The organism is Pseudarthrobacter sp. W1I19 (assembly GCF_030817835.1).
In the GTDB taxonomy this organism is placed as follows: Bacteria; Actinomycetota; Actinomycetes; order Actinomycetales; family Micrococcaceae; genus Arthrobacter.
Map to the genome: position 1 here is coordinate 4,240,388 of NZ_JAUSZR010000001.1, position 114,794 is coordinate 4,355,181.

Genomic DNA, 114,794 nt, shown 5'->3' on the forward strand with positions numbered 1-114,794 from the left:
AGGAGCATCCGTGGTTGAGCAGTTGAACGAGCGACTTTCCGCAGTCGATCCCGAAGTCCAGCAGGCCATTGCGCGGGAGCTGGTGCGCCAGCAGTCCACGCTGGAAATGATCGCCTCCGAGAATTTCGCCCCGTCCGCCGTGATGGAGGCTCAGGGATCGGTCCTCACCAACAAGTACGCCGAGGGCTACCCGGGCAAGCGTTACTACGGCGGCTGCGAGCACGTGGATGTTGTTGAGCAACTGGCCATCGACCGGGTCAAGGCGCTGTTCGGCGCAGAATTCGCCAACGTGCAGCCGCACTCCGGCGCCCAGGCCAACGCTGCCGCCATGTTCGCCCTGCTGAACCCGGGCGACACCATCATGGGCCTGAGCCTGGCCCACGGCGGCCACCTGACGCACGGCATGAAGATCAACTTCTCCGGCAAGCTCTACAACGTGGTCCCGTACCACGTGAGCGAATCCGACCTCCGCATCGATATGGCCGAGGTGGAGGCGCTGGCCCTGGAGCACCGTCCCAAGCTGATCGTTGCCGGCTGGTCCGCCTACTCCCGCCAGCTGGACTTCGCCGAGTTCCGCCGCATCGCCGATCTGGTGGACGCCTACCTCATGGTGGACATGGCGCACTTCGCCGGCCTGGTTGCGGCTGGCCTGCACCCCAACCCGGTCCCGTACGCAGACGTTGTCACCACCACCACGCACAAAACCCTGGGCGGCCCCCGCGGTGGCGTCATCCTTGCCAAGGAGCAGTACGGCAAGAAAATCAACAGCGCCGTGTTCCCTGGCCAGCAGGGCGGTCCGCTGGAGCACGTGATCGCCGCCAAGGCCGTGGCCTTCAAGCTCGCGGCCTCCCCCGAATTCAAGGAGCGCCAGGAGCGCGTCCTGCAGGGATCCAAGCTTCTCGCCGAACGGCTCCTCCGCGACGACGTTGCCGCAGCAGGAATCTCCGTAGTCAACGGCGGCACCGACGTCCACCTGGTCCTCGTGGACCTCCGCAACTCCGAGCTGGACGGACAGCAGGCCGAAGACGCCCTGCACCGCATCGGCATCACCGTGAACCGCAACGCCGTGCCCTTCGACCCCCGTCCCCCGATGGTCTCCTCCGGCCTGAGGATCGGGACGCCCGCGCTGGCCACCCGCGGCTTCGGCGCCACCGAGTTCGCTGAAGTTGCGGACATCATCGCGACGGCGCTCATCGCCGCTGCGGGCAACGGCACCATTGGTGACGCCACCGTCGTCGAACTCCGCGCACGCGTCACGGCCCTTGCCGAACAGTTCCCCCTGTACCCCCACCTCAGTGAAGGCTCCGACGTTGCCGCCTTCGAAGAAGATTTGATTGGAGCCACCAAGTGAGCACCCACCAGCTCCCCGAGCACCCGGACTTCCTCTGGCGCAACCCCGAGCCCAAGTCCTCCTACGACGCCGTGATTGTGGGCGGCGGCGGGCACGGCCTGGCCACCGCGTACTTCCTGGCGAAGAACCACGGCATGACCAACATCGCCGTCCTGGAAAAGGGCTGGCTGGCCGGCGGCAACATGGCCCGGAACACCACCATCATCCGCTCCAACTACCTCTGGGACGAGAGCGCGGCCATCTACGAGCACGCCCTCAAGCTCTGGGAAATCCTCCCCGAGGAACTCGAATACGACTTCCTTTTCAGCCAGCGCGGCGTGATGAACCTCGCCCACACCCTGGGTGACGTCCGCGAAAGCATGCGGCGCGTCGGCGCCAACAAGCTCAACGGCGTGGACGCCGAGTGGCTTGACCCGCAGCAGGTCAAGGAACTCTGCCCCATCCTGAACATCAGCGACAACATCCGCTACCCCGTCATGGGTGCCACCTACCAGCCCCGTGCCGGCATCGCCAAGCACGACCACGTGGCCTGGGCCTTCGCCCGCAAGTGCGACGAAATGGGCGTGGACATCATCCAGAACTGCGAAGTCACCGGCTTCGTCAAGGACGGCAACCGCGTGGTGGGCGTCAAGACCAACCAGGGCACCATCAACACCGAAAAGGTTGGCCTGTGTGCTGCCGGCCACAGCTCGGTCCTGGCCGAGATGGCAGGCTTCCGGCTTCCCATCCAGTCCCACCCGCTGCAGGCGCTGGTGTCCGAACTGCACGAGCCGGTCCACCCCACGGTGGTGATGTCCAACCACGTGCACGTCTATGTCTCCCAGGCCCACAAGGGCGAACTGGTGATGGGCGCTGGTGTTGACTCCTACAACGGCTACGGCCAGCGCGGATCCTTCCACGTGATCGAGCACCAGATGGCTGCCGCCGTCGAGCTCTTCCCCATCTTCGCCCGGGCCCACGTGCTCCGGACCTGGGGCGGCATCGTGGACACCACCCTGGATGCCTCGCCGATCGTGGGCAACACCCCGGTGGAGAACATGTTTGTGAACTGCGGCTGGGGCACCGGCGGGTTCAAGGGCACCCCCGCTGCGGGCATGACCTTCGCCCACAACATCGCCACCGGTGAACCGCACAGGCTGAACAAGCCGTTTGCGCTGGAGCGCTTCGAGACCGGCGCGCTGATCGACGAACACGGCGCTGCCGCCGTCGCCCACTAGCCGCCAGACGCACTTTAGAAAGAAGACGCACATGCTGCTCATCTCCTGCCCCAACTGCGGCTCGCGCGACGAGACCGAGTTTCACTACGGCGGCCAGGCCCACGTGGCCTACCCGGAAAACCCGAACGAGCTGACCGACCGCGAATGGGCCGAGTACCTGTTCTACCGGGACAACACCAAGGGCGCCTTTGCCGAGCGCTGGCTGCACAGCACGGGCTGCCGCCAGTGGTTCAACATGCTCCGCGACACCGTCACCTACGAGATCCAGGCGATCTACCCGATGGGCTCGCCCCGGCCGGATGCGGCCGGCAAGGTGACGGCCGAAACCGGCACTGCCAGCACCGCCGCTGACAGCACCACCACCGGAAGCGCGGCACCCAGCATCGCTGCCACCAGCACTTTCCCCACTTCCAGCACCACCGCCCCGGAAGGAGCAACCAAGTGACTTCCCAGAACGCCCGCCTCGCCGCCGGCGGACGCATCGACCGCACCATCTCCTGGCGCTTCACGGTGGACGGCGAAGAATTCACCGGCCACCCGGGAGACACCCTCGCCTCCGCCCTGCTGGCCAACGGACGCGTCGCCGCCGGCAACTCGCTCTACGAGGACCGCCCCCGCGGCATCATGTCCGCCGGCGTGGAGGAAGCCAACGCACTGGTCAAGGTGCAGCCCCGCTTCCCCGGCCACGTGGCCGAGTCCATGCTCCCCGCCACCACCGTCACCCTGGTGGACGGACTCAAGGCGGAATACCTCAACGGCCTCGGCAAGCTGGACCCGGCCGATGACCGCGCCGAATACGACAAGAAGTACGTCCACACCGACGTCCTGGTGATCGGCGGCGGCCCCGCCGGCCTGGCAGCAGCCCGCGAGGCAGTCCGCAGCGGCGCCCGCGTAATGCTGCTGGACGATCAGCCCGAGCTGGGCGGCTCCCTCCTCTCCGGCTCCACCGCACCCGAGCTCGCAGAAACCATCGAAGGCAAGCCGGCCCTGGAATGGGTGGCTGACGTCGAGGCCGAGCTCGTCTCCGGCTCCGAATCCACCGTCCTGAACCGCACCACGGCCTTCGGCGCCTACGACGCCAACTACGTGATCGCTGTCCAGAACCGGACCGACCACCTGTCCTCCCCCGCCGCTTCCGGGGTATCCCGCCAGCGTATTTGGCACATCCGTGCCAACCAGGTGGTCCTGGCCCCCGGCGCCCACGAACGCCCGCTGGTGTTCGAAAACAACGACCGCCCCGGCATCATGCTGGCCGCCGCCGTCCGCAGCTACCTGAACCGCTTCGCAGTGGCAGCCGGCCAGCGCGTGGTCATCAGCACCACCAATGACAGCGCCTACGCCCTGGCCGCGGACCTGCGCGCCGCCGGCGTCAAGATCGCCGCCGTGGTGGACGCCCGTCCGCAGCTCACGGATGTGGCAGCAGCCGCCGTCGAGGCCGGCACCCGCGTGCTGATCGGCAGTGCGGTGGCCAACACCTCCGCCGCCGCCGGAACGGACAGTGACGGCCGCCTGGACGGCGTCACCGTCCGCAGCATCAACAACGACGGCGAACTCACCTCGGGCATCGAAAAGATCGCCTGCGATCTGCTCGCTGTGTCCGGCGGCTGGAGCCCGCTGGTCCACCTGCACTCACAGCGGCAGGGCAAGCTGCGCTGGGACGAAGACCTGGCCGCCTTTGTGCCCAGCACCGCAGTCCCCAACCAGCAGACCATCGGCTCCGGCCGCGGGTCCTTCAACACGGCAGACTGCCTGGCCGAGGGAATCTCCGCCGGCGCGAAGGCGGCCATCGCCGCGGGCTTCAGCTCCGCCGTCGAACCTTCCCCGCTGGGTGAGCCGAAAGCCTCCGCCCCCACCCGCCAGCTGTGGCTGGTTCCCGGCGAACAGGGCACGCCGGACGACTGGCACCACCACTTCGTGGACTTCCAGCGCGACCAGTCCGTGGCTGACGTGCTGCGTTCCACCGGCGCCGGCATGCGGTCCGTGGAGCACATCAAGCGGTACACCTCCATCAGCACCGCCAACGACCAGGGCAAGACCTCCGGCGTCAACGCGATCGGCGTCATCGCCGCCGCGCTGCGCACCGCCGGCGAAGCCTCCCGCGGCATCGGCGACATCGGCACCACCACCTACCGGGCACCCTTCACCCCGGTGGCGTTCGCGGCACTGGCCGGACGCCAGCGCGGCGAACTGTTCGACCCCGCCCGCGTCACCTCCATCCACCCGTGGCACGTCGCCAAGGGTGCCCTGTTCGAGGACGTGGGACAGTGGAAGCGGCCCTGGTACTACCCGCAGGCCGGCGAGGACATGGACGCCGCCGTGCTCCGCGAATGCGCCGCCGTCCGCGAATCCGTGGGCTTCATGGACGCCACCACCCTGGGCAAGATCGAAATCCGGGGCAAGGACGCCGGCGAGTTCCTGAACCGGATCTACACCAACGCGTTCAAGAAGCTCGCCCCGGGCTCCGCCCGCTATGGCGTGATGTGCACCCCCGACGGCATGATCTTCGACGACGGCGTGACCCTGCGCCTCGACGAGGAGACCTACTTCATGACCACCACCACCGGCGGCGCCGCCAAGGTGCTGGACTGGCTGGAGGAATGGCTGCAGACAGAGTGGCCGGAACTGGATGTGCACTGCACCTCCGTGACCGAGCAGTGGAGCACCATCGCCGTCGTCGGGCCCAAGTCCCGTGAGGTCCTGGCCAAGGTGGCACCGGAACTGGCCGCCAACGGCGGACTGGACGCCGAAGCCTTCCCGTTCATGACCTTCCGCGAAACCACCCTCGCCTCCGGCGTCCGCGCCCGGGTCTGCCGCATCTCCTTCTCCGGCGAACTCGCCTACGAGATCAACGTGCCGTCCTGGTACGGACTCAACACCTGGGAAGCCGTGGCAGCCGCCGGCGCCGAATTCAACATCACCCCCTACGGCACCGAAACCATGCACGTGCTCCGCGCCGAAAAGGGCTACCCGATCGTTGGCCAGGACACCGACGGCACCGTCACCCCGCAGGACGCGGGAATGGAATGGATCGTTTCCAAGGCCAAGGACTTCATCGGCAAGCGGTCCTACGCCCGGGTTGACGGACAGCGTGAGGACCGCAAGCACCTGGTGAGCGTCCTGCCGGTGGACGGCGGAATCAGGCTCCCCGAAGGCACGCAGCTCGTGGAGAAGGGCCGTTCCACGAACCCGGCCTACGGGCCGGTCCCGATGGAAGGCTTCGTCACCTCCAGCTACCACAGCGCAGCACTGGGCAGGTCATTCGGCCTGGCCCTGATCAAGAACGGCCGCAACCGGATCGGCGAAACCCTCGTGGCAGCCGCCGGCGACCAGCTGGTGGACGTTGTTGTCGCAGAAACCGTACTTTTTGACCCCGAAGGAGCCCGCAAAGATGGCTGAAACAGCAGCACCCGCAAACTCCGCCCAGAAGAACCTCTCCCTCCGCGTCAGCCCGGCCGCCCCGCTCGGCGAAGCCTTTGAATCCGGCTCCGTCCAGGGCGTGGTGGAACTGCGCGAAGTCTCCTTCCTCACCATGGTGGGCCTCCGGGTTGACCGGAACAGCGACGCCGGACAGCGCATAGCCGCCGTCACCGGCGGACTGCCCGCAGCGTGCGGCGGCGTCAGCGGCACGGGCGATACCTCCGTCCTCTGGCTCGGACCGGAAGAATTCCTGGTGGTGGCACCGACGGAAGCCCACGAGTCCCTCGGCGGCGACCTGATCCAGGCACTGCGCGAAGCCCTGGCGGACGGTGCAGGGCAGGTGGTGGATCTCTCCGCCAACCGCACCACCTTCGAGCTCACCGGACCGCGGGCCCGTGCAGTACTGGAAAAGGGCTGTTCCCTGGACCTGCACCCCCGCGTCCTGTCGGCCGGAACGGCCCTGTCCACCGAAATCGGCAACATCCCCGTGGTGCTGTGGAAGACCGGCGAGGAGTCCTTCCGGGTCTTCCCGCGCGCCTCGTTCGCCGATTTCCTGGGCCGCTGGCTCCTGGACGCTATGCGGGAGTACGCCTCCCCCGAGGTCCCCTAAATGGCGCTCAGCGTCCTGGACCTGTTCTCCGTTGGCATCGGGCCCTCGTCGTCACACACGGTGGGCCCGATGCGGGCAGCGAAGCTGTTCGCCGACGGGCTCAAAGGCGAAGGACACCTGAGCTCCACCACGCGGGTCCAGGCCGAACTATTCGGTTCCCTCGGTGCCACCGGGCGGGGCCACGGCTCGGACAAGGCTGTGGTCCTCGGTTTCAAGGGCCTCGATCCGGAAACCGTGGACACCACCACCGCCGATGACCAGGTGGCGGCCGCCGCGCTTGACGCCGAACTGTGGATCGGCGGCGACCACCGGGTGGACTTCAACTGGGACGAGGACGTGGTGCTGCACCGCCGCAAATCCCTCCCGGCCCACCCGAACGGCATGACCTTCCGGGCCCTGGACCACTCCGGCGCCGTGCTCAGCGAGCGGAGCTTCTATTCCATTGGCGGCGGCTTCGTGGTGGACGGCGATGCCGACGCCGGCGACCGGATTGTGGAAGATTCCACCGTCCTCCCCTACCCCTTCAGCACCGCCGACGAACTGTTGGAGATCTGCAGCCGTGAAGGCATGTCCATCTCGGACGTGATGCTGGCCAACGAGCTGGTGTGGCGGACCGAGGAGGAGCTGCGGGAAAAACTGCTGAAGCTGTGGGCGGTGATGCGCGAATGCGTGGACAACGGCTGTGCCGCGGAAGGAATCCTTCCGGGCGGACTCAACGTCCGCCGCCGCGCGCCGTCGTTATTCCAGACCCTGACCGCGGACACCGGGGACACGGACCCGCTGCGGGCCATGGAATGGGTGAACCTCTTCGCGCTGGCCGTGAACGAGGAGAACGCCGCCGGCGGGCGGATCGTCACCGCGCCCACCAACGGCGCGGCGGGCATCGTCCCGGCCGTGCTGCACTACTACGTGAAGTTCGTCCCCGGCGCCAACGACGACGGCGTGGTCCGCTTCCTGCTGGCTGCGGCCGCCGTCGGCATCCTGTTCAAGATCAACGCCTCCATCTCCGGTGCCGAGGTGGGCTGCCAGGGTGAAGTGGGCTCCGCCTGCTCCATGGCCGCCGCGGGGCTCTGCGAGGTGCTGGGCGGGACGCCTGCCCAGGTGGAAAACGCCGCCGAGGTGGGCATTGAACACAACCTGGGCCTGACGTGCGATCCCGTGGGCGGCCTGGTGCAGATCCCCTGCATCGAGCGCAACGCCATCGCCAGCGTGAAGGCCATCAACGCCGCCCGCCTTGCCCTGCACGGCGACGGCAGCCACAAGGTGTCCCTCGACAAAGCCATCAAAACGATGCGCGAAACAGGAGCCGACATGAAAACCAAGTACAAGGAAACCTCCCGCGGAGGCCTTGCCGTCAACGTAATCGAGTGCTGAGCCATGACTGCAATTGAGACTGAAACCGTCCCTGCCGCTGCCGCCACCACGGTGGAGCACGTCCTGACCCTGGACTGCAGCGAATCCCCGGGCATCGTCCACGCCGTGTCCGGGTTCCTGCTGGAGCACGGCTGCGACATCATCGATAACCAGCAGTTCGGTGAGCGCTCCGAAGGGCATTTCTTCATGCGGGTGCATTTTGCGTCCGACGGCGATGCCTCCACCGCGGACAAGTTGCGGGCCGCTTTTGGTCCCGTAGCCGAGCGGTACGGGATGCGCTGGCGGCTGGAGCCGCACGGCTCCAAGCGGCGGGTGCTGATCATGGTGTCCAAGTTCGGGCACTGCCTCAACGACCTGCTCTTCCGGGCGCGGATTGGCGAGCTGCCGGTTGACGTAGTGGCCGTGGTCTCCAACCACACGGACCACCAGGCGCTGGTGGAGTGGCACGGGATCCCGTTCTTCCACGTGCCGGTCACGCCTGAAACGAAGCCTGCCGCCGAAGGACGCCTGCTGGATTTGGTGGACGAGTTGGATGTGGAGCTCGTGGTGCTGGCCCGGTACATGCAGGTGCTCAGCGACAACCTGACCCGGAAGCTGGACGGGAAGGCGATCAACATCCACCACTCGTTCCTTCCCAGCTTCAAAGGGGCCAAGCCGTACCACCAGGCGTACGCCCGGGGTGTCAAGACTGTGGGTGCCACCGCGCACTATGTGAACAGCGAGCTGGATGAGGGACCGATCATCTCCCAGCAGACCGTTGAGGTGGACCACACCTACGGGCCCGAGGACCTGGTGGCCGCCGGCCGCGACACCGAGTGCAAGGCCCTGTCCAACGCCGTGCGCTGGCACTGTGAGGGCCGGGTCATCCTGCAGGGCAACCGCACGGTGGTCCTCCGCTAGCCCCGGACGCCCCATCACGTAACGTGGGTTTTTCCGAGACGCTCTCTCACTTAACGTGGGGTTTGGCCGGACGCTCTCTCACTTAACGTGGGGTTTGGCCGGACGCTCTCTCACTTAACGTGGGGTTTGGCCGGACGCTCTCTCACCCTGGTGAGGGAGCGTCACGGCGTTAACGCCTCTGTCGTCGGATTCATGTCGGCGCTGCCGCTCAATCGCTGCCGGCAAACCCCGACGCGTGAGCGTGGTCCTGCCACGCGTTCCGGAGCGCCCGTTTGACAAGTTTCACCGCACCGTGGAAATCATCCGCAAGGTCGTCCTTATCGAAAACCAGGACCGTCCACCCGGCTGATTCGAAGGCCTTATCCCGTCTCCTATCGCTAAGCATCTGTGCGTCACCGAGGTGATGTTCGCCGTCGTACTGGATAGCAAGGCGGCGATGACGATAGCCGAGATCGGCCGACGGCGACCGCATGTCTCCGGCCCGCAGGAGCACCTGGAGTTCGGGCTCGGGTAGGCCGGCGTTGGTGATGGCGAGCCGGAGCAGTGATTCAGGGGCCGAGTCGGCGCCCACCCGCATCAGATCCAATGCTTCGCGGGCCCGAACGATACCTTGGAGATTCGGGTGATGGCTGACCAGTACGCGCAGTCCCGCCAAGGTGTCATAGGGCTGCGTCCTTCCCTCGAAATCCACCCGCGGGACGCGGATCAGTTCATCCCCCATGCTCACCAAGTCATCGAGGGGCAGGACCCGTGCCAGATCGAGCCAGGTGCGTGACCTCGTGCTCATGCGGATGCCATCGACCAGTTCGATCTCGTCTTCACGAGCCACGACTGTGTGCCCGAATATGCCCTTTCGGCGGACCGACGGCAGGGCACGCGGCTTGCTGAGATGGAGCTCTGTGGAATCTGCCAGCCAGGGTGGCAGCACCTGGCGCCGCAGCCGGGCCGCAGTCACATGTGAGATCCAGGCACCCGGCGACGCAGCGGACAACGCCCTGGCGGCGCCTTCCAGATCGAAGTCCCAGTCCGCCGGGCGGTAGAGACCGCGGCCCACGTTGACTACATCCTTGCGCCGAAGTCTGTCCGGCGTGACGCCGGAAGCCCTGGCCGAGCCGAAGGTAAAAGGAGCCTCAGCCAACGACGGGGGCAAGAAACTTTGCTTTCGCATGCTGGCATTGTGCCTTGACACGGCAGAACGCTGCAGAAGTTTTCCACAGGCCCGCCGTTGCGTTTTGGCAAGTCGGAGAGCGTCCGCCGGAAACCCACGTTAAGTGAGAGAGCGTCCGCCGGAAACCCACGCTAAGTGAGAGAGCGTCCGCCCAAAAGCCACGCTAAGTGAGAGAGCGTCCGCCCAAAAGCCACGTTAAGTGAGAGAGCGTCCGGGCGGGGTGGGTTGGAGGGCGGCGAGGCGGGTGGCCAGGTGCAGGGCCGCCAGCCTCCCCGTTCCCCGGGGATCGCCGCCGCACAAGGAGAAGATCCGCTGCAGCCGCTGGTGCATGGACTGCCGCTCCACATGCAGCTCCCGCGCCGCCTGCGCCGTGTTGCACCCGGAGTCCAGCCAGACCCGCAGCGTCTCCACCAGCTGGGAGTGCCGCTCGGCGTCGTGGGCAAGAACGGCGGCCAGCTGCTGGTTGACGAAGTCGCGGCGCCGGGCCTCATCCATCGCTTGGACCGCCAGCCGTTCCACGGCGAATGCCTGCGCGTCCAGCACCTGCGCGGGTGCACTTGCCGAGGACCTGGACCGGCCGACGTCGGCAGCAAGTTCCAGCGTCAGCCGCGCCTCAGCCAAGGACCAGGGGGCCGCGGAAATCCCTGAAGCCACCGGACCTATTGCACTGATGGTCCCCTCCGGCACCTCAAGTGAATGCAGGCCGTCAAGAATCTTTTGCCGTTCATCCTGCACGTTCCCCGAGCGGAGGACGCTGAGCGCCAGCAGTTCCGCGTTGTCCGCATAGCTGGCGCCATGCTGCCCGCCCGGATCCAAAAGGTGCTCCACATTCCTTCGGAGCTGCTTGGAAGCCGGAGAGCGGACAACTACGGCCACCACGCGGGCAGAGACTGGAATGCCCGCCGCCGGACCCAGCTCCTGCAGCCGCCAGTTCTGCTTGCCGGAATCAATGGCCCGGATCAAGGCCGCCCCTGCCATCTCCTTCAATCCGGGCGGCATCCGCTGCAACAGTGCCAGGGCAAGAATGTCCACGGACCTGTTCCCGGCTATCCTCGCCAGGTTCACATCGGCGTCGCCACGGACAAACAGCGTCAACCGTGCAGACGGGATCCCGCGTACAGGAACCTCAATGTGGATGGTCTTTCCGGCCTCCCCCGCCTCCTCCCCGACGACGGGAGCTGCCGATTCATCGACATTCCCGTTCGGTTCGGCACTGGCCAGCGTCACTCCGGCGGTGGAGGTGAGCACCACTTCCGCGCCGGTAGCTGCTGCGAGGACGGCAAGGATCCGGTCAAGGCCGCTTCCGTGGGCGAGCTCCACCGCCATGGCGTGGCTGGCCTGATCCGCCTGCTGTAACTGGGCCGCGGACTGGCTGACGAGCTGTGAGTTGATGGCCTCCATCACCGCCACAAAAGGCACCACGCGGCGCAGCTCAATCAGTGGAAGGCCCGCTTCCTCAGCAGCCGCAATCATCGAGGAAGGAATAGAGGGCAGCACACTTCCGGTCTCGATGGCGAGCGCGGCCACCCCTCGCTCGGCAAGGTCCCGGATGTAGCCCGTCCGGCGCTCATCCGAAGCAGAGGCAAGTGCCTGGCCACCCGTGAGCAGGAGCTCCCCGCCGCCAAGAAGGGAAGCGATGTCCAGGACCTCGCTTGAGTGGATCCAGCGGAGCTGGGTCTGGGGAACCAGGCCCGCGCCGGCCCGGACCACGGGATCAGCGGCAATAACGGTGGGATGCCGCAGGACATCTTCCAAGCGGACTGGCATGACACTCCGTCATATAGAAGGGAAAAGCTCAAGACATATTGTAGATGGTGGATGTGGTGCCCGACACATAATCTTGAAGAACTCCCATCCCCCTCAACGAAGAGGCCCCCATGCAGCAACCATCCACCAGCCCAGGAATCGAGCCGTCCTCCCACGTGGAAGACGTCGAAGCCTGGCTCCAGCCCATTCCCGAGTCCCAGCGCACGCACAAGGTTTCAGGCCAGTTCTGGATCTGGGCCGGCGCCAACCTGGCTCCCATCAACTGGGTTCTGGGCGCCCTCGGAATCCACTTGGGGCTGGGTTTCGCGGACACCGTGACGGTCCTGGTCCTGGGCAACCTGATCGGCATGCTGCTCTTCGGCTGCTTCGTCCTGCTGGGCCAGAAGACCGGCGCCACCGGCATGGTGCTCGCCCGGGCCGCCTTCGGCCGGCGCGGCAACTACCTTCCGGCAGCCATCCAGGCGCTCCTGGTGATCGGCTGGTGCGCCGTGAACACCTGGATCATCCTGGACCTGGTCATGGCGCTGTTCGGCACCCTAGGCTGGGTGGATCCCACCGCCCACAACTATGCGTGGAAGATCGGCGTGGCCACTGCCATCATGGCAGCGCAGGTTGCCATCGCCTGGTTCGGCTACAAGGCCATCGCCGCCTTCGAAAAGTGGACAGTCCCGCCCACCATCATCATCCTCGCCGTGATGTCCGCAGTGGCCTGGTTCGGCATGAAGATCGACTGGGGCTACGCCGGCCCCGCAGGCAACATCCTTGAAGGGTCCGAGCGGATCGCCGCAATGAGCGCCGTGATGACCGCCATCGGCATCGGCTGGGGCATCACCTGGTTCACCTACGCGGCCGACTACTCCCGGTTCGTCAGCACCGAAGTCCCCAAGAAGAAGGTCTACCTGGCCTCCGTCCTGGGCCAGTTCATCCCCGTCGTCTGGCTCGGCGTCCTCGGCGCCAGCCTGGCCACCAACAGCGGCGAAATCGATCCCGGCAAGCTCATCGTCCAGAACTTCGGCGTCCTCGCCCTGCCGGTTCTCCTGATGGTGCTCCACGGCCCCATCGCCACCAACATCCTGAACATTTACACCTTCTCGGTGGCCACGCAGGCACTGGACATCACCATCAGCCGCCGCAAGCTCAACCTGTTCGTCGGCGTCTTCTCGCTCGCCGCCGTCGTCTTCTTCATCTTCCAGGAGGACTTCGCGGCAGTCCTGGACGCCTGGCTCATCGGCCTGGTGGCCTGGGTGGCCGCCTGGGGCGGCGTAATGCTGGTGCACTACTTCTGGATCGACAAGCGCTGGCCCGGCAATCCGGAAAGGCTGTTCGACGGCGTCGGCACGCGCAGGCTCCCCGGCATCAACTGGGCGGGCGTCACCTCCCTCCTGGTTGGCATCTTCGCCACCTGGCTGTTTATGTACGGGCTCGTCCCCGCCATGCAGGGCCCCATCGCCGTGGCCCTGGGCGGCTGGGATCTGTCCTGGCTCGCCGGCGGCCTTGCCAGTGCCACCAGTTACGCCATCCTGGGCCCGAAGATGCACCGGAAATTCATCGACGCCCCGGCCCCTGCAGGGCAGGTTTTCACCGAGCTGACCGGAGCCTCCGCTCCCGCTACGCCGGCAGCACTCTGACCGTCCCGTCTTCCCTTCCCGTAACGCTAGGACCACCATGACCCTTGAAGCATTCGCCGACTCCGCCCACCCGATCACCTGGCCTGAGGGCAAGCGTGCGGCAGCATCCTTCACGTTCGACGTCGACGCCGAATCCTGCACCATCGCCCACGATCCCAAGAGCACACGCCGGATGTCACTGATGACGCACCAGTCCTACGGGCCCAAGGTGGCCGTTCCGCGGCTGCTGCAGATCCTCCAGCGCCAGGACATCCGCGCCACGTTCTTTGTTCCCGGCTTCACGGCCGAGTGCTACCCGGACACGGTCCGGCGCATCGTGGATGCGGGGCACGAGGTGGCGCACCACGGGTACCTGCACGAGCCGATGCAGGGCATCGACGCAGAAACCGAGGCCCGCTACATCGACCGCGGACTGGAGGCGCTCGCCAAGGCCGCCGGTGTGGAACCGGTGGGCTACCGGGCCCCCTGGTGGGAACTGAACTGGCACTCCGCCGGGCTCCTGGCGGACCGCGGCTTCCTCTACGATTCAAGCCTGCTCGACGGCGACGCCCCCTACCGCTTCAGCGTCGCCCCGGGCGACTCCCGGGACATTGTGGAGATTCCCGTCGACTGGACGCTCGATGACTGGGAGCAGTACGCCTTCTACCCCGGCGTGACGGGCAGCGGCGTGATCGAAAGCCCCGCGAAGGTCCTGGAAATGTGGACGCTTGAGGCGGAGGCGCACCACGCCCAGGGCAGCTGCTTCGTCCTCACCAACCACCCCTTCATCTCCGGCCGGCCCTCCAAGGCCGTGGCCCTGGAACGGCTCATCGAGCGGGTCAAGTGCATGGACGGCATGTGGGTGGCCACCATGGAGGAGATCGCCGAGCATACGCGCAGGACCGTCCAGGAGGTCCACACCCACGCGCGGATCGAGGTGCCGGCGTTCCCCGATACGGGAGCCCGGTTCACCCCGGCGGCGGTCCAGCAGGCGGTGGTCCAGCAGGCACGGCTGGCGGGCCCTAGGGAACTGATCCAGGCGGCATCCGCGGGAAGAGAGCAACAGTGGAGCGGTACCAGCCCTGTCCAGGGGGCGGTACCGCTCCACTGGCGTTTAGGAGCCTTGCCGCCGGGGACGCCGCGCCGCTGCTAAGCCGCGGGGCCGCCGTCGTACGTCCCTTGTATGTCTTCCTAAGACGTTCCGTAACGCTGCGCTACCTCCTGTTGCGCATTCGCGACGCTCCGTGAACGCCCGCGTCGGGATTGATTGTGGCGCCGGCGGGTGCTCCGTACTCTCATTTCAGCACCCGCCCCAGCAAAGGAATCCCCCATGTCAGACCCCTCGAACAAGAGCCCGGAGAGCCACGAAGGCTCCACCCGCATCGTGGCCGGCCAGTCCGCCCGCCCCAAGCGTCCGCTCGGGCAGAAGATCGGCATCGCTGCCGCCCTCCTCGCCCTGGTGGGAGGCGGCGCAGCCGTCGCCGCCACAGTAAACAGCGGCAGCGGAACCCCCGCTGCCGCCGAGGAAACCGCCCCTTCCGGCAACCCCGCCGCCGAACTGAAGCTGGGCTACTTCGGCAACGTCACCCACGCCCCCGCCCTGGTGGGCGTCAGCCAGGGCTACATCGCGGACGAACTCGGCGACACGAAACTGACCACCCAGGTGTTCAACGCCGGCCCCGCCGCCATCGAAGCACTGAACGCCGGTGCCATCGACGCCACCTACATCGGCCCGAACCCGGCCATCAACTCCTTCGTCAAGAGCGGCGGAGAATCGATCAACATCATCGCCGGGGCTGCGGCCGGCGGCGCCCAACTGGTGGTCAAGCCGGAGATCAACTCCGCGGCAGACCTCAAGGGCAAGACCCTCGCCTCCCCGCAGCTCGGCGGCACACAGGACGTGGCCCTCCGCGCCTGGCTCACCGCGCAGGGCTACAAAACCAACGTGGACGGCAGCGGCGACGTCGCCATCAACCCCACCGAAAACGCCCAGACCCTCAAGCTGTTCCAGGACGGAAAGCTCGACGGCGCATGGCTGCCTGAGCCCTGGGCCTCCCGCCTGGTGCTCACCGCCGGCGCCAAGGTGCTGGTGGACGAAAAGGACCTGTGGGACGGTTCGCTCTCCGGCAAGCCGGGCGAATTCCCCACCACCATCCTGATCGTCAACCAGAAGTTCGCCGCAGACCACCCGGACACCGTGAAGGCGCTGCTGAAGGGCCACGTGAAGTCGGTTGAATGGCTGGACAAGGCTGCCGACGGCGAGAAGGCCAGCGTCATCAACGCGGCGCTGAAGGAAGCCGCGGGTGCCGAGCTGAAGGCCGACGTCATCGACCGGTCCCTGAAGAACATCGTGTTCACGGTGGACCCGCTCGCCGGAACCTACCAGAAGCTCCTCGAGGACGGAGTCACTGCCGGCACCACCAAGCAGGCGGACCTCAACGGCATCTTCGACCTGCGGGCGCTCAACAGCGTATCCGGCGAGAAGACCTCGGCTGCGAAACTCGGCAAGGAGTAACACCGGCGCCAGCCGGGACGCTCTCTCACTTGATGCGCCATTTTGGCCAACGCTCGCTCACTTTCCCTAAGAAAGTGAGCGAGCGTTGGCGATTTAAGCGCATTAAGTGAGAGAGCGTCGCATTCGATGGGTATCGGTGAGACGGATAGCTGATATCGAAAAACTCGCCTTCCCCAAATATATGAAGTGCCTCACAGTAGTTACAGGACCTTTACCAAAACGACCGCAGCCAGTAACCAAAAGGACTTCAACGTGGAAACTCCCCTCTCCCATCTTGCCCACCTCGAGATCACCACCCCGGACGTCGAAGCCTCGGCACGGTTCTATGAGGAAAAGTTCGGCATGCGCATCATCGACCGCGTGGACGGCAACGTCTACCTGCGCTGCTGGGGCGATTACTACCGCTACAGCCTGGTGATCACCGAAGGCCCCGAAGCGTCCCTGGGCCGCATGGCCTGGCGCACCAACTCCCAGGCAGCCCTTGAAGCCGCAGCCCAGCGCATCGAAGCCACCGGCGTGCAGGGCACCTGGACCGCCGGCGGCCACGGCTACGGCAAGGCCTACGAATTCACCGGCCCCTACGGCCACCAAATGCGCCTGTTCTACGACGTGGAAAAGTTCGTGGCAGAGCCCGGCTTCGAGTCCACCTACCCGGACCGCCCGGAGCGCCGCAGCAGCCACGCGGCCGCCCCCCGTTTCCTGGACCACGTCACTGTGGCGTCCTCCGATGTCCGCGGCTTCGCCAAGTGGTACAACGAGGCCCTCGGTTTCCGCGTCATGGCCTTCGTGGACCTGGACGAAGCACCCATCACCGTGTTCTCCGTGCTGACCACCAACGAAAAGTCGCACGACCTCGGCGTTGTCCTGGACACCTCCAGCCGCGCCGGCCGCGTCAACCACATCGCCTTCTGGGTGGATGCCACTGAAGACCTGCTCCGCACGGCTGACGTCATGATGGAAAACGGGACCCCGATGGAATACGGCCCCTCCATCCACGGCGTGGGCGAGCAGAACTTCCTCTACTTCCGCGACCCCTCTGGCCTGCGCGTGGAGCTCAACTCCGGCGGCTACCGCAACTACGTCCCGGACTGGGAAGCCAACACCTGGAAGCCCTCGCTCGGTTCCAACAACTTCTACAAGAACGGCGCCATGCCGCACTCCATGACCGAATCCTTCCCGCCGGCCGAAGGCTTCACCGCCACCGAGGAAGGCGCCTCCCCCGAAATGAAGGAAGCCCTGCTCAACCCCTACGCCAAGCAGGGCCGGGGCTAAGACACCATGGCTGAAACCTATGCACTCATCCGGTTCCAGGAAGCCGGCGACGCCAAAGCCCGCGCCGGCCTGCTGGTTGAAGACCGGGTCCTGCCGCTGGACGGGGACATCAACTCCCTAATCGAGCACTGGGACACCACTGAACCTCAGCTGGACAGCCTGGCCGCCTCCGCAGGGAAGGACACCGGCCTGGCCCTGGCCGAGGTCGAAATCCTTGCTCCGGTGGAGCCCGCGCAGGTCCTGCAGACCGGCGCGAACTACCGCAAGCACGTCATCGACCTCGCCGCCGCCCACCGCGAACCCGGCGAGGACGAGGAGGAAGTGCGCGCCAAGACCGCCGCCATGATGGACAAGCGCGCAGGCCAGGGCACGCCGTACTTCTTCATCGGGCTCCCGACGGCGATCGCGTCCGCCACGGACGACCTCACCCTGCCGTCCTACTCCAAGTCCCACGACTGGGAACTGGAACTGGCCGCGGTAATCGGAAAGACCGCGTTCCGCGTCACCCCCGAGGAGGCCCTGGAGTACGTGTTCGGCTACACCATGGTCAACGACATCACCACCCGCGAGTACGTCTTCCGCAAGGACATGCCCGCCATCGGCTCGGACTGGTACCGCGCCAAAAACGCCCCCGGCTTCCTGCCCACCGGGCCGCTGCTGGTCCCGGCCAAGTTCTTCGGCGACCCGCAAGACGTCCAGGTCACCCTGAAGCTCAACGGCAAAGCCATGCAGGACGAGTCCACGCAGGACATGATCTTCGGTGTGGCCAAGCTGGTCAGCGAAGCGTCACAGATCATGCCGCTGCGCCCAGGCGACCTGGTGCTCACCGGCAGCCCCGCGGGCAACGGCCAGCACTGGGGCCGGCTGCTCCAGGACGGGGACGTAATGGAAGGCACCATCACCGGGCTGGGCACCCAGCTCATCCACTGCAAGGACGAAACCACAAGTGAAGGTGTCCAGTGACCACCCAGGACACTGCATTGTCCACCGGGACCGGGGAATCAACTGATTCCCCGGTTATCCGGCGTGAGGACCCGCTCGGCAGCATCCGCGCCATGGCCCAGGCCCACAACAACTGGGGCCGCTGGGGCGACGACGACGTCCTGGGCACCCTGAACTTCATCGACGCCGCCAAGCGCGTGGAAGCCGCAGCACTGGTGAAGACCGGTGAGGCGTTCTCGCTGTCCCAGCCGTTCGACACCCACGGCCCGCAGAAGGGCTGGCGCCGCCGCACCAACCCGGTGCACACCATGACGGACACCGGGGTGGACGCCGAGCGCGGCAACCAGGGCTTCCCGCACGGCTTCGGCGGAGCGGACGACGTGATCGCCATGCCGCTGCAGTGCTCCACGCAGTGGGACGGCCTGGGCCACATTTTCGACCAGGGCAAGGCCTGGAACGGCCGCGCCGCCGGGGATGTGGTCACCTCGGAAGGCGACCTGGTAACCGGCATCGAGACCGCTGCGGCCAAGATCGTCACCCGGGGCGTGCTGCTCGACGTCGGCCGGGCGCTGGGCCCCGAACTGGGACGGAACGACGGCGAACTGCCGGACGGATTCGCGATCACCCCGGAACACCTCCAGCGGACCATCGCCCTGCAAGGCCCCAGCTCAACCGTGGGCCGGGGCGACATCGTGATAATCCGCACCGGACAGTACACCCGGGTCCGCCGCGACGGCTGGGGAGACTACGCCGGCGGGTCAGCCCCGGGGCTGTCCTTCACCACGGCGCCCTGGCTGCACCGCAGCGAAATCGCCGGAATCGCCACCGACACCTGGGGTTTCGAGGTCCGTCCGAACGAGTTCGACGCCGCCTTCCAGCCCCTGCACCAGATCGCGATCCCCAACCTTGGGTTGTTCCTGGGCGAGATGTGGGATCCGGACGGGCTGGCGGAGGCGTGCGCGGCGGACGGCAGGTACGACTTCCTGCTCACCGCGGCCCCGCTCCCGATTACGGGGGCAGTCGGATCGCCGGTCAACCCGATCGCCGTCCGGTAATCACAGTCCGGTAGCTTCAGTTAAAACAGCAACAACCACCAGCAGTATCGCCGTCAATACAAAGGAGTCAGCGATGGCAGCAGTACAGAACGTCGGAATCGTTGGGGCGGGAGCCGCTGGGCTGGCCGCAGCCATCCTCCTGGCCGACGCCGGAATCCAGGTGGAAATCCTCGAAAAGGCGGACGCCCCGCAGACCCTCGGGTCCGGCATCACCCTGCAGGGCAACGCCCTGCGGGTGCTCCGCCAGCTCGGCGTCTGGGACCAGGTGGAGGCGAAGGGCTACGGGTTCAGCACCCTGGGACTGCGTGCCCCGGACCCCACCGGCACCGTCATCGCGGTCCTCGAGGACATCCGTACCGGCGGCGAGGATCTTCCCGCCACCATGGGCATGTACCGCCCGGACCTCACCGGCATCCTCCGCGAACGCGCCGAGCAGGCCGGTGCGCGGATCAGCTACGGCAGGACCGTCACCGGAATAACGGACGACGGCGGGTCCGTCACCGTGAGCACCGCCGACGGCGGCAGTGCAACGTACGACCTCCTGATTGGCGCCGACGGCCTGCACTCAGCCGTGCGCAAGGCCATCGGCATCGAGGTGGAACCCCAGCCCACCGGCATGGGAATCTGGCGTGCCTTTGTGGAGCGGCCCGAAGAGGTGGTGCGCACCGACCTGACCTACGGCGGCCCCTGCTTCATCGCCGGCTACTGCCCCACCGGCCCGGACACCATCTACGCCTACCTCGTGGAGAAGGCCCAGGAGCGCAAGCACGAGGACGGGCCCCGCATTATGGCCGAACTTGCCGCAGCCTACGGCGGCCCGTGGAAGGAAATCCGCGCCAACCTGGACCACAGCGCGCGCATCAACTACACATGGTTCACCACCCACCTGGTGGACGGCCCGTGGAACCGCGGCCGCACGGTGATCATCGGCGACGCCGCCCACAGCTGCCCGCCCACGGTGGCGCAGGGTGCAGCCGTGGCACTGGAAGATGCGGCTGTGCTGGCTGAGCTGCTGATCCAGGCCGACGACCTCACCGAGACCCTGTGGAAGGAATTCACCGACCGCCGGCTGGACCGGGCCAAGGCAGTGGTCACCGCTTCCGTCCAGCTGGGCCAGTGGATGCTCGACGGCGTCCGCGACGCCAACGTGCCCGGCCTGATGAACTCGCTGTCCACCATGCTGAAGGAACCCGCATGAGCACCGATTCTGTTCAAGCGCCCACCGTGGACGTCCACGCCCACATCCTGCTTCCGGCCCTGCAGCAGCTCGTGGCCGAGGCGGATCCCGAGGGCTTCGGCGCCCAGCAGGCCCTGGAGGTGCGGCGCAACGGGCCGGAATCCATGGCCGCGTCGGGCAGGATGATCAAGGAGCGCTGGCCGCAGCTGACGGACCTGGACCGCCGGCTCGCTGACATGGATGCCCAGGGCGTCGATGTACAGCTGGTCTCGCCGTCGCCGTCGCACTTCTATTACTTCGCCGGCGAGGAACTGGGCCTGAAACTGGCCAAAGCCGCCAACCAGGCGGTCCGCGAATTTGTGGACCGTGCGCCGGACCGGCTCAACGGCCTGGGCCTGGTCCCGCTCCAGCACCCTGCCCTGATGGTGGAGGCCCTGGAGCATGCGGTGCTGGAATGCGGGCTGCTGGGGGTGGAGATCGGCTCGTTCGCCGCCACCCCCGAGGACCCGGAGCGCAGCACTGTGGAACTGTCCGACCCCCGCCTGGAGCCATTCTGGAGCCGCGCCGAGGAGCTGGGCGCCCTGGTGTTCCTGCACCCGTTCGGCTGCTCGCTGGATGAGCGGCTGGACCGCTTCTACCTTGCCAACACCGTTTCCCAGCCTACCGAGAATGCGGTGGCGCTGTCCCACCTGATCTTCAGCGGCGTCCTGGACCGGCACCCGGAGCTCAAGGTTGTGGCAGCGCACGGCGGCGGCTACCTTCCCACCACGTTGGGCCGCTCGGACCGCGCGTGGAAGGTCCGGCCCGAGGCACACGGCTGCGCCGCGCCCCCGTCGTCCTACCTGAAGAAGCTGTACTTCGACTCGCTTGTCCACAGCCCCGCTGAGCTGCGGGCTCTCGTGGCCGCCGCGGGTCCGGAGCAGGTGCTGCTCGGCTCGGACTACCCGTTCGACATGGGATCGGACCTCCCTGTGGACGAGGTGCAGGCCGCCGGACTCCCTCCCGAGGACGAAACCCAGGTTTTGGGCGGCAACGCACGCACGCTGGGTATCACCGCGGCGGCCGCCCTGACCGCCCGACGCAACGCTTAAGGAACACACACATGGTCAAGATTGCCCGTTGGGATCACGACGGCGGGACGCAGTCCGGCTTTGTGGACGGCGGAAACTGCTATGCCCTGCCCGCAGGCCAGTCCGTCCAGACACTGCTTGACGCCGGACTCGAGGAGACGCTGGCACTTGCCCGTCAGGTCGTGGGTTCCGCTGTTGCCGTTCCACTGGCAGAGGTGCAGCTCCTCGCCCCGCTGGCACCCGCCACCATCCGGGACTTCGTTGCGTTCGAGGAACACGTCGAAGGCGTGCGGAAGAGCATCGACGGCGTGGCCGGCGTGGTGCCCGAATGGTACGAGGCGCCCACCTTCTACTTCACCAACCCGCACACGGTGACGGGCACCGGCGAGGTCATCGGTATTCCGGCGGGCTGCACGGACCTGGACTTTGAAACGGAAGTGGCTGCCGTCGTCGGACGCGTTCCCGGCAGCGACGGCCGGAACCTGGGCGCGGAGGAGGCCCACCGGCACATCTTCGGGTACACCGTGCTCAACGACTGGTCCGCGCGCGACCTGCAGCGCCGGGAAATGAAGGTCAGCCTGGGCCCGTGCAAGGGCAAGGATTTCGCCAACACGCTCGGCCCCTGGATTGTCACGGCGGACGAGTTCGAGGACCGGCATGACGCCGAGGGCTTCCTGCCGATCTCCATGGCTGTCGAAGTCAATAGCGAGCCCATCGGCCAGGACCTGCTCTCCAACATGGGCTGGCCGTTCGCCGAGCTCGTGGCCTATGCCTCGCAGGACTCCATGGTGCGGCCCGGTGACGTGCTGGGCTCCGGTACCTGCGGCAGCGGCTGCCTGGCCGAACTCTGGGGCCGGAACGGCACCAAGACTCCCCCGCCGCTGAAGACCGGCGACGTGGTCCGGATGACCGTGGAAGGAATCGGAACCATCGAGAACACGGTGGGCGTGCGGCGCGAGGCCGTGACACGAGTTCCCGCCCGCACCCGTCCGCGCAACCGGGTTGCCGCTGCTGCTCCGTCCGGAATCTAGGGTGGTTTCCCTCCAGCTCGAGGGCCGGACGGTGGTGGTCACCGGAGCAGGGCAAGGCCAGGGTGCCGCGGTGGCGCGCCTGCTGGCGGAGGCCGGCGCGCGGGTGATCGCAACCGACCTGGCGGCGGAAATGCCCGCCGGGCTGGTCGCGGAGTCTTCGGCTTCGGCCGGCGCCCTGGTGTACCGGCAGCTGGACGTGAGTGATGCCTCCGGCTGGTCCGGGCTCGCTTCCAGCATCCGGTCCCAGGGCTGGCAGGTGGACGGGCTGGTCAACAATGCCGGCATCACCCAACGCAGCCGGTTGCTGGATGCGTCTGTTACCGACCTGCAGAAGGTCTACGAGGTCAACGTTGCCGGCAGCCTGCTGGGAATCCAGGCGCTCGCACCGTTGATGGGCAGCGGTGCTTCCATTGTTAATATCGGCTCTGTTGCGGGCCTTACGGCGCACTATCCGGTGGCCTACACCGCGAGCAAGGGGGCGCTGCGCGGGTTGTCCCAGGTGGCAGCCATGGAACTTGGGCCGCGCGGGATCCGGGTGAATACGGTCCATCCGGGCTTTATCGAAACACCCATGACGGCGGGCGCTAAACCTGAGTTCCGGCAGGCCACCCTGGCCGAAACCCCGCTGGGACGCACGGGCAGCGTGGGGGAGGTGGCCGCCGTCGTGCTTTTCCTGCTCAGCCCGCTCTCTTCCTTCGTGACGGGCGCCGAGATCCCGGTGGACGGCGGCCAGACGTCCCACGGCGGTGCCAAGTCGGTCTCCGACGCCCTGCGGTAACCAAACAGTCAGCCCGGCAGCACGGCCGACCAGCCGCCATCGACCATCAGGTTTGCGCCGGTGACGTACGAGGCCTCGTCCGATGCCAGGAACAGGGCGCACTTGGCGACCTCTTCCGGCATGCCGATCCGGCCCAGCGGGATGCTGGCCGCGATCGTCCGCATCGGGTGGTCGGGAGCGAGGAGGTTGCCCTCGGTGGCCGCGGTACGGATCATCCCCGGGCTGACCGCATTGACCCGCAGACCGTGCGGGGCGCCCTCCGCCGCAAGCTGCTTGGTCATGGCCACCACCGCCCCCTTCGTGGCGGTGTGGGCCAGCCGGCCGTTGGTCATCGAGCCGGTCACCCCCGCCGTGGAGCCCACCAGGACGATGGCGCTGTTGGCAGCCTGGATCAGCTGGGGCCAAAAGTACTTCACCGGCAGGAACACCACGTCCATCTCGTGTTCAATGTTCCACTTCCAGTCATCGAAGGAGAGCTCCTCCACCGGGGCGAAGCGCGTGACGGCGGCGTTGGCGTACAGGATGTGGACCTGGCCATGCATGGCGGCGACATCCGCAGCCCAGGCCGCCACGGCTGCCTCGTGGGTGAGATCGACCCGGCTGCTGCTCATCCGCCCCCCGGCCTCGGTGACCGCCGCCACCGTGGCCGCGGCGCCGTCGTCGTCCATGTCGCAGCCCACCACGAAGGCCCCTTCCGCGGCGAAGGCGAGCGCGGCGGCCCTGCCCTGGCCGCTGGCCGTTCCGGTGATGACGGCCGTCTTGCCGGCCAGGCGCGGGCTGGAAGCGGACATGGGGGATCCTTCCGAAAGCGTGTTTCCTCGACTTTCGCAGGGATGGGCCGGAAGGGGAACGGCGTCTTGGGTCTAGGTGGTATCCGCCAGGCGGATAGTCACGGGGACGGGCTTCAGCCCTCTTCGGTGGAGATGACCGCAGGAGTGTCTGCGGCCGGAGCCGCAGCGTCTGCGGCGAGGGCTTGACGCCGGCGGAAAACCTGGATGGCGATGGCGGTAGGGATCGCGGCCAAAGCGGTGATCCGCATCCAGGGCCGGTCCAGGACATGGCCGGTGAGCGCATCCAGGGAGTAGAGGCCGGAGCCGCCGATCGTGAACGCGGCGGCTGCCAAGCCCAGCACGGCCGGGTACTCGAGGCCGCCCTCCTGGGCGAAGAAACCGTTCGGGGCGTGAACGCTGGCCGCTACGCCCATGGTGGTTGCTGCAGCAGCTCCGGCGGTAGGGGTGGCCAAACCCAGAGCCAAGGCTAACCCTGCTCCTGCTTCACCTACGCCGGCGAGGACGGCGCTGGGTTTTGCGGGGCGGAACCCCATGGCGTGCATGCCCTTGCTGGTGCCTTCGACGCCTCCCCCGCCGAACCAGCCGAAGAGTTTTTGGGATCCGTGGGCGATGAGCACGCCTCCCAGCCCCACCCGGAACAGGGTCTGCGCGGCGGCCGCCGCCTCGGGGCTGGTGGTTACATTGCGCATAACAGTCCTCCTTGGAGTTGGCCGAGTCGCTGCAGGGCTCGCTGTCAGCATGAGTCTACGGCTGCACTCCCTCCCGGTCACGGGCGGAAGACCACACAGGGTACCCCCTCCGGCAGCGGGTACCAGCCGTGGCCTTAAGGGGCATCCGCCGCATGGATAGCCACCGGATGGGTCTCCACGGGGAAGAGCTCGTGTAGCCGTGAACAGGAGCGCTGGACCACTGACCGCAGCCAGACGCTCGCCGGGTCCTCCGCCTGCGACGGGTGCCAGTACATCGCCTCCACCAGTGACGCTTCGGTTCCGCCGGAGAACTCCAGCACCACGATGTCCGCGCCGCGCTGCGCCCGTCCGGCCAGCATCCGGGGGACGAGTGCCACAAGGTCCGTCCCTTCGACCAGGAGCGGCAGGGACAGGAAGCCGGCCACCACGGCCGCCACCCGGCGCTGGATGCCCCGGGACTCGAACAGCTTGTCCGCCGGGGTACTGATGCCCTCACCAAAATAGCCGACGGCGTGCGGCACCGCGGTCAGGTCTTTGAGGGTCAGGCGGGGCTGCTGGAGCAGCGGGTTGCCAGCGTCGGCCACGGCCACAAAGCTGTCCCGGAAGAGCTGCTTGCTGGCGCCCTGCATCTGGTACCCCGTGGGCCCCACCAGCAGGTCGATCTTGGAGTAGTCGGCCATCTGGCCCTGGATGCCCGAACCGGCGGTGGGGACGAAGTCCACGGAGACACCCGGCGCTTCTTCCCGCAGGATCCCGCGCAGCGGCCCCACGATGAGCGCCGCAGCGTAGTCCGAGGCGGCGATGATGAACTCCCGCTCGCTGGTGGCGGCGTCGAACCCGGACCGCACCCGCGTGGCCCGCTGGATGTGAAGCATCGCTTCATCAACCAGCGGGACCAACGACTGGGCAAAGGGCGTGAGGTCATAGGTGCGGCCGTTGCGGACCAGGAGTTCGTCGTCGAAATGGCGCCGCAGCCTGGCCATGGCCGCGCTGGTGGCCGGCTGGCTGAGCTGGAGCCGCTCGGCCGCCCGGGAGATGTTGCGCAGTTCCAGCAGGACCTGAAGTTGGGGCAGCAGGTTCAGGTCCAGGTTCTTCATACCCACAGGTTATCCGTGCCCGGAGTTCCGCCCTTCCAACGGCGGTCTAATGGGTGACTGCCACCATGCGCGGTCCCCGGACCAGGACGGCGAGGAGGGCCACCGCGCACGCGATGCCCAAGGCGCCCAAGGCAAACCCGAGGCTGCCGAGCCCCGCCGCGGCCGCGCCGAGGACGATGGGCGTCAGGAACTGGCCGATGAACAAGGTTCCGGTCCAGATGCCGGTACCGCGGCCGCGCTGCTGGAATTCGAGCCCGTTTACGGCCCAGGTCAGGAGGGTGGGCAGCAGGACACCCGTTCCGGCGCTGGCAATGACAGCACCCGCAATCGCCAGCGGAACATTCCCTGCGACGGAAACAAGTGAGAGTCCCACGGCGGCCAGCCCGAAGGCGAGCGCCAGCAGGTTTTTCGTGCCCAGCTTCGCCAGGAACCGGAAGGAGATGGCGCCAGCTGCGGTGGCCAGGGATGCGATGGCTGCGGCGAGGCCGATGAGTGCCGCGTCGGCAACGCCGAGGCCGGTGATGACATACGGCAGGTGCACGATGAGGGCGTAGAACACGATGCCCCCGAACAGCGTGACGGCCGCCGGGGCGCCGATCTGCCTCCACGGCACCGGGGTGCGCACCGCCGTCGTACGCTGGCTCCGCGCCGGCTCCCACAGCTTGAAGATCATGGGGATAACGATCACGGCGCTGGCCGCGTAGAGCCAGAACGGCGTCCGCCAGCTGATGCTGCCCAGGGCACCGCCGAGGGCAAAGAATGCGGTGGCGGCGAGCGCGCTGACCATTGTTTGCAGGCCCAGGTATTTGTTCCGTTGTTCGCCCTGGTAATAGTCCGTGAGGAGCGTGGTGCAGCACGTCATGATGGCCGCTTCCGCTATCCCGACGCCGACACGGGACAGTGCGATGGACTCCAGGCTGGTGAGCCACAGCGGCGCCGTCCCGAAGGCGGCGTAGGCCAGCATGGCGAAGACCAGGAGCTGCTTCCGGCCCACCCTGTCCGCAACATAGCCCGCCAGTGGTGAGAAGAGTGCCACGAACAGTGCCGGCAGTGTCAGGGTGAGCGGTACCAGGATGGCCACGCCGGGTGTGCCCGCAAACACCTGGCTTAGCGTCGGCAGGATGGGCGCGAGCAGAACGGCGCCCAGCACCGGCATGCAGCTGCCGGCAACAAGCAGGGCAGCCTGGAACCGCCCGGCCGGGCGCGTCACCGCCGGGCCGGGCGTCCCGTTCCTGGCGGTACCCGCGAGCTGAATATTCTCCATTGAATTTTCCTTAGCCTCTTGATGGTCACGGAGAGGACGGTACCGCTGGGGCACCGAAAGTGACTTCCCTCACTGTGACAACACCCGGGCTATCGCGGAATCATGGATTTGGGATAGCTGGTATCCACGGGACGGATGGACGCCAAGCATGCCAAAGGGCAGCGGGCCGGAAGCGTGTCAGGAACCCAGTTCCTCGGCCACCTTCCGTGCACCGCGCACCGCGATGGCAACGCTCATCAGGGTGGGGTTCATCGCCGTCGCCGTCGGAATCAGGGCATTGCCGCCCACCACCAGGTTCTCGTAGCCCCACACCTTGGACCACGGATCCGCCACGGAGGTGCCGTCGTCGGTGGTGCCCATCCGCATGGTGCCCTGGTAGTGCAGGCTGGAGCCGTTGGGCATCAGCCGGGGCTCGGCAACAAAGACGCCAAGGGCCTTGCCGGCGCGGCGCAGCCGTTCCGTAGCCTGGGCGATCTCCGTTTCCTCGCGCTCAGTGAGCGCGTAGTCGATGGTCATGTTCGGGAAGCCGCGGTAGTCCGGCTCGTTGTCGTCAAAGGTGACGGCGTCCTCGTAACGCGGGTGCTTGCGCATGCCGTAGCCCATGTTCACGTAGCCCCAGGGGTTCTCGGAGTACGGGGTGCCCGGCTCCATGGGGAACGGCGTGGTTTCGGTGTACATCACCTGGACCGAGAAGGGGTGCTCGGGCTCCGAGAACGGGATGCGGTTCACCGCCGCCACCGGATCGGCGGAATTCAGCGCACGCCGGGCCAGCTCAGACTTGAGGTCCTCTTCCGTGGCGAAGCGGCGCATCTTTTCGGCGTCGAGCGCCACCGTGGAGATGACCACGGGATGCTCGGTCAGGTAGTGGCCCAGCGCCTGCGGCCGGACGCCCGAGGCCCACAAAAGCTGCGGGGAACGGAAGGCATCGGCGGCAACCACCACGATGTCGGCTGCCACAAAGGAGGTCTCCCCCGAGCGCAGGTCCTGCACCGTGACGCCGGTGACGCGCTGCCCGTCCAGCTCCACCCGGCGGACCAGGGTGAGGTCGCGCAGTTCGAACTGCTTCGAGAGCGGGCTGTCCTTATCGATTAGCGGTCCGAGGACGACGTCGGCACCCGCCCAGCGCACGGACCCGTCCGGCTGCGGGTCCCCGGCCACCGGAAGGGTGCCCACGCCGTAGCCGTCCGGCAGTTCCGCGCCGAACTCTTCGTCGAGGAGGGACCGGATGGCTTCGCCCACCTTGGAGTCGGCGAAAGCGGCACTGTGGACGTGCAGCAGCTGCTTGGCGTCCTCAATCAGGCCGTCCCACTCGTCGTCGGCGATGAAGGGGAGCTTCTCGCTGAAGGCGGGCGACGGCGTCGCGCAGGTCCAGTGGGCGCCCTGGCCACCCACGTTGGTGGCTGCAGCCGCGGCCGGGAAGGAGGGTGCGTGGGCGGAGCCCGCGCCGCCGAAGTCCAGGAGGTGGGTGCCCTGCCGGGCGGTGAACATGCCCTCGGTGACGGTGCCTGCCGGGATGCCAAGCGATTCCCGGTAGGCACCGGCCTGCGGCCCCTGGGACATTTCCCGGGCACGCGCCTTCTCGGCAGGATCGGGGATGTTGCGCACGCTCTCGCCGGGGACGTCGGTCAGCTGCGGCCCGGCTTCGAACATCACCACCCGCGCGTTCGGGACCTGCTCCAGGAGCACCCGTGCGTAAGTGGAACCGATGGGTCCGCTGCCGACGATGGCAATGGTGGGGTTGGACATGATGTCTCCTTTGAAATCAGGCCGAGAGGGATTCGGAAGTGGTGGAAGCGGGAACGGGTTCGTCCGAGAGGCGGCCGTGCGGAAGCAGGACCGCCGCGACAATCCCCACCGCGTAGGTGGCTGCCAGGGCAATGAAGATCGGTGTGAAGACTGAACTGTAGATCTGCGCCACGCTGGCCTGGATGGCAGGCTCGGCGGCGTGCACCAGCTGCGGAGTCAGGGTGGAAGCATCAAGGCCGGCCGGCAGAAGGGCGGCGACGCCGAAGCCAACCACTCCGCCGACGACCGCCGTCGCCACGGTGGACCCCACCTGCCGCACCAGGTTGATGGTGGCCGTAATGGTGCCGGTCTGGCTCGCCGGGGCGGCGCCCTGGACCACGGCCACGATCAGGCTCATAAACGCCCCGGTGCCCATTCCCACTACGGCCATCACCATCATGGGAACCCACAGCGGAAGGCCCGCGGGCAGCATGGCCATCACCAAAAGCCCGGCGGCCCCCATCACGGTTCCCAGGATGGGGAAAATCCGGTACTGCCCGGTCCGGCTGGCCAGCCAACCGGTCAGCAGGTTGCTGACCAGCATGCCGAACACCGTGGCGATCGGGACGAGCCCGGACACGGTGGCGGTGGTCTGGTATGCCATCTGGAAGTACGTGGGCAGGTAGGCGGTGATGGAGAAGAGGCCGACGCCGATAATCGCCGAGAGTGCCGTGCCCGCAGCGATGGTCCGGTTGGCGAAGAAGTGGAGCGGCACGATGGGTTCGGGCGCGCGCCGCTCGATAAAAAAGAAGCCTGCAAAGCCGGCGATGCTTACCGCGAGCGCGGCGGCCGTGGCGGGGCCTGCGCTGCGTTCGGCGGCCCAGGTAACGGCGAGGACGAGCGCCACCAGGGCGGTGGTGAAGACCGCAGCCCCGGCAACGTCGAAGTGGCGGGGCATGGGGCCGGGCTCCAGGTGCGGAACGGCGACGAGGGCAAGGCCCAGGGCCGCGGCCCCCACCGGGATGTTGATCCAGAAGACCCACTGCCAGCCCCAGAAGTCGGTGATGGCACCCCCAAGGACGGGGCCAACCAGGATGGCGATCGGGAAGGCCGCGCCGATAATGGCCATATAGCGGGGCCGTTCCCGCTGGGTGGTGACGCGGGCAATGATGGTCTGGGACATCAGCTGCAGGCCCGCGGAGCTCATGCCCTGCAGGACGCGGGCGGCAATGAGCCAGGCCATGTCCGTGGCGAAGCCGCAGGCCAGTGAGGCCGCCAGGAACATCACCAGCGAGAAGATGAAAATGCGGCGGGCTCCCAGCACGTCACCGAGTTTGCCGAGTACCGGCAGCAGCACGGTGCTGGCGAGGGTGTAGCCCACCACAACCCAGCTCATGAGCGTCAGTGCGCCCAGTTCACCGGAAATAGTGGCCAGGGAAGTGGACACCACCGTGTGGTCCAGGGCCCCGAGGAAGGAGACCGAGAGCAGGGCAACAACGAGGAGACGGAGTCTCAAAGGCGAAAGTGGCATAGTGATCTACCCGAACGATCGGGCCGTCGACGCGACGTGGTGTGCCTCCGGCGCACCATCACACCGGAGAACGGGTCCGGAAGGAACCCCGGCGCCGTTATCCATGATACTGCACTTTCGTCAGAAAACAACATAAGAATGCCTGGATCAGACATGATGGTCGCTCACCCTGACTACGCATCAAGCAGGGCCCGGGCCAGTGCCATGTCCTGCAGCAGCTCCGCCAGGTCCGTTGCCGGCCCTTGCGCCAAGGACGCGTCGATCGCCCGGCGGAGTGCCAGGCGTGCTGAGGACTCATAGCGCGCCGGAGCGTGCAGCGTCCCTTCCTCGGTGGCGGTTTCCACCCGGACAAGCCCGGCCGGCTGGTCGACGGTCACTTCCGTCCGCACCTCCCCGAGGGCAAGCACCTGGAGCAGGCCTCCGGCATGGAGACCACCGATGGAGGTTGCCGAAAGGGTGGCGGGCACAGCGCCGCCCTGGTACTCGCCCACGTCCAGGAGTGCGATCCTGCTGTGCACTGTCGCAATGCTTGCATGAAGCGCCACCGCTCCGCCGGCGAGGGACCGCATCCAGCCGAAGCCGTCGCAGATGAGGGCACCAAGGCCTGCAGCGGGCGCGGCGCATTCAACGGTGATGATCCGGGCGGGGCTGCCGCGTCTTGCGGCAACCGCATCGGCTACAACGTCGGGGCGCAGGCGGGGGCGTTCAAGGATCACCGGGATGTCCCCGGGCCACTGCTCCGACTCAACGGTTCCCCGCGGAAGAACAGCAGGATCCGCCAGCACCACCGCCGCCGCTCCTCCCGCGCGGGCGGCCAGCATCCCCTGCCACCAGTCCCCGGTTCCGGGCACCACCGCAACCGCCCCCCGCACGTTTTCTGCGAGGGCAGCACTCACGGGAAGTTCGGCGACAGCCGCCGTATAGGCGGGCAAATCGGTGAAAACGCTGAACGCGCGGTCCTGGCTCATTTCTGGACTCCTTCAAGAACTTTGGCCGCCGCGGCGTCGGCCAGATCGATGGCGTACAGGGCGTCAGCCAGCAGTTCGTCGTACTCCACGGGAGCACTTCCCTGAAGGAGCGAGGCCAGCAGGCGCCACTCGGCCACATAGCCGTCCTCGTCATCACGCGGATACTCCGTCCACAATCCGTCGACGCTCCGCACCCGGGTGGCAGCGCTTCCGGCGTGGACAAAGGCGGGCGGGAAATTGACCTCGATACGGTCATGGGAAGTGGCGATACTCATCCGCCACAGGGCATGCGGCCCCTCCGGAAGCATGGTGAGCGCCAGCTGGACCAGGACTCCCCCAGCCCGGTATCCCACCAAGTAACCGATCGGGGAAACGACCCTCGCGTAGACCACTTCGTCAATGCCCGGCGCGATGTCCCGCACGGCAGGAAGGTCATGAATTGCGAGGCCAGTCAGCAGCTGGCGGACAATGCCTGCCGCCACGGCAGGGTTGCCAAGGTCGGGGCGTCCCCGCCCGGCAGCCTGGAAAGGACCACCCTCGCCCACCAGCCGGTGGTACCTGTCATTCGGCGGAAGCGCCAGCGTCACCGAGATGGCCTGCACCCTGCCCTCCAGGGCCACCAGGTGGTGCTTGGCGCGCCCCCATGACGCGTCGAACAGATGGTTTGTCCCTACCAGCAGGGTGGCGCCTGCCTCCCGGCATGCCGAGACAACGCGCTCAGCGTCCTCCCTGCTGGTGGCCAGCGGCTTCTCGCAGAAAATGGCGCGCTTGCCCGCGGCGAGCGCCGCCAGGATCTGGCGGGAGTGCTCACCGGGCGGGCTGCAGATGGCCACCAGGTCCACCGCCGCGTCCGCCAGCAGGTCCGCCTCCCCCTGTGACCAGCGGGCATCATGCCGTTCAGCCAGGACCCGGGCGCGCCCGCTTCCCGCATCGGCAACGTGCACCACCTTGAACTGTTCCGCAAGGCGCCCCAGCACCGGCAGGTGAAGCGCTGCGACACCGGGCCCGGCGCCAATAATCCCCACGTTCCAAGGCATCGTCGCCCTCCCTCTTCTGTCACTATTATTCATAAGTAAGGAAGGATCTGGCTATAGCCACAGCAAACCGCGCGTTAGTGGGCTTTGATGTGTGAGAATTGGAAACTATGACGACAGAGTCCACCCTCCGCTTCGGAGCCCAGACCGACGAAGTGACGAGCCTCCTGAGGATCGTCAACCTGGTGCGGACAGGCGAGGCAACCACCCGCCCCGAAATCGGCAGGGTCACCGGGCTGGGCAGGGGCGTTGTCAGCCAGCGCGTGGACCAGGCCATCCAGTTCGGTTTCCTCGGGGAGGGGGAATTCGGTGCCTCCTCCGGCGGCCGCGCGCCCCGGACCCTACGCTTTCGTGCCGAGCAGGGGCGGATCATCATCTGCGCCCTCGGAGCAGCCCATATCAGGGTCGGTCTGACGGCGCTCGACGGCGACGTCCTGGAGCACACGCACCGCACCTGGGACATTTCCCGAGGCCCCGAGAAGACCATTGAGGCAGTCATGGCACTCGTGGACGAGGTGCTGAAAAAGGACTCCAACGTGCCAGTCTGGGCTGTGGTGGTGGGCCTTCCCGGTCCGGTCGACTTTGCCTCCGGCCAGCCCGTGTCGCCTCCCATCATGCCAGGGTGGAACGGCTTCGACGTCCGAACCCCTTTCGAGGAGCGCTTCAACGCGCCGGTCTGGGTGGATAACGACGTCAACCTGCTGGCCCTCGGCGAACGTGCGCGCCGCCGCGATTCCCTGGCGGACCTCATCTACTGCAAGATCGGCTCCGGAATCGGTGCAGGACTGCTGTCCCAGGGCAGGATCCACCGCGGTGCCAACGGAGCCGCCGGCGACATCGGCCATGTCCGGGTCCTGGACTCCACCGCCCAGTGCCGCTGCGGAAAGATCGGCTGCCTGGAAGCCGTAGCCAGCGGCTGGGCCCTGGTCAGGGATGCGGAACAAGCCATCAAGGACGGCGCCAACAGCTCCATGGCCGCGGTAGTGAAAAAGAGGGCACTGACTCTTGAGGAGATCACCCTGGCGGTCCGGTCCGGCGATCCCCTGGCCATCACCTTGATCCAAAAATCGGCGCGCGTGGCGGGCGAGACCATTTCCGCCTTGGTAAACATGTTCAACCCCAGCGTCATCGTCATCGGTGGGGCCATGGGTTCGGCCGGCGAGGTCTTCCTCGCGGAAGTGCGGCAGCGCGTCTACGAACTGTCGCTGCCGCTTGCCACCCGCGACCTGACGATCACCCTGTCCGTAGCTGACGAGCGCGAACCCCTCCGCGGCGGCGCCGAACTGGCGCGTGAGCAACTGTTCGATGTCACCTTCCCGCGCTGGTTTGCTGACGGCCGCCCCTCACCGGAACGGGTCGCAGTTCCCGCCTAGGATCAGCACCCGGCGCGCCGGCTCAGGCGACGTCGAGGGAGGCGCTGGGGACCGGGTTTCCGTCCAGTTCCAGCCGGGCCTCCAGGTGGAATGGCAGGACCAGCGGCGAGCCGGGCCGTGCCTGGAGGTACGGCACCATCAGCTGGAAGTCGACGGCGACGGCGTGCGTCCCGCCTGACAGCCCGCGCCTGCCCGTCAGGACGAGCCTGTCCTGCGCGAACCACCAGCCCTGCTCTTCCTGCAGGGCGCCCGGGGACACGCGCCGCAACCCCAGCATCACTGCCAGCTCCCCTGGCGCCAGCGGAACGCCGTCCACCTCCACCGTGAGGCTGGCGATGCTCGAGAGCGGCATCGAGCGGATCCACGGCAGGCCGATGCGGAGTTCAAGACCTTCGGCAGTGGCGGTCAGCGCATCCTCGCGCACAGCGGTTCCCAACATGGCTTCCATCCTTTATCCTGAATCTGACATAAGTTTGTCATTAACAAGCATAAAGGGGAAGACGCCTTATGGCTCCCGAAATTCCCAGCAGCTGGACGCTGTGCGCCAGCTCCTTCAACTGGACCCCTGAAATCATCGCCGCCCGCCGGACGGCCCGGGACATCGTCACCGGCATCGCGGATTCAGTGGTGCAGACGATCGAACTCGAGCCCGGACTGGTGTGGCGGTCCTTTCCCGTTCCGCGCGACGCCGAAGTCGACGAGCTGCGGAATGCCTTAGCAGCGAACGGCGGATCTGTCAGCATCGTTGGGGCCAGCCTGGACGACTTCACACCAACGGAACGCCGCTCTCTGCAGCAGCGCCTGGAGTTCCTGGTTCCCCAGATCCACGCCGCGCACCGCGTGGGAGCCACCGGCATCCGGCTCCCGATCGGCCAGGCCGGCACCGACCTGCTCACGCTGGTCCAGCCGCTGCTGCATGAGCTCGACCTGGTGCTGTACGAGGAAATCCAGGGGCAGCAGGCCCCCGGCAGTGCCGCCGTCGAGCCTGCCCGCGATGCGATAGCCGCCCTCGGAGATGACCACGTGCGGGTGCTCGTGGACATCAGCATGCTGATGCCTGCCCTTCCCGTCAGCTACCTCGAGGAGCTGCGCCGGGGCGGCTTGCCGAAGGACTTCGTGGGGCGGCTGGAGAATGACTGGCGGGACCCCGCCACCATCGACGTCGTCACCGCCCTGCTCCGCTCAGGAAACGTGCCCCCGCGGATCCACACCCTCTTTATGAACCTGCTCATCCGCTTCGGCCGCAGCGACGCGGCGGACCTGCAGGCCATCCTCCCCATGGTTGGCGCCTTCCACCTGAAGTTCTGGGACCTGGACGACGACGGCGGGCGGGTTTCGCAGCCGCTGCGGGACCTGGGCGCCCTCCTGGGCCGCAACGGCTTCAGCGGCACGCTCACCAGTGAGTGGGGCGGCCACGAGTGGCTGCAGGACGATCCCACTGACATGACCCGGCGGCACCTCGCACTGGCCGAGGCGGCGTTGGCCGGAGGCCGCGTGAGTCAAGTGGCCTGCTGACGGAAGGGTCCCGCATCCGAAGGCTTCGAGGACGGTGACCTAGGATTCTCCCATGAGCGCAGTTTCGGGCCATCAGCCTCCCGGGTTTCGGGCTTCGCAGCGCCGTAACGCCGATCCTGCCCACCCGATAGCGGCCTCCCGCGAGGCGGAAGTGCGGGAGAAAGTCCTGCGGGCAGCAAGCAACCTGATCGACCGGCTCACCTATGAGGCCGTCACCATTGACGCGGTAGCCAGGGCGTCGGGGGTGAGCAAATCAACGCTTTACCGCTATTGGCCATCGCGTCAGCTGCTGGTGCTGGAAGCGTTCACCTATAAAACGAACTTGCTCACCGACGTTCACGACACCGGCGATGTGGCGAGGGACCTGCATGCCTACCTCGTGGCGCTGACGTATTGCCTGAAGGTGGGCGGAGCGGCGTCCACAGTCGCCAACCTGCTGGCTGAGGCCATCAGGGATGCAGAATTTGCCGTCCATCTTCGGCAAACAATGCTCCGGGAGCGTCGGCAGGGATTCCTCACGATCATTCAACGGGCCCAGCACCGGGGGCAGGTGCGGGGCGACATCGACGCCGGCATGGTTATCGATGCCCTCTACGGGGCGGTCCATCACCGGCTGATTGCGACAGGCCAGGACATCGACGGAGCCTTCTTGCGGAACCTGTCCGGCTTCGCCCTTGCCGGCATGGCAACACCCGAATACCTGGACCGCGGCAGGGCAAGGACGTAGGCAGCCACTGCTCCCGCGCCACCAGACGTGGAACGTCTGGTGGCAATTCGTCCCATTCAGTGGTTCCCAACGCAGCAGGGAAGAGACGGTGGAACCAGCGCAGAAGCGCACTCCCTATCGAACCAAGGAGCCCCACACACAATGACGGCTACAGCAATCCTCCCCAGGACCGATGTAGGTGCCCAGCACCCGGAACTGTACAAAGCCATCAATTCCGCAGCCTTGAGGGCGGACCGGGCCGCCCTGGGAGAGGGACTCTCTCCACTGCTTATTGAGCTGGTAAAGATCCGCGCCTCCCAGATCAACGGCTGTGCATTCTGCCTGCGGATCCACACCAAGGACTCGCTGGCGAAAGGTGAGAGCCCTGAGCGGCTGAGTGTGCTTCCCGCCTGGCGGGAGAGCCTGTACTTCGACGATCAGGAACGCGCGGCACTGGCCCTCTGCGAATACATCACGCTGATCCAGGACTCCCACACGAATGCGGGCTGGTACCAATCGGCGGCTGAGCAGTTGACTCCGGGACAGGTATCCGCCGTGACATGGCTGACTATGACGATCAATACCTACAACCGGATAGCAATCAGCAGCGCCTACGCAGTCAAGCCGGAATAGCCGAAAGCCCGGCCCCGGGGTTTTGCGGGGCCGGGCTCTGGGCTGAATTACTTCGTGCTGAAGGCGGCGTCGAAGGCCGCCTCCGAGGGCTCGTAACTGGAGAGCCTGCGGACGAATGCCAGTGCTTCGGGGGCGCCGTCCAGGCGGTCCATGCCGGCATCCTCCCACTCCACGGACAAGGGGCCGCGGTAGTTGATGGAATTCAGCATCCGGAAGGCGTCCTCCCAGGGCACGTCGCCGTGGCCCGTGGAGATGAAGTCCCAGCCGCGGCGCGGGTCGGCCCACGCCAGGTGGGACGACAGCCGGCCATTACGCCCGTTGGTTAGCCGCTTCTTCGTGTCCTTGCAGTGCACGTGGTAAATGCGGTCCTGGAAGTCCCACAGGAACCCCACGGGATCGATGTCCTGCCACACCATGTGGCTCGGGTCCCAGTTCAGCCCGAAGGCCTCACGGTGCCCGATCGCCTCCAGCGCGCGCTGGGTGGTCCAGTAGTCGTAAGCGATTTCGGACGGATGCACTTCGTGGGCGAACCGGACGCCCACCTCGTCGAAAACGTCGAGGATGGGGTTCCACCGGTCGGCAAAGTCCTGGTAGCCGGCGTCCACCATTTTTTCGGAGGCGGGCGGGAACATCGCCACGTACTTCCAAATGGACGAGCCGGTAAAGCCGGTCACCGTCTTCACTCCGAGCTTGGCGGCGAGCCGCGCGGTGTTCTTCATTTCCTCGGCGGCGCGGCGGCGCACCCCTTCAGGGTCGCCGTCGCCCCACACATTGTCCGGCAGGATGCCGCGGTGCCGTTCGTCGATGGGGTCATCACACACGGCCTGGCCCTTGAGGTGGTTGGAGATGGTCCACACCTTGAGGCCGTGGCGTTCCAGGATGTCGAGTTTGCCCTGCACATAGGCGTCATCGTCCCAGCGCCAGGGGTCCAGATGGTCTCCCCAGCAGGCGATTTCCAGGCCGTCGTAGCCCCACTCGCCGGCGAGCCGGGCCACCTCCTCGAACGGCAGGTCGGCCCACTGGCCGGTGAATAAAGTAATCGGTCGTGCCACGTGTTTCCCTTCCTACTAAACCTGCGCCGGGACGTCGGCGGCGACGCGCGTCCAGGCGGACTCATTTTCGGAACTGCGCTCGACGGCGTCGAGCACCCGCTGCACCTTCAGCCCGTCAGCGAACGAGGGATGCGGGTCGGTGCCGCCCACGATTCCTTCCACGAGGTCCTTGACCTGGTGGGAGAACCCGTGCTCGTAGCCGAGCATGTGCCCTGCCGGCCACCACGCCGAGACGTAGGGATGCTCCGCCTCGGTAACCAGGATTTTCCGGAAGCCCTGGCGGTCCGCGGGTGCCGTCCGGTCGTAGAACTGCACGCTGTTGAGGTCCTCAAGGTCGAAGGCCAGCGCGCCCTTGTCCCCCGAGACTTCGATCTGCAGCGCGTTCTTCCGGCCGGTGGCGAAGCGTGAGGCCTCGAACGATGCCAGCGCACCGGATTCGAACCGGCCGGTGAAGATTGCGATGTCGTCCACCGTCACCTGGCCCTTGCCTGCACCGGCGGTGCCGGAGAGCCCGGAACCTGAAGCGGAATCCTCCAAAAGAGGGCGCTCCTTCACGATGGTGTCGATGGTGCCGGAGACCTTTTCGAGGTTCAGCCCGGTCACGAACTGGGCCAGGTCGATGGCGTGGGCGCCGATGTCACCCAGCGCCCCGGAGCCGGCCTGTTCCTTCTGCAGGCGCCAGGCCAGCGGCATCTCCGGGTCCACCAGCCAGTCCTGCCGGTACGAGGCACGCACCTGGTTGATGGTCCCCACGGCGTCTTCGGCGATGAGGTTGCGGAGAAAGGTGGCGGCCGGGACGCGGCGGTAGGTGAATCCCACCATCGCCCGGACGCCCCGGGCGGCGGCACGCCCGGCAGCCTCAGCCATGGCTTCGGCCTCGGCTACCGTATTGGCCAGCGGCTTCTCGCACAGGACGTGCTTGCCGGCTTCAAGTGCTGCGATCGCGATCTCGGCGTGTGAGTCGCCGGGGGTGACGATGTCGACGACGTCGATATCGTCCCGGGCGATGACCTCGCGCCAGTCGGTGGCGGACTTAGCCCAGCCCCATCTGTGGGCTGCGTCCGCCACCGCGCCGGCGTTCCGCCCCACGATGACGGCCATTTCCGGTTCAGCCGGCAGGTCAAACATCCGCGGCGCGGTCCGCCAGCCCTGGGAGTGGGCGGCGCCCATGAAGCCATAACCGATCATGGCCACCCGCAGGGTTGTCATGCCAGCACAACCTTGCGCTCAACCGCCACCCGGTTTCCGACGTAGCGCATGGGCGCGATCTGCATGTAGAGCAGGCGGAGGGTAAGGATGACTTCGACGTCAAGCTCCTCCCCGGCATCGGGGATGCGGTCCAGAGGGATGATGACATCGGGCTTGTCAGCGACGAACCACAGGGTTTCCCATTGCTCGGGCAGCTCCGCGATGGAGTAGGACTTGCCCTGCAGTTCAAAGCGGAGGGCTTCCTTGGGGATCGCCACACCGTTGACTGTGGCGGCGACATCGTCCACGGCGGACAGCCAGAGGCTGCGGTACCAGGGCAGTTGGACGGACACCGAAATGCCCTCGCGGTGCCTGCGGACGTCGGCGTCCTGGAACAGGGAGTTGTGAGTTGCCATGGCTTTCCTTACTTCGCAGTCTCGACCAGGGTCGGGTTGGAAACAGTTGAATCGACGGATTCTTCGATGGCGCGGCGCATCAGGGCGTGCTGCTTCTTCACCAGGTCGATGGGGTCGGATTCGCCGAGGTCGGCGAAGGCGTGGCCTTCCCATTCGCTGGACAGGAAGCCCTGGTAGCCGCCCTTGACGAACTGGCGCACGATGCGCGGGATGTCCATGGCCGGCTCGTTGCCGTTCTCATCGATATCGTAGAACTTCGCGTGCACGTGGAACATCTGCGGCATGATGTCCAGCCATTCCTCCGGCGGGACCAGTCCGTGCATGTTGAACGCCAGCCGGGTGAAGGGACCCAGCCGGGCGGGATCGAAGTTGTTTTCGCGCAGGTAGTCCTCGAACTCCTGGTTCCGCTCCTGCATAGGCAGGGGCTTGCGCCAGATGTCCTGCATGACTGCGAAGTGTTCCTCGGGCAGGCCCATCTGGGTCAGGGTGCGGAACAGCGTGGGCGACAGGCTGTGCATGGTGGAACTGAAGTCTGCCGTGAAGCCCAGCCGGTCGCTGCCGAGCTCCTCATACATCTCGCGGATCTGGAGGATCTTGGGATCGTTCGGGCCCTGGGGCGCGTGGATCTCGTAGCCGAGCTTCTGGTCGTACTTCTCGGCCAGCGGAAGCAGCCGGCGGAGCAGTTCCTTGCCCGCGGACCGGATGACGATCTTGTTGAAGCCCAGCGTGTTGGCGGTCTTGAGCTGCCTGGCGAAGAAGTCGTATTCCTCGTCCGGCGTCATGTCGCGGTCTTTACGTCGGCCCATGTCCAGGTTGGTGCCCACGGCGCTGGGGGTCAGGCCGTAGCGGTCCATGCTGTCCCGCCACAGGCGGACGAAATCCTCGTCCACGTCCGGGTAGGTGCGCAGCATTTGGGCGATGTTGAACTCGACGCCGGGTCCGAGGCCTTCATCGGCGACGGCCTTGATCAGGGTTTCAGGGGTGTAGAGCCCGGCGGCGAATTCGGAGGTGAGTGAATAGAGGGTGATGCCAAGCTCGATGCCCGAGCCTGCGATGCCTTCTGACATGTTGTTGATTCCTTTTGTTTCAGCCGCGGACGGGCTGGGCGAGGTGGCTGCTGAGGATGCGGCGGGCGTCGGTTGCGTCGGTGATCATGGCGGAACCGGCGTTGGCCGCTGCTGAACGCTGGACGGCCTGCTCGCCGCGGATGATCTCGAACGGGTCCTGCCAGTTGTTCCAGTGCCAGCCTTCGTATTCGCTGGAGATGGCACCGGAGTAGCCGTTTTCCACGAGTTGCCGGACCAGGCCGCGCACCGGCACTGAGGGCTCTTCGCCGTTTTCGTCAATGCCGAAGAACTTGCCGTGCACGTGGCGGACCCAGGGCATGATTTCCAGCCAGGTATCCAGCGGTGCAGGGCCGAACAGTCCCGTTCCGTTGATGCCGAAGTCGATGCCCAGATCGGGCCGGCCGTTCTGCGCGGCGAGGCCAATGAAGGCGCCGAAACGTTCGCCGTGGACCTTCTGGTTGTTGGGCGGTCCTTCGGCATAGAAGCCGTCCCACAGCTCAACCACCTGCCGGAGCAGGTCCTCGGAAGCGCCACGGCGGCGGTAGGCCTCCAGCAGGGAAGGGGCAAAACCGGTGACCGTGGCACCCCAGTCGGCAGTGAAGCCAAGCAGCGGGGAATCGAGCTTCTCGTAACGGTCGCGCAGCGCGAGGACGCGTTCGTGGGCGCCGTGCTGGTCCGCGTGGACTTCGAGGGCCAGCGTGACGCCGTACTTCTCGGCCACGGGCAGCAGGCTTTCCATGGCGTCGGGCGTCAGCGAGATCTGCACGCGGGCGATCGGGAAGCCGAGCCGGGCGGCCACCTCGATCTGCTTGCGCATGTATTCGACCAGCTCGTCGTGGTTCATTAGCCGGTCCCGGCGGATGCCGGTGTCAACGTTGACTGCCAGCGAGGTGGGAACGAGATCCACCTCGGCCACCAGGTCGCGGAACTGCCCAACAAAGGTGTCATCGATGCGGTCCGGGAAGCCGCGCAGGCTGGAGAACCCGATAACCTCAAGGCCCGGGCCGAAACCCTCAGCCGCCACCTTGCGGATGAGGCCGTCGAGGTCGTACTGCCGGGCGTGGAAAGCCCGGGTGAAGCTGTAAAGGGTGACGCCCTGGATCGGCGTGCCGAGGCTGGTCATCGCTGTGCCACCTTCATGGTCTTGGTGTCGTGCTCTTCGATGTGCAGCACGCCGTGGTCGGTGATGATGTAGGGGATGTAGAGCTTCAGGTCCACCCGGACCTCGTGCTCTGCGTTGTCATCCCGGACGGGAAGGTCGCCGGACAGGACGGCCGAGTCCAGCGGGTACCACCATTCGCCGGTTTCATCCACGAGCTCTTCAAAGCTGAACGTGCGGTTGTTCATGGTCCAGCGCAGCGTGTCCTCCGGTGCGGCAACGCCGTCAATCGTCAGTGCTGCGCCGGCGATGCATGAGCCCGGAAGGGCGCGGTACCAGGGGATCCGGACTTCGACGGCGGTGCGGCCGTCCTGGGTGGTCAGTGTTCCCTGCTCGATTATGCGGTCGGCGATCATCGAGACCTCCTTGTCTGCGGCATGCCTTGCCGGTGAGTGAAATACCTGTGCTGGAACGAAGTGGCCACTTGGCGGGGGCTTCTTCATGATTTAGACAGTCTATTGTCTGATTTAGACATAAGTAAAGCGCTATTGATTTCTTCAGCGATTTTTCGAGCGCCACGCACAGCGAGCGCCACCGACGTCAGCGTGGGATTGCATGCTGTGGCGGTGGGGATGACGCCATTGCCGGCCACAAAGAGGCCGGGGACCTGCCACACCTGGCTGTCCGGCGAACAGACGCTCTCGCCGTCGTCCGTCTCGCCCATACGCGTGGTGCCCTGGTAGTGCAGCGAGGCACCCGGTGGCAGGACGAAGGGCCGCTCGTCCAGGGGTTCGCCCACGGCCTTGCCCAGGCGGACAATTTGCTGCCTGGCGCGGTCCAGAATCTCGTGGTCGCGGTCGGTGAGGCGGTAGTGGATGCGCATGGCGGGCATGCCGTAGGAGTCGCAGGTATCGTCGTCGAACGCCACCCGGTCCTCGCGCTGCAGGTCCTTGGCGCAGAACAAACCCAGCCCCACAATGGAACCCGGGACGATGGGATCATCATCGGCCAGGGGAACCGGGGAAGCATCCAGCTGCATGATCTGGCCGTGGAACGGCGCCTCGTCCGTGTAGGGAACCCAGGCGACTCCGCTCTGCTCACTGAGGGCGCCGTTGGGGGCTGCCGGCGCGTCCTCGGGCTGGACATCGCGAAGCCTGCTCGCGAACACCACCTGCGCCTGGTCGTTCAGGTAGCGGCCCAGGGCATCGGGCCGGATCCCGGAAGCCCACAGCAGCTGCGGTGTGCGCAGGGCGTCCGCCCCCACCACAACGTAGCGGGCGGCCACCTGATAAGTGTTACCGCTGCGGCGGTCCTGGACTTCGATGCCGGCAGCAGTGCCGTCCTCCACCAGCACCCGGGTCACCAGCGATTCATCAAAGAGTTCAAACTGCGGGTTTTCGCGGGTGGCCTCCCCCATCACGACGTCGGATCCTGACCACACGAGGCCGCCATCCTGCCGCCGGTGTACAGCAAGGGGCATGGGCTGGACGCGGAAGGCAGGCTTTCGGCCCTTGTCCACTACGGTGGCGAGGCGTTCGCGGACCAGGTCCGAGAAGGGGGCACCATCAAAAGCGTGCGTGGTCACGCCCAAAAGGCGGTCGGCATCGTTAAGGAGCTCTTCCAGGTCCGGCAGGAACGGGATGCGCTCCTTGCCGCCCGGGCGGGGGCAGGCGGCGGTCCAGTGGGCGGCCATGCCGCCCACATTGCTGGACATGGCCGCGACGGGCATGCCGTCCTCGCCCGGGAAGGCGTAGCCGTCCTGCAGCAGGTAGGTTCCAGGGCGCGCGCGGCGTTCGCCGCTTTTAACGGCGCCCGGCGAGTTCACCGTTGCGGCACCGGCACCGGGACCTTCCGACGCCCGCTGGGCCAGGCTCCGGAGCTCAGCGTCCTCGATGTTCTTGACGTGCGCCCCGGGCGGATTGCTGACAGTCGGGCCCACTTCGAACATGGTGATCGTGGCACCGGGGGCTTCCTCGCTGAGGATCCGCGCGTAGGCCGAGGCCGTGGGGCCGCTGCCGACGATCGCGACGTCTACCGCGGCGGGATATCGTTTACCGCTCACCGCCCCGCCACCAGTTCCTGGATGCGGCGCACCGACTTTGCCGAGTCGATGGTGGGGTAGTACTCAAGGCCGATGGGGCCGGTGTAGCCGCTGGTCCGCAGGTCCGCGAAGCGGGCGGGCCAGTCGATGGAGCCGGAGCCGGGCTCGCCGCGGCCCGGGGCGTCGGCAACCTGCACGTACTTGATGAGGTCCCCGGCGTTGGCGAGCTCCGCGGCCACGTCCTCGCCCTCAACGGTGGAGTGGTAGAGGTCGTAAAGGACGCCGAAGTTGGGCGAGTTGACGCCCCTGGCGACATAGACAGCTTCGGATGTGCGGTCCAGGAGGGCTCCGGGGTGGTCAACACGGATGTTCACCGGTTCGAGGACCAGGGTGATGCCGGAACCCTCGATGTGCGCTGTGCCCTGGGTGAAGATTTCGATCAGCTCGTCCAGCTGGTCCTGCCGCTTGCGGCCGCCGAAGCCGGTGCCGCTGCCCACCACGATGCGGGGGCAGCCGAGCTGGCGGGCCACTTCGACGCCGGCATCCAGTCCGGTGTAGAACGGCGCGTGGTCCTTGGGCGGGATCATGAACTGCATCCGCGGTTCTGCCAGCTGGGCGGTGAGCTGGACTCCAGTCTCCTCGAGGGCTTCCTTGAGGGCGGGAATGTCCTTGCCCGTGGGGCCCCACATTTCCACGGCGTCAAAGCCGGCGGCGGCTGCGGCGCGGACACGGTCGGCGGCGCTGGTGCCTGCTTCTGAGAACAAAAGGTCGATGTTGGGCGCGAGCTGGTACATGCGTGGCTCCTGGGTAGTTGAGAGTGGTCAGTAGGAATGTGGGGCGGCGCCGTGTCCGGACGGACCTGTTTTTGGGCGCAAAGGATCACGGCAGGCCGCTTGTGCGGTTTAGTGCGGTTTTCCGGCGCGGCCGGTCAGCCCTTCAGGCCGCCGGAGAAGCCCTGGATGAAGCGCTTCTGTGCGAACAGGAACAGGGCGAGGATGGGGATCATGGACACGATGACAATGGCGAAGATCGAGTTCCACTGGGAGACAAGGGAGCCGATGTAGTAGTACATGGCCACCGGCAGGGTCTGGTTGGCGGAGCCGCCCAGGAAGATCAGCGACGTGAAGAAGTCGTTCCACACGATGAGCCCGGCGAAGATGGTGACTGTTCCCGTGGCGGGAGCCATCATGGGGAACACCACCTTGGAGAAGATCTGGGACTTGCTGGCGCCGTCGATGGTGGCCGCTTCTTCGTAGTCCGTGCCGAGTCCGCGGAAGAAGTTTGCGTAAAGGAAGATCGAGAGCGGCAGGAGCATGCCGGTGTAGAGGACGATCAGGCCCCATGCGGATCCGGTGAGTCCCAGCGCCCGAGCACCCATGTAGAGGGGAACGGCGCCGAGCTGGCCGGGAAGGATGATGGCCACCAGGAAGAGGTAGTACGCGCCCTTGCTCCAGCGGCGGGTGCTGCGGGAAATGACGTAGCCGGTGATGGAGCCGAGGGCGATGAGCCCCACGATGCTTCCCGCGGTGATGATAAGGCTGTTCACCAGGCCCATCACCACGTTGGAGTTGCCGGTGGCGGTGAGGACGTCGATGAAGTTGCTGAAGTCCGGGCTTTTGGGCGGAGCCAGGGCTGAGGTGGTGAAGAGCTCGGTGTCCGGCTTCAGGGCTGTTGTCACCAGGAAGTAGAACGGCGTGAGGAAGATCAGGGCGAGCGCCCACAGGCCCACTTCGCGGAGCAGGGTGAGTTTGGTGTAGCGGAACATGGCTTAGTCCTCAGGGTTCGAACGCGTCAGCCGCTGCTGGATTACGGCGAAGATCAGGATGATGGCTGCGAGCACCAGGGCCAGGGCGGCACCGCCCCCGAAGTTTCCGAGTGCAAACGCCTGCTTGTAGACCTGGGTGGCCAGCGTTTCGGTTGCCCCTGCGGGTCCGCCGCCGGTGAGCGCCATGATGGGATCGAAGACGCGCAGTCCCTGGACGATTCCCAGCGTGGTGGCGATGGCGACGGCGGGGCGGGTGGCGGGCAGGGTAACGTTCCGGAACCGCTGCCACAGGTTGGCGCCGTCAATGGCCGCCGCCTCCTCCACTTCCGCGGGGACACCGGCCAGGCCGGCCATAAAGATCACCATGGCAAAACCGGTGGAAGACCAGACCAGCACCACCAGGACGGTCCAGATGGCCCACTGGGGGTCTGCCAGCCACGGCTTGGCCTGGTCGCCGGCGCCTATTGCCGTGAGGAAGGCATTGAGCGGACCGTCGAAGTCGAAGATGTACTTCCAGATATAGGCCGTGGCCAGCGGGCTGAGCACCACCGGCATAAAGAACAGGGTCCGGAGGATATAGCGCGTCTTGAGGATGCGGTTCAGGCCCAACGCGATGACAAGCCCGGCGATGTTGCCCAGGAGAACCGAGCCAAAGGCCAGGAAGAGCGTGTTGGAGAGGGCTCCGACTTTCGTGGGGTCCTTGAAGATGGCCTCAAAGTTTGCCCAGCCCGTGATCTTGAACGCGCCAATGCCCGTCCAGTTGGTGAAGGCGAAGAATCCGCCGATTCCGGTTGCCACATAGTGGATGGCAAACACCAGGGCGATCCCGGGCAGGGCCCACCACCAGTGTCCGAACTCCAGGCCGTGGCCCCGGGAGCGGGCGTTCTGGCCCGCCCCCGGAGTGCGCCTGCCTCGCCGGGGTGCTTCTGCTGCTTCGCTTTTCGGTTGCATCGTCGCAGTCATGGTATTCCTTGCTTGTCCCTTTGAGTGGTCGGAACGTTGATGGTGAAAAACGCTACTGGCCCCAGGCGGCGTCCATGGCCTGCAGGACCTGGTCAGGGCTCTTCTGGCCCGTGATGATGCCTTGGACTCCCGTGGCCAGCGCGTCGTAGACAGCGGAGTTCGGCCACTGGATGTTCGGCAGCGGGCCGTACTTGCCGTCCTTGATCAGGTCGCCGACGTTCTTGTAGGCGCCGCCCTCGAAGTCGTACTTGTCCAGTCCCGTGACCGGAAGGGCGCCGTCGATCTCGGCAAAGGCCTTGGTCTGCTCCGGCTCTGCAGCCCAGTCAAGGAAAGCCTTGGCGGCGTCCTTGTTCTTGGAGGCCGCGTTGATGGAGAAGGCGTAGTTCGCGCTGGCGAAGACGTAGCTCTTGCTTGAGCTTTCCGCCGGCAAGGCCCGGACGCCGAACTTTGCACCGCCGGCGGCGGATTCCAGCTGCTTCCAGCTGGGGGCCGGGATGAACCCGCTCACGGATGTTCCACCGGCAAGGCCCTTGGTGATGGCGTCGAACCCGCCGCCTGCTGCGCCCTTCTGGAAGCATCCTGCGTCCTTCAGGGTGTTGACTGCTTCGAGGGCTGACTTCCAGCCGTCAGAACCGGCGAAGGTGGTCTCCTTGGCAGCGCGCTTGTCGTTCCACTTGGGGTCTTCCGCGTAAACGCGGGAGGCCGCCAGTGACATCGCCATCAGGCCGGTGTTGGGAGGGGCTGCTCCCGCGAGCGCAAACAGGGATTTGCCGGACGACTCCAGGCTCTTGCACTGTTCCTCGAGGGAGGAGAAGTCGGCAGGGAACCCGCCGGCCGCCTCTGCGGCCGTCTCGTTCGCCACCAGGGCAGCGACGGTAATTTCCGTGGCCTGGCCGTAGACCTTGCCGTCGGTTCCGAAGGTGCTGTCGCTTCCCTCGGGGAGCAGCTCCTTGGCGGCATCGTCCAGCGGCTCAAGGAAGCCGGCTTCGGCGAGCGGCAGGATGCTGCGTCCGGTGCCGGCTCCGGGCGAGGTCACCACGACGTCCGAGGCGTTGCCCGCCTGGAGCTGGGTGCGCAGGGTCTGGTCGTAGGAGTCATTGGGCTGCGGGTTGAACGTGATCTTCACGTCCGGGTTCGCCTCCATGTACTTCTCTGCGAGCACCTGGAAGGGGCTTTCGATGGTGTTGGAGGTGGCGAAGGACAGCGAGAATTCCTTCGAGCCTCCGGAGGAGGCGTTGCTGCCGGTGGAGGCCGAGCAGCCGGTGAGGACGAGGGCGGCGATGGTGGGGACGGCGAGGGCGCCGGCCTTGAGGCCTGAATAGCGACGGTGCTGTGTCATGTCCAGCCTTTCTGACTTCGTTGTCGAAAATATCCGGGAGCCGTGACCCCGGTCACTCATCAGTATGCAGGAGATGTGCAGAAAAAGCACATAAGTATTGCAGATGCTAGACATAAGTTTCACGGGGGTCTGCGGAAGCCCTCCCTGCATCGGGACTTGTGATGCACCACACCGGCTCTATTGATGCCGCTGATACACTGGCGGGACGAAAGTTCACCGTTGAAAGATCGACGTGCCGTGACGAATAATGTCCTGCTTTCCCGGCTCGACCTCAACCTGCTGATCTCGCTGGATGCCCTCATTACCGAGCGCAGCGTGACGAGGGCGGCCGAGCGGCTCCATCTGAGCCAGCCGGCGCTGAGCGCTTCGCTCGCGCGGCTCCGGTCCCATTTCGGCGATCCCATCCTGGCACGCCGCGGCAATGCCTATGAACTCACCCCCTTCGCGCTGCGGTTGGCTGAGCACACCACCACCGCGCTGGAGGCGGCACGGCGCGTCTTCGAGAGCCAGGCCACGTGGGAGCCCAGCGAATCCGAGCGGGAGTTCTCCATCTACGGCTCCGATTACGGATTTACCACCATTGGCCGCGTGGTTTCCGAGCTTGCTGCGGAGCGCGCGCCGGGCGTCCGGTTCCGGTTCATGCTGCACAACCCGATGGTGGTGGAAGATGCAGCCAACCGCCTCCGTTCCGTGGACGGCATGGTGATTCCGCACGGGTTCCTTTCCGGCCTTCCCTACCTGGACCTGTGGCGGGACGGCTGGGTGGCGGTGGTCTCTACCTCCAACGACGCCGTCGGCGAAAAAATCACCATGGACAACATTGCCGAACTTCCGTGGGTGATGACGTACCAGACCCGGTCCGCGTCAACCTCGGCGGAACGCCAGATCATGCAGCTCGGTGTTGAGCCGCGCGTGGACGTGGTGGTGGAGAGTTTCCAGTCCTTGCCGCATTTTGTGGTGGGAACCAACCGGATCGCGCTCATCCAGGCGGCGCTGATACCGTTCGCGCTGCGGGTGGGCGGCGTGCGGATCCTCCCGCTGCCCTTCGATGCCACACCGCTGGTGAACGCCCTCTGGTGGCATCCGGTGCACAACCGCGATTCGGAGCATGAGTGGATGCGTGGCCTGTTCAAGGAGGCTGCCGATATCGTCGCCGCCGCGGCCGCCAAGGACGCTCCTCAAGCCTCAGCTTAAATGCCGCGGTGCCCGGCCGGGTGAACGGACGGGCACCGGGGGTGCACAACGCTGGGGGTCAGGCTGTCGCCAGTGCCCAGCGCATGCTCTTGCGGATGAGGTCGTGCTGTTTGCGGACCAGCAGCAGCGGATCCACCTCGCCAAGCTCGGCGAAGGCGTGGCCCTCCCATTCGCTGGACCAGTAGCCGCGGTACCCGCCCTCCACGAACACGCGGACCAGTTCCGGGTAGTCGATGGCGGGCTCGTTGCCGTGCTCATCGATGTCGTAGAACTTGGCGTGGACGTGCATGATCTGCGGCATGATGTCCGCCCATTCCGTCGGGCTGACATGGCCGTGCATGTTGAAGGCCAGGTGCGCGAAGGAACCGAGGCGGGCAGGATCGAAGTCGCGTGCCCGCAGGTAGCCGATGAACTCCTCCTGCCGCGCGCGCATGGGGGCATCGGTGGCCCAGATGGCCTGCAGCTTCTGGACGGCTTCGTCGTCGAGCCCTGCACGGCGGACGGCGCGCAGGAGCGTGGGAGACATGCTGTGCATGGTGGAGGAGAAGTCCGCCACGAAACCCAGCAGCGGTGAATCGAGCTCCGCGTACACGTCGCGGACCTTCATGATCTCCGGGGAGTTGGGACCCAGTGGTGCGTGGATCTCGTAGGCAAGCTTGAGCTCCAGGTCCTCGGCGAGCGGCAGCAGCCGTCGCAGCAGGTCCGGCTTGGCGCTTTGGATGCGGACCAGCGGGAACCCGAGCTTCTTGGCACCGTGGAAGAGCGTCTGTGTGAACTCGTATTCCTCGTCGGGTGTCATATCCCGGTCGCGGCGCCGGCCCATGTCCAGGTTGGCGCCGAAGGAGCTGGCGGTGAACCCATGCTTGTCGAAGGCCTCCTGCCAGGAACGGGCGAAGTCATCCGAGACGTGCGGATAGGTCGGCAGGACCTGGGAGGCCACGATCTCGATGCCGGGGCCGATGCCCAGCTCGGCCACGCGGTTCAGCAGGCCGTCAAAGTCGTACCAGCCGGCCCGGAACTCGGCGCTGGCCGAATACAGGGTGAGCCCGAGCGAGAACGGATCGTCCTCAGCCTTTGGCGGAGGCGGGGTGACCGCCGTCCTTAATACAGGAGCCGCAGCGGCCTTGTCCGTGACAGTCAGCTCGAGCGTCTGGTTCACGAAGTTGGGGACATACATCCCGGGGCCGCCGTCCTGGCCCGGGGCGATCTGCATGTAAGGCAGGCGCAGCTCCCCGATGAGTTGGACGGTGTGCTCCCCGCCCAGGGCCACCGGGGTATCCCGCTTGGCGATCAGCAGGGGGTGCTCCTGCAGGTACCAGAGGGTTTCGCTCTGCGCCGGCAGGTCGGCGAGCGCATAGCGGACGCCGCCGAGTTCCAGGGCCAGGTCCCCGGCAGGAACGTCCTGCCCGTCAATGGTGAGCCGCAGGCTGGAGACCGAGGAGAGCCACAGGCTCCGGTACCACGGCAGGGTCAGGGCCAGGGCCAGGCCGTCCGGGTGGGGGCGCGGAGGCTTGAATCGTCAAGAAGTCCGTTTGGCATTGTCTGTTCTCTTTGCTGGAAGGTGGGAAGGGTCAGGGAAGTTCGGAAGTTATGCGGCGTATGAGGGCATGCTGGCGGCGTACCTGCTCGATGGCCCGCCACGGTGTGCGCTCACCTTCGTATTCGCTGGAGAGGTAGCCGGTGTAGCCGGCGTCTTTGAGCGCCTTGAGTACGGGCAGCCAGGGAATCTGCTGGTCCTCGAGTTGGTCGTTGATGTCGTGGAACTTCGCCTGGACGAACACCACATACTGGGCAATCGCTGCGAAGTCGGCAGGGTCCACGCCGATGCCGTCCAGGAACGCGGGCCGGGTTTCGCGGGTCTCGCCGTCGCGCAGCGGGATAGGGCGGTCCTGGAAGATTCCGGTGTCGATGAGCAGGCCGAAGTTCTTGGTTCCGGTCCGTTCGATGAGGCTGATGTAGTCCTCGACGACGGGGTGCTTGATGGGCGTGGGCGAATGGATCTCGGGGCAGATGATGATCCCCAGTTCGTGGGCGAGGTCCAGGGAACGCTGCACCGATTCGGTCCAGATGGGGTCCGGAACCAGGTCGCTGGACACCACGCCGATCTTGGGCCGCACAAAGCCGAAGCCCAGCCGGTGGGCCAGCCGCAGGTCGCGCTGCAGCGCCTCTGCACCCTCGGCAGCTGTCATGCTCCGTCCCGGGTGCAGCCGGGTATCGATCCAGGACCCGTAGTTCGTGGGCTCCAGGGAGTACTTCTCCAGCAGGCTGAACCAGTTGTCGATCCACGCCGGGTCGGGTTCGGGGTAGCCGGGGACGTGGCCCTCACCGAGGATCTCGACGCCGGTCGCCCCCACGTCGGCGATGGAGGCCAACGCCGTTTCCAGGTCCATCACCGTGCCGTAGTCGCCCATGTAGCTGTAGAGGGAAACGCCGTAACGGAAGGTGCCCGCACCGCCCTCCGGGGCCAGCGTGACCGCACGGCTGACGCGGTGGACGGTGGGCTGGTGCTCCACGGGAATGTAGGACATGCGCAGCCGCAGTTCGATGGTGAGCTCATGGACGCCCTGCGGCAGGCCGCCGTCGAATGGAACGGTGACCACTGCCGCTTCCTCAAGGGGCCAGCGCACGCCGTCGCTTTCCCAGAGCTGCTGCAGCGTGTAGGTCCGCCCGCCGAAGGTCCACCGCGGAACGGCAGGGCCGACGTCGACGATGTTGCCCACCCGGACTGCAATGCCGTCGATCAGCGACGCGGCCATACCGCGGTAGGAAGGCATCCGGACACGGAACTGGAAGCCGGTCACACGCCCGCCCTCGGTGACGTTGCGGAAGCCGACGGACTGGATGAGGTCTCTTTCGAGAAGCATCGTTGCTCACTCTCTCTAGGTGCACACCGATCGTAGCATCGTTATGTCGCTTTCACACTAAAGTATGTAAGCTTTCTCCCTAACCCGCCCTTGCCGAATAGAAGGAGCTCAGAGCACATGGCCGATGTGTTGAACGCACTCATCCTCTCCGGGCATATGACCTGCGAGCACGACAACGAATTCCGCAGCTTCCGGGCCCACAACCAGTGGCTTACTACCGTGCTTGAGGACACGGGCCGGTTCCGCGTTCGCGTCATCGAGGACCCGCGGGGCCTCGGCGCGAACGTTATCGACAGGTACGACGTGGTCATCATTGTGTTCGAGGGCCGGGACGGCTACCACGAAAAGGCTGTCGGTTTCGGCGCTGAAACCGACGCGGCCCTGCTGAAGTTTGTCCACGACGACGGGAAAGGGATCGTCTGGTTCCACGGCTCCGCGGTGCAGGAGGACGACTGGGGTTACCCCGAGGAGTACAACATCATGCGGGGCGCGAAGCTCAGCGTTCCCACCGGGCTGCGTCCGCGTCCCTGGGGTGAGGCCCTGCTGCAGACGGCCCGGCCCCGCCACCCCATCGCGGAGGGCATCAGCGACACGTGGACGGTGACGGGTGATGACATCCTGACGGGCGTACAGCTGTACGAAGGTGCGGAGGTGCTTCTCTCAATGTTTGACGACCTGGAGTCGTACCAGAACGCGCCGATGTGGCCCATGCCCCACTATCCGGTGGCCATACCGGCGGAGGGCATCGAGGGTCTTCCCGGCATCAACACGCTGCAGCCCCTTGCCTGGGTCAACAACTACGGCGAAGGCCGCAGCTTCACCATCACCATCGGGCACGACATCGACACCTTCCGGCGGATCGAGTTCATCCGGATGTTCCCCCGCGGCGTGGAGTGGGCAGCCAGGGGCAAAGTCACCCTGGAAGGACCGGACCGCCGCGGTGAGCGTCGTTTCCTGCCGTGGCCCTACTACAACCGCGAGGGGTAACGAAGGCCTAACCCTCCCCCGAGGCCCCGTTCAGTTCTGCGCGTGTGGGCGGGTTGGCGCCCGGCCGGGACACCGTAACGGCTGCCGCCTTGGCCGCGTGGGCCAGGAGTTCGGCCAGGCCCTCGGCCGGGAGTTCGCGCAGGTCCTGGCGGTTCTGGGCACCGTCCAGGCCGCGGTCCACCAGGCCGGACAGCAGGGCTGCCATAAAGGAGTCACCCGCGCCCACCGTGTCTGCAACCTCAACCCTGGGCGCCTGGACCTGCGCCTCGCCGGCCCGGGTTATCCCCCACGGCCCCTCGGCGCCGCGGGTGACCACCACCATGGCCGGGCCCTCGTTGCCGCCCAGTTCCAGCCACCGGCGGGCGGCGTCCAGCACGTCCGTGTCCGGGTAGAGCCAGGCGAGGTCTTCGTCGGACGCCTTCACCACGTCAGCCAGTGACACGAACTTTTCCGTGTGGCGGCGCGCATAGTCCACGTCCGTGATGATGCTGGGCCGGCAGTTGGGGTCGAAGCTGATGGTGGCACGCGGGTGGGCGTATTCGACGGCGGCCAGCACGTCCGTGGCGCCGGGCGCCAACATCGTGGCGATCGAGCCGGTGTGCAGCAGGGTGGTGCCCTGCAGCATAAACGCCAGCCGGTCGGCGATGCCGGGCAGTTCCCAGGTGAGGTCGAACGTGTAGGTGGCGGCGCCGTCGTCGTCAATCAGGGCGGTGGCCACGCTGGTGGGAAGATCGTCCGGGCCCAGCGGAAGCATCACAGAACTGGAGCGCAGGTGCGCGGCGACGGAATCGCCGTACGCATCCCGGCCGTACCGGCCGATGAACTGCACCGGGTGGTCCAGCCGGGCCAGGCCCACCGCAACATTGAGCGGACTGCCGCCCACGTGGGCCTCGATCCCGGAGGCGCGCTGGACAACGTCGACGAGGCCTTCGCCAATAACTGTGAGCATGCTCATACTCTGCCAGAGGAGCGGCTGACCAGCACGTTACTAAGCACGATGACGCCGATTCCCGCCACTTCCCGCGCGTCAAGGCTCTGGCCGAGGATGAGCCAGCCCGCAGCGGCAGCCCAGACCGGATTGATGCTCATAAAGGTCCCGAAGAGGCCGGCGGGCACCCTGCGCAGGGTGATGATGTCCGCCGCGTAGGGGACAGCCGACGCGAGGATTCCGCACACCAGCGCAAGGCCGAGGGCGGCCAGGGTGGGCGGGTGCATGGCGAACCAGAGGAGCGCCAGCGGACCCCAGACGACGGCGGCCAGCACGCTCGCCGTCGCCGTTCCGCGAAGACCTGGGAGACGTTGCCCCACCGTCCTGTTAAGCAGGATGTAGGCGGCCCATGCGGCAGCGGCGACCAGGCCAAGGCCAATGCCGGGCAGGTCGCTGGAGGGTCCCGGGTTGGTGAGCAGGACGACACCGGCACCGGCCGCAAGGGCGCAGGCAATGTCCGCCACTCGGCGCGAGGCGCAGACGGCCACCGCCAGCGGCCCCAGGAATTCGAGTGTCACGGCAAGCCCCAGGCCCACCCGCTCCACCGCGCTGTATAGGCTCAGGTTCATCACGCTGAACGTGATGGCCAGCCCGACCACGGGCCACCACTCACGGCGCGTCAGCCCACGGAAGGACGGGCGGGCGACGGCGGACAGCACTGCCGCGCTGACCAGTTGGCGCACGGCGACCACCCCGAAAGGCCCGATGGCGGGAAATGCCAGCGCGCCGGCCGCCGCGCCGGCCTGGTTGCTCGCGGCGCTGGCGAGCATGAGGGTGATGCCAAAGCCGCGGCCGCGGGGCACTGCCTTACCGGACGCCGCTCCGGCGCCGGGCCTGGCTTTCGTTTTCTCGCGCATGGAATGAGGCTAGGGATTCTTCTCCCATCCGCATAATGCATTCTTCGACATCGCTATACGCTTTGGTTATGGACTGGAAGTTGCATGAACTGCGGGCCTTTGTTGCAGTCATTGATGCCGGCACCTTCACCGATGCCGCCATCGACTTGGGTGTCTCCCAGGCCGCTGTTTCGCGCGGAATAGCGGGCCTGGAGCGGAGGGCAGGCGGCCGGCTCCTGCGGAGGATGCCTCGGGGGTGCGAGCCCACAGCCCTGGGCCAGCGATTCCTGCCGCAGGCCCGGCGGGTGGTGGCAGAGCTGGACAAACTCGAGGACCTGCTCCAAGCCGGCCACACGTCGCTGCGGCTCGGCTACGCCTGGTCCGCCGTCGGAAAACACACGACTCCGTTGCTTCGAGGCTGGGCACGGGCGAACCCGGACATTGACCTGGAACTGGTCCGCCACAACTCTGCGTCCGGCGGGCTGGCTGAGGGGATGTGCGATGCCGCGATTGTCCGGACACCCCTGGATCCGCAGCGCTTTGACGCCGTCGTCGTGGGGCTGGAACGGCGGGTGGCCGTGTTTGCTTCCGATGACTCAGAATGGTCCCGGCGCCGGAGCCTGCGGATGAAGGACCTTGCTTCGCGCGAAGTCATTGTTGATCCGAGGACAGGCACCACCCGGAGTGACCTGTGGGCCAAGGGGAAGGGCCCGCACATCCTCCAGACCACCGGTCTGGACAACTGGCTGGACACCATCGCCGCCGGCAAAGGTGTGGGCATGACGTCGGAGGCCACAGCGGTCCACCATCCGCGGCAGGGCGTCAGCTACCGGCCGGTGAGCGACGGACCGCGCATCCCGGTCTGGCTCGCCTGGTGGCACGACGAACCGCCCACTGGAATCACCGCCCTGACCGACGCGCTCACGGGGCTCTACCAGGACGGCTAGCACCGCTGTGCCGCTGCCAGAGCGACGGCGGGAGGTCCCGCCGTCGTTCCTTCCCTCCGAAGGTTGGCCTGCTTAGCCTTTGCCCAGCGCGGCAGCCCCCTGCGCCAGCCGGGTAATCTGCGCCCAGTCCTCACCTTCCACGGCAGCCCGCGGCGTGAGCCAGCTCCCGCCGACGCACGTGACGTTCGGCAGCGCCAGGTAATCGGGCGCCGAGGCAAGGCTGATGCCGCCGGTGGGGCAGAACTGGACGGCCGGGATGGGTGCACCGATCGCTGCGAGGTAATCAGGTCCGCCGGCGGGCCCGGCCGGGAAGAACTTCATCGCCCTCAGGCCGCGCTCCAGGACGGCCATCACTTCGCCCACGGTGGCCACACCCGGCAGCACCGGTACGTCGAGCTGCAGCATGTGGTCCAGCAGCGACGGCGTCACGCCCGGGCTGACCAGGAACTGGGCGCCCGCGGAGACGGCGTCGTCTGCCTGGGCCGGGGTGAGGATGGTGCCGGCGCCCACCAGGATGTCCGGTACTTCGTTGGCAATGCGCTTCAGTGATTCAAGCGCGCTGTCCGTGCGTAGCGTCAGCTCGATGATGCGGACCCCGCCCTCAACCAGGGCGCGCGCCACCGGAACCGCGTGCTGCGGGTCGGCGATGGTGACCACCGGGATGACAGGGGAAACGTGCAGGACGCTGGTTGCGTCAGCCATGGATAATCTCTTTTCTCAGGCCATCCAGCCCGGTGTCGATGATGCGGTACCAGTGCGTCAGCAGGTCCGCGAAGGCGGTGTTGGCCGCGAGTTCCTCGGCGAAGATGCTGCGCACGCCCAGGAGGGCCGGCACCACGGTGGCGGCGGACCGCTCAGCGGGCAGGGCCTTCTGGAGCTCGTCCGCCAAGGGATCGTTCAGGACTGCGGCAGCAGTGGTGGCCACGTGGTGCATCCACGCGGCCACGGCGAGCGCGGCCCAGCGGGGCTCGCGTCCGGCGTCGAGCGTGGCGCGGGCAGTGGTCAGGAGCCGGAGGCCGATCTTCTGCGACCCGTCGCTGCCCACCTTGGCGGTGGTGTGGCCCAGCGCAGGGTTCGCGAAGCGCTCGAGGACCTGGGCGCAGTACGTTTTACCATCCAATCCCTGGGGGAGGCTAATGGTGGGCAGCGCGTCCTCGGCCATCATCCGCTGGCAGGCCACGCGGAAGGCCTCTTCCCCGACGGCGTCGCTGATAGTCGCCTTGCCGCTGGCCAGGCCCAGGTATGCCAGCATCGAGTGGCTCGCGTTGAGCAGACGCAGCTTGGCCGCCTCCCACGCAGCCACATCGTTGCTGAACAGCGCCCCGGCCTTCTCCCAGGCGGGCCGGTCCCCCGCGAAGTTGTCCTCGATGACCCACTGCATAAAGGGTTCGGCCACCACGGCGGCCTCGTCCCGGAGTCCGAGTTCACGTTCGACGGCGTCAAGGTCACCTTCCGTGGTGGCCGGCACCATCCGGTCCACCATGGTGCTGGGGAAGGTGACGTTCTCCTCGAGCCAGGCAAGCAGCGGCCCGGATTCGTCCTCGGGCAGGGCGGCGGCGAATGCCCGGGCCAGTGTTCCGGTCAGTTCACCGTTACCCGGCAGGTTGTCGCACGAGACCACGGTGAGCGGTCCCCCGCCGGCCAGGGCCCGCTTCTGGATGCCGCGGGTGACCTGTCCAATGGCGGTCAGCGGCGGGTTCCCGGCAAGATCGGCCTGGACCTGCTCGTCTTCCAGGTTCAGGGAACCGCTGTGTGGATCGATGCGGTAGCCCTTTTCGGTGACCGTGAGGGTCACCACCTTGGTGCTGTCTGCGGCGATCCGGTCCACGACGGCATCCGGCTGGTCCCGGCCGGAGATGGCCTCCACGATGCTGGACACCACGCGCAGCGGCGTGGCCCCGCTCCCCCGCTCAGCGACGCAGAAGAGTCCGTCCTGCGGGGCCAGCTGGCGTGCAACGGTGTCTGAACGCTGCGTGACCCCGATGATCCCCCAGCAGGAATCGCCGGTGGTGAGCATGGCTTCTTCGGTGAACACCGCGGTGTGGGCGCGGGCGAAGGCGCCAAGTCCGAGGTGGACGATTCCGGGCCGGATGGTCCGGTCTGCGAGGGGCGTGCGGTGTTTGCCGTTGCCGGTAAGGGAGGCGGCGCTCAGGCGTGTGATGGCGCTGCTCCTTCCGGTGCCAGGCTGCTGGAAGCGTGGGCGCGGGTTTGCTCCAGCGTGGGGATGAAGCCGGTGCCGCCCTTGCCGCCCACCACCAGTGACGCAGCTGCTGCACCGTACCGCGCCGCGGCGGGAAGATCATCGCCAAGGACCAGGCGGGCGGTGAGGGTGCCGACAAAGGCGTCGCCCGCGCCGGTCTGGTCCACCACTGCCGGAGCCGGAATCGAGTCGATCCAGGTTTTGTCCTGGCCTTCGCCGTCCAGTTGGATGCCGTCGGCACCGCAGGTAACAGCGACGTTCCGCGCACCCAAGCTGCGCAGCTTCGCGGCAGCCTCAACCGGCGTCGGGCAGTCCAGGAGGGCCGACGTTTCGCCGGGGAAGGATGGAGTCACCACGAAGGCGCGGGGCGCCAGCTGCAGCAGTGCCGCCGTCGCCTCCTCCACCGAGGTGAGGCGGGGGCGGAAGTTGGGATCGAACACGAAGCGCCTGGCCACGGCGGCGGCCTTGAAGACCGCCGCCCGCGATGACTCGGAGATAGCGCAGGCGATGCCTCCGGCCACCACGGCGCCGGCAGCGGCGAAAATGGCCGGGTCCACGTCGTCGGGCCCCAACGTGGAGCCGACGCTCCCGGTGCGGGCGTACGAGAACTCGCGCTGGCCGTCCGGGTCGCAGTGGACCAGGTAGACGCCCTGCTGGCCGCGGCGGAACTTCAGCAGGTCCGGGGAAACGCCGAGCTCCACGATCCTGGCGGCGATCGCCTTGCCCAGGTCGTCGTCGGTCAGCACGGACAGGAGGCCCACGCGGGCGCCCGCAGCAGCCGCTGCCGCAGCGACGTTGAGGGCGTCACCGGAGATGCCGAGCTGGGCGGGGACGCCGTGGCCGAACGCCACGTCGGTGGCCACCTCAACCAGGATCTCCCCCATCACGACGACGTCGAAGGGCTCTTGCTTCGGGTGTTGCGTTGGAATGCTCACCAGTCGTGCACCGATCCGTCGAGCCGCCGGTTGATGGGCAGGTACTTGGGGTCGAACGGGAATCGGGCGGCGGCTTCCTCGTTGAATTCCACGCCGATGCCGGGAGCATCGCCTGGGTGCATGTAGCCGTCGTTGAAGGTGTAGGAGGTGGTGAAGACTTCGTTGGCAGGTTCCCGGTGGCCCATGTACTCCTGGATGCCGAAGTTGGGGATGCTCATGTCAACATGCAGGGCCGCGGCGAAGGAGGCCGGCGAGAGGTCGCCGGCGCCGTGTGAGCCGGAGCGCACACCGTAGAGGTCGGCGAGGGAGAAGATCCGGCGCAGGTGGGTGATGCCGCCGGCGTGCGACACGGAGGTGCGGATGTAGTCGATCAGCCGTTCGGTGATCAGCTGCTGGCAGTCCCAGATCGAGTTGAACACCTCGCCCACCGCGATGGGCGTGGTGGTGTGCTGGCGGATCAGGCGGAACGCGGACTGGTCCTCGGCCGGCGTAGGGTCCTCGATCCAGAAGGGCCGGTACTGTTCCAGCGAGGCGCCCAGCCGGCCGGCCTCGATGGGGGTCAGGCGGTGGTGCACGTCGTGCAGCACGTGCACGTTGTAGCCGAACTGTTCGCGCACATGCGCCATCATTTTTGGCGCGAAGTCCAGGTACGCCGTTGTCTCCCACGTGTCCTCCTGGGGAACGTTGCCGCTGGCGGGCTCGTAGAGTTTGCCGTCCACCGGCGCAATTCCATAGGTCTTCTCAAGGCCGGGCACGGCGGCCTGCGCGCGGATGGCCTTGTAGCCAAGGTCCAGGTGCTGCTGGAAGTCGGCGCTGAGGTCCTCCAAGGTGGAGCCGCTGGCGTGGCCGTAGACCATCACGCCCTCGCGGGCTGCGCCGCCCAGGAGTTCGTACACCGGCATGCCGGCGGCCTTGCCCTTGATGTCCCAGAGCGCGACGTCGATGGCGGCGATGGCGGTCATGGTCACCGGGCCGCGGCGCCAGTAGGCACCTTTGTAGAAGTACTGCCAGGCGTCCTCGATGCGGCGCGCGTCCCGGCCGATCAGCAGCGGGCAGAGGTGCTCGGACAGGTAGGACGCCACGGACAGCTCGCGCCCGTTCAGGGTGGCGTCGCCGATGCCGGTGATGCCGTCCTCGGTTTCAATAACGAGCGTGACGTAGTTCCGTCCGGGCGACGAAACCACTACCCGTGCGTCGGTGATCTTCACTGGTTGGTCCTTCAGGTGGGTGGGAGATAGAGCAAGTAGGTCGCAGTAAGTGTCGTTATGGGCCGCCATAACGACACTCACTGCTACTTAGTTGGGCGGGGGTGGGTGTTAGGGATGGTCAGCTAGCGGTGAGGCGGAGCATGACCTTGCTGCTGCCGGCGGCCGGATCCGCCGAGACACGCATGGCTTCCTCGGCCTGGTCGAGATCGAACGTGTGGGTGATGACCGGTGACACGTCGAGGCCTTCGGCCATGGCGCGCAGGGCGTCGGTGATCTCGTCCACGAACCGGTAGGAGCCGATCCAGGTGATCTCGCGCGTCACCAGGTCACCCAGTGCCGCGGGGGCGGGGGCGCCGGGCAGGTTGCCCACCTGGACGATGGTGCCGCCGCGGGCTGTGGCGCGCAGGACCCCGCCGAGCACTGCCGGAATGCCGGTGGCCTCGAATACAAGTTCCATGTCCTGCGGGAGGGAGCCGCCGCCGGAGACGTTCAGCACCTCGTCGGCACCCATGGCCTTCGCAATGGCCAGTGACGCCTCGCTGATGTCGGTGGCGATGACGTTCCTGGCGCCGGCGTGCTTGGCTGCTGCGACCACCAGGGACCCGATGGGGCCGGCGCCGTTCACCAGGACGTCCCGGCCAGCGAGGCTGCCAGCCCGGCTGACGGCGTGAAGGGCGACCGCGAGGGGTTCGGCCAGTGCGCCGTGCAGCGTGTCCACGCCCTCGGGCAGCGGCCGGACCTGGGAGGCGCGGGCGAGCTTGCGTTCGCTGAAGCCGCCATCAGTATGGGGGTCGAAGGCGGCCGAGCCGAAGTACCGGATCTGCGGGTAGAGGTTGGTCCGGCCGGCGAGGCGCTCCGGCATGGTGCCGTCGCCCACCAGTTCCGCGGGGTGGACGGTGACCGGCTGCCCCACCTCAAGGTCCGTGACGCCGGCGCCCAGTTGCGCAATCCGGCCGGCCACCTCGTGGCCGAGGACCAGCGGCGACTTCAGTACAGCTGTCCCCGAGCCGCCGTGGCGCCAGTACGAAAGGTCAGATCCGCAGATGCCGCCCCATTCGACGTCGAGCACTACTTCCCCGGGACCGGCAACCGGCTCGGGCCGTTCGTCAATGCGCAGGTCGTTGGCGCCGTGGACTACAACGGCTTTCATACTGCGTCTTCCAGGCGGACCATGTCGCGGCCGCGGACCTCGGGACCAACGAAGGCCGAGATGAGGGTGATCAGTGAGTAGGCGACGAGCATCGCGGCCAGGGGCCACCAGTGACCGGTGATCGCGGTGAGCGTGGCGGCCAGCAGCGGCCCGATGGCGGTGGCGAGGATGCCGCCGATCTCCTTGGCGAGCGCGAGCTGGGTGAAGCGGGTCCGGGCGCCGAAGAACTCGGCCATGGTGACGCTCTCCATGGCGAAGAGGCTCAGTACGCCCAGGTTCAGTCCTACGACCATCGCGATAGTGATGAGTGTGGTGTTGCCGCTGGTGACCATCAACATCATGGGAATGGCGAACAGTGCAGTGAGGGAGCTGAGTGCCAGGTAGAGCGGCCGGCGGCCGAAGCGGTCACCCAGGAGGCCCATAACCGGGATGGTGAGGAAGCCGAGCAGCGAGCCGTACATGATGGCGCTGGTGGCCACGCTCTTGTCCACCAGGAGGACGGTGGCGATGTAGCCCACGAGGAAGGTCTGCACGAGGCCGGAGTTGCCTGCCTGCCCGAAGCGAAGGCCCAGGGCGATCAGGAAAGCCTTGCCCTTGCGCTGGTGCAACGCAGCCTCGATGGTGCTGGTCTTTGCCAGTTCCTGCGCCGCGGCAATTTCGCTCTTAGACAGTGCAACGCCATCGACGACGTCGGCGCGCTCTTCGAAGACCGGGCTTTCCTTGAGGGAGCGGCGGACCCAGACGGCGAAGATCATCAGCACGAAGCTGAACAGGAACGGCAGGCGCCAGCCCCAGGCCAGGAGCTGTTCCTCGGAGAGCGTTGCGGCCAGGATTGCCCAAATGGCAGATGCGGCGAGGGTTCCCGAGTTGGTGCCCAGGCACACGAGGGAAGAGATGAGGCCGCGGCGGCGGGCGGGAGCGAACTCAGCCAGCATCACGGTAGCGCCGGCGATCTCGGCGCCGGCACCGAAGCCCTGTGCCAGGCGCAGGGCCACCAGCAGGATGGGGGCCCAGATGCCAATCATGGCGTAGGTGGGAAGGACGCCGATCAGCGTTGTGGACGCACCCATCAGGGCGATAGTGATGAAGAGGACCTTCTTGCGGCCGATCCTGTCACCCATCCGGCCGAAGTAAACGGCACCCGCAAGACGGGCAACATAGCCCACGCCGTACGTTGCCATGGCGGCGATGAGGCCGATGACCGGACTGACGTCGGGGAAGAAGAGCTTGTTGAAGACGATGGCTGCTGCCAGTGAGTACAGCTGGAAGTCCATGAACTCCATGGCCGTTCCCAGCCAGCCGGATACGGCGACTTTGGCCAGTTCGCGAGTGGGTTTTGCTTCCGCTTTGGTGTTGGGGGGCGCAATGCTTTCGGTCATCAGGTGCTCCTTTGCAGGCGATGCGAACGAAGGGGATAAAACGGGGGACGCCGGCGGGCCTTCACACAGTGACCAGCAGCACGTTCTACTACCATACAAGCACTACCATTCTAGTGTGTCAACCACATAGAATGAGGTCATGGCTAGGGATAAACGAGGTGCGGCTCCACGGCTCTCAGTACGCGACCAGACCTTGGAGACGCTGCGGCGGCGCATCATTTCGCTGCAGCTCCCCCCGGGCGAACCGCTGTCCGAGAATGAACTTGCGCAGGAACTGGGCGTCAGCAGGACCCCGGTACGCGAGAGCCTGATCCTGCTGCGCGAGGAGGGCCTGGTCCAGGTCTTCCCCCAGATCGGTTCGTTTGTGTCCCTGGTTGACCTGGCCCGGGTGTCCGAAGCGCAGTTCGTCCGGGAGGCCATTGAATGCGCGTCGCTGCGCGATCTTGCCGTGGACAGCCCGGGCATTGCCGGCCTGCGGGAGATTTTGAAGGCCCAGTCGGAGGCCGATGCCGCCGGCGACGTGGAGGAATTCTTCCGGCTGGATGAGGACTTCCACCGGGAGCTGCTGCGCCTCGCGGGACACGAGTCCGCCTGGGCGGCCGTCAACTCCGCCAAGGCCCACCTGGACCGTGCCCGCCGCCTCAGCCTGCTCGACACCCGGCCCGTGGCCACCCTTATCGAACAGCACACCGCCGTGGTGGACGCGCTGGAGACCAACAACCTGAACGACGCCGACAGCAGCCTCCGACTTCACCTGCGGGGCGTCTTCGAGGACGTCCAGCGCATCCAGGAATCCACTCCTGAACTTTTCTCCGACGGTGCCGCGCCACGTCCCGGCCGGCGGAGCGTCGCACGGCTGACGTAGCAAGGCGCCCGTCACTTCTTCAGGCCTCCGGCAGGCCCCTTGCAAATGGGCAACGACGGCAGCGGCTCGGCTTTTCTCCGGTCCATAAAACCAGTCCGCTCAAGCGTTGACAGAAAAGTGACCGATAACTAATACTGGTGTTACCGATCACTTTCCTGGCCGGCCGGCGATCGGAAGTCTTTGTGCTGAGAACCTATCCTCCCCATGCCATGCACCATCTTCGGAATCCGGGAAGAACCGCCGCAGTGGCCCGTCCTTCCGGCAAGAAAGGTCTGCCTGTGAACCACCAACCAACCCGCCGGACTTACCTGTTGCTCTCCGCCGCCGTCGCCGCGTCTGCCATGACCCTGTCCGGCTGCGCGGCCGGCGCCACTCCTGCTGCCGAGGAAACCGGGCCCGTCACCATCCGCTTTACCTGGTGGGGCGGCGACGCCCGGCAGAAAGCCACCCAGAAAGTCATCGACGCCTTCGAGGCTGAGAACCCCAACATCACTGTGGTGGGCGAATACAGCGACTGGACCGGCTACTGGGACAAGCTCGCAACGCAGGTGGCAGCCAATGACGCGCCGGACATCATCCAGATGGACGAGAAGTACGTCCGCGAATACGGCGACCGCGGCGCCCTGCTGGACATCAAAAAACTAGCCGGCCTGGACACCTCCGGCATCGACCCGGACACCCTCAAGAGCGGTGAGGTGGACGGGGAGCTTGTTGGCCTGGTTACCGGCATCGCCACGTTCTGCATCGCTGCCAACCCCGGCGTCCTGGCCAAAGCCGGGGTGCCGCTGCCGGATGACACCACGTGGACGTGGGAGGACTACCGGAAGATCGGCCAGCAGATCAGCCAGAGCGGGGCAGGCACGGGCGTTGGCGTGCAGTACGGCGACCAGGACCTCTATATCTGGGCGCGCCAGCACGGCGACCGGCTTTACGATGACCGGGGCAACGTGGTGATCAAGCCTGAAACGCTCGTCTCGTTCTGGCAGAACGTCCGGGACCTGTCCACATCCGGTGCCGGCGCCAAACCATCGGCCATCATCGAAAGTGCCACCGCTTCGCTGAACCAGACACCCCTGGCCAAAAACGAGATGGGCTTCTCCGGTGTGTTCAGCACCCAGCTCACGGCTTACTCGGGCGCCAGCGGGCAGGAGCTGAAGCTGCTGCGCCTGCCCGGCGAGTCTGACGCCGCAGAACGCGGGGCCTATTACAAGCCATCCATGTTCTGGTCCGTCTCATCCCGCACCAAACACCAGAAGGCGGCGGAGAAGTTCCTGAACTACCTCACCAACAGCCAGACCGCGGCCGACATCATGCTCACTGAACGCGGCATCCCCGCCAACGCAAAAGTCCGCGAAGCCATCGCCGCCAAGCTGAACCCCACGGACAAGGCCGCGATCGAGTTCACCAACGCCATCGCCGACGAGGTCAGGCCAGCCCCGCCCATCACGCCTGCCGGCGGCAGCACCATCACGGACATCCTCAGCCGCTACACCTCGGACATCCTTTTCGAACGCACCACCCCCGAAAAGGCCGCCGGGCCCTTCATCGACGAGCTCTCCTCCTCACTCCGGAAGTAGAAATGACCCACCCCAGCAATCACGACGCCGGCACGCCACTTCGCGTCGCCTTCATCGGAACCGGCGGCATCGCCAATGCCCACACCGAAGCACTCAGGCAGCAACCCGGCGTCGAACTAGCGGCAGCGATCGACGTGGACCCCGCGCGTTCGGAGGCCTTCGCCGGCAAGTGGGGCGTCGCCCGGACCGCGGCAAGCCTGGCAGAAGCGATCGACGGCGGTGCGCTGGATCTCGTGGCCATCTGCACTCCCCCCTCCAGCCACTTTCCGCTGGCGCTGGAAGCGCTGTCCTTCGGTTTACATGCCGTCATCGAAAAGCCGCCGGCCTTGTCCCTCAGCCAGATGCGGCAGCTGGAAGCCGCGGAGCAGGCGTCCGCCGGCTCGCTGAGCTGCATTTTCCAGCACCGCTTCGGCTCGGGCGCGCAGCGGCTGCTCGCACTCCAGCAGTCCGGGGTCCTGGGCAGGCAGCTGGTGGGCACCTGCAACACCCTCTGGTTCCGCGACCAGCCATACTTCGATGTTCCCTGGCGCGGGCTCTGGGATGTGGAGGGCGGCGGGCCTACCCTGGGCCACGGCATCCACCAGTTCGACCTGCTCCTGCACCTGTGGGGTCCATGGTCCGAAGTGACGGCCTTCGCCGGCAAATTGGCGCGCACAACAGATACGGAGGATGCGTCAGGGGCGGTGGTCCGCTTCGAATCCGGGGCTATCGCCACCGTGATCAACTCGGTTATCTCCCCGCGGGAAACCTCCTACCTTCGGTTGGACTACGAGAACGCAACGGTGGAGCTCGAACACCTTTACGGCTACAGCGACCACCACTGGAAGGTGACCCCGGCACCGGGCCAGGACGCCGTCGTCGGCCTCTGGAACGAGGGCGCGGACCACCCCAGCGGACACCCGGCGCAGTACGCGGTGATCATCCGCAGCCTGCAGGCCGGGGAACCGGCTGCTGTCTCCATCTCAGACGCCTATGCCACCATGGAGCTGGCGGCCGCGATCTACGCGTCGAGCGTCAGCGGGACCACGGTTTCGCGCGGCCAGATTGACGAGTCGAGCCCGTTTTTCACCCGCATGGACGGACACCTGGAACCCTGGAAACAAGAGGAAGCACTCGAAGCATGAGCACCGAAGCCGCACTCAGCTGGCGCGACAACAACCGATCCCTGACCGTGTCGCTCGGGGATGTGGAGATCGCCACCTACACGTACGATGCCACGGACGAACAGCGCGAGTCGCCGCGCCCCTTCTTCCACCCGCTGCGCACCACGGCGGGCGAAATGGTCACCGCCTACCGCCCGTGGGACCACGTCTGGCACAAGGGCATTGCCTGGTCCCTGCCCCACTTCGGCGATGACAACTTCTGGGGCGGGCCCAGCTACCGCCGCGGCAAGGACTACACGTGGCTGCCCAACAACGGGAGCATGCGCCACGGGCGCGTGATCGAAGCAGGGCTCGACGGCGGCGCGTTCCGTTTTGCCCACACGCTGGGCTGGTGGACGCAGGCCGGCAAGCACGTGGTTGAGGAAACCCGCACCGTCCGGATTGCCCCGGGCGCCAACGACGCCTGGACGCTGGTCTTCGAAACGGAGATGACGAATGTCTCCGGCGGTGAGATCCACATCGGCTCGCCCACCACCGAGGGGCGGGAGAACGCCGGGTACGGCGGACTGTTCTGGCGGGGCCCGCGCGAATTTACCGGCGGCCGCATCGTTGGCCCGGGCGGAGCCACCGGCGAAGCGCTGCGCGGGACCCGCGGCCCATGGCTGGCATTCGTAGGCCAGCACGATGACACCTGCCGGTTTTCCACGGTGCTGATCGCTGACGCCACCACCAACGCCCAGCACCCGCCGGAATGGTTTGCCCGGTCCGAGCCCTTTGCCTGCTTTGGCCCTGCCCCGTTCTTCAGCAAGGAGGTCACCTTCGCCGCCGGGGAAACAATGGTCAACCGGTATGCCGTGGTGATCGCGGACGGCGACTCGGACCAGGAGCGGCTGGACCATCTCGCCACCCTGGCCGGGGAAACCCTGCATTCTAAAGCTGTGGCGGACCGGACCAGGGTATGACGACCCAGGCACTCCCCTTCCCCGGCAGTGTGGGCCTGACGCGCGTGAGCGTTTACGACTGGGAAGCCAGTGACGGGGTGTGCGGCGGTTCTCCCCATATGCATACCGCGTCCACCGAGGCGTACCTGGTGCTGTCCGGATCCGGACGCGTTGAAACCATCCGGGCCTCAGGGTACGCGTCCTATGACCTGGCCCCCGATGACCTGCTCTGGTTCAGCCCGGGGACCATCCACCGGCTGGTCAACGGGGACAACCTGGAGATCCTGGCCATCATGCAAAATAGCGGACTGCCGGAGGCCGGCGACGCCGTCTTGACCTTCGAGCCGGAGGTCATTGCGGACGCCAAGCGGTACGCGCGGGCAGCAACGCTCGACGCCGGCCCCGCCTCGCCGTCGTCCTCGCTGCCTGCTGCAGCGCGCGCCCGGAGGGACGCAGCGCTGGCCGGCTACCTGCGGCTGAAGGAGGCCGCGCAGGCGGGTGACGTCGGCGCCGTGGAGCGGTTCCACCGTGACGCCGTCCGCCTGGTGCAGGCACGGGTACCGGACTGGCATGAGCTGTGGAAGGAGAGCATCGCACCCGAGGCTGCCCGGACGGAAGGATGGCTTGCCGACCTCGCGGAAGGCAGGTACAGCCACTTTAAGGATGCCGCCGTCACCAGGAGCGCGCCTTCCAGCGGGGAGCGCGTCCTGGGGATGTGCGGAATGCTGCAAAAATGGGACAGCAACGGCAGCAGGTGAAGGGACACCACCGGACATGGCGCAGGAAGCAGTGGCACAGGAAGCCGTGACACAAGGCAAAACAAAAGCGCCAACCATCTACGATGTGGCTGCGCTTGCGGGCGTGTCCCACCAAACCGTGTCCCGGTACTTCAAAGCCCCGGGCGGGCTCAAGCCGGCAACGCTGGAGCGCGTGGAACAGGCCCTCGCCGAGCTTCACTACACTCCCAACCTGGCAGCCCGCTCATTGCGGTCGCGGGAGCATTACCGGGTGGTAGTGGTGGTGCCGGAAGCCTCGCTGTATTTCCCCGCCCGGATGCTGAATGGAGCCGCCGCGGCCGCCCATTCGGCCGGTTACCGCGTGGACGTGGTGGCCATTGAGGGAACCGCCGAAGCCCGCGCGCACCAGCTGGAAACCCTGCTGGGCGGCGAGGACATCGCCGGTATCCTGTCCTTCGTCCCCAGGCCCAAGGGGAGCCCGGCCGCCCGGCAGTCCGCGGGTGTTCCCATGGTGGTGGCCGGGGAGTACGACAACAAGATGCGTGCGCGGGGCAGCCTGGCGGACGGCGCTGCGGCACGGAAGATCGTTGAGCACCTTGCCTCGCTGGGACACCGGAACTTCTTCCACGTCGCCGGGCCAACAGCCTGGCCGTCGGCGCGCAACCGGCGGGCTGTCTACGAGGAAACAGTGGCCGAGCTGGGCCTGGTATCGCTGGGGGTTGCAGTGGGCGACTGGTCTCCGGCCTCCGGCTACGCGGCCGGGCGGAAGATCGCGGCCATCAAGGAGGTCACCGCGGTTTTCGCGGCGAACGACCAGATGGCCATCGGCGTCATCCGGGCCCTGCATGAACATGGCCTTGCGGTGCCGGATGACGTGAGCGTGTTCGGCTGGGATGACATGGCCGAGTCCTCGTTCCTGATCCCCACCCTGTCCAGCGTGCACATGGACCTGGAGGCGCTTGGGGTCCGGAGCATGTCCGAACTCATCGCCCGGATCCGGGGGCAGCAGCCCGCCACTGAGGCACTGTCCCTGGCGCCGATGGAGCTGGTATTCAGGGAATCAACGGCTCGGGTGCGGGCTTAGCGCTCCAGGTCATGCCAGCAGTTCCCGGACCAGTTCCCGGCACTTTTTATAAGCTGGTTCGCCCGGATCGATGAGTGCGAAGTGGTCGCCGGGCACCGTGACCAGCTGGGCCGGGACCTGTCCGCTGAGGCTGGCTTCCACGTACGTTTCGGACATGGCGGGGGGCACGTCGTCGTCCTCGGTTGCGTGGACGGCATAAACCGGAACGTCCAGCGGGAGCGCGGCCATCGGGTCCGCGTACCGGTGACGGCCCGGATATTCCGACGACGGACCGCCCAGCAGGTTGGCCACCGCACCGTTGCTGAGGTGGAGCCTTTCGGCCTCTGCCAGGTTGAGGACGCCGGACTGGCTCACCACGCCGGTGACGCGGACGCCGCCGTCTCCGGCCCCCACCTCACGATGCTCAGCCTCCAATCCCAACCCGCCCAGCCGGTCCCGGCCTGCCACCCACACGGCCAGATGCCCACCGGCCGAATGCCCGAGGGCCACCACTTTGGCCACATCCAGGAAGTGGGATTCAGCGAGCTCTGCAAGCTTGTCGATGCCCGCCAGGATGTCTTGGAATGTACCCGGCCAGCCGCCACCGTTTCCGGCGCGGCGGTACTCCAGGTTCCACGCCGCCATGCCGTATCCGGCAAGGTCCGCAGCCAAAGGCTGCCCCAACTCGGCGCCGTACTGCGGGCGCCAGTAGCCGCCGTGAATCACCACCACCACGCCGCGGTGGGTACCGCCGTCGGGAAGCTCGGGAAGGAACAGTTCGCCCCACTGACTGGGGTCACCGCCGTAGTTATACCTGTGCCGCTGCACTGCATCCCCTCTTGTTGGTGCCACGGACGTCCCGTCCATACGCCTGAGCCTGCCTACCTGCTGCCATCGTTGGGTGTAGGCCAAAATTCGGGCTAGCCGAGCAGACGCTCGACGTCAGCCGCTTCGGGATACGCCGCCTGCGTCCCCTTCCGGGTGGTGGCCAGGGCAGCCGCCACGGAAGCGAAGGCGGCAGCATCGGCGAGCCCGTCGCCGGCCGCGAGCCGGACGGCAACGGCGCCGGTAAAGGCGTCGCCCGCGCCGGTGGTGTCCACGGCGGAGACCTTGATGGGCTTCACAAAGGTGACGAGGCGGTCCGGCGAGGCAAGCGAGTCCAGCACCACGGAGCCGTTCGAACCCAGCGTCACCAGCACCTGACGGATCCCCCGTTCAGCGAACCTTTCCCGGACGGCATCCCACTGGGCGGCACGGGCATCGGCACCCGGGACGGATGCCCCCGGGCCGAGGAACAGCGCGGCTTCATGGGCATTCACCAGCAGGACGTCCGTCAGCTCAGCCAGGGCTGCCGGGATGTGCGCGTACGGCGAGAGGTTCAGCAGGACTGTTGCGCCGGCGTCGTGCCCTGCCTGCGCTGCGGCCAGTACTGTCTCCATGCCGACTTCAAGGCAAAGGCACACGACGGCGGCCTCCGCCAGGACGTCCGAGGCCTCTCCCACGTCTGCCGGTGAGAGGGTGCCGTTGGCGCCGGCGGAGATGATGATGTTGTTCTCGCCGTTGGAATCCACGGCGATCACGGCGACGCCCGTTGGCTCGTACGACGTGCGGACATGCCCTACGTCCACACCCGCTCTCGCCGCTGAGGAGAGCAGCATGGCGCCGTTGGGGTCATCCCCCACCGCGCCCACCAGGCTAACGTTCCCGCCCAGCAGGCTGGCGGCCACTGCCTGGTTGGCGCTCTTGCCGCCCGGGTTCACGGCGAACCCGTTGCCGTGCACCGTCTCACCGGGCAGCGGGAGGCGTTCGCAGTAGATGGTGAGGTCGGCGTTCAGGGAGCCGACGACGACGATCCTGCCCGGCTGCCTGTCGTCGCCTTGATTGGCGCCCGGGTCAACGGCGGCTGGCTCAGCGGCGGCGCTCATTCGGCCACCTCAGCCTCAACGGGCTTGGGGATCAGCAGCGAGGCGGCGAACGCCGCCGCGGTGAGGGCCAGACCGACAACTACAACGGTCAGGTAGGACGCCTTCGCATCCCCAAGGGCCGACGTCGCCACCAGCACGGCAGGCAGCACCAGGAAGCTGAGCCCTGCGCCGAGGTTGAAGGCGCCGGCGTTCATGCCGGGCAGGAAACCGGGGTTGCCGGCGGGCGAGAGGACAACACCGAGTCCGTTGAGCATGATGTTGACCGTACCGGCGTACATGATGCCCAGCAAGACCGTGCCGGCAATCATCAGGGGCAGGCTGCTGAGGCCGAAGAACGCGATGATGGCGAGGGCCGCGATGCTGCCGAGAAGCCCGATGCGCAGCACCTTGGTGTAGCCCAGCACGGGAGCGAGCTTGCCGCTGAGCGGTCCAACGATCCAGCCTAAAAGCGCGTACGGGGTGAGGATGATCAGCGACATTTCGGTGGGGCCGATGCCAAAGCCGGGGTCGGCGGCCTGGACGTAGGCGGGGACAATGCCGTTGATGACGGCGAAGATGCCGGTCATGGTCAGGGTGGTGGTCAGCAGCGGCGCCCACGTGGAGCGCTGGCGCAGGTGCACGGTTTCCACCATGGGCTGGCCGGACCGCTTCTCCACGGTCCAGAAGGCGTAGAACGCGGCGGCGGACACCAGGACCAGCACAATGCTGAGCATCAGGGTGCTGGAAGAGAAGGCACCCACCAGCTTCGACCCTTCATTCAGGGCGGTAAGCAGCGCGCCCACGGCCACCACAATGAAGAACACACCCAGCCAGTCCATCCGGGTGCCGGCGGCGGGCTTGCTTTCGCCGGCCAGGAACGCGATCAGTGCCGTGGCAACCAGTGCCAGCACCACCATGAGCCAGAAGATGCTACGGAAACCGAAGTGCTCGGCGAAGTAGCCGCCCACAAAGGAATCGACGCCGGCAACGCCGCCATTGACCGCCGTAATGAGCCCCATGAGCGTGCCGTACTTGCGTGGGTTGGTGACGGCGGAGCGCAGCATGATCAGGCACAGCGGCACGGTGGGTCCGCTGATGCCCTGGATGATACGGCCCACGAAGAGCCAGGTGACGTCCGGCGCGAGGGCGGCAATGACCGAACCGACGGCCATCAGCAGCATCATGCCCACCAGGACCTTCTTGCGGCCGATGATGTCGCTCAGGCGGGGCAGGAACAGGGAGAACAGGGCGGCCGCGGTGAAGAACCACGTCTGCGAGAGGCCGATGACCGCTTGGTCCGTGTTGAGCTCCTCGCCCATGGTCACCAGGGCCGGGCTGAGCATCGAGGCGTTGAGCTGGAACGCCACGCACGCGGCCAGCAGGGCAACCATCAGGGCGGTGACGTTGCCGCGGCCGGTCTTTGCTTCAGTAAGGGTGGCAGTCATTTACTTGACCCCTCCCACGACGACGTCGGTGCGTTCCGGGCGTACGACGTCGGCCGCCTTGCCGCTGCTGTTTATGTCGCCGCTGCCGGGTTCGCCGATGCGTTCCAGCGCGTCGGTGACCAGGTTCCAGAACCGTTCGTGGTCCAGGTCCACGGCGACGCTGGTGTGGCAGTCGGCCGGCGCGGGGGCGCGGAAGTCGGCCACCGTCATGCCGAGCGTCAGGGTGCCCTGAAGTTCGATGTTGACCGGCACTTTGCGGGTGCTGACGATGCTGGGGTCGATTACGTAGGCCACGGCGCAGGGATCGTGGACGGGCGGGAAGTCGAAGCCCTGGGCGTCTTTGTAGGTGTGGGCGAAGAAGTCCATGAGCTCGGTGACGAACTTGGCAGGCTTGGTGCCGATGGCCGCGATCTTTTCCACCACGTCCGGGGTGGCGAGCGCCTGGTGAGTCAAGTCCAGGCCCACCATCACCACGGGCCACTTCTCGTTGAAGACAATGTGCGCGGCCTCGGGATCGATGATGATGTTGAACTCGGCCACGGCGCTCCAGTTGCCCACGTGGTAGCCGCCGCCCATCAGGACAACTTCCTTCACGCGTTCCACGATGCGGGGTTCCTTGCGGGCGGCCATGGCGATGTTGGTCAGGCCTGCGGTGGGAACCAGGGTGACGGTGCCTTGTTCGTGGGCCATCACGGTGTCGATGATGAGGTCGACGGCGTGGCGCGGGTCCAACCCGATGGTGGACTCGGGGAGGGCGGGGCCGTCCATGCCGGACTCGCCGTGGATGTCCGGGGCGGTCTCGATGCTGCGGACAAGGGGACGGCCGCACCCGGCGGCGAAGGGAACGCCGGTGATGCCGGCGATGGTGCCCACGGCCAGGGCGTTGCGGGTGACTTTTTCGAGGGTCTGGTTTCCCACCACGGTGGTGACGGCCAGCAGGTCGATGTCCGGGTTGCCGTGCGCGAGCAGCAACGCCACAGCGTCGTCATGCCCGGGGTCGCAGTCAAGAATGATCTTCTTGCGGGGTTTGGGGTCCACGATGTTCTCCACGTCTTTGGGGCCCGCGCCAAGTGCAGACACAGCTGCGCGGGGAGTTGAAGCGTTCAGGAGTGATCATGGCACCGTTAGCAACGTCACGTCAAACGCTTGACGTTCATGCAGGTCAAGCGCTTGATGCGAACACCCAAAAGAAAAAGGTAAGCCGGGCGGGACCCGATGAAAATCAGGTCCCGCCCGGCTTGTCGGCGGCGCTGTTTAGCGCAGTTCGATGTCCAGCGCCTGGAAGTCGTCGGCTGCGTGGCGGCCCACCAGGAGCCGGAACGTGCCCTGCTCGAAATTCCAGCCGCCGTCGTAATGGGCGAATGCCTTGGCAGTAACACGGACCTCAACTGAGCCCGCGCCGCCGGGAGCAAGGTGGATGTCGGCAAAACCGGCGAGCCAGCGGACCGGTCGCTCCACCGCGGAATCCGGGCGGTCCAGGTAAACCTGCACCACTTCCCGGCCGGTGCGGTTGCCGGTGTTTCGGACGGGGACATGAACCACTACGTCCTGCCCGGCAGTGACGTACTGCGGCGCGTGTGCTGTTCCCAGCTCGAAGGTGGTGTAGCCCAGCCCGAAACCGAACGGCAGGGCAGGAGCGGCACCCCCGGCAGCTTCCTGCTTCAGCCAGGCGCGGTAGCCCACGTGGATCCCCTCCGAGTAGACCACTTTGCCGTCAACCGGCGTGGTGTTCAGGACGGGAACATCTTCCAGCGTGGCGGGCCAGGTGGTGGGGAGGCGACCGCCCGGCTCCTCTGCTCCCAGCAGGATGTCCGCGATGGCTGAGCCGAATTCCTGCCCGCCGAACCAGCCCAGCAGCACGGCGCCAACCTTGTCCAGCCAGGGCATGAGGACCGGCGAGCCGGAATTGACCACCACGATGGTGCGGGGGTTGACTGCAGCGACCGCCTCGACGAGCTGGTTCTGGAAACCCGGGAGGTCCAGGGTCTTGCGGTCGAAACCTTCGGATTCAATGGCTGCGCTGGTGCCAACCACCACTACGGCAACATCTGATTCCCGTGCTGCGGCCACGGCGGCGTCGATTTCCGATTGCGGATCCGCAACAACCGTTTCCTCGCCCAGCAGGATGGCTGTGAACGGGATGACCTGCTCGCGGGGCAACTGGTACTCCGCCTCTATCCGGACGCTCTGTCCGGCTGCGGTTTCGATGGGGTGGACCGTCTTGGGCGGGTCAAAGAGGGCGGCGCCGAGGACATCCGTGTCATCCTCGATCGCTCCGTTGAAGACCTCGGATCCATCCAGTGAGAGCCGGATCTGCCCCACGGTGCCCACGCCGAGGTGGTGGATGCCGGCCGTCTCCGCGGTCCACTCGGCCGCCATCCGGATTGCGGCGGCACCCTCAGGAATGCCCACCCCGAACCAGATCAAATGCGAGGCAAGCCGGTCCTCCCCCGAGATCACCGAGCCGTCGGCGGCGAGGAAGGAAACACGCATTCCGGGCACCCCGGACACATGGTTCCACAGGGAAGCGCGCGGGAAAGGCTGGAGTCCTTCGGCCACCTTGGCGCCACGGACGTAGCTGACGTCCGCGTTGGCTGGAAGGGCGGCACGCAGCCCGTCCAGCGGCGAGACGGTGTACCTGGGCATCACCGTGGCGCTGCCGCCGCCCTGGGTGCGGGCTTCCTGGGCGTTGTGGCCGGAGACAGCAATGCTGCCCAATTGTGCCGCGTCCAGTGGGAGGAGCCCGTCCTGGTTCCGGACCAGCACGGCGCCGCGGACAGCAACGTCCCGGGCCACGGCCGCGCCGTTGAGCTGGGCGGGAAGGTCGGTGACGGCAGGAGCGAAGCCATCAAGCGAGCCCACGCGGGCAGCAAGGCGCAGGATGCGGACCACCTTTTCCAGGATGGCGGCCCGGCTCACCCGCCCGTCCTCGACGGCGGCGAGCAGTTTGGGGCCCCAGTGGCCTACCGGGCCGGGCATTTCCAGGTCCTGGTGGGCGTTGGCGGCCTCCACGGAGCGGACGCCCGTCCAGTCCGAGACCACAACGCCGTCGAAGCCCCATTCCGTGGACAGCGGCGTTTCCAGCAGTTTGTTTTCGCTGGCGGTGGTGCCGTTGATGGAGTTGTAGGAGCTCATCACCAGCCAGGCGCGCGCCTCGATGATGGCGTCCTCGAACGCGGCGAGGTAGAGCTCGCGCAGCGGACGCTCGTCAACAACGGAGTCTGCGGTGAAGCGCTCCGTTTCGGCCTCGTTGGCCAGGTAGTGCTTGGGCGTTGCGCCCACGCCCATGGACTGGACGCCGGCCACGTAGCCGGCGGCCATCACGGCGGTGAGCCGGGGGTCTTCGCTCATGCACTCGAAGTGGCGGCCGCCCAGCGGTGAACGGTGCAGGTTGATGGTGGGACCCAGGACGGCATGGACGCCCTTGCGGCGGGCTTCCTGGCCCAGCACCTGGCCGTACTTGCGGGCCGTTTCGACGCTCCACGTGGCAGACAGGGCGGACGACGACGGCAGGGAAATGGAGTCGTGCCGCTCGTCGAAGTCTTCGCCCCTGACGCCGGACGGGCCGTCGGAGAGCACCACACGGGAGAGTCCGATGGCGGGGAGGGCGTGCGTGGCCCAGACATCCGCACCCGTCAGCAGCTGGATCTGCTGTTCCAGGGGGAGGCTTTCGGCCAGTTCGCGGATGCGCGCCTCGGCATCCGGTGAGCCTGCGGGCGGAGCGGTCACGGCCGGGGACAGGGTGTTCATTTATTTGACTCCTTTGATGCGGGTGACGAGGACTGCGCCGATGATGCCGACGACGGCCCCGCCGATGAAGAGGGCCGGGTAGCCGCCAAGGGTGATCACGGGGAAGGCGATGGCGGGTACGAGGGACTGGGGCAGGGCCTGGGCGATGTTGAAGACGCCGAATGTCTTCGCGTTCTCGCTCTGGTTGGCCGGCAGGAGGTCGGCGATGAGGGCGACGTCCACTGCGCCGAAGCAGCCGAGACCCAGACCGGCGATGCCTTGGCCAACGAGGACCTGGCTGGTGGTGGTGCTGGTGGCGATGACGATCAGGCCGAGCATGATGATGATTGCCGAGGCGATGACCAGGGCCTTGCGCTTGCCGATCCGGTCGCTGATCCACCCGCCGGCCAGACTGGTGAGGACGGTGCCTGCGGAACTGACGAGGGTGGCCTGGAACACCAGGGCGGTGACGTCCGCTTCGGCCACCTTGAGGTGGTCGATGAAGAAGTACGGCAGGTACAGCAGGCTGGCGCAGTAGCCGATGTAGACCAGGAACTTGGTGAACCAGGCCCAGCCCAGCCCCGGGTAGGCGCGCGGGTTGAAGTAGAAGGAACCCAGGATCTCCCTCATGTTCAGGGGAACGGGCTTGTCCGTGAGGACCCGGTCCTTGAAGGTAAAGGCGAAGGCGATGGCCAGTACGGTGCCGATAATGCCGGGCACCACGGCCATCTGCAGTGCATTGTCGAAGAGCTGCGCCAGGAATGCGGCGGCAACCAGGCCAACGGGAAGGGTCATCCCGATCAGGCCGGACAGGCGTCCGCGCTCAGCGGGGGCCGCCTGGTCAGGAAGGGTGGCCACCAACGCCGCGAGGGCAGCGTTGAAGCTGAGCTGCGTCAACACCCAGGCAAGCAGCACGCCGTTGACGTCCGTGGCCGACCCCAGCAGGAACAGCGATGCCAGGCCGATGAGCGAACCACCGACGATCCAGGGCTTGCGCATGCCGAACCTCGAGGTGGTGCGGTCGCTGAGCCTGCCGAAGAACGGATTGGCCAGCAGTGCCACCAGGGCTCCGACGCCCGCCACCAAGCTCAATGCGCCTGCCCGTGTATCCGGGGTGGTGATTTCAGCAACCTTGATGGCAAGCACCACGAGTGCGGGTGCCAGCACGGCCATCCAAAGTCCTGCGCTTGCGATGGGCATGCCGATGACGTAGGCACGGGGGGCCTTTGCAGGCCAATCCGGTGAACTGACGGCGGTGCCTGCGTTGCTGCTGGCCAGGGCACCGCCGGCCGCAGAAGCAGCGGGATCCTGGGAAATGGTCTTTTCGGCCACATTGCCTCCTGATCAAAGCGACCCTCCGTTGGGCCGTGAAAAGGATCATATACACAAAAACCTAGTAAGACTAGGTTTTTATAGGAGACGCTTGAAATAAACTGTCGTGATGCCAACATCCAAGCCGCGGGGCCAGTACGCCAAGGGAGCGGAGCGCCGGGAGCAGATCATCAGGACGGCCACGGATGTCTTTGCCACAGAAGGGTTCGAAGGCGCGGCCTTGAAGCGCGTAGCCGAGCTCGTGGGAGTCAAGGAAGCAACGCTCTTCCACTACTTCCGCGGGAAACAGGAACTGCTGACAGCCGTCCTGGCGGAACGGGACCGGCGGGGCATGGAGGCAGCAGGGGGCGAGGCTGGACTGCGGCTCCTCGCGCCCGTGGCGGAGCGCAACCGGAAGGAACCGGGCCTCACCACCCTCTACGCAGTGGCTTCAGCCACGGCAAACGATCCCGGGCACGATTCCCACGCCTATTTCCAAGACCGTTACGCCCTGCTGGTGTCGGAACTGGGTGCGGATATCCTCCGACGGCAGGAGGCGGGTGAAGTGCGCAGTGACGTGCCGGCGGAGATGCTGGCGCGGCTCGTCATTGCGGCTTTTGACGGGCTGCAACTGCAGTGGCTGTATGACAAAAACGTTGACATGGCCAATGGCCTGACCCAGCTCATCGACGTGCTGATGGCGCCGCCCTCAGGGGCCAGCTAGAAGATCCCCGCCGTTCAAAGCTGCCGCATCAGGGCTCGCCGGCGCCGGAGTCGCCGGCCTCCTTCTCGTCCTCAGCGTCGTGGCGCTCGGCCTTGTGGCGCGCTTCCTGGAGGTGGTGCTCCAGCTTCTCTTCGGCGTCCCGCCGGCGTTGCCCGACGGTCCTCATCTGCTGGGTGGTGGGTGCTGCGTGTGCGTGCTGGTGTGGACCAAGGTCCCGCGGGTTCCCTCGGCTGGTGTCGCTCATAAGGGCATCGTCCCACCGCGGACGCCGTTCAGGAAGACCTGCAGCACCTGCCGTCAAGAACGTCATATCTGATTTCACTAGTGCACTCAAAGTGCAGTATGATGCACTCATGGATAAAAGCACATCTGCCCTTGCCGTGGCCATCGGCGGCCGCGTACGCCAGGAACGGCAAGCACGGGGATGGACCCTCGACCAGCTCGCGGACGCCGCGGGCGTCAGCCGCCGCATGGTGGTCAACGTGGAGCAAGGCACCGCCAATCCCAGCGTGGGCACCCTGCTTCGGATCAGCGATGCGCTGGGCATTGGACTGCCGGCGCTGGTGGATGCCCCGCGGCCCAAGCCCGTGACCGTCACCCGGAGTGGTGACGGGGCTGCCCTGTGGAGTTCTGCCGCCGGCGGCCGCGGCGTGCTGGTGGCCGGAACGGAGTCACCGGATGTGGTGGAGCTGTGGGATTGGACGCTGGGCGCGGGTGACCAACATGAGAGCGAAGCCCACGCTCCGGGCACCAAGGAACTGCTTCAGGTCCGCCAAGGGTCCCTTACTGTGGTGGTGGCCGGCGAGGCCTATGTTCTCGAGGCCGGCGACGCCCTCTCCTTCCCTGGCGACGTGGAACACTCGTACGCCAATGACGCGCAGGAGCCGGTGAACTTCTCCCTGGCTGTCTTCGAACCGGGCGTGGGATCGGCGCATCACAAGGAGGGGCCTGATGCATGACACCCAGGTGCTCCAGGAATTTTTGGCTGGCGCGTGGGTTGATTCCGCCGTCTTCTCGCTGCGGCCCGACTACCGGGCCGTCCTGCTGGCGGTGGACGGGCTGGTCCCTGGCGCCAGTGATCAGGCCAGCGAAGAACTGCTGCAGGAAGCGGAAACAGCAGCCCGCGCAGCACTCGATGGCAGGGCGGTGGAGGAACTTCCGCATGTGGCTGCCTGGCGTGAGACGTACAAGGCCTTCGGGGCCAAACCGCAGCGGACGCGCAACAGCCTGGAGGCACTTCTCCGCCGGGCAGCTTCCGGCCTGCCGCGGGTGAACCGGCTCACCGACCTTTACAACGCGGTCTCGGTGCTTCACCAGGTTCCGCTGGGCGCTGGAACTGGCGCCAGGGCCGCCGCACCCAGCTCCGCGATGGCACCACCAAGGCACTGTTCATTCTGGACGCCCTTGAGCCAATGACCGACGACGCGCTCAACGCCGCGGCCGACGACCTCGCCGCCCGGCTGGAAGGGCTGGCCCCGGACGTTGCCATCGCCCGCCGTCGCCTGGCCGCACCCCATAACTACAACGAAGGAAACTGAGATGACCCAGCGAAGCGACTCATTTAGCATCCCGGTCCCGCCGTGGGGGCTGGCGGTCACGGCGATCCTGTCGGTCCAGCTGGGCTCGGCCCTGTCCGTGAACATGATTGAAACTGTGGGACCCGCCGGAACTGCGTGGTTGCGCCTGAGCATGGGCGCGGTCATTCTCCTGGTGATCGGGCGCCCGCCGCTGCGCTCCATCCGGCGTCAGGATGTGCTCCCGCTGCTGGGCCTCGGGGTTACCACGGGGGTGATGACCGTAGGGTTCCTCGCCGCGGTGGAGCACATCCATCTGGGCACCGCCGTCGCGATCGAATTCCTCGGTCCGTTGACGGTGGCTGCCCTTCGCAGCCATAACCGCAAGGCCCTCGCCTGGCCCGCTTTGGCGCTGGTGGGCGTGGTGTTGCTCACCCAGCCGTGGCAGGGCGATTTCAACCTGGTCGGTGTGGCGTGGGCTGCGCTGGCCGCCGTCGGCTGGGGCTTCTACATCCTGCTGACGCAACGGATCGGCGACCGGTTCACCGGCATCGGCGCGCTCACGCTCACCGTGCCCATCGCCGCAGTGGCGGCCGCCGTCGTCGGGATTCCCCAGGCCGCCGGGCACCTCAGCCTGGACATCCTGGCCGCCGCGGCCGGGCTGGCCATCCTGCTGCCGGTGCTCCCGTTCGCCCTGGAAATGCTGGCGCTGCGCAGGATGACGCCCACCGCGTTCGGAACGCTGATGGCCCTTGAACCCGCCGTCGGCGTCCTCCTGGGGCTGCTCATCCTGCATCAGCAGCCGTCGGCCGTCCAGGTTGTGGGGATCCTGCTGGTGGTCTTCGCCGGGGCAGCCGCCCAGCGCGGTGGCCGTCGGCCGCGTAAGGAGCAGGAAGCCAGCCCGGCCGACCTCGATTTCGTGGGCTGAACCGCCAAGGTCCAGCTACTACCATCGAGGTATGGAATCCGCGGAACAGGTGCAACAGCCGGCGCGTTCGCAGCGGATCACCGCGGCGATGGTTGCCGCCCGGGCCGGCGTCTCCACGGCCACTGTCTCGCTGGTGGCCAACGGCAAGACGGCGGGCCGCGTCTCCGAGGACAACATTTCCCGGGTGCGCGACGCTATCGCCGAACTTGGCTATGTGGTGGACGGCATCGGCAGTTCGCTGGCCAAGGGCGTGAGCTCGATTGTGATCCTGGTGGCGCCGGATATCTCCAACCCGTTCTTCGCCAAAGTAATTGCCGGGGTCCGCGAGTCCCTGGGCTCCCAGTACCAGCTGCTGCTCTCCGTCACGGACGCGGGCGAGTTCCCCGAGGCCGACGACGTCCGGCGGCTCATGTCGCTTCGTCCGGCCGGGCTCCTGGTGGACGCACCCAACGCAGGCTTCCTCGAGGACCTTGCGTCGCCGTCGCCCCTGGTGCTGCTGGACGCCCCCGGGCTGGCGGGATATGCGCCGTCCGTCAACCTGGACGTGGCCAGCGGAGCGCGGGAACTGGCGGCGCACCTGGCGGAAGCCGGGCACCGGGAAGTGGCGTATGTGGACAGCGTCACCGGCACTGAGACCTTCGCCCTCCGGCGCGACGCCTTCCTGGACGAGGCCGCCGCCCGGGGCCTCAGCGTGGGTGCGGGCCGGATCATCAGCACCACTATCGACGTCGGCGCATCGGCTGCCGCATTCGCCAATGCCTGGCCGGCGTGGCAGCGCGAGGGGGTGACCGCCGTCGTCTGCGGTACTGATACGCACGCCTATGGCGTACTGCAGGAGGCGCGCGTGGCCGGGGTGCGGATTCCGGAGGAACTGGCGGTGGCCGGCTTCGATGACCTCCCCTATTCGGCCACGAGCAATCCCGGCCTCACCAGCGTCCATCTGCCGGCCACTCCCCTGGGCCTGAAGGCTGGCGAGCAGCTGCGCCTGCTGATGGAGGGGAAGCCGCTGGAGCAGAACGAGGTCACGCTGGAGAGTTCACTGGTGGTGCGTGGCTCCACGGCTGCCGCGGAACGCTGAAGGTTACCGCCGCCGTCGTTCTGTCAGTGCCCGGCCGTAAGCTGTGATTATGCCAAGTAACTGGGAGAACCTGGACGCGGACCTGCGCGAGTCCGTGCAGCGGAACGTGGAGATCTACGAACGCGTCCGGCCTGCCCTGAAACTGGTCACGCGGGATGTCCTGCTGCTGATGCGGGACATGCTCAAGGACAGCGAGGTCACCCCGCTGTTTGTCACCGGACGCACCAAAACCGTGGAATCGTTCAAGGAGAAGATCTCCCGGATTGAGGAGCCGCTGGAACCGGGCGGCCCGCCGGTCCTGAAATTCCCGGACCCGTTCCGAACCTTGAATGACATGGTGGGCATCCGGGTCATTACCAAGCTGCCGGCGGAGAATGCAGCGGTGGCCAACATCATCAAGCGCCAGCGCCAGCTGTTCGACTGCCGAGGGGACCGGGAAAAGGACATCGGCTCCATCGAGTCCGGCACGTACGGGTATTCAAGCCGGCACCTGATCCTGCGGACCATCCAGAACGAGGCCGTGAAGGAATACCAGCAGGTCTTCAACCCGGATGCCCAGCCCAATGGCAGCTACTTTTTCGAGTGCCAGATCCGCACGATTTTCGCGCACGCGTGGAGCGAGATCGAGCACGATATCCGGTTCAAAGCCGAGGACCCGCGTGCCTGGACCCCGCACTTCGACCGGCAGTTCACCGCGACTGCCGCGATGCTGGAAACGGTGGAAACCGCTTTTGCCGACCTGCATGAGCGGTATGAGGAAGTGCGCAGTTTCTGGGACACCGAGGGCGAGGGCGCGGCGCCGCTGACGCCCAACCGGATCCGGGACGTGTGGCGCACCCTGCTCCCGCACGTGGACCGTAAAGTGGACGACGATTGGGGCTGGGCCGCGGAGCTACTCGCCGCGCATGGCCTCAACCAGACCATGCAGCTGGCAGGGCTGCTCAGCGCCAACCGCATCACGGAGGTGCGGAAAGCCCTGGACCACCGCTACTCCCCCGGCCCGGACCGGCTGCTCGATGACCTGCTGCTGTGGCAGTACGGCACCAAACACATCGACCTCACCGCGGAAGCGCCCGACGCCGTCCCGCACCCCCGGCGCGACAGCCTCCTGCGGCGGCTCAAGCAGATTGAGCGGTACAGGCTGACGAAGAAGTAGGGTTTGCGGACTCAGCGCTTGTCGCGGTCGGCGAATTCCTCGTCCAGTTCGTAGTGGCGGAACTCCGTTTCAGGGTTCGGTTCGCCGTCAACCACTACTTCGTGGTCAAGCTGGCGTTGGACCTGGCTATCCAGCACCTGCAGTTGCTGGTCCGGGACATTTTCCAGGTCCTCCGGGAACGCGTCTGCCGGGGTAAGGTGCAGCTTATTATTCATGTGAGCCCGCCAATTTCATGCTGGGAGTGGTTGGTTCAGTGTAGCGGTGCGGGGGTGAAGGTAAGCCCCCTTTTCTGCTCTGGATTAGGTGGCCTCCCTTCTGCTGTTAGGCGCGATGCTTCGACGCCGGCAATCCCGATACTTGGCGCTCAAGCACCTCCCGCAATTCCCCGCGCGGATCCTCTTCCCCGCGTTGCTTCTCGTCCAGGATCATCGTCCTGCGTGCGCGCCCGTAGTCCGGCCAGTCCGGCATGCGCGGAGCATCAGGCCGGCCGCTCCGGGCAAAGCTCGCCCACGCCGTGCTCATCATGTCGCTCAGGCCCTGCGGCGCCAGGCCGCGGGTAAGGAACTCCGCCTCCGGGGACGCCAACTGCCGGAACACGAATGGGATGTCCAGGGCGTGGCAGGCGCCGAGCTTCCCGCCCATGGCCGGGCTCCGCCACGTGAAGAGATAGGCGAAGTTGTTCCCGGCCGAGCCTTGCCGGGCATCCAGCAGCCGGTTGCTGGGCTGCCGGTACACGACGTCGGAAATGGCGGCTTCCAGCAACTGCTTTCCGCTGGGCTCGGCGCCTAGAACCGAAGCGAGCGCCCGGGCATACTCCGCCTCGAGCCCGGGAGCGCCAGAATCGGCCAGCACCGCCGCGGCGCGTTCAGCATGGGAGGGCTCCGACGGGTTCTTCGGCCGCATTTCCACGGCAAAGGACCCCTCGTTCAGGTTTGTCCCGACCAGCAGGTCAACCTCGGAATTCAGCCCGCTCCGCACCGCTTCCAGCGGCGGCACCGGCAGCGACGGCGTCCCCACGGTCGGCTGGAACGGCAGCGGGACGGCGAACGTTTGCGCGCCAAAGCGCTGCACCAGCTTCTCCTGGGCTTCGAGCAGCCGCTCCACGGGAAGCGTCAACAGGTCCTGCGCAGCATCCAGCCCGCACAGTGACAGGAACTCACTGCTGATCCGGGAAGAATCTTCGCCAGTCCGGTACCTTTCGGCGGTTCCGCTTTGTATGATCGCCCGCCGAAACAGCCCCTGCGAAGCGGGCATTCCCAGCAGCGTCCCCACCGCCGCAGCACCCGCCGACTCACCAAAAAGGGTCACGTTGTCCGGGGCACCCCCGAACGCCGCGATGTTCCGTTTGACCCACCGCAGTGCCTCCAGCACATCCAGCAGGGCAACGTTCGAAGAGTCGGCATATCCGGCACCCAGCAGCTCAGCCAGGTGCAGGAAGCCCAGCGCACCCAGCCGGTAGTTAATGGTCACCACAACGGTGCCCGTGGCAGCCGCGAGATTGCCGCCGTCGTACATTGCGTCACTGCCCGAGCCCGACACATACGCCCCGCCGTGCACCCACACCATCACCGGCAGGCCCGAACCGCCCGCGTCAGGGGTCCAGACGTTAAGGTTCAGGCAATCACTCTCGCTCCACGTGCGGGGCTTGCGCCCGGGAGGAGCCGGCATCTCCGGGTTCTGCGGCGCCGCAGGCCCGGGCACCGTGGCATCAAGGACACCGGCCCAGCCAACAGCAGGGACCGGCGGCAGGAAACGGCGCGGACCCGCCGGAGAACCGGCATAGGGAATCCCGAGGAAACGGCTGACCTCCCGCCCTTCGACGATGGCAGCAGCACCGCCGATGCTTCCTTCAGCGATGGTGACAGTGGGAGGAAGGCTCATGCCGGCAAAACTCCTGGTGGCGTAGGGACAAGTGCCAGCATCGCAGCTTCCAAAGCAGCAGCACACTGGCCTTTCATCCATTGGAATTCCGGCTCCTGCCCAACGCAAGCAGAGGCAATGATGGAGGTCACATCCCGGCGCAGCCGGACGACTGGAAAGAAGGAACCATGTCCCTCAGCGTGGAGGAAATGAACCAGCAGCTGCCGGTGGCCAACACCCTGCCCGGCGAAGCTGTCCCCTACTACATGGCGTCGGGCGAAGGCGCACGCTACGAGATCAACGGCCAGCTGGTCACGGTCATCGCCCGCGCGGCGGACACGGGCGGCATCTTCAGCGCCGCCTACATCTCTGGCGGCATGGGTGCCGAATCGCCGTTCGTCAGCCACACGGTGGAACACAAGACCCTCTACGTCTTCGACGGCATCCTGCACGTCTGGCTCCCTGGTGAAAGCCGTATCCTCACCCCCGGCGACTCCGTGGTGATCCCGCCCAACACACCCCACGCCTACCGCATGGCAAGCCACTACACGCGCTTCCTGAACTGGATGACGCCGGGCGGCGCCGAGGCCTACTACGAGCGCGTCGGCACTCCCATCGACTCCCATATCCCGCCCGTCCGCGCCGGCCGCACGGCCAGCCTCCAGGAACAGGCTGAGATTGGCGCCGAGTTAGGCATCACCTTCCCTGACGTTGAGCGGGTGGAGCCCTCCTTCAAGCACGACGCCGGCCTGCCGCCCACGCTGAGCCCCTACTTCCTCAGTGCCCACGAGGGTGAGCGCCTGGTCAGCTACCAGACCATGTTCACCTACCTGTCCCGGCCCGCCAACACCGGCTCGAACTACTTCGCGGTGCACACCAAGGGCGCCAAGACCCCGTACATCCCGCTGCACTTCCACGAGCAGCACACGGAGAACTTCCTGGTCACCGAGGGCCGCATGTGGCTCTACGCCAACGGCCGGGAGATGCTCCTGACCAAGGGCGACTTCGTCCACGCCCCCGCCGGCACCATCCACTCCTTCGCCCTGGACTCGCACAACACCCAGATGCTGGGCTTCCTCACGCCGTCGGTCTTCAACGGCTTCTTTGAGTACTTCAACAAGCCCACCGAGGACCACATGTACACCGAGGGCGGCGAGCCCTACATGGACATGGAAGGCTTCGGCCGCGCCCAGGCCGAGATGGACCTCACCGTGGTGGGCCCGCCGCCGCAGCGCCGCGTGGCCCTGGACATCTCCTAGCCCTCCAGGAAAACCAATGGCCCGGACTTCCGAAAGGAAGTCCGGGCCATCTGCTTTGTAGCGTCCAGTCGCCAGCGTCGAGCTTAGCTGCCGGCGAGCGCCTGCTTGAGCAGTGCGCGGCCGTAGTCGTTGCCGTTGGGGGTCCGGACCACGGTGTGCATGTGGAACGGGGCGGGCGCGTCGTTGCTGAGGAACACTCCGGTGTGGTGGTCGAGTTCCAGGACCACCACCGGACTCTGCAGCCGGAAGTAGAAGGCTTCTTCCCCTTCCCAGCCGCCGATCCAGCTGAAGAAGGTCTCGCTGTACCGCTCCTGGATCTCCCGGCGCCGGGCAGCCCGGGGCCCGTCCGGCAAGTACGCGATGAAGTCCTCCACCACCGCGTCGAGGATGGTCCGGGCTTCGGCTGGCATGTCGGGCACCATGATGCCCTCGTACGGGATCACCCGGTTGTCCTGGAAGCAGCCGCCCAGGTGCCGCTCGTCGCCGGGGTGGAGCCGGCCCTCGGGCATCGCGGGATCAACCATGGATTCATACACGGTGGCCTCTGCCCGCAGTTCAGCCGGAAGCGCCGCCATCAACCCGCGTGCCAGGGCGATGCGCTCCTTGAACACCACCACGCCCTGGTACGGCCCGGCATCGATGACATCCGGTTCGGCGCCCATAAACACCGGTGAGATCACCAGCTGCGTTCCAACCACCAGGCAGTTCAGCGCAGCGTGGTGGCCGAACAGCTGCCACCCCCACGGCTCCGTCTCGGACGGTTCCCCGTACAGCGCGAAGTTGTAGCTGAACTCGTTCATCAGCAGCGGCAGCTCCACCAGTTCACCGAGGAAGCCGTTGATCCGCATGAGGTTCCGGACCAGCTCAAACCCGGCCGGGCTCAGGGATGCTTCCACCACGGCGAATACGGCGTCGCGCAGCGGCGCGTCCAGCTCGTCGAGGCGGAGTCCGGTGTCGTGCTGCATAAACTCGGGGTTCGCCCAGCTCTGCCATTCGGGCGCGTCCACGGCGTAGCCCAGCCTGGACGCCTGCCCCGGGGTCAGTGCGTCCAACAGCTTACGGGCCGCAGCCGCCATCTCCGGGGTGGGCGCCTCCTCCCCTGCCCGCGCGGGGGCGAGCGGAAACAGCCCTGGGCGGAGGACGCCGTTGTTCGTGATGCCTTTGAACGGCTGCGGATACAGCTTCTTCCAGCCCTCAATCATGGGCCCGGCGAACGAATCCCTGGTGGCCGCTTCGGCGTACTCGCGCGCGTCCAGGCCGCGGATCTCGGCCACGCGCGGGTGGTCGGGGGCAAAGAGGTAATCACGGAACGATGACGCGGACACGGGCTTCCCCTTCCTGTTCGGTGTGCTGGTTCTGGTCCAGGTCTTCTGCCGGGTGCCGGCCTGCCGCCACCGACAGGGCCGCCGCTGCCGCCTCCGCCGAGCTCCCGCGCCAGGCCACGTGCTGGTCCGGGCGGACCAGCACGGCGTGGGCTCCCCATAGTTCGGAGGGTGGGGTCCCGTCGTCGAAAGGCCCGACGGCGGCAATCGCCACCGGGATGCCCTTGCGTTTCCCAGCGTCCACAACGGCGGCAAAGACATCCTGGGCCGGCCTGCCGGCAAGCGCCTCGGCGTCCACGAGCAGGGTGAAGTCCCGGCCCAGCAGGTTGTACACGGAGGCGGATTCGTCAAGCCAGGCGTGCGGCAGCAGGGCTCCCGGGCTGGCTGAGGGTACGTACACGATGGGGTCTTCCACCGGGGCCGGAGACCCGTCCGGGACCACCCCCGGCGAGTCCCCGTAGGCGTAACCGAGGACCAGGCCCAGGGAGTCGAACTCGCTCTGCTTCACGGCCAGGGCTTCGTGCGCCGCTTCCCGGGCTGTGGCGCCGGCAGGGCCGTCGGCCAGGAGCGCCGGATCGGCGAAGTGGTAGGCGAGCGCTTTGCCGTTGCTGGCGGCGTCGTTGATGGTGCGGGCCGCGACGGGGCGGCGTTCCGCCTCGTAACTGTCGAGCAGGTTTGCGTCCGCCCAGCCTGTGACCACCGCTGCCAACTTCCAGGCCAGGTTGGCGGCATCGCCCACGCAGGTGTTGAAGCCGTGCCCGCCCCAGGGCGGATTGAGGTGGGCGGCGTCGCCCATCAGGAACACTCCCCCGCGGCGGTACTCCGGAGCCAGCAGCATGCGTGCCGTCCAAGGATCGGTGGCCAGGACCTCGATGTCGACGTCGGCGCCCACCAGGGAGCGGACCATCCCGCCGGCCTTGGCGGTATCCACTGCCTCCTCCGGGTTGACGCCCTGGATGATGGCCCACCAGGTACCGTCCAGGTCCATGGGCCCCACCATGCCCGAGGTGTCCGCGCCGACCACCCAGTACTGAACGGCCGGGTCCAGGTTCACTGCTGAGGCCAGCCCTTCGGACCGGAACAGGATGCTGATGTTGGACAGGGCCGCGGAACCGCCTTCGAGCCGGATCCCCAGGCTCCGGCGCACGGCGGAGGTGGCGCCGTCGGCACCGATGACATACTCGGCAGTGACGGTGCGCCTGGCACCGGAAGCATCGGAGACCACGGCGGCGTAGCCGGCATCGGAAGCCTCCACCGTTTCCACGCTCCACCCGGTCATCATTGTGACCAGCGGTGAGTCGGCAACGGCGGCACGCAGCACTTCTTCCAGGACGGGCTGCGGGACCTGCTGGCCGCACTCCGGCTGGGGGCCGTAGCGGCCGGGCACCAGCTGGAAGGCGTCCCGGAACCGGCGCAGCTCGTGTGCGCCGGGACCGGTGAGTCCGGTACAGAAGCTCACGTCCTGGGAGTAACCCACGGGAAGCGGGGAAGCGGCGCGCAGCGCGTCCGCGAGGCCAAGCCTGCGCAGGTGCGTCATGGTGCGGGCGTTGGTGGTTTTGGCGCGCGGCCGGGCGTGGTCGACGGCGTCGCGCGGCTCGATCACCAGGCTGGGGATGCCGCGGGAGGCGAGGTCCAGGGCCAGGAACAGGCCGCTGGGACCGCCGCCCGAGATCAGGATCTGCACCTCCGCAGGGATGTGCTCCGGGGAGGCGAAACGGTGGGTAACCATCAGGCACGGCTCCGCAGCGAGACTTCGCCCACCGGGGTGGTCAGCGTGCCGAGCTTGTCGATCTCCACCTCGACCGTGTCGCCGGGCTGCAGCAGCCACTGCGGGGTCCGGGCGTAGCCCACCCCTTCGGGCGTGCCGGTGGCGATGACGTCGCCCGGGTGGAGGGTCAGGGTCCGGCTGATCAGCGAGATGATGGCCGGAACGGAGAAGATCATGTCCCGGGTGTTGCCGTTCTGCACTTCGGTGCCGTTGACGCGGGTGCGGACCTGCAGGCCGTCCCGGAGGTCACCTGCCTCGTCCCGGCTGACCAGGGGTCCGAGCGGGCCGGTGAAGTCACCGTTTTTGCCCAGCGTCCACTGCGTGGTGAGCTTCTGGGCGCGACGGGCGGTGAGGTCGTTGAAGGTGGAATAGCCGAAGACGGATTCCGCAGCCTCGGCCTCATCCGCAGACTCGACGCGGCGGCCGATGTAGGCGGCCACTTCGCCTTCCCAGTCCAGCCCGTCCTCCCCGGCCGGTACCGGAACGGGGACGTTGCCCACGGAAAGCGACGCGGTCCAGCGCCCGAACAGCGTGGGATAGGGCGGCAGGTCCTGGTCCTTGTAGCTGCCTTCGGCGGCGTGGGCCTTGTAGTTCAGCCCCACGCAGATCACGCGGGCGGAGGCGGGGACGAGCGGCACTTCGGTGACGCTGCCGCGCTCAACCGAGGTGCCGGCGTCGGCCGCCAGGGTGGCTGCCTTGTCCTGCCAGCCCGAGGGGTCCGCCCAGAATTCGGTGACGGGCGCGAGCGGGACGAGGCGCGACTCCACGAGGGCCGCGGCCCAGGATTCGCCTTGGTGAGTGATGCCAACAAACTGCATGGAAGGGCCTTTCAGGTCTTGCCCGGGGCTGGGTGCCCGGGATGAATCAGGTCAGGGTTTGGATGCCTGACGGCGGAAAAAATCAAGGGTGGCGTCGGCGGCCCTTGCCGCGGCGGCAGGGTCCTGCCCCGGCAGTTGCCACATGTGGTCGGCGCCTTCAATCAGCAAAAGTTCGACGTCGGCGCCCGCGGCTTCCAGCGCCGCGGCCAGGGTGGCGGACTGGGCCGGCGGGACGAAGCGGTCCGCCGTGCCGTGCGCCAGGAAGAACGGCGGGGCGTGGTTGCCCGCGTAGGTGAGGGGGCTTGCGGCGGCTGCTTTGTCCGGCGCTTTGGCCGGCTGGGCCCCCAGGAGGAGGGCCTCGCGCGAGCCTGGATCGTCGGCGCTGGCGACGGCATCCGGGAGGCGTTGTTCACCCATGTGGAGAAGGTCGGTGGGCGGGTACCAGGCAGCGACGGCGGCAACGGCGTCGCTGATGCCGGCATCAGCACTTGCGTATTCCGCTGACCCGGCGGTCAGCCCCACCAGGCTGGCAAGGTGCCCGCCGGCAGAATCACCCCACGCGTAAATCCTGTCCGGGTCCACCTTGTAGGAGGCGGCATTGGCACGGACCCAGCGGACCGCGGACTTGGCGTCCAGCAGCTGGGCCGGAAAGTGGGCCACGGAACTCAGGCGGTAATCGGCGGACGCCACCACAAACCCGGCGTCCACCAGACGTTCGATGGGGCTCAGGCCCAGCATGTCCACTTGAGGGCCAAGGGAGGAGCGGCCACCCACCCGCCATCCGCCGCCGTGGAAGTGGACAATTGCCGGCAAGGCACCGGCCTGCTCCTGGTTTGCCGGAAGGTAGAGGTCAAGCAGCAGCGGCGCTGAGCCCTCGGGGTGGGCGAACTCAACGCCCTTCAGAACCCGCCCTGCCGTCATCGTTGACTCCATGTCTTACCGCGCCGTTTCGTTCATGCGCCGGGCCACCAGTGTGGACCGCGTCACTATTCAACTTTCGCGCACAGGGAGTCAGCTCCGCGTTGCCGGTTTCACTGAATGAAACAGCTTCGGGAGCACTGGCTTTGGTCAGCCCTTCGCGTCACCCAGCGGGCGGCGGGCCAGCCAGGCGGCCACGATCGCGCCGGAGATGTTGTGCCACAGGGAGAACACGGCCGACGGCAGCGCAGCGAGTGGACTGAAGTGGGTGGTGGCCAGGGTGGCTGCGAGGCCCGAGTTCTGCATACCGACTTCGAAGGCAAGGGCGCGGCGGGCCCTACTGTCCAGGCGGCCGATCTTGCCGGCGAGGTAGCCCAGTCCCAGTCCGAAGCCGTTGTGCAGCACCACGGCCAGGAACACGATGGCGCCGGCCCCGATGATCTTGCTCGCGCTGCCGGCCACCACAATGGCCACGATCAGGGAAATCACGACGGCGGAGGCCCAGGGCAGTGCCGGCAGCACCTTGGCCACGAGCTTCTTGAGGAACAGCCGGGCGAGGAGGCCGGCCACCACCGGCAGGAGGACTGTCTTGGCGATATCCATGACCATGCCTGCCGCGTCGATCTGCAGGTAGGAACCGGCGAGGAACAGGACCAGCAGGGGTGTAACGATCGGGGCGATGAGCGTCGAAACAGAGGCGACTGCGACGGACAGGGCCACATCGCCCTTGGCCAGGAAGGCCATCACGTTGGAGGCGGTGCCGGACGGCGCGCAGCCCACCAGGATCAGGCCCACGGCCAGCTCGGGTTCCAGGTTCAGGGCGAGGGCGATCAGCCAACCGGCGCCGGGCATGATCACGTAGTGCGCCACGATTCCCAACGCAACAGCCCAGGGGCGCTTGGCGACGGCCGCAAAGTCCGGCGGGGTCAGCGTGAGGCCCATGCAGAACATAATGATGCCCAGCAGGTAGGGAACGCTGGGCGCCATCGGCTTGAAGACCCCGGGCGCCAGGAAACCAACGATGCCTGCAACAACCACCAGCAGCGGAAACACCGTCACCGCGACGCGGGCGATCCTGCTTTCTGCGGCCAGGGCCGGGTTCAGGGGCGCTTCTGTGGGGGTGTTCTGGGATTTGGTTGCCTCAAGCATCCAACCATGCTGGCACCAGGCGGTAGTCCGGTGCCAGTTCGTGACTCCACCCGGTAACAACCGCTGCGCTACAGCCTCACCAGTCGTGGACCGTTCCGTCGATGAGGCGGTTGTAGGGCAGGTAAGCCTGCTGGTAGGGGTAGGCGGCTGCGGCTTCTTCGTTGAATTCGACGCCGATGCCCGGCTTGTCGCCCGGGTGCAGGTAGCCGTCCACAAAGCTCATGGATTGTTCGAAGACCTCGTTGGTCTTGTCCGAGTGCTGCATGTATTCCTGGATGCCGTAGTTATGGATCGCCAAGCCCACGTGCAGCTGCGCGGCGAAGCCCACCGGGGAAATGTCCGTGGGGCCGTGGAAACCGGACTTGATCTGGTACTGCGCGGCAAAGTCCATGACCTTCTTCAACGGGGAAATCCCGCCGAAGTGGGTGGAGGCGGCACGGACGTAGTCGATCAGCTGTTCCTTGATGATGGTCTGGTAGTCCCACACCGTGTTAAAAATTTCCCCGATCGCCAGCGGGGTGGTGGTGTGCTGGCGGACCAGCCGCAGCCCTTCCTGATTCTCAGCCGGCGTGCAGTCCTCCAGCCAGAACAAGTCATACGGCTCCAGGGCCTTGCCCAGCTTCGCGGCCTGGATCGGCGTCATCCGGTGGTGCCCGTCATGCAGCAAAGGGATCTCCGGGCCGAACTCGTTCCGGACCGCCTCAAACACGCTCGGCAGGTGCCGCAGGTAGGCGCGGGTGTCCCAGTCCTCCTCCACCGGGAACGCCCCCCGCCCGGCCGGTTCGTAGTCGTACCGCTCCCCCGAGGCCTGCGCCTGCGCGGCCACACCATACACGGCCTTAATACCCGGGACGGCGGTCTGGATCCGGATCGACTTGTACCCGAGCTCCAGGTGCTCACGAACAGAATCAAACAGCGACGGCAAATCAGCGCCCGAGGCATGCCCGTACGCGCGCAACCCGTTCCGGGACGCCCCACCCAGCAACTGGTACACCGGCATGCCCGCCAGCTTGCCCTTGATGTCCCACAACGCCATATCCACTGCAGCGATCGCGGCCATCGTCACCGGGCCCCGGCGCCAGTACGAGGACCGGTACAGAAACTGCCAGGTGTCCTCGATCCGGTGCGGATCCTTCCCGATCAGCAACTGCGCCACATGCTCCTTCAAATACGCGGCAACAGCCAGCTCACGCCCGTTCAACGTGGCATCACCAATACCGGTCACACCATCCTCGGTAGTGATCCGGAGCGTCACGAAATTCCGGGAGGGACTGGTCACAAAAACGTCGGCAGCAATGATTTTCACAGCAGATTCAGGCTTTCTTGATCGGAAGGGGTCAGGATGCAGGGGTCAGCGTTGGGTGGTTCCGCTGGGGGTGGTGCCGAGCAGGGCGAGCTCCGCCCGGCGGGGAAGACCTTCCCAGTCCCCGGTAGTGCTCACGGCGAAAGCCCCCATCAGGGCGCCCCGCTGCAGCCGGCCGGCCACGTCCTCGCCGTCGAGCAATGCGGACAGGTAACCGGCGGTGAAAGCATCTCCGGCACCCACCGTGTCGATGCTGGTGACAGGCACAGCCGGGGCTTCCCAGCGGCCGTCCCGGGTGTGGACGCACGCGCCGGCGGCACCGCGCTTGACCACAACTTCGCGCACTCCCAGTCCAAGGAGCTGGTCAGCCATAGCCGCTTCCTGCGTCTCAGGGTCCTGGCTGCCGTCCGGCGGGATGGCTACCAGGTCAAGCTCGTCGCCGGAAGCAATAAGGATGGTGGCGTACCGGGCGAGCGGCGTGAGGGCCTCCCGGGCCTCGTCGCGGGACCACAGTTTACTGCGGTAGTTAACGTCGAGGGACACCACCAGCCCGTTGGCCGCGGCGCGTTCGGCCGCGAATTCCACGGCCTTCCGCGACTCAGGACTGAGCGCGGGCGTGATGCCGGTGAGATGAAGGATGCGGGCGCCCTGTTGCAGGGCACGGTCCACATCCTCACGGCTGAGCGTTGATCCGGCGGACCCGGAGCGGTAGTAGAAGGCGCGGGTGACGTCGGCCGTGCGTTGTTCGAGGAACATCACACCGGTCGGGCGCGATGGGTCCTCGCGCTGCTGCAGTTGCACGCCCTCGGCCCGGAGTTGGCGGAGGATGAATTCGCCATGCGGATCTGCACTCACCACCCCTGCCCACCTTGCAGTGTGGCCCAGCCGGGCGACTGCCATGGCCACATTCGATTCGGCACCCGCAACATGCATCGTCAGGGCGCCGCCCGCGGACAGCGGTCCGGCCGAGCGCAGCGAGACCATGGACTCACCGAAGGTCAGGAGGTCCACGTCAGGGAGCCCGGCATCGGCAGTCACCGTTGGCCCTCCGTGGCCCCGCCGCCGGACCCGGCAGCCAAGGCAACAAAGCGGCGTGCGCGCTCCCGCATGGCGGCGAGGCCGCCGCCGGATGCCGAATCACCGAAAAGCGGGCCACCTAGTCCGACGGCGATGGCACCGGCGGCCCAGTATCCCGCCGCTTCATCGGGCCCCACGCCGCCTACCGCTATAAAAGGGATGTCCGGGAACGGATCGCGGACTGCCTTGAGATACCCTGGCCCGCCAATGGAAGCGGGGAAGAGCTTCACCGCCGTGGCACCGCGGTTCATCGCTTCGAAGGACTCGCTCGGTGTCAGGGCCCCGGCCAGCACGGGGATGCCCCGGCCCGCTGCTTCTTCGATGGACGGTGCGAGGGACGGCGTCACCATGAACTGGCCGCCCGCGGCCGCAACGTTGTCCACGTCCTGTTTCGTCAACACTGTTCCGGCACCTACGAAGCAGTCGGCAGGCGCCGCAGCCCGCACCTCACTGATGGCATCGAGGGCCCCGGGGGTGGTCAGGGCGATTTCGACATATTGGAAACCCTCCTCCATGGCGGCGAGGGCCGCCTTCCCAGCTGCCGTGCCGTCGTTTCCCCGTACGATCGCCAGCAGCCGGGTCCGCCGCACGCCGGCCAGCAGTTCCTCGGGGGCCAGGGTGTTCTCCATCAGGGCCTTCTCCTTCATAGGGGTGCTCATCTCAATACCCGTGCTTTCGGCCGTCACCATTCGGCAAAGGCGCCGTCCGGCTGGCGCCAGACCGGGCCGCGCCAGGCATGCCCGCGCTTGTCCGCGGCACGGACCACGGCCTCATCGATTTCGATGCCCAGGCCGGGGCCCGTAAGGCGTTCAATGTGCCCATCCACAAACTTCAGCGGCGACTTGTCCACCACGTAGTCCAGAACTTCCGCGCCCTGGTTGTAGTGGATGCCGATGCTTTGTTCCTGGATGAGGAAATTGGGCGTCGCAAACCCCACCTGAAGGCACGCGGCGAGCGCCAGCGGACCCAGCGGGCAGTGCGGCGCAAGCTGCACGTCGTAGACCTCGGCCAGCGAGGCGATCTTGCGGACCTCCGTTATGCCCCCAGCGTGGGAGAGATCCGGCTGCGCCACGGCGATGCCGGCCTGCAGGGCGGGCAGGAATTCCTGCCGGTTGTAGAGCCGTTCGCCGGTGGAGACCGGCGTGGTGGTGGACGCGGTGAACTCCCGCAGCAGGTGCGTGTTTTCCGGGACCACTGGTTCTTCGAGGAAGAAGGGCCGGTACGGTTCCAGCAGAGGTGCCACGCGGCGGGCGTTGGCAAGGCTGAAGCGGCCGTGGAAATCCACGGCGACGTCCCGGTGCTCGCCCAGGACCTCGCGGGCGGCAGCCACCCGCCGGACAACGCCGTCGAGCTCTGCCACCGAGGCGATGGGGCTCATCCGGCCGCTGGCATTCATCTTGACTGCGGTCAGCCCCACCTCCAGCTGGGCGCTGATCTGGTCCGCTACCTCGTTGGGTTCATCTCCGCCCACCCAGCCGTACATCCGGATCCGGTCACGGACGTGCCCGCCAAGGAGCTGGTGCACCGGGGTGTTGAAGTGCTTGCCGGCAATGTCCCACAGGGCTTGGTCCAGGCCGGACACGGCGCTGGCCAGGATGGGGCCGCCGCGGTAGAAGGAGCCCTTGGTCATGACCTGCCAGTGGTCCTCGATCCGGAGCGCGTCATTGCCGATCAGGAATTCGGAGAGTTGTTCGACGGCGGTGCGGACCGTTTCGCTGCGGCCCTCGCAGGTCGCTTCGCCCCAGCCGACGATCCCGCTGTCGGTCTCGATGCGGACGAACAGCCAGCGCGGTGCGACGAGGAAGGTTTCGATCCTGCTGATGAAAGTCACTGTTGCCTAGCCCTTGGTGGCACCGGCGGTGAGGCCGGAGACGATGTACTTCTGCGTGAAAAGCGCAATGATCATGATGGGAATGGTCACCACTGTGGCCGCCGCCATGAGTCCGCCCCAGTCGATGCTGGCGTAAGAGACGAAGTCGAAGATGGCCACGGGCAGCGTTTTGGTGTTGGAGCCGGAAAGCACCAGGGCAAACATGAAGTTGTTCCACGAGAAGATGAACGACAGGATGCCCGCGGTGGCGATGCCGGAGACGGCGAGCGGCAGCGTGATGAGGCGGAACGCACCGATCGGGGTGAGGCCGTCCACCTGGGCGGACTCTTCCAGCTCGAGCGGCAGGGAATCGAAGTAGCTCATCATGATGTAGACGATCAGCGGCAGCGCCACGAACATGTGGCTGAGGATCAGGACCTCGAACTTGCCCACCATCCGCAGGTTCGAGAACACGTAGTACCAGGGCACCAGCAGGGAAACGCCCGGGATGACGCGCGCCATCAGGACCACGAGGGCCGAGCGGTGCATGGTGAACCGGCTCATGGCATAGGCGGCGGGAACGCCAAGCACGATTGACAGCGCGGTGGAAACGAACGCCACCCAGAAGCTGTTGAAGATGAAGATGAAGTAGTTGTTCCGCTGGAGAACGTTGGCGTAGTTCTCACCCGTGGGCGAGAAGATCAAGGCCTTGGCGGTGTCGTAGATGTCCACGTTGGTCTTGAAGGAGGCCAGGAGCATCCAGAACAGCGGGGCGACCAGGAACAGCACCACCACGATGAGGGCCACAACACGGAAGACCTTGTAGAGGCGGGTGGGCAGGGGCTTCCGACGGCGGCGGATCACCTGGGGAGCCGCAGCGGAGGTTTGGCTGGGGGTTGTGACGGTCATTTGCTTACCGCTTTCTTGCGCATGGTCAGCAGCCACATGGAGCCGATGATGATCATGAAGAACAGGATCAGCACCGCTGAGGACAGCCCGTACTGGTTGTAGTCGAAGCTCAGGCCGTAGGCGTAGACGTTCAGGGTCTCCACCTCGTGGAAGGACCCGCCGCCCTTGCCCTTGGTGGCGTACAGGATGTCGAAGGTCTTCAGGGCGTCGATGCCGCGAAGCAGGATGGCGACAACAACGGTGGGCATCATCAGCGGCAGGGTGATGAGGAAGAAGCGCTGGAAGGAGTTGGCGCCGTCCACCCGGGCGGCTTCGTCAGGCTCGTCGGACAGTGACGTCAGGCCGGCAAGAAGGATCAGCACCACCATGGGGGTCCACTGCCATACGTCCATAAAGATGGTGGTTCCGAGCGCGGTGTCCTGGCCCGAGAGCCAGGGCTGCGGCGGGATGCCCACCATGCCCAGTAGCTGGTTGGCGAAGCCGATGTTCGGATCGAAGATCAGCCGCCACATCATGCCCACGGCAACCGGCGTGGCCACCAGCGGCAGCAGGATCGCCACCCGGACCCACTTTTCACCGCGGAACGGGCGCCAAAGGAGCAGCGCGATGCCCATGCCGAGCACCACCTCGCAGACCAGGGCAACGCCGGTGAATGACAGCGTGCGGCCCACTGCCGGCCAGAAACGTTCTGTGTCAGTGAGGACTGTCAGGTAGTTTTCAAGCCCGATGAAGTCCGTTTTGGCGCGGACAGACCCCTGCGAATCCGTGAGGCTCAAGTACAAGGTCCACGCCAGCGGAAAGACGATCAGGACGCCGACAAAGATCATGGCGGGTGCGGCAAAAAGCCATTTGCGGTGCCGGTTCGCCCAGGTGGAGAAATTTCCACCCATGCTGGGAGGGCGTCCTGCGCTTCGTGCCGGGGCGCTGCCGGGCGCGTTCATTACAGACATGGTTCACCTAAGAGTTTGGGGTGAGGCAAGAGCGGGGACCCGGCGGGACGGCAACCATGTGCCGTCCCGCCGGGATCTGATGCGCTTTACGGGTATGAAGCGCGGCGACTGCTACTTCTTTTCGCTGTCCAGGAACTTCTGGAAGGACTCATGGGCGGAGTCGGCTGCCGAGGAGGCGTCCGCGCCGGTGATGCTGGCGACGATCGGCTCGCCCACGATTTCGCGGGCCTTGCCTACCGTGACAACCTCGGGGCGGTCGTGGCCCACACCGTTTTTGGCGCTGACCGCAATGGCATCAGCCAGGTCCTTCGGGTAGGTGGAGGTTCCTTCCGCATTGGACCAGACGGAAGCGCGGGGGCCAGGGACGCCTGCCTTCTGTGCGGCCAGGGTGCGATCCTTGCTCGTGGCCCACTGGATGAACTTCCAGGCATTGTCCTGGTTGCTGGAGGCCTCGTTCACGGCCAGGCCCCAGGAGGGGATGTTGTAAGGCTTGGAACCCGCAGGACCTGCCGGCAGCGGAGCAAACCCGACCGTGTCCGCCACTTTGGACTTGGCGGGATCTGTGGCGTTCTTGTAGAGAGAGTCTGCCTCGGTGTAGAAGGCGGCCTTGCCCTGCGTGAAGATTGCCATCGCCTCGGGCCAGCTCATGTCGGTGCTGACGTTAGCTGGACCATAGTTTTTGATTAGACCGCCATAGTAGGCGTAGGCCTTCTTCGCGGCGTCCGAGTTCACCGTGGACTTGCCGCTGGAATCGGTGAAGTCACCGCCGAAGCTGTACAGGAAGCTGGAGAACTGGGTAACTGCCGCGGACTTGCCGGTGCGGGCAACAAAACCGGCTACCTCGGGGTTGGCTGCCTTGATGGCCTTGGATGCAGCTTCGAGCTCCTCCATGGTCTTGGGAACCTGGAGTCCGGCCGCCTGCAGGAGGTCCTTGCGGTAGTAGAGGACTTCGCGTTCGGTGATGATCGGGACGCCCACAACCTTGCCGTCAACAGTGGTGGCCTTGACCGGGCCCTCCTGGTAGTCCTTCCAGTCCCATCCGGAATCCGAGGACACCTTGTCGGTCAGGTCCGCCAGGTAGCCGTTCTTCGCGAAAGCTTTGCCTTCCTGGAGCGGACGGTACATCATCACATCGATCTCATCGCTGCCGGCGTTGAGCTTGACGTTGTACTGGTCCGAGAGCTGGTCTTCGCCGAGCTGGGTCAGCTCGACCTTAAGGCCGCTCGACTTCTCAAACTCCGGTATAGCGGCCTTGATGCCTTCAGTCCAGACGTGGTTCGCCAAGGTCACCCGGACCGTGCCGGATTCCTTGGCATCGCTGCTGCCCCCGCCACCAGTGCAGGCGGTCAGTCCGAGCGAGAGCGCCGCGGCGACAGCCGCGTACTTCACTACAGAACGTCGCTTCATTACGACTCCCTTGCTTCGAGGGCTGGACACATGGTCAGCCCGCTTACAAATGCATCTTTACATCTGCTTTGGGAGTCAGCATAGACAAATAAAGCAGACATAGACAAGACCTTGGGAAGCACCCGTATGATTTATCCATGAAAAGCCCAAAGGCGGAGTCTCCAACGAACCTGCACGCTTCGCTCGTGCAGAGTCTGGGGCTTGCCATTGCTGAGGGGCGCTTTCCCGCTAACTCGGTCCTGAGGTTGGATGAGTTGGAGGCACAGCACAACGTGTCGCGTTCCGTTGTGAGGGAGGCCGCCCGGGTGCTGTCCTCAAAAGGCCTGCTCGAATCCCGCCGCCGGTTCGGCACAGTGGTGCAGCCGGAAAAATCCTGGAACCTCTACGATCCCGAGGTGATCCGGTGGCGCCTTGCCTCGTCCCGCCGGCTTGAGCAGTTGCAGTCGCTCAACGAACTCCGCGGAGCGGTCGAACCGCAGGCAGCCCGCCTTGCCGCCGAGCGGGCATCGTGGGATGCGGGCAGCGAACTGGTAGCCCTGGCGGCCCGGCTGTGGGCGGCCGGCCAGCGCGGAGACCAGGAAGAGTTCCTTCTGCTGGATGTGGAGTTCCACGCGGCCGTGCTCAATGCTTCCGGCAACGCCATGTTCGCCCAGCTGCAGAACCTCGTGACGGAGGTCCTGACGGGCCGGACGCAACATGGCCTGATGCCGCACCTCCCCCATCACGAAGCTTTGCAGCTGCACGTGGATGTGGCCAGCGCCATCCAGCGCGGGGAGTCGGCCGCAGCTCATGCCGCCATGAGCAGGATCGTGGAGCAGTCCAGCGAAGAGATGAGCCAGATTTGGTCCAGCAGCCACGACGGCGGCGACACGCCACCTGCCGCTTCAGGCAAGGCAGGAACCTAAAACTCCAGACCCGCATCCCCCGGAGCGGGCGGAGCCGCGGCTGTCTGCGATTGTTACCGTACCTTCGCCGAGGCCAGCTCCTGGGCCAGGAAGTCCAGGACAGGCTGTGCCTCCGGGCTGCCGGCCGCGTGGTTGAGGTGCCCGTGAATGGCGCCGCGGGCCAGGAAATAGGACACCGGAACGCCGGCATGGTCCAGGTTGGCTGCAAAGAGCTCCGAGGAGCCGCGGACGTCGTCGTACTCGCACGCGACGATGGCCGTCGGCGGCAGCCCTGACGGGTCGGCATAGCCGGGCATGGCATACGAGGACGCCATACTCACCGGCCCGCCCACGTAGTTCTCGGCATTCCGCACGCAGTCCTCGAGGGTGAAGCGGAGGTGCCGGGGCAGGGTTGCCATCACCTCCTCGTCCAGCCCGCCCGCGGGCGGCGGCAGTTCGGCGTGGAGGAAGGGATAGGCCAGCAGGAGCTTCGCGGGGAGCGGCTTGCCGGCGTCGGTCAGGTAGAGCGCGGCGCCTACGGCGAGGTTCCCGCCGGCACCCGCTCCGCCCAGGCATAGAAGTTCCGGATCCAACCCAAGATCCGCAGCGTTCCGGCGGATCCAGAACCAGGCGGCCAGTGCGTCCTCATGGGGAACCGGGAAGTGCACTCCGTCCCGGGCCAACCGGTAATCGACGGACAGCACCGGTATCCCCGAGGCGGCGAGTACGCGTCCCAGGTAGTCGGACTCGGGCATATCAAGACTGCCGCTGACAAAGCCGCCGCCATGCAGCCATACGAGCGCTGGTCCGCTAGTGGAGGACGGCTCACCGTAGATCCGGATATCCACCGGTCCTCGCCGGCCCTCTGCGCTGACAGTGCGGATGGGCACGTCCGGGCCCATCTGGCTGGGCAGGGTTTCCGGGCCTTCGGGTGCCGCCATATACAAGGCGAAACCAGCGTCAGGCGCGAGCGTCCCGCCGTCGAACGGTACCGACGCCTCCCCCTGGCGGACTGTCATGGCCGGCCCAGCTTTTCGGAGAAGAAGCCGACGGCGGCAGCAAGGATGGTGTCCAGCTGGTCCTCGGCCCCGAAGAAGCAGTGGTCGCCGCCCTTGATGGTGACCACTTCATGCTCGACGCCTGCTGCGGCGAGCGCCGCGGCCAGCAGGTCGGTCTGGGAGTGCGGCACCAGGCCGTCACTGTCGCCGTGGATCAGCAGGAACGGCGCCGCGTCGGCGGTGACATAGCTGACAGGGCTTGCCGCGGCCAGCAGCGCGGGATCGTCCGAGCCGCCCACCAGCATGTACTCGGGCTGCAGGGACATTCCGGCCGGAACAGCGGCGGTCAGTGCCGGCGGGAACAGTCCGTCCGGAGTGTTGATCGGCGGGATGTCCACCAGCGAGGAGACCCCGTAGAAGTCGACGACGGCGCTGACGCCGCTGGAGTGCCCCTGCGCTCCGAGCCCGCCGTGCAGGTCCTCCCGGCCACCGGTTAGTCCCAGCAGTGCCACGAGGTGGCCGCCGGCGGATTCCCCCCAGGCGCCGAACCGTTCCGGGTCGACGCCGAGGTCCGCCGCATGTTCGCGCAGGTAGCGGACGGCCGCCTTCAGGTCGTGCAGCTGCGCCGGGAACGGCGCCTCCAGGCAATGCCGGTAGTCCACCGTCGCGCAGGCAATTCCGGCTTCATTGAGCAGCCGGAACACCGAGTCCGGCACAAAGGTGGGCGGCAGTTCGCGGCGGTCACCCAGCTGGAAGGCTCCGCCGTGGACCCACACCACCAGCGGCACGGGCGCAGTGGCCTGGCGCGGCAGCCAGATGTCCATTTTGAGCGGCCGGAACCCGATAGCCCGCGCATAGGTGACTTCGCGGTGCACGGCAGAGACGTCCGAAACGTTTTCGGGCACGCCCGGGGCGTCAAAGACCGGGAACGGGGGAACGTCCACACCTCCGGGGCGGGCAGTATCCAGGGGTGCAGTTTCGTAGACCTCGGTGGCTTCGTTGACACTCATGGGGCGTTCCTTACAAGCTGGGGGTTTTCGGCAGGGTGGGGTGTTTCGTCAGTTCCGCCGCTGGCGGCGGCAAAGTGGTGCTTTCCGGGTCCGACGACGGCGGGAGGCCGGCCGGGCAGGCGGACTTCGGCGGTGGTCCCGGCCGGGACGGTGGCACACAGCTGCAAGCCGCCGTCGTCCGCTGTCCACTCCACCTCAATCAGGCCGTGAGGTCCCTGATGCGAAGTGGCCGCGGAGGTCAGGCCTGCGCCGGGGCGCGGCTCGATGATGATCCGTTCGTTGCCGGCGCTGCCCGGAGCCTGGCGCAGGCCGGCGGTGTAGCGGTGGAGGAAGGACGCCACGGCGCCCTTGCTGTAGTGGTTCAGGGACTGGTGCGGGGTGCCGGCGTCGTCGATGCCGTTCCAGAGCTCCCACATGGTGGTGGCGCCACGGTCCACCATCACCAGCCAGGAAGGCTCCGAGTCCTGCATCAATAGCTCGTAGGCGATCTCCAGCTCACCGTTGTCCGCAAGGACGGGCAGCAGGTAGGGAGTGGCGAGGAAGCCCGTCCCCACATGCGTGCCCGCCGCCCTGATCAGCGAGACCAGCTGGGACGTCACGGCGGCGCGCTGTTCCAGGCTGACCAGGTCAAAGGCGAGGGCACGGACGCAGTTGGCCTGGCTGGGCCGGGTGACGTGTCCGGCGGCGTCGAGGTATTCCGTTTCCCAGGCCTGCCGGACGTTTTCGGAGAGTTCTGCGAGCGCTTCGGCTTCCTCCCCGCGGCCCAGGACGGCGGCAACCTTCGCGAGCAGGGCCGTGGTGTTCCGGTAGTAGGCGGTGGCTACAATGCCGTGGTCGGCAGAGCGGGCGGCTAACAGGTCCGGTTCCGGACCGTCCGGTTCCATCCATTCTCCCCAGTGGAAGCCGGTATCCCAGAGGTACTTCTCGTGCGGCGCCGGTATTGTGCTGGCCGCCTGCCGGTCCTGGTGCCGGCAGAATTCTGCAGCGGTCCGGACGAACTCCACCCAGCGGTTCATCGCATCCCAGTTCTCGGCGAGGATTCCGGCATCGCCGGTGGCCAGGTACAACTCCCACGGCACCATCACCACGGCGTCGGCCCAGCCGGCCGAACCGTGGACAAAGGCCATGAAGTCAGCGGAGGTGATATCCGGGCGGGGCGACGGGGAGATGTTGGCAATAACGCCGTTCTCCCACTGGTCGGCGCGGACGTCGTTCAGCCACTTCCGCGAGAAGCCTGTGACGTCAAAAAGGTATGCAGCTGTGGGTATGAACAGCTGCCAGTCCCCTGTCCAGCCCGCCTTTTCGCGCTGCGGGCAGTCCGTGGGCACCTCGCAGGCGTTGTCCCGGAAGCTCCACTGCACAATCTCGTGGAGCTTGTTCAGCCGCTCATCGCTGCAAGTGAAGGTGCCAAGCGGTTCCAGATCGGTCTGCACCAGGCATGCGGTGATGTCCTCCGCCGCGAGGTCCTCGATAAGGCCTCGAACCGACGCATACTGGAAGCCGTGGGTAGTATGCCGCGGTTCGAATACTTCACCCGGAGCGCCAGACGCCGTCACCTCATCAACTTGCCCGGCGGACAGGAACTGGCCGGGGTGGCGGAAGTCGAGCGGCCGCAGATGGTCTTGGGTTACGTCACCGCCGGCGTGGAGCGCCTCGCCGTACACGAAGGTGACCTTCTCCTCCGGCGCGCCGAGCCTGGTGAGGCGCACCCAGCCGTGGAGGTTCTGGCCGAAGTCCACCACCTGGTGACCGTTGGCGAGACGGGTGATGGCTACCGGTGCGAGCTCTTCCACGATCCTGGTGGGCGGTGCCACCGGGCCGGTCAGGGTTTCGTAGTTTCCTTTGCGCACGACGGCGGCAGTCGCCTGGGACGCCTCGGTCCCGTTTACTGCCGGCACCCGGAAGTCCACCTGTTGCCCTGCCATCAGGTCCGCGCTGAGGATCTGCGTTCGCGAAACAAGCCAGGACTCATCGGTGCCGATGACCGTCCTGCTGTCCCCCGACTGCAGCTCCAGCTGCGCAAGGAAGGCGGTGTGCGTGCCGTACATGTCGGCGTCGCGCGTGAAGCCGAAGGTTCCGCGGTACCAGCCGTCCGTGAGGACGGCGCGGAGGGCATTGGTGCCGGGACGCAGCAGTGCGGTGACGTCGTAGGTCTGGACCTGGAGGGTGGTGTTGTAGCTGGTGGAGCCGGGGGTGAGCTGCTGGTCGCCCCCGCGATGTCCGTTGAGGAACAGCTCATAGATGCCCTGCGCGGTGGCGTAGGCGCGGGCAGATTCCGCGGTGCTGGCCAGCGTGAAGGTCTTTTCGAAGGCGTAGCCGGGGCGTTCTCCGGGAGCCGGGACGTCCGGCTCCTCGGGGCCGATCCATCGCGCGGTCCAGTCGGAAGGCTGCAGGAGTCCCAGTTCCACCGGCATCGGTTCGGACCACGGGCTGAGCGTCTCAACGCCGTTGACATCCGTGGTCCACGTGCGCACGCGCCATTCGAACCGGCTTCGGGACCGCAGCTCCGGACCGGCGTAGGGCACCAGCAGGTGCTGCGCGGACTCCACCCGGCCGGTATCCCAGCCGTTGCTGGCTGTGATGTGGTATCCGGTTTGGGCTGCTGTTCCGTCCGGCAGCGTCCAACTGAGGCGCGGCCGGGTGGTGGTGACGCCCATTGCCTCGCGGAGGTGCTCCACGCGAAGCCGGGTGGGGGCGGGCGGAGCCATGATGGCTACGTCGACGCCGGCGCCGAGACTGAGGGAGGTCATGCAGGAGACTCCTGAACGTGGGACAGCTGGAGTTCCAGCATCGGTTCCGGCAGGCAGCCTTCCACAGCCATCTTTCATTGGTTGGAATGATATTGTGTTCCAGCTCACGGACTCCTGTCCGAACCTCCAACCGCGCAAGGACCTTCGGCCATGACTGTCACTCCGGACACCGACAGCACTCCCGCCCGCGGGAAGCGGCCCAAGCAGGGCGAACCGGTGATTGACCGGGCGCTGAGCCTTCTCGCGGTCTTTTCCGACCGCCGTCGCGCTTTAACCCTCTCGGAACTGGCCCGCCACGCCGGAATGCCCGCGCCCACCGCGCTGCGCCTCATCGCCCGGCTGGTGGCATGGGGCGCGCTGGAAAGGCTCGACGACGGCCGGTACGTTGTGGGGGTCCGCTTGTGGGAGGTGGCATCCCTGTCGCCGCGCGGCCACGGCGTGCGCGAGATCGCGCTGCCCTACCTGGAGGACCTGTTCGAGGTGACCCGGCACCACGTCCTGCTGGCCGTCCGGGATAACGAGGAAGCCGTCTTGATTGAGCGGCTGTCCTCGAAGGACGCCACGGAAGTGGCCTACCGGGTGGGCGGACGCGCGCCGCTGCGGAGCACCGCCGTCGGACTGGTTCTCCTGGCCGGCGCGGACCAGCAGTTCCAGGAGGCCACGCTGCGGAAGCCGCCCGAGATCGAACCCGGCGTGGAGCACATGCCCGAAGGCCAGCTGCGCCGGACCCTGTCTGATGTGCGGCGCACCGGGATCGCAATGATCCGCCGCTCCGCACCCTCGAAGACGGTGTCCGTAGCATCGCCGATCTTTGACGCGCAGGGGTCCGTGGTGGCCGCCCTGTCCATCGTGGTGCCGGACGGCTCAACCCCGCCCAACGTGCTGGCCCCGGCGGTCCGGGCCACGGCGCGTGCCGTGTCCAGGAATTTGGGCCACCTGGCCGAGGTCAGCCCGGACGTGCGGACGCACTCGGAGGGGTAGGCGGCAGAGATGTTGGCGGTTGGGCCGCGGGCCTGGTCAGTGGTGCAGCTGCATCCGCTGGAGCACCGTGGCGGAGATTTCCTCAACCGACATTGATGCGGAATTTACGTAGGGCACCTGGTTGACCCTGTACATGTCCTCGGCGTTGCGCAGCTCATAGGTGCACTGGCCCAGCGAGGCGTAGTCGCTGCCCGGCCTGCGTTCCTGGCGAATCTGGCTCAGCCTGACGGGCAGGGAGGTCAGCCCAAAGCATTTGTTCACAAAGGGCAGCAATGGTTTCGGCAGGGACAGGCTGGCGAAGTCTTCCTCCACCAGGGGAAAGTTGGCGGCGAGGATGCCGTGCTGCAGCGCCAGGTACATGGTGGTGGGGGTTTTTCCGCACCGCGAGGGAGCGATGAGGATCAGTTCGGCGCGCTCCAGCGCCCGCACCGACTGGCCGTCGTCGTGCTCGATGGCGTATTCAACGGCGGCCATGCGGGACTGGTAACGGACTGCGTCACCCACACCGTGGGCCTGGCCCGGCTGCCCGCTGGCGGGGACATGGAGTGCCTGTTCCAGTTGGCCGATGTGTGCGCCGAACAGGTCGAAGAAGTGCCCTTGGCTCCGGGAAAGGACTGCCCGAATGCCGTTGTCGACGGTGGTGGAGAAGATGATCGGCCGGGGCCCGGCCGCGGCGAGCCGGTCGATGACGCCCACCACCTCGTGGGCCTGCTCCACCGTGGTGATAAAGGGAATAGTCCGGCGTTCAAGGTGCCGGGTGGGAAATTGCGTGAGCAAGGTATTGCCCAGCGTTTCGGCGGTGATGCCGGTGCTGTCGGAAAGGAAGAACACCGTGGGGGCAGACGAGCTGCCCGCCCCCACGGTATCCATCAGGTGTTCGTCCGCCACTTAGACCGCTGAGCGCGTTCCGGAACGGGCCAGGCGCAGCCAGGTGTCGGTCACGGCGTCAGGGTTCAGCGAGATGGAACTGATGCCCTGTTCCAGGAGCCACTCGGCAAAGTCCGGGTGGTCGCTGGGGCCCTGGCCGCAAATGCCGACGTACTTGCCCTTGGCGCGGCAGGCAGCAATGGCCATTTCCAGCAGCCTGGTCACCGCCGGGTTGCGTTCGTCGAAGCCTTCGGCAACCAGTGCCGAATCGCGGTCAAGGCCCAGGGTCAGCTGGGTCAGGTCGTTGGAGCCGATGGAAAAGCCGTCGAAGTATTCCAGGAATTCATCGGCGAGCAGGGCGTTGGCGGGCAGTTCACACATCATCACGATCTCCAGCCCGTCCTCACCCCGGCGCAGCCCGTTGGCGGCGAGCAGCTCGGTCACTCCCCGGGCCTCGTCCAGGGTCCGCACGAACGGGACCATGATCTTGATGTTGGACAGGCCCATTTCGTTGCGGACGAACTTCAGGGCTTCGCACTCAAGCTCGAATGCCTGCCGGAACGAATCCGAGAGGTACCGGGACGCGCCCCGGTAGCCGATCATCGGGTTCTCCTCGGTTGGTTCGAACGCGGGACCGCCCAGCAGGTTGGCGTACTCGTTGGACTTGAAGTCCGAGAGCCGGATGATGACGGGTTCGGGGGCAAACGCCGCGGCGATCGTGGAAATGCCCTCGGCCAGGCGCCGGACGTAGTAGTCCCGGGGCCCGTCGTAGGCAGCGGTCTTCTCGCGGATCTGGCGCACGGTGTAGTCCGAGAGACCAGCAGGGCGTTCGATTTCTCCCGCCACTGCCAGCAGGGCATTGGGGTGGATGCCGATCTGCCGGTTGATGATGAATTCGAGGCGGGCCAATCCAACGCCGTGGTGCGGAAGGCGGGCAAAGCTGAAGGCCTGCTCAGGGGTTCCCACGTTCATCATGATCTTGACCGGTGCCGGCGGCATGGTGTCCAGGCTGGTCTCGCTCAGCGTGTAGTCCAGCAGGCCCTCGTAGACCAGGCCTGCCTCGCCCTCGGCGCAGGAAACCGTGACCGGTGCACCGTCCGCCAGGACCCGGGAAGCATTGCCGGTACCGACGACGGCCGGGATGCCAAGCTCGCGGGCAATGATGGCTGCATGGCAGGTGCGCCCGCCACGGTCGGTGACGATGGCGGCGGCCTTCTTCATGATCGGTTCCCAGTCCGGGTCCGTCATGTTGGCCACGAGGACGTCACCGGCCTGGAACGAGGCCATCTGGTCGATCGAGGTGAGGACCCGCACCTGGCCCGCACCGATGCGCTGGCCGATGGCCCGCCCCTCGACCAGGACGGTCGAGCGCTCGTTCAGGGTGTACCGGGAGATGGTGCCGGTGGCTTTGCGGGACTCAACGGTCTCAGGACGCGCCTGAAGGATGTAGAGCTCTCCGTCCACACCGTCCTTCCCCCACTCGATGTCCATGGGGCGGCCGTAGTGCGCCTCGATGGCCATCGCGTGGCGGGCGAGCTCCTCGACTTCTGCATCGGTGAGGCTGAAACGGCGGCGAAGGTCCTGCGGCACAGGAACGAAGTCCACTGTCCGGCCCACCTCACGGGATTCCGTGTAGGTCATCTGGACTGCTTTTTCGCCGAGGCCGCGCTTGAGCACGGCCGGCCGGCCGGCTGCCAGGGCGGCCTTGTGGACGTAGAACTCGTCAGGGTTAACAGCGCCCTGGACCACAGCCTCGCCGAGGCCGTAGGAAGAGGTGATGAAGACGGCGTCGTTGAAGCCCGTTTCGGTGTCCATGGTGAACATCACCCCGGACGCGCCGACGTCGGAGCGGACCATGCGCTGGACGCCGGCCGAGAGTGCCACTTCTGAATGTGTGAAGCCGTGATGTACCCGGTAGGCGATGGCGCGGTCGTTGTAGAGCGAGGCGAAGACGTCCTTGATGGCGAGCAGGATGTTATCCACGCCCCGGATATTCAGGAAAGTCTCCTGCTGCCCGGCGAAGGAAGCATCTGGCAGGTCCTCGGCCGTGGCGCTGGAGCGCACTGCCCACGACACGTCACCGCCATGGTTGTCCGTCAAGCGGTGGTAGGCCGACCGGACCTGCTCCTCGAAACCGGCTGGAAAGGGGGTGCTGCGGATCAGGTCCCGGATCTGCTTCCCCGCCAGGGCCAGGGCCGTCACGTCGCCGCTGTCCAGATCCTTAAGGATCCCTTCGATCCGGGTGTCGAGGCCGGACCCGCTCAAGAAACGCCGGTAGGCGTCTGCTGTGGTGGCGAAACCGTCCGGGACCTTGACCCCGGCGGAGGCGAGGTTTCGGACCATTTCGCCGAGCGAGGCGTTCTTGCCGCCGACTTGATCGAGATCGGACAGGCCGAGGTCAGAAAACCAAAGAACGTCAGTCATAGGTGGTGCTCCTTCGTTGGGCACGCTCTGACAAGCGCTGAAAAAAGATGTGATGCAAGGTTGGGCGGGAAAGTCGCCCAGAAGCAACCGCATGTGACCTACGCGACACTCCGGGGATGTAATGAAGAGTCACCAAAGAGGCGAATTCGTGCCTATTGTCACCTGGCGGCGCGCCGACAATGTTGGCGCGCGTATGTGATGTCGGTGGAAGGCATCCAGACTGGCCAGGCCTTCGCGCGCTGGATTGAGCCGGCCCGGAACCGGGGCGGCTCAAATCCTGAGGCTCCATCCTAATCAAGTCCACATACGCGACGGCCAATGACGGACACTAGCGGAATGCGGCAGCGCCGAAACCGCGACAGCCGAAGCACCGTCTGCCTAGAACGGTGGTGGCTCTGGCTGTTGGAGTGGATACAGGACTTTTCCGTGGTCGGCTGCTTCGGTGGTGTAGTGCCGGCCCAGCGGTGAACGCCACTCAAGGTCCCCGGAAGGGGAAGAGTGTCTGTAACTCCACGCGCCGATGGACTTCAGCGCGTGGTGCCGGCGGCAGAGCATGGCCAGGTTTCCGGGATCGGTAGTCCCGCCGTCCTGCCACTCGATGGTGTGATCGGGCTCGCAGGCGCTGGCCCTATGGGTGCATCCCGGGAAACGGCAGGTCCCGTCGCGGCACTGCAGGTACCGGCGCAGCGCCTTCGGTGGACGATATGCCCGGCGCCCCGCACCCAACGCCTGCCCGGTGGTACCGTCCGTGAACAGCAGGTACCAGGCAGGCGCCAGGGCAGCCAAACACCGGGCCGTAGCAGCATCAAGGGGGCCGTACCCCTCGAGTTCAGCCGTTCCGAAGTCACCAGCCGCAGGTCCGGCCGCGCCAACCCCAGCCGCCCCAGACTCAGCTCCTGGCAGCCCGGCCGCACCAAGTCCAGCCGCCGCGGAGGGCAATGTGGCTGGTTCAGCCGCTACGGCATCGCCGCCGGAACCCGGGCTGCCGCCCATAACCTGTCCCACCGGGATAGTCACCACGATCTCGGGGCGGAACACCCCGGATTCCGCCCCGTCAGGGCCACCAAAAAGCTTGTCGGACGCGCCCGATTCAGGCCCACCCAAGAGGCGGTAGGCCAGCGACTCGGCGCGGAACTCCGACAGCGTAGGCGAATCCGCACCAGCGCCGGCCCCACGTGCAGTGCCGGATCCCGGCGCAGTGCCGGCCCCAGGTGCAGTGCCGGATCCCGGTGCAGTGCCGGGTTCAGCAGCAGCGCTGTGTCCAGAAGCCGAGCCGGGCCCGGGAAGGTCCCTGAGGTCCTTGAGCTCCGCGGCCCGTGCGCTGGCCAGCCGCGCATCACGATCGAGTCCGCTATAGATCGCCATTCCGACCTCCGCGGTGAGGAACGCCGTGAGCGTGCACATCCCGTCCGGCTCAGCCCTAAACCAGACACCGCGCTCACGCCGGGCCGCCTCTTTGCGGGCCGCGAGGCTTTCAGGGTGAAGCTGTTCACGCAACCGCCGCAGACAGGCACGCAATTCAGCCGGTGTGCGCCTGCGGCCATGCCGGGTCCTCGTGCGCCGCAGCGCAACCGATGCAAACCTTTCAGCCTGCCCGTCAGGGAGGGAACGGGCCTGATCAACAATGATCCGCGCATGCGCGTCCGAAATGTCGCCCGCCTCCAGCGCTTCAAGGACCTCCCAAAGCGGCCCCGTCAGCTCCGACGCATCATTGAGCAAGCGCGCAGCCGTGCCTTCCGAGAGGGCGCAGGCAGTTGAGACTTCGGTGACAGCAAGCGCATGGGCCTCGTCCCCGCCAAACCGTACCGGCTGGTTCTCCTGCCGCCCACGAGATTCTTCCGCAACAGCTTCCTCCACCCGGGCAAGCCCGCCATGCTTCATGCCCGTCGCCCAGGCGATCAGCCTGTCAGCCGACTGCACCATCCGGATGGCACCATCGGCGGTCAGGAAGGCAGGAACCGGAAAACTCACCGTCCCGGCCAACAGCGAATCCTCCCCGTCCGTGAACTCGACAACCGGAACCCACGCCTCGTCGTCGATGACGAACGGCCCAACCTCCACGCTGCACCCCCTCCACGGAACCAATGCCCCTCCTCCTCGGGACACTTTCAGACTACGAGCAGGGTCAGACATTCATGCCCCCAACCGATCCGCACAGGATTCATGCCGCCAAGTGTGCATCCCGTTCCACAGGAGTCAGTGCGGGAAGGGGTTCCGGGTCAGTACTCGCCCTTGATCACAAAGTAGGAGCCGCGGATGACGCCGGCGAGCTTCGACTTCTGCCGCGCGAACTTGAAGCTGGACGCCAGTTCCTCGGGAACATCCATGCCGTCAGACAGCTTGAATCCGACTGCCCGTTTCCCGCCTTCCTCGAGGCCGTACATCACGTTGATGGCCAGGCCGGACTCATAAAACACGTACGCCATCCGCAGCCCGTCCACTTCGAAGGAAGACACCTCGAGTGGACGGGATGCGATGACGAGGTTGCGCTCGGTGGAGAGGATGTTGTGCACGTACGCCACCGTCTCCGGCGCCTCGTCGGCGGGGGTGACGGTGAAATCGTGGTCGTACTTGTTTTTGTAGTACCGCGCCTCGTTGGCCCGCAGCCCGGCCAGCGCCTCAGCGACCGGCGATGATTCCAGGCCAACGGTGGACACGTTCTTGAAATCTACGGTGTACGGCATGCATCCTCCTGTAAGTTCCAGCGCAGCCTACACGAGGTTCTCCACCAGCGAGACGTCCCGCACCGCACCCTTGTCGGCAGACAGTGCCATTGCGGCGTAGGCGCGCAGGGCCGGGGAGACATAGCGGTCCCGGTTCTTGGCCTTGTACCCGCCATTGGCCTCCAGTTTTTCGCGGCGTTCGGCGAGGACCTCGTCGGGGACCTGCAGCTGTAGGGAGCGCTGCGTGATGTCGATGCTGATGATGTCGCCGTCCTCAACCAGGGCGATCGTGCCGCCGGAGGCAGCCTCCGGGGAGATATGCCCGATCGACAGGCCCGAGGTGCCGCCGGAGAAGCGGCCGTCCGTGATGAGGGCGCACTTCTTGCCGAGCCCGCGGCCCTTGAGGAACGACGTCGGATAGAGCATTTCCTGCATGCCCGGACCACCGCGCGGGCCCTCGTAGCGGATGACCACCACGTCGCCTTCCTTGACGCCCTTGTTCAGGATCTTTTCCACGGCTTCGTCCTGGGACTCGCACACCACTGCCGGACCTTCGAAGGTCCAGATGGACTCGTCCACGCCGGCGGTCTTCACCACGGCACCGTCCACGGCCACGTTGCCGCGGAGCACGGCCAGTCCGCCGTCCTTGGAGTAGGCGTGCTCCACCGAGCGGATGCAGCCTTCCGCGGCGTCGGTGTCCAGGGAGGTCCACTGGTTCGACTGGGAGAAGGCGGTGGAGGAGCGGACCCCGCCGGGAGCCGCATGCCAGAGGGCCTTCGCTTCTTCGGTGGCCTTGCCGCCGCGGATGTCCCAGTCATCCAGCCAGCCGTCCAGGTCCGCGGAGTGCACGGAGTGGACGTTCTTGTGCAGGAGGCCGCCGCGGTTCAGTTCGCCCAGCAGTGCGGGGATGCCGCCGGCGCGGTGCACGTCCTCCATGTAATAGGTCTTGTCCTTGGCGACGTTCGGGGCCACCTTTGCCAGGCAGGGCACCTGGCGCGACTTGGCATCCATCTCGGCCAGTCCGTACTCCACGCCCGCTTCCTGGGCCGCGGCCAGCAGGTGCAGGATCGTGTTTGTGGAACCGCCCATCGAGATGTCCAGGGCCATGGCGTTGTCAAAGGCCTCGGCAGTGGCGATGGAGCGCGGCAGAACTGAGTCGTCGTCGCCGTCGTAATAGCGCTTGACGAGTTCGACGACGGTGGCGCCGGCCTTCTCGTACAGCGCCTTGCGCGCGGTGTGGGTCGCGAGCACGGAGCCGTTGCCCGGCAGGGCCAGTCCGATGGCCTCGGCGAGGCAGTTCATGGAGTTGGCGGTGAACATGCCGGAGCAGGAACCGCAGGTGGGGCAGGCGTTCTCTTCAATGAGGTTGATGTCTTCATCGGAAATGGACTCGTCCACGGCGTCGGCAATCGCGTTCACGAGGTCCAGGGAGCGTACGGAGCCGTCGGTCAGGGTCACACGGCCAGCCTCCATGGGCCCGCCGGAGACGAACACTACGGGGATGTTCAGGCGCAGCGCGGCCATGAGCATGCCCGGCGTGATCTTGTCGCAGTTGGAGATGCACACCAGGGCGTCGGCGCAGTGTGCGTTGACCATGTACTCCACGGAGTCGGCGATCAGGTCGCGGGAAGGCAGGGAGTAGAGCATGCCGGAGTGGCCCATGGCGATGCCGTCGTCCACGGCAATGGTGTTGAATTCCCGAGGCACGGCGCCGGCGGCAAGGATCGCGTCGGAGACAATCCGTCCCACGGGGGCGAGGTGGGTGTGCCCCGGGACAAACTCGGTGAAGGAGTTGGCGACGGCGATGATCGGCTTCCCGATGTCCGAGTTGGCGACGCCGGAGGCGCGCAGCAGTGCGCGGGCGCCGGCCATGTTGCGGCCATGGGTGACTGTTTTAGAGCGAAGTGCAGGCATGCTACCGATCCTGCCCGCCCGCGCGCGCGGACGGAAGACAGTGCTGATACTAGTAGTAGGAGTACCAGAGTACTAGTGTTGTCTCCCGTGAAAGAGGCCGGGGATAGACGCAAGGAGCTGGGCCTGTTCCTGCGGGCACGGCGGGACCAGGCGCTGCGGTCCGAGTATGGATTGCCGCCCGTCGCCCGCCGGCGTGAGCGGGGGCTGCGGCGGGAGGAAGTCGCCTTCCTTTCCGGCGTGAGCGTCACCTGGTACACGTGGCTGGAGCAGGGCCGGGACATCAGGCCCTCCCGCGAAGTCCTGGAAGCTGTGGCCTGCACCCTGCACCTCTCGGAGACGGGGCGTTCCTACGTCCTGTCCTTGGGCGGTTATTCGGCGCCCGTCACGGCCGGTCCGGTGGCTGCCGACGCTCCGGCCCACATCCAACGGCTCCTCGACGCCCTCGGCCCGAACCCCGCTTTCGCGTTGGCACCGGACTGGAGCGTCACCGGCTGGAACAGGGCCTATGCCGCGCTGTATCCCAACATCGCCAACGTTGCCGCCCCGGAGCGGAACCTGCTGTGGCTGGTCTTCACGGACCCGTACGTCCGCGAGCTGCTCCCCGACTGGGACGTCACCAGCAGGCGGTTCCTGGCCGAGTTCCGGGCAGAAGCAGGGCAGCGGCTCGGCGATCCGGACGTGGCCTACCAGGTGGAGCGGCTCAAGAAGACGAGTCCTGAGTTCAAGGAGGGCTGGGACCGGTACGACATCCTCGGTTTCGAATCCCGTGAACGGCTCTTCCACCACCCGTCGGTGGGCGTGCTCCGGCTGGAACACCACCAGGTGTCGCCCTCGGACCGCCCGGACCTGCACCTTGTGGTCTACACCCCGGCGCCGGACAGCGACGCCGCGGAGCAGATTCAGCGGCTGCTCTCAGCCGGCAGCTAGCAGCTAGCCGTCCCCGCTGCCCTTCCGGTAAGCCTACGAGTCCGTGCGCCTGCCCTTCAGCTTGTCCAGGATCCGGTCCACTAGGCCTACGCCCGGTCCCAGGGTTTTGTGGAACAACTCGGAATGCGGCGCGCTCGGATGCGGCCTGGTGGGCGCCAGCTTCTTCGCTTTTTCCACCTTTTCGCCCATGTCGACGAGTTTCTCCCGGGGGATGTGCAGGCGGAGCTTGGGAAATTGTTCGGTCTCCTCATCGTTGGCGTGATGGCTCAGCTGCGCCTCGAGCTCATTGACCAGCTCCATGAAAGCCGGTTCGGAAGCCTCCACCTTCTCCAGCCGCTTCATGAGCTTGACGATGTCGTCATGCTCCTTCTTGTCGTGTTCCACTTCGTCCTTGCCGTTCGGCACGTGGTCCTCAATCGCGGGGTACACATACATTTCCTCGGCAACGGCATGGCGCATGACCTCCGCGATCAAGGTGTCCGCCAGGCCCCTGCGCTGGCTGTCCTCGGACGCACTCCTGATCTGCCCGATCAGCGCAATCATGTCCTGGTGATCA

General features: G+C 66.5%; 102 protein-coding genes and 2 pseudogenes (1 of these 104 cut by a window edge). 41 read left to right on the top strand and 63 right to left on the bottom strand.

Annotated features, from left to right (window positions below; all coding sequences use genetic code 11):
* Positions 1–10: 10 nt before the first annotated feature.
* The 7 genes from glyA to purU are packed head-to-tail and all read left to right on the top strand — an operon-like array spanning position 11 to position 8,869.
* Positions 11–1,351, top strand: coding sequence for a serine hydroxymethyltransferase (gene glyA, locus QF038_RS19615; protein WP_307612465.1), 1,341 nt, complete (start codon positions 11–13; stop codon positions 1,349–1,351).
* Complete coding sequence (locus QF038_RS19620) at positions 1,348–2,568, top strand: sarcosine oxidase subunit beta family protein (protein ID WP_307612467.1); 1,221 nt, start codon at positions 1,348–1,350, stop codon at positions 2,566–2,568. The genes glyA and QF038_RS19620 overlap by 4 nt, the downstream gene beginning before the upstream one ends.
* A 31-nt stretch (positions 2,569–2,599) precedes the next feature.
* Positions 2,600–3,013 (top strand): sarcosine oxidase subunit delta, encoded by a 414-nt coding sequence (locus tag QF038_RS19625; RefSeq protein WP_307612469.1) that lies wholly within the window; start codon positions 2,600–2,602, stop codon positions 3,011–3,013.
* Entirely contained in the window at positions 3,010–5,964 is a 2,955-nt protein-coding gene (locus QF038_RS19630; RefSeq protein ID WP_307612471.1) for a sarcosine oxidase subunit alpha family protein, read from the top strand. The genes QF038_RS19625 and QF038_RS19630 overlap by 4 nt, the downstream gene beginning before the upstream one ends.
* Positions 5,957–6,595, top strand: a complete 639-nt coding sequence (locus QF038_RS19635) for a sarcosine oxidase subunit gamma (protein ID WP_307612475.1) — start codon at positions 5,957–5,959, stop codon at positions 6,593–6,595. The genes QF038_RS19630 and QF038_RS19635 overlap by 8 nt, the downstream gene beginning before the upstream one ends.
* Entirely contained in the window at positions 6,596–7,969 is a 1,374-nt protein-coding gene (locus QF038_RS19640; protein ID WP_307612476.1) for an L-serine ammonia-lyase, read from the top strand.
* A 3-nt stretch (positions 7,970–7,972) separates the two neighbouring features.
* On the top strand, positions 7,973–8,869 hold the full coding sequence (gene purU, locus QF038_RS19645) for a formyltetrahydrofolate deformylase (RefSeq protein WP_307612478.1): 897 nt from the start codon (positions 7,973–7,975) through the stop codon (positions 8,867–8,869).
* A 208-nt stretch (positions 8,870–9,077) separates the two neighbouring features.
* Here the strand turns inward: purU and QF038_RS19650 are convergent, their stop codons facing one another.
* Both QF038_RS19650 and QF038_RS19655 read right to left on the bottom strand, forming a co-directional pair.
* Complete coding sequence (locus QF038_RS19650; RefSeq protein ID WP_307612480.1) at positions 9,078–10,037, bottom strand: DUF559 domain-containing protein; 960 nt, start codon at positions 10,035–10,037, stop codon at positions 9,078–9,080.
* A gap of 195 nt (positions 10,038–10,232) precedes the next feature.
* Positions 10,233–11,804, bottom strand: a complete 1,572-nt coding sequence (locus tag QF038_RS19655) for a PucR family transcriptional regulator (RefSeq protein WP_307612482.1) — start codon at positions 11,802–11,804, stop codon at positions 10,233–10,235.
* 110 nt (positions 11,805–11,914) lie between these two features.
* Between QF038_RS19655 and QF038_RS19660 the strand changes: the two genes are divergently transcribed.
* The 10 genes and pseudogenes from QF038_RS19660 to QF038_RS19705 all read left to right on the top strand — a co-directional run bounded on the left by QF038_RS19660 (position 11,915) and on the right by QF038_RS19705 (position 23,251).
* Positions 11,915–13,432: a cytosine permease gene (locus tag QF038_RS19660; protein WP_307612484.1), complete on the top strand. Its 1,518-nt coding sequence runs from the start codon at positions 11,915–11,917 to the stop codon at positions 13,430–13,432.
* A 37-nt stretch (positions 13,433–13,469) separates the two neighbouring features.
* A pseudogene (locus QF038_RS19665) lies at positions 13,470–14,408 on the top strand (polysaccharide deacetylase); the annotation flags it as partial.
* Between the two features lie 333 nt (positions 14,409–14,741).
* Positions 14,742–15,926 carry an aliphatic sulfonate ABC transporter substrate-binding protein gene (locus QF038_RS19670; RefSeq protein ID WP_307612487.1) on the top strand — a complete coding sequence of 395 codons (1,185 nt, stop codon included), beginning with the start codon at positions 14,742–14,744 and terminating at the stop codon, positions 15,924–15,926.
* 252 nt (positions 15,927–16,178) lie between these two features.
* The gene (locus QF038_RS19675) at positions 16,179–17,198 is read left to right on the top strand and encodes a VOC family protein (protein ID WP_307612489.1); all 1,020 of its coding nucleotides are present in this window, start codon (positions 16,179–16,181) and stop codon (positions 17,196–17,198) included.
* Positions 17,199–17,204: 6 nt separating this feature from the next.
* Entirely contained in the window at positions 17,205–18,161 is a 957-nt protein-coding gene (locus QF038_RS19680) for a fumarylacetoacetate hydrolase family protein (RefSeq protein WP_307612492.1), read from the top strand.
* Positions 18,158–19,195: a cyclase family protein gene (locus QF038_RS19685; RefSeq protein WP_307612494.1), complete on the top strand. Its 1,038-nt coding sequence runs from the start codon at positions 18,158–18,160 to the stop codon at positions 19,193–19,195. Before QF038_RS19680 ends, QF038_RS19685 begins: the two co-directional genes overlap by 4 nt.
* 73 nt (positions 19,196–19,268) lie before the next feature.
* Positions 19,269–20,393 (top strand): FAD-dependent monooxygenase, encoded by a 1,125-nt coding sequence (locus QF038_RS19690; RefSeq protein ID WP_307612496.1) that lies wholly within the window; start codon positions 19,269–19,271, stop codon positions 20,391–20,393.
* Positions 20,390–21,463, top strand: a complete 1,074-nt coding sequence (locus tag QF038_RS19695; RefSeq protein WP_307612498.1) for an amidohydrolase family protein — start codon at positions 20,390–20,392, stop codon at positions 21,461–21,463. The genes QF038_RS19690 and QF038_RS19695 overlap by 4 nt, the downstream gene beginning before the upstream one ends.
* Before the next feature lie 11 nt (positions 21,464–21,474).
* Complete coding sequence (locus QF038_RS19700; protein ID WP_307612500.1) at positions 21,475–22,473, top strand: fumarylacetoacetate hydrolase family protein; 999 nt, start codon at positions 21,475–21,477, stop codon at positions 22,471–22,473.
* 1 nt (position 22,474) lies between these two features.
* On the top strand, positions 22,475–23,251 hold the full coding sequence (locus tag QF038_RS19705) for an SDR family NAD(P)-dependent oxidoreductase (protein ID WP_307612503.1): 777 nt from the start codon (positions 22,475–22,477) through the stop codon (positions 23,249–23,251).
* An 8-nt stretch (positions 23,252–23,259) separates the two neighbouring features.
* Here QF038_RS19705 and QF038_RS19710 read toward each other — a convergent pair whose 3' ends face one another.
* The 8 genes from QF038_RS19710 to QF038_RS19745 form a co-directional block, all read right to left on the bottom strand.
* Positions 23,260–24,042, bottom strand: coding sequence for an SDR family NAD(P)-dependent oxidoreductase (locus tag QF038_RS19710; protein WP_307612505.1), 783 nt, complete (start codon positions 24,040–24,042; stop codon positions 23,260–23,262).
* A 113-nt stretch (positions 24,043–24,155) separates the two neighbouring features.
* On the bottom strand, positions 24,156–24,731 hold the full coding sequence (locus tag QF038_RS19715; protein ID WP_307612507.1) for a DoxX family protein: 576 nt from the start codon (positions 24,729–24,731) through the stop codon (positions 24,156–24,158).
* A gap of 134 nt (positions 24,732–24,865) precedes the next feature.
* On the bottom strand, positions 24,866–25,828 hold the full coding sequence (locus QF038_RS19720; RefSeq protein WP_307612509.1) for a LysR family transcriptional regulator: 963 nt from the start codon (positions 25,826–25,828) through the stop codon (positions 24,866–24,868).
* Between the two features lie 46 nt (positions 25,829–25,874).
* Positions 25,875–27,092: an MFS transporter gene (locus tag QF038_RS19725; protein ID WP_307612510.1), complete on the bottom strand. Its 1,218-nt coding sequence runs from the start codon at positions 27,090–27,092 to the stop codon at positions 25,875–25,877.
* Positions 27,093–27,269: 177 nt separating this feature from the next.
* Positions 27,270–28,838: a GMC oxidoreductase gene (locus QF038_RS19730; RefSeq protein ID WP_307612513.1), complete on the bottom strand. Its 1,569-nt coding sequence runs from the start codon at positions 28,836–28,838 to the stop codon at positions 27,270–27,272.
* Positions 28,839–28,854: 16 nt separating this feature from the next.
* Positions 28,855–30,333, bottom strand: a complete 1,479-nt coding sequence (locus QF038_RS19735; protein ID WP_307612514.1) for an MFS transporter — start codon at positions 30,331–30,333, stop codon at positions 28,855–28,857.
* 188 nt (positions 30,334–30,521) lie between these two features.
* A complete protein-coding gene (locus QF038_RS19740; RefSeq protein ID WP_307612516.1) occupies positions 30,522–31,316 on the bottom strand; it encodes a hypothetical protein in 795 nt (264 codons plus the stop codon).
* Complete coding sequence (locus QF038_RS19745) at positions 31,313–32,353, bottom strand: Gfo/Idh/MocA family protein (RefSeq protein WP_307612518.1); 1,041 nt, start codon at positions 32,351–32,353, stop codon at positions 31,313–31,315. Before QF038_RS19745 ends, QF038_RS19740 begins: the two co-directional genes overlap by 4 nt.
* 107 nt (positions 32,354–32,460) lie before the next feature.
* On the opposite strand from QF038_RS19745, the gene QF038_RS19750 reads away from it, so the two are divergent.
* A complete protein-coding gene (locus QF038_RS19750; RefSeq protein ID WP_307612519.1) occupies positions 32,461–33,723 on the top strand; it encodes an ROK family protein in 1,263 nt (420 codons plus the stop codon).
* A 22-nt stretch (positions 33,724–33,745) separates the two neighbouring features.
* Here QF038_RS19750 and QF038_RS19755 read toward each other — a convergent pair whose 3' ends face one another.
* A complete protein-coding gene (locus QF038_RS19755) occupies positions 33,746–34,162 on the bottom strand; it encodes a DUF6379 domain-containing protein (RefSeq protein ID WP_307612521.1) in 417 nt (138 codons plus the stop codon).
* A gap of 68 nt (positions 34,163–34,230) precedes the next feature.
* Here QF038_RS19755 and QF038_RS19760 point away from each other — a divergent pair, with 68 nt between their 5' ends.
* The 3 genes from QF038_RS19760 (at position 34,231) to QF038_RS19770 (ending at position 36,577) form a co-directional block, all read left to right on the top strand.
* Positions 34,231–35,238, top strand: coding sequence for a restriction endonuclease subunit R (locus tag QF038_RS19760; protein ID WP_307612523.1), 1,008 nt, complete (start codon positions 34,231–34,233; stop codon positions 35,236–35,238).
* 52 nt (positions 35,239–35,290) lie between these two features.
* Positions 35,291–35,965, top strand: coding sequence for a TetR/AcrR family transcriptional regulator (locus QF038_RS19765; RefSeq protein WP_307612524.1), 675 nt, complete (start codon positions 35,291–35,293; stop codon positions 35,963–35,965).
* Positions 35,966–36,106: 141 nt separating this feature from the next.
* A complete protein-coding gene (locus tag QF038_RS19770; RefSeq protein WP_307612525.1) occupies positions 36,107–36,577 on the top strand; it encodes a carboxymuconolactone decarboxylase family protein in 471 nt (156 codons plus the stop codon).
* A gap of 47 nt (positions 36,578–36,624) precedes the next feature.
* On the opposite strand, the gene QF038_RS19775 is transcribed toward QF038_RS19770, so the two are convergent.
* From QF038_RS19775 to QF038_RS19825, 11 genes are all read right to left on the bottom strand, one after another.
* The gene (locus QF038_RS19775; RefSeq protein WP_307612527.1) at positions 36,625–37,629 is read right to left on the bottom strand and encodes a sugar phosphate isomerase/epimerase; all 1,005 of its coding nucleotides are present in this window, start codon (positions 37,627–37,629) and stop codon (positions 36,625–36,627) included.
* Positions 37,630–37,644: 15 nt separating this feature from the next.
* Positions 37,645–38,838: a Gfo/Idh/MocA family protein gene (locus QF038_RS19780; RefSeq protein WP_307612529.1), complete on the bottom strand. Its 1,194-nt coding sequence runs from the start codon at positions 38,836–38,838 to the stop codon at positions 37,645–37,647.
* Entirely contained in the window at positions 38,835–39,233 is a 399-nt protein-coding gene (locus QF038_RS19785; protein ID WP_307612531.1) for a DUF6379 domain-containing protein, read from the bottom strand. Before QF038_RS19785 ends, QF038_RS19780 begins: the two co-directional genes overlap by 4 nt.
* Positions 39,234–39,241: 8 nt before the next feature.
* Positions 39,242–40,300, bottom strand: coding sequence for a sugar phosphate isomerase/epimerase (locus tag QF038_RS19790; RefSeq protein WP_307612533.1), 1,059 nt, complete (start codon positions 40,298–40,300; stop codon positions 39,242–39,244).
* Between the two features lie 19 nt (positions 40,301–40,319).
* On the bottom strand, positions 40,320–41,423 hold the full coding sequence (locus QF038_RS19795) for a sugar phosphate isomerase/epimerase (protein WP_307612534.1): 1,104 nt from the start codon (positions 41,421–41,423) through the stop codon (positions 40,320–40,322).
* Positions 41,420–41,815, bottom strand: a complete 396-nt coding sequence (locus QF038_RS19800) for a DUF6379 domain-containing protein (RefSeq protein WP_307612538.1) — start codon at positions 41,813–41,815, stop codon at positions 41,420–41,422. The genes QF038_RS19795 and QF038_RS19800 overlap by 4 nt, the downstream gene beginning before the upstream one ends.
* Before the next feature lie 83 nt (positions 41,816–41,898).
* Positions 41,899–43,461 carry a GMC oxidoreductase gene (locus tag QF038_RS19805; RefSeq protein ID WP_307612540.1) on the bottom strand — a complete coding sequence of 521 codons (1,563 nt, stop codon included), beginning with the start codon at positions 43,459–43,461 and terminating at the stop codon, positions 41,899–41,901.
* A complete protein-coding gene (locus tag QF038_RS19810) occupies positions 43,458–44,234 on the bottom strand; it encodes a TIM barrel protein (RefSeq protein ID WP_307612542.1) in 777 nt (258 codons plus the stop codon). Before QF038_RS19810 ends, QF038_RS19805 begins: the two co-directional genes overlap by 4 nt.
* A 134-nt stretch (positions 44,235–44,368) precedes the next feature.
* Positions 44,369–45,205: a carbohydrate ABC transporter permease gene (locus tag QF038_RS19815; protein WP_307612544.1), complete on the bottom strand. Its 837-nt coding sequence runs from the start codon at positions 45,203–45,205 to the stop codon at positions 44,369–44,371.
* A 3-nt stretch (positions 45,206–45,208) separates the two neighbouring features.
* On the bottom strand, positions 45,209–46,168 hold the full coding sequence (locus tag QF038_RS19820; RefSeq protein WP_307612547.1) for a carbohydrate ABC transporter permease: 960 nt from the start codon (positions 46,166–46,168) through the stop codon (positions 45,209–45,211).
* A 52-nt stretch (positions 46,169–46,220) separates the two neighbouring features.
* Entirely contained in the window at positions 46,221–47,507 is a 1,287-nt protein-coding gene (locus QF038_RS19825) for an ABC transporter substrate-binding protein (protein WP_307612549.1), read from the bottom strand.
* A 237-nt stretch (positions 47,508–47,744) separates the two neighbouring features.
* On the opposite strand from QF038_RS19825, the gene QF038_RS19830 reads away from it, so the two are divergent.
* Positions 47,745–48,701: a LysR family transcriptional regulator gene (locus QF038_RS19830; RefSeq protein WP_307612551.1), complete on the top strand. Its 957-nt coding sequence runs from the start codon at positions 47,745–47,747 to the stop codon at positions 48,699–48,701.
* A gap of 58 nt (positions 48,702–48,759) precedes the next feature.
* Here the strand turns inward: QF038_RS19830 and QF038_RS19835 are convergent, their stop codons facing one another.
* From QF038_RS19835 to QF038_RS19845, 3 genes and pseudogenes are all read right to left on the bottom strand, one after another.
* The gene (locus QF038_RS19835) at positions 48,760–49,971 is read right to left on the bottom strand and encodes a sugar phosphate isomerase/epimerase (RefSeq protein ID WP_307612553.1); all 1,212 of its coding nucleotides are present in this window, start codon (positions 49,969–49,971) and stop codon (positions 48,760–48,762) included.
* A gap of 3 nt (positions 49,972–49,974) precedes the next feature.
* Positions 49,975–50,187, bottom strand: a pseudogene (locus QF038_RS19840) (DUF6379 domain-containing protein); the annotation flags it as partial.
* Positions 50,188–50,272: 85 nt separating this feature from the next.
* A complete protein-coding gene (locus QF038_RS19845) occupies positions 50,273–51,565 on the bottom strand; it encodes a DUF6379 domain-containing protein (RefSeq protein WP_307612556.1) in 1,293 nt (430 codons plus the stop codon).
* Positions 51,566–51,682: 117 nt separating this feature from the next.
* On the opposite strand from QF038_RS19845, the gene QF038_RS19850 reads away from it, so the two are divergent.
* Positions 51,683–52,552, top strand: coding sequence for a ThuA domain-containing protein (locus QF038_RS19850; protein ID WP_307612558.1), 870 nt, complete (start codon positions 51,683–51,685; stop codon positions 52,550–52,552).
* 7 nt (positions 52,553–52,559) lie between these two features.
* On the opposite strand, the gene QF038_RS19855 is transcribed toward QF038_RS19850, so the two are convergent.
* Together QF038_RS19855 and QF038_RS19860 are read right to left on the bottom strand one after the other, a co-directional pair.
* Complete coding sequence (locus QF038_RS19855) at positions 52,560–53,501, bottom strand: carbohydrate kinase (RefSeq protein ID WP_307612560.1); 942 nt, start codon at positions 53,499–53,501, stop codon at positions 52,560–52,562.
* Positions 53,502–53,503: 2 nt separating this feature from the next.
* Complete coding sequence (locus QF038_RS19860) at positions 53,504–54,397, bottom strand: DMT family transporter (RefSeq protein ID WP_307612562.1); 894 nt, start codon at positions 54,395–54,397, stop codon at positions 53,504–53,506.
* Between the two features lie 68 nt (positions 54,398–54,465).
* Between QF038_RS19860 and QF038_RS19865 the strand changes: the two genes are divergently transcribed.
* Positions 54,466–55,323 (top strand): LysR family transcriptional regulator, encoded by an 858-nt coding sequence (locus QF038_RS19865; protein WP_307612564.1) that lies wholly within the window; start codon positions 54,466–54,468, stop codon positions 55,321–55,323.
* 72 nt (positions 55,324–55,395) lie between these two features.
* Here the strand turns inward: QF038_RS19865 and eda are convergent, their stop codons facing one another.
* From eda to QF038_RS19895, 6 genes are all read right to left on the bottom strand, one after another.
* Positions 55,396–56,025 carry a bifunctional 4-hydroxy-2-oxoglutarate aldolase/2-dehydro-3-deoxy-phosphogluconate aldolase gene (gene eda, locus QF038_RS19870; RefSeq protein WP_307612567.1) on the bottom strand — a complete coding sequence of 210 codons (630 nt, stop codon included), beginning with the start codon at positions 56,023–56,025 and terminating at the stop codon, positions 55,396–55,398.
* Positions 56,018–57,484: a mannitol dehydrogenase family protein gene (locus tag QF038_RS19875; RefSeq protein ID WP_307613541.1), complete on the bottom strand. Its 1,467-nt coding sequence runs from the start codon at positions 57,482–57,484 to the stop codon at positions 56,018–56,020. The genes eda and QF038_RS19875 overlap by 8 nt, the downstream gene beginning before the upstream one ends.
* Positions 57,472–58,407, bottom strand: coding sequence for a PfkB family carbohydrate kinase (locus QF038_RS19880; RefSeq protein WP_307613542.1), 936 nt, complete (start codon positions 58,405–58,407; stop codon positions 57,472–57,474). The genes QF038_RS19875 and QF038_RS19880 overlap by 13 nt, the downstream gene beginning before the upstream one ends.
* A gap of 47 nt (positions 58,408–58,454) precedes the next feature.
* A complete protein-coding gene (manD, locus tag QF038_RS19885; protein ID WP_307612569.1) occupies positions 58,455–59,666 on the bottom strand; it encodes a D-mannonate dehydratase ManD in 1,212 nt (403 codons plus the stop codon).
* Positions 59,667–59,784: 118 nt separating this feature from the next.
* Positions 59,785–60,816: an L-idonate 5-dehydrogenase gene (locus tag QF038_RS19890; RefSeq protein ID WP_307612571.1), complete on the bottom strand. Its 1,032-nt coding sequence runs from the start codon at positions 60,814–60,816 to the stop codon at positions 59,785–59,787.
* Positions 60,813–62,195: an MFS transporter gene (locus QF038_RS19895; RefSeq protein ID WP_307612573.1), complete on the bottom strand. Its 1,383-nt coding sequence runs from the start codon at positions 62,193–62,195 to the stop codon at positions 60,813–60,815. Before QF038_RS19895 ends, QF038_RS19890 begins: the two co-directional genes overlap by 4 nt.
* Positions 62,196–62,334: 139 nt before the next feature.
* On the opposite strand from QF038_RS19895, the gene QF038_RS19900 reads away from it, so the two are divergent.
* From QF038_RS19900 to QF038_RS19925, 6 genes are all read left to right on the top strand, one after another.
* Positions 62,335–63,060: a GntR family transcriptional regulator gene (locus QF038_RS19900; protein WP_307612575.1), complete on the top strand. Its 726-nt coding sequence runs from the start codon at positions 62,335–62,337 to the stop codon at positions 63,058–63,060.
* A gap of 278 nt (positions 63,061–63,338) precedes the next feature.
* Entirely contained in the window at positions 63,339–64,637 is a 1,299-nt protein-coding gene (locus QF038_RS19905) for an ABC transporter substrate-binding protein (protein ID WP_307612577.1), read from the top strand.
* A gap of 2 nt (positions 64,638–64,639) precedes the next feature.
* Entirely contained in the window at positions 64,640–65,761 is a 1,122-nt protein-coding gene (locus QF038_RS19910; protein WP_307612578.1) for a Gfo/Idh/MocA family protein, read from the top strand.
* Positions 65,758–66,702: a PmoA family protein gene (locus tag QF038_RS19915; RefSeq protein ID WP_307612580.1), complete on the top strand. Its 945-nt coding sequence runs from the start codon at positions 65,758–65,760 to the stop codon at positions 66,700–66,702. The genes QF038_RS19910 and QF038_RS19915 overlap by 4 nt, the downstream gene beginning before the upstream one ends.
* Positions 66,699–67,439 carry a cupin domain-containing protein gene (locus QF038_RS19920; protein ID WP_307612582.1) on the top strand — a complete coding sequence of 247 codons (741 nt, stop codon included), beginning with the start codon at positions 66,699–66,701 and terminating at the stop codon, positions 67,437–67,439. Before QF038_RS19915 ends, QF038_RS19920 begins: the two co-directional genes overlap by 4 nt.
* A 16-nt stretch (positions 67,440–67,455) precedes the next feature.
* Entirely contained in the window at positions 67,456–68,502 is a 1,047-nt protein-coding gene (locus QF038_RS19925) for a LacI family DNA-binding transcriptional regulator (RefSeq protein WP_307612583.1), read from the top strand.
* Between the two features lie 9 nt (positions 68,503–68,511).
* Here QF038_RS19925 and QF038_RS19930 read toward each other — a convergent pair whose 3' ends face one another.
* The 6 genes from QF038_RS19930 to QF038_RS19955 all read right to left on the bottom strand — a co-directional run bounded on the left by QF038_RS19930 (position 68,512) and on the right by QF038_RS19955 (position 76,891).
* Positions 68,512–69,309: an alpha/beta hydrolase gene (locus QF038_RS19930; protein WP_307612585.1), complete on the bottom strand. Its 798-nt coding sequence runs from the start codon at positions 69,307–69,309 to the stop codon at positions 68,512–68,514.
* A gap of 92 nt (positions 69,310–69,401) precedes the next feature.
* Positions 69,402–70,406: a ribokinase gene (locus QF038_RS19935; protein WP_307612587.1), complete on the bottom strand. Its 1,005-nt coding sequence runs from the start codon at positions 70,404–70,406 to the stop codon at positions 69,402–69,404.
* Positions 70,403–71,830: an MFS transporter gene (locus QF038_RS19940; RefSeq protein WP_307612589.1), complete on the bottom strand. Its 1,428-nt coding sequence runs from the start codon at positions 71,828–71,830 to the stop codon at positions 70,403–70,405. Before QF038_RS19940 ends, QF038_RS19935 begins: the two co-directional genes overlap by 4 nt.
* Positions 71,831–72,880 carry a nucleoside hydrolase gene (locus QF038_RS19945; RefSeq protein ID WP_373461664.1) on the bottom strand — a complete coding sequence of 350 codons (1,050 nt, stop codon included), beginning with the start codon at positions 72,878–72,880 and terminating at the stop codon, positions 71,831–71,833.
* 204 nt (positions 72,881–73,084) lie between these two features.
* Entirely contained in the window at positions 73,085–75,580 is a 2,496-nt protein-coding gene (locus QF038_RS19950) for a beta-glucosidase (protein WP_307612593.1), read from the bottom strand.
* A complete protein-coding gene (locus QF038_RS19955) occupies positions 75,581–76,891 on the bottom strand; it encodes an MFS transporter (protein ID WP_307612595.1) in 1,311 nt (436 codons plus the stop codon).
* A gap of 109 nt (positions 76,892–77,000) precedes the next feature.
* On the opposite strand from QF038_RS19955, the gene QF038_RS19960 reads away from it, so the two are divergent.
* On the top strand, positions 77,001–77,594 hold the full coding sequence (locus tag QF038_RS19960) for a TetR/AcrR family transcriptional regulator (protein WP_307612596.1): 594 nt from the start codon (positions 77,001–77,003) through the stop codon (positions 77,592–77,594).
* A gap of 28 nt (positions 77,595–77,622) precedes the next feature.
* On the opposite strand, the gene QF038_RS19965 is transcribed toward QF038_RS19960, so the two are convergent.
* Positions 77,623–77,838, bottom strand: coding sequence for a hypothetical protein (locus tag QF038_RS19965; protein WP_307612597.1), 216 nt, complete (start codon positions 77,836–77,838; stop codon positions 77,623–77,625).
* 109 nt (positions 77,839–77,947) lie between these two features.
* On the opposite strand from QF038_RS19965, the gene QF038_RS19970 reads away from it, so the two are divergent.
* The 6 genes from QF038_RS19970 to QF038_RS19995 are packed head-to-tail and all read left to right on the top strand — an operon-like array spanning position 77,948 to position 82,270.
* A complete protein-coding gene (locus QF038_RS19970; RefSeq protein WP_307612599.1) occupies positions 77,948–78,553 on the top strand; it encodes a helix-turn-helix domain-containing protein in 606 nt (201 codons plus the stop codon).
* Positions 78,546–79,010: a B3/4 domain-containing protein gene (locus QF038_RS19975; RefSeq protein ID WP_307612601.1), complete on the top strand. Its 465-nt coding sequence runs from the start codon at positions 78,546–78,548 to the stop codon at positions 79,008–79,010. Before QF038_RS19970 ends, QF038_RS19975 begins: the two co-directional genes overlap by 8 nt.
* Positions 79,007–79,132: a hypothetical protein gene (locus QF038_RS19980; RefSeq protein WP_307612603.1), complete on the top strand. Its 126-nt coding sequence runs from the start codon at positions 79,007–79,009 to the stop codon at positions 79,130–79,132. Before QF038_RS19975 ends, QF038_RS19980 begins: the two co-directional genes overlap by 4 nt.
* Position 79,133: 1 nt before the next feature.
* On the top strand, positions 79,134–80,036 hold the full coding sequence (locus QF038_RS19985) for a DMT family transporter (RefSeq protein WP_307612605.1): 903 nt from the start codon (positions 79,134–79,136) through the stop codon (positions 80,034–80,036).
* Positions 80,037–80,067: 31 nt separating this feature from the next.
* Positions 80,068–81,114, top strand: coding sequence for a LacI family DNA-binding transcriptional regulator (locus QF038_RS19990; RefSeq protein ID WP_307612607.1), 1,047 nt, complete (start codon positions 80,068–80,070; stop codon positions 81,112–81,114).
* A gap of 49 nt (positions 81,115–81,163) precedes the next feature.
* Entirely contained in the window at positions 81,164–82,270 is a 1,107-nt protein-coding gene (locus QF038_RS19995) for a GTP pyrophosphokinase family protein (RefSeq protein WP_307612609.1), read from the top strand.
* An 11-nt stretch (positions 82,271–82,281) separates the two neighbouring features.
* Here QF038_RS19995 and QF038_RS20000 read toward each other — a convergent pair whose 3' ends face one another.
* Both QF038_RS20000 and QF038_RS20005 read right to left on the bottom strand, forming a co-directional pair.
* Positions 82,282–82,485 (bottom strand): hypothetical protein, encoded by a 204-nt coding sequence (locus QF038_RS20000; protein ID WP_307612611.1) that lies wholly within the window; start codon positions 82,483–82,485, stop codon positions 82,282–82,284.
* A 106-nt stretch (positions 82,486–82,591) separates the two neighbouring features.
* The gene (locus QF038_RS20005) at positions 82,592–84,151 is read right to left on the bottom strand and encodes a carboxylesterase/lipase family protein (protein WP_307612613.1); all 1,560 of its coding nucleotides are present in this window, start codon (positions 84,149–84,151) and stop codon (positions 82,592–82,594) included.
* Positions 84,152–84,318: 167 nt separating this feature from the next.
* Between QF038_RS20005 and QF038_RS20010 the strand changes: the two genes are divergently transcribed.
* Positions 84,319–85,389: a quercetin 2,3-dioxygenase gene (locus QF038_RS20010; RefSeq protein WP_307612615.1), complete on the top strand. Its 1,071-nt coding sequence runs from the start codon at positions 84,319–84,321 to the stop codon at positions 85,387–85,389.
* An 83-nt stretch (positions 85,390–85,472) separates the two neighbouring features.
* On the opposite strand, the gene QF038_RS20015 is transcribed toward QF038_RS20010, so the two are convergent.
* From QF038_RS20015 to QF038_RS20070, 12 genes are all read right to left on the bottom strand, one after another.
* Positions 85,473–86,714, bottom strand: a complete 1,242-nt coding sequence (locus QF038_RS20015) for a DUF3500 domain-containing protein (RefSeq protein ID WP_307612617.1) — start codon at positions 86,712–86,714, stop codon at positions 85,473–85,475.
* Positions 86,692–88,440 carry an FAD-dependent monooxygenase gene (locus QF038_RS20020; RefSeq protein ID WP_307612619.1) on the bottom strand — a complete coding sequence of 583 codons (1,749 nt, stop codon included), beginning with the start codon at positions 88,438–88,440 and terminating at the stop codon, positions 86,692–86,694. Before QF038_RS20020 ends, QF038_RS20015 begins: the two co-directional genes overlap by 23 nt.
* Entirely contained in the window at positions 88,440–89,297 is an 858-nt protein-coding gene (locus QF038_RS20025; protein ID WP_307612621.1) for a fumarylacetoacetate hydrolase family protein, read from the bottom strand. Before QF038_RS20025 ends, QF038_RS20020 begins: the two co-directional genes overlap by 1 nt.
* Positions 89,298–89,348: 51 nt before the next feature.
* Entirely contained in the window at positions 89,349–90,218 is an 870-nt protein-coding gene (locus QF038_RS20030; RefSeq protein WP_307612624.1) for an alpha/beta hydrolase, read from the bottom strand.
* Between the two features lie 147 nt (positions 90,219–90,365).
* Complete coding sequence (locus QF038_RS20035) at positions 90,366–91,364, bottom strand: bile acid:sodium symporter family protein (RefSeq protein WP_307612625.1); 999 nt, start codon at positions 91,362–91,364, stop codon at positions 90,366–90,368.
* A 76-nt stretch (positions 91,365–91,440) separates the two neighbouring features.
* A complete protein-coding gene (gene manD, locus QF038_RS20040; RefSeq protein ID WP_307612628.1) occupies positions 91,441–92,670 on the bottom strand; it encodes a D-mannonate dehydratase ManD in 1,230 nt (409 codons plus the stop codon).
* Positions 92,671–92,715: 45 nt separating this feature from the next.
* A complete protein-coding gene (locus QF038_RS20045) occupies positions 92,716–93,705 on the bottom strand; it encodes a sugar kinase (protein WP_307612630.1) in 990 nt (329 codons plus the stop codon).
* A complete protein-coding gene (locus tag QF038_RS20050) occupies positions 93,702–94,403 on the bottom strand; it encodes a bifunctional 4-hydroxy-2-oxoglutarate aldolase/2-dehydro-3-deoxy-phosphogluconate aldolase (protein WP_307612632.1) in 702 nt (233 codons plus the stop codon). Before QF038_RS20050 ends, QF038_RS20045 begins: the two co-directional genes overlap by 4 nt.
* A gap of 23 nt (positions 94,404–94,426) precedes the next feature.
* Entirely contained in the window at positions 94,427–95,575 is a 1,149-nt protein-coding gene (gene dgoD, locus QF038_RS20055) for a galactonate dehydratase (protein ID WP_307612635.1), read from the bottom strand.
* Positions 95,576–95,581: 6 nt separating this feature from the next.
* Entirely contained in the window at positions 95,582–96,463 is an 882-nt protein-coding gene (locus QF038_RS20060; RefSeq protein ID WP_307612637.1) for a carbohydrate ABC transporter permease, read from the bottom strand.
* A complete protein-coding gene (locus QF038_RS20065) occupies positions 96,460–97,413 on the bottom strand; it encodes a carbohydrate ABC transporter permease (RefSeq protein ID WP_307612639.1) in 954 nt (317 codons plus the stop codon). The genes QF038_RS20060 and QF038_RS20065 overlap by 4 nt, the downstream gene beginning before the upstream one ends.
* Before the next feature lie 111 nt (positions 97,414–97,524).
* On the bottom strand, positions 97,525–98,820 hold the full coding sequence (locus QF038_RS20070; protein ID WP_307612642.1) for an ABC transporter substrate-binding protein: 1,296 nt from the start codon (positions 98,818–98,820) through the stop codon (positions 97,525–97,527).
* Positions 98,821–98,957: 137 nt separating this feature from the next.
* Here QF038_RS20070 and QF038_RS20075 point away from each other — a divergent pair, with 137 nt between their 5' ends.
* A complete protein-coding gene (locus tag QF038_RS20075; RefSeq protein ID WP_307612644.1) occupies positions 98,958–99,725 on the top strand; it encodes a FadR/GntR family transcriptional regulator in 768 nt (255 codons plus the stop codon).
* Between the two features lie 53 nt (positions 99,726–99,778).
* Here QF038_RS20075 and QF038_RS20080 read toward each other — a convergent pair whose 3' ends face one another.
* The 3 genes from QF038_RS20080 to QF038_RS20090 are packed head-to-tail and all read right to left on the bottom strand — an operon-like array spanning position 99,779 to position 104,462.
* Positions 99,779–100,723, bottom strand: coding sequence for an alpha/beta hydrolase (locus QF038_RS20080; protein WP_307612647.1), 945 nt, complete (start codon positions 100,721–100,723; stop codon positions 99,779–99,781).
* Entirely contained in the window at positions 100,720–101,712 is a 993-nt protein-coding gene (locus QF038_RS20085) for an alpha/beta hydrolase (RefSeq protein ID WP_307612649.1), read from the bottom strand. The genes QF038_RS20080 and QF038_RS20085 overlap by 4 nt, the downstream gene beginning before the upstream one ends.
* The gene (locus tag QF038_RS20090) at positions 101,709–104,462 is read right to left on the bottom strand and encodes an alpha-L-rhamnosidase (protein WP_307612651.1); all 2,754 of its coding nucleotides are present in this window, start codon (positions 104,460–104,462) and stop codon (positions 101,709–101,711) included. Before QF038_RS20090 ends, QF038_RS20085 begins: the two co-directional genes overlap by 4 nt.
* 150 nt (positions 104,463–104,612) lie before the next feature.
* Here QF038_RS20090 and QF038_RS20095 point away from each other — a divergent pair, with 150 nt between their 5' ends.
* Positions 104,613–105,443 carry an IclR family transcriptional regulator gene (locus QF038_RS20095; protein ID WP_307612652.1) on the top strand — a complete coding sequence of 277 codons (831 nt, stop codon included), beginning with the start codon at positions 104,613–104,615 and terminating at the stop codon, positions 105,441–105,443.
* 36 nt (positions 105,444–105,479) lie between these two features.
* Here the strand turns inward: QF038_RS20095 and QF038_RS20100 are convergent, their stop codons facing one another.
* The 5 genes from QF038_RS20100 to ilvD form a co-directional block, all read right to left on the bottom strand.
* Positions 105,480–106,313, bottom strand: a complete 834-nt coding sequence (locus QF038_RS20100) for a pyruvate, water dikinase regulatory protein (RefSeq protein WP_307613543.1) — start codon at positions 106,311–106,313, stop codon at positions 105,480–105,482.
* Between the two features lie 18 nt (positions 106,314–106,331).
* Positions 106,332–108,734, bottom strand: coding sequence for a phosphoenolpyruvate synthase (ppsA, locus tag QF038_RS20105; protein ID WP_307612654.1), 2,403 nt, complete (start codon positions 108,732–108,734; stop codon positions 106,332–106,334).
* Positions 108,735–109,112: 378 nt separating this feature from the next.
* Positions 109,113–110,795, bottom strand: a complete 1,683-nt coding sequence (locus tag QF038_RS20110; RefSeq protein WP_307612655.1) for an HNH endonuclease signature motif containing protein — start codon at positions 110,793–110,795, stop codon at positions 109,113–109,115.
* 158 nt (positions 110,796–110,953) lie between these two features.
* Positions 110,954–111,418 (bottom strand): phage tail protein, encoded by a 465-nt coding sequence (locus tag QF038_RS20115; protein WP_307612656.1) that lies wholly within the window; start codon positions 111,416–111,418, stop codon positions 110,954–110,956.
* A 27-nt stretch (positions 111,419–111,445) separates the two neighbouring features.
* The gene (gene ilvD / locus QF038_RS20120) at positions 111,446–113,311 is read right to left on the bottom strand and encodes a dihydroxy-acid dehydratase (protein ID WP_307612658.1); all 1,866 of its coding nucleotides are present in this window, start codon (positions 113,309–113,311) and stop codon (positions 111,446–111,448) included.
* Positions 113,312–113,386: 75 nt separating this feature from the next.
* Here ilvD and QF038_RS20125 point away from each other — a divergent pair, with 75 nt between their 5' ends.
* Positions 113,387–114,238: a helix-turn-helix transcriptional regulator gene (locus tag QF038_RS20125; protein ID WP_373461601.1), complete on the top strand. Its 852-nt coding sequence runs from the start codon at positions 113,387–113,389 to the stop codon at positions 114,236–114,238.
* A gap of 33 nt (positions 114,239–114,271) precedes the next feature.
* Here the strand turns inward: QF038_RS20125 and QF038_RS20130 are convergent, their stop codons facing one another.
* Positions 114,272–114,794 carry the 3' portion of a hemerythrin domain-containing protein gene (locus QF038_RS20130; protein ID WP_307612660.1) on the bottom strand. 56 nt of this gene lie beyond the right edge of the window, so only the last 523 of its 579 coding nucleotides appear in the window; the start codon falls outside the window, past its right edge; its stop codon occupies positions 114,272–114,274.

What these genes read in the sequence shown, in the direction of transcription:
- QF038_RS19860 (WP_307612562.1), bottom strand. Translation starts at nt 54,397, where the DNA reads ATGCGCGAGAAAACGAAAGCCAGGCCCGGCGCCGGAGCGGCGTCCGGT.
- QF038_RS20100 (WP_307613543.1), bottom strand. Translation starts at nt 106,313, where the DNA reads ATGGATACCGTGGGGGCGGGCAGCTCGTCTGCCCCCACGGTGTTCTTC.
- QF038_RS19655 (WP_307612482.1), bottom strand. Translation starts at nt 11,804, where the DNA reads ATGCCAGTCCGCTTGGAAGATGTCCTGCGGCATCCCACCGTTATTGCC.
- QF038_RS19760 (WP_307612523.1), top strand. Translation starts at nt 34,231, where the DNA reads ATGGCTCCCGAAATTCCCAGCAGCTGGACGCTGTGCGCCAGCTCCTTC.
- QF038_RS19815 (WP_307612544.1), bottom strand. Translation starts at nt 45,205, where the DNA reads ATGTTCCGCTACACCAAACTCACCCTGCTCCGCGAAGTGGGCCTGTGG.
- purU (WP_307612478.1), top strand. Translation starts at nt 7,973, where the DNA reads ATGACTGCAATTGAGACTGAAACCGTCCCTGCCGCTGCCGCCACCACG.
- QF038_RS19895 (WP_307612573.1), bottom strand. Translation starts at nt 62,195, where the DNA reads ATGACCGAAAGCATTGCGCCCCCCAACACCAAAGCGGAAGCAAAACCC.
- QF038_RS19700 (WP_307612500.1), top strand. Translation starts at nt 21,475, where the DNA reads ATGGTCAAGATTGCCCGTTGGGATCACGACGGCGGGACGCAGTCCGGC.
- QF038_RS20070 (WP_307612642.1), bottom strand. Translation starts at nt 98,820, where the DNA reads ATGAAGCGACGTTCTGTAGTGAAGTACGCGGCTGTCGCCGCGGCGCTC.
- QF038_RS20075 (WP_307612644.1), top strand. Translation starts at nt 98,958, where the DNA reads ATGAAAAGCCCAAAGGCGGAGTCTCCAACGAACCTGCACGCTTCGCTC.
- QF038_RS20095 (WP_307612652.1), top strand. Translation starts at nt 104,613, where the DNA reads ATGACTGTCACTCCGGACACCGACAGCACTCCCGCCCGCGGGAAGCGG.
- QF038_RS20065 (WP_307612639.1), bottom strand. Translation starts at nt 97,413, where the DNA reads ATGTCTGTAATGAACGCGCCCGGCAGCGCCCCGGCACGAAGCGCAGGA.
- QF038_RS19640 (WP_307612476.1), top strand. Translation starts at nt 6,596, where the DNA reads ATGGCGCTCAGCGTCCTGGACCTGTTCTCCGTTGGCATCGGGCCCTCG.
- QF038_RS20115 (WP_307612656.1), bottom strand. Translation starts at nt 111,418, where the DNA reads ATGCCGTACACCGTAGATTTCAAGAACGTGTCCACCGTTGGCCTGGAA.
- QF038_RS19715 (WP_307612507.1), bottom strand. Translation starts at nt 24,731, where the DNA reads ATGCGCAATGTAACCACCAGCCCCGAGGCGGCGGCCGCCGCGCAGACC.
- QF038_RS19755 (WP_307612521.1), bottom strand. Translation starts at nt 34,162, where the DNA reads ATGTTGGGAACCGCTGTGCGCGAGGATGCGCTGACCGCCACTGCCGAA.
- QF038_RS20035 (WP_307612625.1), bottom strand. Translation starts at nt 91,364, where the DNA reads ATGCTTGAGGCAACCAAATCCCAGAACACCCCCACAGAAGCGCCCCTG.
- QF038_RS19900 (WP_307612575.1), top strand. Translation starts at nt 62,335, where the DNA reads ATGGCTAGGGATAAACGAGGTGCGGCTCCACGGCTCTCAGTACGCGAC.
- QF038_RS19795 (WP_307612534.1), bottom strand. Translation starts at nt 41,423, where the DNA reads ATGACCAGCCTCGGCACGCCGATCCAGGGCGTCACCCTTTACAGCTTC.
- QF038_RS19850 (WP_307612558.1), top strand. Translation starts at nt 51,683, where the DNA reads ATGGCCGATGTGTTGAACGCACTCATCCTCTCCGGGCATATGACCTGC.
- QF038_RS19980 (WP_307612603.1), top strand. Translation starts at nt 79,007, where the DNA reads ATGACCGACGACGCGCTCAACGCCGCGGCCGACGACCTCGCCGCCCGG.
- QF038_RS19975 (WP_307612601.1), top strand. Translation starts at nt 78,546, where the DNA reads ATGCATGACACCCAGGTGCTCCAGGAATTTTTGGCTGGCGCGTGGGTT.
- QF038_RS19825 (WP_307612549.1), bottom strand. Translation starts at nt 47,507, where the DNA reads ATGACACAGCACCGTCGCTATTCAGGCCTCAAGGCCGGCGCCCTCGCC.
- QF038_RS20030 (WP_307612624.1), bottom strand. Translation starts at nt 90,218, where the DNA reads ATGACGGCAGGGCGGGTTCTGAAGGGCGTTGAGTTCGCCCACCCCGAG.
- QF038_RS19710 (WP_307612505.1), bottom strand. Translation starts at nt 24,042, where the DNA reads ATGTCCGCTTCCAGCCCGCGCCTGGCCGGCAAGACGGCCGTCATCACC.
- QF038_RS19730 (WP_307612513.1), bottom strand. Translation starts at nt 28,838, where the DNA reads ATGTCCAACCCCACCATTGCCATCGTCGGCAGCGGACCCATCGGTTCC.
- QF038_RS19820 (WP_307612547.1), bottom strand. Translation starts at nt 46,168, where the DNA reads ATGACTGCGACGATGCAACCGAAAAGCGAAGCAGCAGAAGCACCCCGG.
- QF038_RS19780 (WP_307612529.1), bottom strand. Translation starts at nt 38,838, where the DNA reads ATGACAACCCTGCGGGTGGCCATGATCGGTTATGGCTTCATGGGCGCC.
- QF038_RS19765 (WP_307612524.1), top strand. Translation starts at nt 35,291, where the DNA reads ATGAGCGCAGTTTCGGGCCATCAGCCTCCCGGGTTTCGGGCTTCGCAG.
- QF038_RS20025 (WP_307612621.1), bottom strand. Translation starts at nt 89,297, where the DNA reads ATGCAGTTTGTTGGCATCACTCACCAAGGCGAATCCTGGGCCGCGGCC.
- QF038_RS19680 (WP_307612492.1), top strand. Translation starts at nt 17,205, where the DNA reads ATGGCTGAAACCTATGCACTCATCCGGTTCCAGGAAGCCGGCGACGCC.
- QF038_RS19990 (WP_307612607.1), top strand. Translation starts at nt 80,068, where the DNA reads ATGGAATCCGCGGAACAGGTGCAACAGCCGGCGCGTTCGCAGCGGATC.
- ilvD (WP_307612658.1), bottom strand. Translation starts at nt 113,311, where the DNA reads ATGCCTGCACTTCGCTCTAAAACAGTCACCCATGGCCGCAACATGGCC.
- QF038_RS19880 (WP_307613542.1), bottom strand. Translation starts at nt 58,407, where the DNA reads ATGGGGGAGATCCTGGTTGAGGTGGCCACCGACGTGGCGTTCGGCCAC.
- QF038_RS19985 (WP_307612605.1), top strand. Translation starts at nt 79,134, where the DNA reads ATGACCCAGCGAAGCGACTCATTTAGCATCCCGGTCCCGCCGTGGGGG.
- QF038_RS19865 (WP_307612564.1), top strand. Translation starts at nt 54,466, where the DNA reads ATGGACTGGAAGTTGCATGAACTGCGGGCCTTTGTTGCAGTCATTGAT.
- QF038_RS19960 (WP_307612596.1), top strand. Translation starts at nt 77,001, where the DNA reads ATGCCAACATCCAAGCCGCGGGGCCAGTACGCCAAGGGAGCGGAGCGC.
- QF038_RS19725 (WP_307612510.1), bottom strand. Translation starts at nt 27,092, where the DNA reads ATGGAGAATATTCAGCTCGCGGGTACCGCCAGGAACGGGACGCCCGGC.
- QF038_RS19935 (WP_307612587.1), bottom strand. Translation starts at nt 70,406, where the DNA reads ATGAGCGCCGCCGCTGAGCCAGCCGCCGTTGACCCGGGCGCCAATCAA.
- QF038_RS20050 (WP_307612632.1), bottom strand. Translation starts at nt 94,403, where the DNA reads ATGAGCACCCCTATGAAGGAGAAGGCCCTGATGGAGAACACCCTGGCC.
- QF038_RS19810 (WP_307612542.1), bottom strand. Translation starts at nt 44,234, where the DNA reads ATGTACCAGCTCGCGCCCAACATCGACCTTTTGTTCTCAGAAGCAGGC.
- QF038_RS20020 (WP_307612619.1), bottom strand. Translation starts at nt 88,440, where the DNA reads ATGGTTACCCACCGTTTCGCCTCCCCGGAGCACATCCCTGCGGAGGTG.
- QF038_RS19625 (WP_307612469.1), top strand. Translation starts at nt 2,600, where the DNA reads ATGCTGCTCATCTCCTGCCCCAACTGCGGCTCGCGCGACGAGACCGAG.
- QF038_RS19995 (WP_307612609.1), top strand. Translation starts at nt 81,164, where the DNA reads ATGCCAAGTAACTGGGAGAACCTGGACGCGGACCTGCGCGAGTCCGTG.
- ppsA (WP_307612654.1), bottom strand. Translation starts at nt 108,734, where the DNA reads ATGACTGACGTTCTTTGGTTTTCTGACCTCGGCCTGTCCGATCTCGAT.
- QF038_RS20080 (WP_307612647.1), bottom strand. Translation starts at nt 100,723, where the DNA reads ATGACAGTCCGCCAGGGGGAGGCGTCGGTACCGTTCGACGGCGGGACG.
- QF038_RS19925 (WP_307612583.1), top strand. Translation starts at nt 67,456, where the DNA reads ATGGCGCAGGAAGCAGTGGCACAGGAAGCCGTGACACAAGGCAAAACA.
- QF038_RS19695 (WP_307612498.1), top strand. Translation starts at nt 20,390, where the DNA reads ATGAGCACCGATTCTGTTCAAGCGCCCACCGTGGACGTCCACGCCCAC.
- QF038_RS19965 (WP_307612597.1), bottom strand. Translation starts at nt 77,838, where the DNA reads ATGAGCGACACCAGCCGAGGGAACCCGCGGGACCTTGGTCCACACCAG.
- QF038_RS19910 (WP_307612578.1), top strand. Translation starts at nt 64,640, where the DNA reads ATGACCCACCCCAGCAATCACGACGCCGGCACGCCACTTCGCGTCGCC.
- QF038_RS19920 (WP_307612582.1), top strand. Translation starts at nt 66,699, where the DNA reads ATGACGACCCAGGCACTCCCCTTCCCCGGCAGTGTGGGCCTGACGCGC.
- QF038_RS20085 (WP_307612649.1), bottom strand. Translation starts at nt 101,712, where the DNA reads ATGAGTGTCAACGAAGCCACCGAGGTCTACGAAACTGCACCCCTGGAT.
- QF038_RS19785 (WP_307612531.1), bottom strand. Translation starts at nt 39,233, where the DNA reads ATGGCAACTCACAACTCCCTGTTCCAGGACGCCGACGTCCGCAGGCAC.
- QF038_RS19745 (WP_307612518.1), bottom strand. Translation starts at nt 32,353, where the DNA reads ATGCCTTGGAACGTGGGGATTATTGGCGCCGGGCCCGGTGTCGCAGCG.
- QF038_RS20010 (WP_307612615.1), top strand. Translation starts at nt 84,319, where the DNA reads ATGTCCCTCAGCGTGGAGGAAATGAACCAGCAGCTGCCGGTGGCCAAC.
- QF038_RS19750 (WP_307612519.1), top strand. Translation starts at nt 32,461, where the DNA reads ATGACGACAGAGTCCACCCTCCGCTTCGGAGCCCAGACCGACGAAGTG.
- QF038_RS19660 (WP_307612484.1), top strand. Translation starts at nt 11,915, where the DNA reads ATGCAGCAACCATCCACCAGCCCAGGAATCGAGCCGTCCTCCCACGTG.
- QF038_RS19845 (WP_307612556.1), bottom strand. Translation starts at nt 51,565, where the DNA reads ATGCTTCTCGAAAGAGACCTCATCCAGTCCGTCGGCTTCCGCAACGTC.
- QF038_RS19970 (WP_307612599.1), top strand. Translation starts at nt 77,948, where the DNA reads ATGGATAAAAGCACATCTGCCCTTGCCGTGGCCATCGGCGGCCGCGTA.
- QF038_RS19950 (WP_307612593.1), bottom strand. Translation starts at nt 75,580, where the DNA reads ATGAACACCCTGTCCCCGGCCGTGACCGCTCCGCCCGCAGGCTCACCG.
- QF038_RS19770 (WP_307612525.1), top strand. Translation starts at nt 36,107, where the DNA reads ATGACGGCTACAGCAATCCTCCCCAGGACCGATGTAGGTGCCCAGCAC.
- QF038_RS19890 (WP_307612571.1), bottom strand. Translation starts at nt 60,816, where the DNA reads ATGAAAGCCGTTGTAGTCCACGGCGCCAACGACCTGCGCATTGACGAA.
- QF038_RS19790 (WP_307612533.1), bottom strand. Translation starts at nt 40,300, where the DNA reads ATGTCAGAAGGCATCGCAGGCTCGGGCATCGAGCTTGGCATCACCCTC.
- QF038_RS19855 (WP_307612560.1), bottom strand. Translation starts at nt 53,501, where the DNA reads ATGCTCACAGTTATTGGCGAAGGCCTCGTCGACGTTGTCCAGCGCGCC.
- QF038_RS19740 (WP_307612516.1), bottom strand. Translation starts at nt 31,316, where the DNA reads ATGAGCCAGGACCGCGCGTTCAGCGTTTTCACCGATTTGCCCGCCTAT.
- QF038_RS20090 (WP_307612651.1), bottom strand. Translation starts at nt 104,462, where the DNA reads ATGACCTCCCTCAGTCTCGGCGCCGGCGTCGACGTAGCCATCATGGCT.
- eda (WP_307612567.1), bottom strand. Translation starts at nt 56,025, where the DNA reads ATGGCTGACGCAACCAGCGTCCTGCACGTTTCCCCTGTCATCCCGGTG.
- QF038_RS19690 (WP_307612496.1), top strand. Translation starts at nt 19,269, where the DNA reads ATGGCAGCAGTACAGAACGTCGGAATCGTTGGGGCGGGAGCCGCTGGG.
- QF038_RS20060 (WP_307612637.1), bottom strand. Translation starts at nt 96,463, where the DNA reads ATGACCGTCACAACCCCCAGCCAAACCTCCGCTGCGGCTCCCCAGGTG.
- QF038_RS20005 (WP_307612613.1), bottom strand. Translation starts at nt 84,151, where the DNA reads ATGAGCCTTCCTCCCACTGTCACCATCGCTGAAGGAAGCATCGGCGGT.
- QF038_RS19670 (WP_307612487.1), top strand. Translation starts at nt 14,742, where the DNA reads ATGTCAGACCCCTCGAACAAGAGCCCGGAGAGCCACGAAGGCTCCACC.
- QF038_RS19800 (WP_307612538.1), bottom strand. Translation starts at nt 41,815, where the DNA reads ATGATCGCCGACCGCATAATCGAGCAGGGAACACTGACCACCCAGGAC.
- QF038_RS19915 (WP_307612580.1), top strand. Translation starts at nt 65,758, where the DNA reads ATGAGCACCGAAGCCGCACTCAGCTGGCGCGACAACAACCGATCCCTG.
- QF038_RS20000 (WP_307612611.1), bottom strand. Translation starts at nt 82,485, where the DNA reads ATGAATAATAAGCTGCACCTTACCCCGGCAGACGCGTTCCCGGAGGAC.
- QF038_RS19940 (WP_307612589.1), bottom strand. Translation starts at nt 71,830, where the DNA reads ATGACTGCCACCCTTACTGAAGCAAAGACCGGCCGCGGCAACGTCACC.
- QF038_RS19720 (WP_307612509.1), bottom strand. Translation starts at nt 25,828, where the DNA reads ATGAAGAACCTGGACCTGAACCTGCTGCCCCAACTTCAGGTCCTGCTG.
- QF038_RS19650 (WP_307612480.1), bottom strand. Translation starts at nt 10,037, where the DNA reads ATGCGAAAGCAAAGTTTCTTGCCCCCGTCGTTGGCTGAGGCTCCTTTT.
- QF038_RS19635 (WP_307612475.1), top strand. Translation starts at nt 5,957, where the DNA reads ATGGCTGAAACAGCAGCACCCGCAAACTCCGCCCAGAAGAACCTCTCC.